Annotated in this window: 101 protein-coding genes (2 of these 101 running past the window's edge); 44 read left to right on the top strand and 57 right to left on the bottom strand. The window is 40.7% G+C overall.

What is annotated here, in order from left to right; genetic code table 11:
* The 3 genes in view from WKF66_RS17415 to WKF66_RS17405 are tightly spaced (at most 36 nt apart) and all read right to left on the bottom strand, a layout consistent with a single transcriptional unit that may run on beyond the window.
* Window positions 1-75 carry the beginning of a hypothetical protein gene (locus WKF66_RS17415; RefSeq protein ID WP_489675770.1) on the bottom strand. The gene continues 249 nt to the left of window position 1, outside the view, so the window shows 75 of its 324 coding nt (coding positions 1-75); its start codon is at window positions 73-75; its stop codon lies beyond the left edge, outside the window.
* A gap of 6 nt (window positions 76-81) precedes the next feature.
* Window positions 82-357, bottom strand: coding sequence for a hypothetical protein (locus WKF66_RS17410; RefSeq protein WP_489675769.1), 276 nt, complete (start codon window positions 355-357; stop codon window positions 82-84).
* Window positions 358-393: 36 nt separating this feature from the next.
* Window positions 394-1596, bottom strand: coding sequence for an MFS transporter (locus WKF66_RS17405; protein ID WP_489675768.1), 1203 nt, complete (start codon window positions 1594-1596; stop codon window positions 394-396).
* 85 nt (window positions 1597-1681) lie between these two features.
* On the opposite strand from WKF66_RS17405, the gene WKF66_RS17400 reads away from it, so the two are divergent.
* On the top strand, window positions 1682-3103 hold the full coding sequence (locus tag WKF66_RS17400) for an SDR family oxidoreductase (RefSeq protein ID WP_489675767.1): 1422 nt from the start codon (window positions 1682-1684) through the stop codon (window positions 3101-3103).
* 52 nt (window positions 3104-3155) lie between these two features.
* Here the strand turns inward: WKF66_RS17400 and WKF66_RS17395 are convergent, their stop codons facing one another.
* The 5 genes from WKF66_RS17395 to WKF66_RS17375 are packed head-to-tail and all read right to left on the bottom strand — an operon-like array spanning window position 3156 to window position 10365.
* Window positions 3156-3776, bottom strand: coding sequence for a DUF4142 domain-containing protein (locus WKF66_RS17395; RefSeq protein WP_489675766.1), 621 nt, complete (start codon window positions 3774-3776; stop codon window positions 3156-3158).
* A 52-nt stretch (window positions 3777-3828) separates the two neighbouring features.
* On the bottom strand, window positions 3829-4956 hold the full coding sequence (locus WKF66_RS17390; RefSeq protein WP_489675765.1) for a Gfo/Idh/MocA family protein: 1128 nt from the start codon (window positions 4954-4956) through the stop codon (window positions 3829-3831).
* A gap of 9 nt (window positions 4957-4965) precedes the next feature.
* Window positions 4966-5835: a sugar phosphate isomerase/epimerase family protein gene (locus WKF66_RS17385; RefSeq protein ID WP_489675764.1), complete on the bottom strand. Its 870-nt coding sequence runs from the start codon at window positions 5833-5835 to the stop codon at window positions 4966-4968.
* 24 nt (window positions 5836-5859) lie between these two features.
* A complete protein-coding gene (locus WKF66_RS17380; protein WP_489675763.1) occupies window positions 5860-7380 on the bottom strand; it encodes an MFS transporter in 1521 nt (506 codons plus the stop codon).
* Between the two features lie 42 nt (window positions 7381-7422).
* Window positions 7423-10365: a PVC-type heme-binding CxxCH protein gene (locus WKF66_RS17375; RefSeq protein WP_489675762.1), complete on the bottom strand. Its 2943-nt coding sequence runs from the start codon at window positions 10363-10365 to the stop codon at window positions 7423-7425.
* Between the two features lie 145 nt (window positions 10366-10510).
* Here WKF66_RS17375 and WKF66_RS17370 point away from each other — a divergent pair, with 145 nt between their 5' ends.
* The 4 genes from WKF66_RS17370 (at window position 10511) to WKF66_RS17355 (ending at window position 15369) form a co-directional block, all read left to right on the top strand.
* Entirely contained in the window at window positions 10511-11380 is an 870-nt protein-coding gene (locus WKF66_RS17370; protein ID WP_489675761.1) for an AraC family transcriptional regulator, read from the top strand.
* Window positions 11381-11456: 76 nt separating this feature from the next.
* Window positions 11457-12239, top strand: a complete 783-nt coding sequence (locus WKF66_RS17365) for a 2Fe-2S iron-sulfur cluster-binding protein (protein ID WP_489675760.1) — start codon at window positions 11457-11459, stop codon at window positions 12237-12239.
* Window positions 12240-12250: 11 nt separating this feature from the next.
* Window positions 12251-13249, top strand: a complete 999-nt coding sequence (locus WKF66_RS17360) for an FAD binding domain-containing protein (protein WP_489675759.1) — start codon at window positions 12251-12253, stop codon at window positions 13247-13249.
* Window positions 13246-15369, top strand: coding sequence for a xanthine dehydrogenase family protein molybdopterin-binding subunit (locus tag WKF66_RS17355; protein WP_489675758.1), 2124 nt, complete (start codon window positions 13246-13248; stop codon window positions 15367-15369). Before WKF66_RS17360 ends, WKF66_RS17355 begins: the two co-directional genes overlap by 4 nt.
* 245 nt (window positions 15370-15614) lie before the next feature.
* Here WKF66_RS17355 and WKF66_RS17350 read toward each other — a convergent pair whose 3' ends face one another.
* Window positions 15615-16601, bottom strand: a complete 987-nt coding sequence (locus tag WKF66_RS17350; RefSeq protein ID WP_489675757.1) for a family 43 glycosylhydrolase — start codon at window positions 16599-16601, stop codon at window positions 15615-15617.
* A 244-nt stretch (window positions 16602-16845) separates the two neighbouring features.
* Between WKF66_RS17350 and WKF66_RS17345 the strand changes: the two genes are divergently transcribed.
* A complete protein-coding gene (locus tag WKF66_RS17345) occupies window positions 16846-17700 on the top strand; it encodes a formylglycine-generating enzyme family protein (RefSeq protein WP_489675756.1) in 855 nt (284 codons plus the stop codon).
* Between the two features lie 503 nt (window positions 17701-18203).
* On the opposite strand, the gene WKF66_RS17340 is transcribed toward WKF66_RS17345, so the two are convergent.
* The gene (locus WKF66_RS17340) at window positions 18204-18512 is read right to left on the bottom strand and encodes a hypothetical protein (RefSeq protein ID WP_489675755.1); all 309 of its coding nucleotides are present in this window, start codon (window positions 18510-18512) and stop codon (window positions 18204-18206) included.
* A 404-nt stretch (window positions 18513-18916) separates the two neighbouring features.
* Here WKF66_RS17340 and WKF66_RS17335 point away from each other — a divergent pair, with 404 nt between their 5' ends.
* Both WKF66_RS17335 and WKF66_RS17330 read left to right on the top strand, forming a co-directional pair.
* Window positions 18917-19132: a hypothetical protein gene (locus WKF66_RS17335; RefSeq protein WP_489675754.1), complete on the top strand. Its 216-nt coding sequence runs from the start codon at window positions 18917-18919 to the stop codon at window positions 19130-19132.
* 561 nt (window positions 19133-19693) lie between these two features.
* A complete protein-coding gene (locus tag WKF66_RS17330; protein ID WP_489675753.1) occupies window positions 19694-20197 on the top strand; it encodes a hypothetical protein in 504 nt (167 codons plus the stop codon).
* A 240-nt stretch (window positions 20198-20437) separates the two neighbouring features.
* Here WKF66_RS17330 and WKF66_RS17325 read toward each other — a convergent pair whose 3' ends face one another.
* Window positions 20438-21136, bottom strand: a complete 699-nt coding sequence (locus WKF66_RS17325; RefSeq protein ID WP_489675752.1) for an SDR family oxidoreductase — start codon at window positions 21134-21136, stop codon at window positions 20438-20440.
* A 72-nt stretch (window positions 21137-21208) separates the two neighbouring features.
* Between WKF66_RS17325 and WKF66_RS17320 the strand changes: the two genes are divergently transcribed.
* A complete protein-coding gene (locus tag WKF66_RS17320) occupies window positions 21209-22039 on the top strand; it encodes an ion transporter (RefSeq protein WP_489675751.1) in 831 nt (276 codons plus the stop codon).
* Between the two features lie 69 nt (window positions 22040-22108).
* Here WKF66_RS17320 and WKF66_RS17315 read toward each other — a convergent pair whose 3' ends face one another.
* Window positions 22109-23110, bottom strand: coding sequence for a 2-hydroxyacid dehydrogenase (locus WKF66_RS17315; RefSeq protein ID WP_489675750.1), 1002 nt, complete (start codon window positions 23108-23110; stop codon window positions 22109-22111).
* A 51-nt stretch (window positions 23111-23161) separates the two neighbouring features.
* On the opposite strand from WKF66_RS17315, the gene WKF66_RS17310 reads away from it, so the two are divergent.
* The 3 genes from WKF66_RS17310 to WKF66_RS17300 are packed head-to-tail and all read left to right on the top strand — an operon-like array spanning window position 23162 to window position 25630.
* Complete coding sequence (locus WKF66_RS17310) at window positions 23162-23950, top strand: GNAT family N-acetyltransferase (RefSeq protein ID WP_489675749.1); 789 nt, start codon at window positions 23162-23164, stop codon at window positions 23948-23950.
* Entirely contained in the window at window positions 23931-24707 is a 777-nt protein-coding gene (locus tag WKF66_RS17305) for a carbon-nitrogen hydrolase family protein (protein ID WP_489675748.1), read from the top strand. The genes WKF66_RS17310 and WKF66_RS17305 overlap by 20 nt, the downstream gene beginning before the upstream one ends.
* Entirely contained in the window at window positions 24707-25630 is a 924-nt protein-coding gene (locus tag WKF66_RS17300; protein ID WP_489675747.1) for a DUF6263 family protein, read from the top strand. The genes WKF66_RS17305 and WKF66_RS17300 overlap by 1 nt, the downstream gene beginning before the upstream one ends.
* Before the next feature lie 228 nt (window positions 25631-25858).
* Here WKF66_RS17300 and WKF66_RS17295 read toward each other — a convergent pair whose 3' ends face one another.
* From WKF66_RS17295 to WKF66_RS17275, 5 genes are all read right to left on the bottom strand, one after another.
* A complete protein-coding gene (locus WKF66_RS17295; protein ID WP_489675746.1) occupies window positions 25859-26305 on the bottom strand; it encodes an SRPBCC domain-containing protein in 447 nt (148 codons plus the stop codon).
* Window positions 26306-26351: 46 nt separating this feature from the next.
* The gene (locus tag WKF66_RS17290) at window positions 26352-26504 is read right to left on the bottom strand and encodes a hypothetical protein (protein ID WP_489675745.1); all 153 of its coding nucleotides are present in this window, start codon (window positions 26502-26504) and stop codon (window positions 26352-26354) included.
* Window positions 26505-26924: 420 nt separating this feature from the next.
* Window positions 26925-27377 (bottom strand): SRPBCC family protein, encoded by a 453-nt coding sequence (locus WKF66_RS17285; RefSeq protein ID WP_489675744.1) that lies wholly within the window; start codon window positions 27375-27377, stop codon window positions 26925-26927.
* A gap of 71 nt (window positions 27378-27448) precedes the next feature.
* Window positions 27449-27943, bottom strand: coding sequence for a hypothetical protein (locus tag WKF66_RS17280; RefSeq protein ID WP_489675743.1), 495 nt, complete (start codon window positions 27941-27943; stop codon window positions 27449-27451).
* A gap of 2 nt (window positions 27944-27945) precedes the next feature.
* Window positions 27946-28164 (bottom strand): hypothetical protein, encoded by a 219-nt coding sequence (locus tag WKF66_RS17275; RefSeq protein WP_489675742.1) that lies wholly within the window; start codon window positions 28162-28164, stop codon window positions 27946-27948.
* Between the two features lie 169 nt (window positions 28165-28333).
* On the opposite strand from WKF66_RS17275, the gene WKF66_RS17270 reads away from it, so the two are divergent.
* Window positions 28334-29344 (top strand): GNAT family N-acetyltransferase, encoded by a 1011-nt coding sequence (locus WKF66_RS17270; RefSeq protein WP_489675741.1) that lies wholly within the window; start codon window positions 28334-28336, stop codon window positions 29342-29344.
* Here the strand turns inward: WKF66_RS17270 and WKF66_RS17265 are convergent.
* Together WKF66_RS17265 and WKF66_RS17260 are read right to left on the bottom strand one after the other, a co-directional pair.
* Window positions 29292-31178 (bottom strand): M56 family metallopeptidase, encoded by a 1887-nt coding sequence (locus WKF66_RS17265; RefSeq protein WP_489675740.1) that lies wholly within the window; start codon window positions 31176-31178, stop codon window positions 29292-29294. The two genes, WKF66_RS17270 and WKF66_RS17265, sit on opposite strands and share 53 nt — an antisense overlap.
* Complete coding sequence (locus tag WKF66_RS17260; RefSeq protein WP_489675739.1) at window positions 31175-31546, bottom strand: BlaI/MecI/CopY family transcriptional regulator; 372 nt, start codon at window positions 31544-31546, stop codon at window positions 31175-31177. Before WKF66_RS17260 ends, WKF66_RS17265 begins: the two co-directional genes overlap by 4 nt.
* 250 nt (window positions 31547-31796) lie before the next feature.
* Between WKF66_RS17260 and WKF66_RS17255 the strand changes: the two genes are divergently transcribed.
* The 4 genes from WKF66_RS17255 (at window position 31797) to WKF66_RS17240 (ending at window position 37727) form a co-directional block, all read left to right on the top strand.
* Window positions 31797-32372 carry a hypothetical protein gene (locus tag WKF66_RS17255; protein ID WP_489675738.1) on the top strand — a complete coding sequence of 192 codons (576 nt, stop codon included), beginning with the start codon at window positions 31797-31799 and terminating at the stop codon, window positions 32370-32372.
* Between the two features lie 212 nt (window positions 32373-32584).
* Window positions 32585-32941, top strand: coding sequence for a hypothetical protein (locus WKF66_RS17250; RefSeq protein ID WP_489675737.1), 357 nt, complete (start codon window positions 32585-32587; stop codon window positions 32939-32941).
* Between the two features lie 709 nt (window positions 32942-33650).
* On the top strand, window positions 33651-35765 hold the full coding sequence (locus WKF66_RS17245; RefSeq protein ID WP_489675736.1) for an InlB B-repeat-containing protein: 2115 nt from the start codon (window positions 33651-33653) through the stop codon (window positions 35763-35765).
* Between the two features lie 39 nt (window positions 35766-35804).
* Window positions 35805-37727 (top strand): OmpA family protein, encoded by a 1923-nt coding sequence (locus WKF66_RS17240; RefSeq protein ID WP_489675735.1) that lies wholly within the window; start codon window positions 35805-35807, stop codon window positions 37725-37727.
* Window positions 37728-37797: 70 nt separating this feature from the next.
* Here the strand turns inward: WKF66_RS17240 and WKF66_RS17235 are convergent, their stop codons facing one another.
* Window positions 37798-38820: an LLM class flavin-dependent oxidoreductase gene (locus WKF66_RS17235; RefSeq protein WP_489675734.1), complete on the bottom strand. Its 1023-nt coding sequence runs from the start codon at window positions 38818-38820 to the stop codon at window positions 37798-37800.
* Window positions 38821-38929: 109 nt separating this feature from the next.
* Complete coding sequence (locus tag WKF66_RS17230) at window positions 38930-40246, bottom strand: cation:proton antiporter (protein ID WP_489675733.1); 1317 nt, start codon at window positions 40244-40246, stop codon at window positions 38930-38932.
* Window positions 40247-40345: 99 nt separating this feature from the next.
* Here WKF66_RS17230 and WKF66_RS17225 point away from each other — a divergent pair, with 99 nt between their 5' ends.
* Window positions 40346-41146, top strand: coding sequence for an alpha/beta fold hydrolase (locus WKF66_RS17225; RefSeq protein ID WP_489675732.1), 801 nt, complete (start codon window positions 40346-40348; stop codon window positions 41144-41146).
* On the top strand, window positions 41146-42192 hold the full coding sequence (locus WKF66_RS17220; protein ID WP_489675731.1) for a PAS domain-containing protein: 1047 nt from the start codon (window positions 41146-41148) through the stop codon (window positions 42190-42192). Before WKF66_RS17225 ends, WKF66_RS17220 begins: the two co-directional genes overlap by 1 nt.
* A 10-nt stretch (window positions 42193-42202) precedes the next feature.
* On the opposite strand, the gene WKF66_RS17215 is transcribed toward WKF66_RS17220, so the two are convergent.
* From WKF66_RS17215 to WKF66_RS17205, 3 genes are read right to left on the bottom strand one after another with little or no spacing between them, the layout of a single operon-like run.
* Complete coding sequence (locus tag WKF66_RS17215; RefSeq protein WP_489675730.1) at window positions 42203-43102, bottom strand: glycerophosphodiester phosphodiesterase family protein; 900 nt, start codon at window positions 43100-43102, stop codon at window positions 42203-42205.
* 57 nt (window positions 43103-43159) lie between these two features.
* Window positions 43160-44689, bottom strand: a complete 1530-nt coding sequence (locus WKF66_RS17210; protein ID WP_489675729.1) for a RagB/SusD family nutrient uptake outer membrane protein — start codon at window positions 44687-44689, stop codon at window positions 43160-43162.
* Between the two features lie 8 nt (window positions 44690-44697).
* Window positions 44698-47955, bottom strand: coding sequence for a SusC/RagA family TonB-linked outer membrane protein (locus WKF66_RS17205; protein ID WP_489675728.1), 3258 nt, complete (start codon window positions 47953-47955; stop codon window positions 44698-44700).
* Between the two features lie 422 nt (window positions 47956-48377).
* Between WKF66_RS17205 and WKF66_RS17200 the strand changes: the two genes are divergently transcribed.
* Both WKF66_RS17200 and WKF66_RS17195 read left to right on the top strand, forming a co-directional pair.
* Complete coding sequence (locus WKF66_RS17200) at window positions 48378-50720, top strand: TlpA family protein disulfide reductase (RefSeq protein WP_489675727.1); 2343 nt, start codon at window positions 48378-48380, stop codon at window positions 50718-50720.
* Window positions 50721-50781: 61 nt separating this feature from the next.
* Window positions 50782-51342: a hypothetical protein gene (locus tag WKF66_RS17195; RefSeq protein ID WP_489675726.1), complete on the top strand. Its 561-nt coding sequence runs from the start codon at window positions 50782-50784 to the stop codon at window positions 51340-51342.
* A gap of 234 nt (window positions 51343-51576) precedes the next feature.
* Here WKF66_RS17195 and WKF66_RS17190 read toward each other — a convergent pair whose 3' ends face one another.
* The 9 genes from WKF66_RS17190 to WKF66_RS17150 form a co-directional block, all read right to left on the bottom strand.
* Window positions 51577-51954, bottom strand: a complete 378-nt coding sequence (locus tag WKF66_RS17190) for a response regulator (RefSeq protein ID WP_489675725.1) — start codon at window positions 51952-51954, stop codon at window positions 51577-51579.
* The gene (locus WKF66_RS17185; RefSeq protein ID WP_489675724.1) at window positions 51947-53497 is read right to left on the bottom strand and encodes a sensor histidine kinase; all 1551 of its coding nucleotides are present in this window, start codon (window positions 53495-53497) and stop codon (window positions 51947-51949) included. Before WKF66_RS17185 ends, WKF66_RS17190 begins: the two co-directional genes overlap by 8 nt.
* A complete protein-coding gene (locus WKF66_RS17180) occupies window positions 53478-53774 on the bottom strand; it encodes a hypothetical protein (protein WP_489675723.1) in 297 nt (98 codons plus the stop codon). Before WKF66_RS17180 ends, WKF66_RS17185 begins: the two co-directional genes overlap by 20 nt.
* A gap of 83 nt (window positions 53775-53857) precedes the next feature.
* The gene (locus WKF66_RS17175) at window positions 53858-54214 is read right to left on the bottom strand and encodes a helix-turn-helix domain-containing protein (RefSeq protein ID WP_489675722.1); all 357 of its coding nucleotides are present in this window, start codon (window positions 54212-54214) and stop codon (window positions 53858-53860) included.
* Between the two features lie 37 nt (window positions 54215-54251).
* Complete coding sequence (locus WKF66_RS17170) at window positions 54252-54662, bottom strand: response regulator (protein ID WP_489675721.1); 411 nt, start codon at window positions 54660-54662, stop codon at window positions 54252-54254.
* Window positions 54663-54744: 82 nt separating this feature from the next.
* The gene (locus tag WKF66_RS17165) at window positions 54745-55407 is read right to left on the bottom strand and encodes a response regulator (RefSeq protein WP_489675720.1); all 663 of its coding nucleotides are present in this window, start codon (window positions 55405-55407) and stop codon (window positions 54745-54747) included.
* Window position 55408: 1 nt separating this feature from the next.
* The gene (locus tag WKF66_RS17160) at window positions 55409-55714 is read right to left on the bottom strand and encodes a hypothetical protein (RefSeq protein WP_489675719.1); all 306 of its coding nucleotides are present in this window, start codon (window positions 55712-55714) and stop codon (window positions 55409-55411) included.
* The gene (locus tag WKF66_RS17155) at window positions 55689-58628 is read right to left on the bottom strand and encodes a CheR family methyltransferase (protein ID WP_489675718.1); all 2940 of its coding nucleotides are present in this window, start codon (window positions 58626-58628) and stop codon (window positions 55689-55691) included. The genes WKF66_RS17160 and WKF66_RS17155 overlap by 26 nt, the downstream gene beginning before the upstream one ends.
* 192 nt (window positions 58629-58820) lie before the next feature.
* Window positions 58821-59783, bottom strand: coding sequence for a manganese catalase family protein (locus WKF66_RS17150; RefSeq protein ID WP_489675717.1), 963 nt, complete (start codon window positions 59781-59783; stop codon window positions 58821-58823).
* Window positions 59784-59932: 149 nt separating this feature from the next.
* Between WKF66_RS17150 and WKF66_RS17145 the strand changes: the two genes are divergently transcribed.
* Window positions 59933-60712 carry a hypothetical protein gene (locus tag WKF66_RS17145; protein ID WP_489675716.1) on the top strand — a complete coding sequence of 260 codons (780 nt, stop codon included), beginning with the start codon at window positions 59933-59935 and terminating at the stop codon, window positions 60710-60712.
* A gap of 29 nt (window positions 60713-60741) precedes the next feature.
* Here WKF66_RS17145 and WKF66_RS17140 read toward each other — a convergent pair whose 3' ends face one another.
* Window positions 60742-63207, bottom strand: a complete 2466-nt coding sequence (locus WKF66_RS17140; protein ID WP_489675715.1) for an ATP-binding protein — start codon at window positions 63205-63207, stop codon at window positions 60742-60744.
* 140 nt (window positions 63208-63347) lie between these two features.
* Here WKF66_RS17140 and WKF66_RS17135 point away from each other — a divergent pair, with 140 nt between their 5' ends.
* The 4 genes from WKF66_RS17135 to WKF66_RS17120 all read left to right on the top strand — a co-directional run bounded on the left by WKF66_RS17135 (window position 63348) and on the right by WKF66_RS17120 (window position 68196).
* Window positions 63348-64442: a sensor histidine kinase gene (locus WKF66_RS17135; protein WP_489675714.1), complete on the top strand. Its 1095-nt coding sequence runs from the start codon at window positions 63348-63350 to the stop codon at window positions 64440-64442.
* A 220-nt stretch (window positions 64443-64662) separates the two neighbouring features.
* Complete coding sequence (locus tag WKF66_RS17130; protein ID WP_489675713.1) at window positions 64663-66186, top strand: ATP-binding protein; 1524 nt, start codon at window positions 64663-64665, stop codon at window positions 66184-66186.
* A gap of 192 nt (window positions 66187-66378) precedes the next feature.
* Complete coding sequence (locus WKF66_RS17125; protein WP_489675712.1) at window positions 66379-67350, top strand: aldo/keto reductase; 972 nt, start codon at window positions 66379-66381, stop codon at window positions 67348-67350.
* On the top strand, window positions 67351-68196 hold the full coding sequence (locus tag WKF66_RS17120) for a helix-turn-helix domain-containing protein (protein ID WP_489675711.1): 846 nt from the start codon (window positions 67351-67353) through the stop codon (window positions 68194-68196).
* Here the strand turns inward: WKF66_RS17120 and WKF66_RS17115 are convergent.
* Both WKF66_RS17115 and WKF66_RS17110 read right to left on the bottom strand, forming a co-directional pair.
* Window positions 68180-70120: a PAS domain-containing sensor histidine kinase gene (locus WKF66_RS17115; protein ID WP_489675710.1), complete on the bottom strand. Its 1941-nt coding sequence runs from the start codon at window positions 70118-70120 to the stop codon at window positions 68180-68182. The genes WKF66_RS17120 and WKF66_RS17115 overlap by 17 nt on opposite strands.
* Window positions 70121-70220: 100 nt before the next feature.
* Window positions 70221-70625 carry a response regulator gene (locus tag WKF66_RS17110; protein WP_489675709.1) on the bottom strand — a complete coding sequence of 135 codons (405 nt, stop codon included), beginning with the start codon at window positions 70623-70625 and terminating at the stop codon, window positions 70221-70223.
* A gap of 200 nt (window positions 70626-70825) precedes the next feature.
* Here WKF66_RS17110 and WKF66_RS17105 point away from each other — a divergent pair, with 200 nt between their 5' ends.
* Both WKF66_RS17105 and WKF66_RS17100 read left to right on the top strand, forming a co-directional pair.
* A complete protein-coding gene (locus WKF66_RS17105) occupies window positions 70826-73429 on the top strand; it encodes a sensor histidine kinase (RefSeq protein WP_489675708.1) in 2604 nt (867 codons plus the stop codon).
* A 13-nt stretch (window positions 73430-73442) separates the two neighbouring features.
* Complete coding sequence (locus tag WKF66_RS17100; protein WP_489675707.1) at window positions 73443-73826, top strand: response regulator; 384 nt, start codon at window positions 73443-73445, stop codon at window positions 73824-73826.
* 93 nt (window positions 73827-73919) lie between these two features.
* Here WKF66_RS17100 and WKF66_RS17095 read toward each other — a convergent pair whose 3' ends face one another.
* From WKF66_RS17095 to WKF66_RS17085, 3 genes are read right to left on the bottom strand one after another with little or no spacing between them, the layout of a single operon-like run.
* Window positions 73920-74603 carry a DUF2711 family protein gene (locus WKF66_RS17095; RefSeq protein ID WP_489675706.1) on the bottom strand — a complete coding sequence of 228 codons (684 nt, stop codon included), beginning with the start codon at window positions 74601-74603 and terminating at the stop codon, window positions 73920-73922.
* A 23-nt stretch (window positions 74604-74626) separates the two neighbouring features.
* Entirely contained in the window at window positions 74627-75265 is a 639-nt protein-coding gene (locus WKF66_RS17090; protein ID WP_489675705.1) for an energy transducer TonB, read from the bottom strand.
* On the bottom strand, window positions 75228-76568 hold the full coding sequence (locus WKF66_RS17085; protein ID WP_489675704.1) for a M56 family metallopeptidase: 1341 nt from the start codon (window positions 76566-76568) through the stop codon (window positions 75228-75230). Before WKF66_RS17085 ends, WKF66_RS17090 begins: the two co-directional genes overlap by 38 nt.
* 173 nt (window positions 76569-76741) lie before the next feature.
* Between WKF66_RS17085 and WKF66_RS17080 the strand changes: the two genes are divergently transcribed.
* Window positions 76742-77065 carry an MGMT family protein gene (locus tag WKF66_RS17080; protein ID WP_489675703.1) on the top strand — a complete coding sequence of 108 codons (324 nt, stop codon included), beginning with the start codon at window positions 76742-76744 and terminating at the stop codon, window positions 77063-77065.
* Window positions 77066-77207: 142 nt separating this feature from the next.
* Entirely contained in the window at window positions 77208-77885 is a 678-nt protein-coding gene (locus tag WKF66_RS17075) for a DUF421 domain-containing protein (protein ID WP_489675702.1), read from the top strand.
* A 44-nt stretch (window positions 77886-77929) separates the two neighbouring features.
* On the opposite strand, the gene WKF66_RS17070 is transcribed toward WKF66_RS17075, so the two are convergent.
* Window positions 77930-79099, bottom strand: a complete 1170-nt coding sequence (locus WKF66_RS17070) for a PAS domain-containing sensor histidine kinase (RefSeq protein ID WP_489675701.1) — start codon at window positions 79097-79099, stop codon at window positions 77930-77932.
* A gap of 262 nt (window positions 79100-79361) precedes the next feature.
* Here WKF66_RS17070 and WKF66_RS17065 point away from each other — a divergent pair, with 262 nt between their 5' ends.
* Both WKF66_RS17065 and arsB read left to right on the top strand, forming a co-directional pair.
* Window positions 79362-79781 (top strand): arsenate reductase ArsC, encoded by a 420-nt coding sequence (locus WKF66_RS17065; protein WP_489675700.1) that lies wholly within the window; start codon window positions 79362-79364, stop codon window positions 79779-79781.
* A 5-nt stretch (window positions 79782-79786) separates the two neighbouring features.
* Window positions 79787-80863 (top strand): ACR3 family arsenite efflux transporter, encoded by a 1077-nt coding sequence (gene arsB, locus WKF66_RS17060; protein ID WP_489675699.1) that lies wholly within the window; start codon window positions 79787-79789, stop codon window positions 80861-80863.
* Between the two features lie 799 nt (window positions 80864-81662).
* Here the strand turns inward: arsB and WKF66_RS17055 are convergent.
* Entirely contained in the window at window positions 81663-86144 is a 4482-nt protein-coding gene (locus WKF66_RS17055) for a beta-L-arabinofuranosidase domain-containing protein (protein WP_489675698.1), read from the bottom strand.
* A 117-nt stretch (window positions 86145-86261) separates the two neighbouring features.
* Between WKF66_RS17055 and WKF66_RS17050 the strand changes: the two genes are divergently transcribed.
* Window positions 86262-87233, top strand: a complete 972-nt coding sequence (locus WKF66_RS17050) for a GntR family transcriptional regulator (protein ID WP_489675697.1) — start codon at window positions 86262-86264, stop codon at window positions 87231-87233.
* Between the two features lie 206 nt (window positions 87234-87439).
* Here the strand turns inward: WKF66_RS17050 and WKF66_RS17045 are convergent, their stop codons facing one another.
* The 6 genes from WKF66_RS17045 to WKF66_RS17020 form a co-directional block, all read right to left on the bottom strand.
* Window positions 87440-88717 carry a hypothetical protein gene (locus WKF66_RS17045; protein ID WP_489675696.1) on the bottom strand — a complete coding sequence of 426 codons (1278 nt, stop codon included), beginning with the start codon at window positions 88715-88717 and terminating at the stop codon, window positions 87440-87442.
* A gap of 40 nt (window positions 88718-88757) precedes the next feature.
* Complete coding sequence (locus WKF66_RS17040; RefSeq protein WP_489675695.1) at window positions 88758-89228, bottom strand: DUF4625 domain-containing protein; 471 nt, start codon at window positions 89226-89228, stop codon at window positions 88758-88760.
* A gap of 36 nt (window positions 89229-89264) precedes the next feature.
* The gene (locus WKF66_RS17035) at window positions 89265-91685 is read right to left on the bottom strand and encodes a TonB-dependent receptor (RefSeq protein WP_489675694.1); all 2421 of its coding nucleotides are present in this window, start codon (window positions 91683-91685) and stop codon (window positions 89265-89267) included.
* Window positions 91686-91858: 173 nt separating this feature from the next.
* Window positions 91859-92215: a hypothetical protein gene (locus WKF66_RS17030; protein WP_489675693.1), complete on the bottom strand. Its 357-nt coding sequence runs from the start codon at window positions 92213-92215 to the stop codon at window positions 91859-91861.
* An 83-nt stretch (window positions 92216-92298) separates the two neighbouring features.
* Window positions 92299-92739 carry a hypothetical protein gene (locus tag WKF66_RS17025; RefSeq protein ID WP_489675692.1) on the bottom strand — a complete coding sequence of 147 codons (441 nt, stop codon included), beginning with the start codon at window positions 92737-92739 and terminating at the stop codon, window positions 92299-92301.
* A gap of 24 nt (window positions 92740-92763) precedes the next feature.
* Complete coding sequence (locus WKF66_RS17020) at window positions 92764-93231, bottom strand: hypothetical protein (RefSeq protein ID WP_489675691.1); 468 nt, start codon at window positions 93229-93231, stop codon at window positions 92764-92766.
* Between the two features lie 41 nt (window positions 93232-93272).
* Here WKF66_RS17020 and WKF66_RS17015 point away from each other — a divergent pair, with 41 nt between their 5' ends.
* From WKF66_RS17015 to WKF66_RS17005, 3 genes are all read left to right on the top strand, one after another.
* A complete protein-coding gene (locus WKF66_RS17015) occupies window positions 93273-93833 on the top strand; it encodes a hypothetical protein (protein WP_489675690.1) in 561 nt (186 codons plus the stop codon).
* A gap of 165 nt (window positions 93834-93998) precedes the next feature.
* On the top strand, window positions 93999-94148 hold the full coding sequence (locus WKF66_RS17010; protein ID WP_489675689.1) for a hypothetical protein: 150 nt from the start codon (window positions 93999-94001) through the stop codon (window positions 94146-94148).
* A gap of 101 nt (window positions 94149-94249) precedes the next feature.
* Window positions 94250-94705, top strand: coding sequence for a DoxX family protein (locus tag WKF66_RS17005; protein ID WP_489675688.1), 456 nt, complete (start codon window positions 94250-94252; stop codon window positions 94703-94705).
* Here WKF66_RS17005 and WKF66_RS17000 read toward each other — a convergent pair.
* Window positions 94702-95826 (bottom strand): PAS domain-containing sensor histidine kinase, encoded by a 1125-nt coding sequence (locus tag WKF66_RS17000; RefSeq protein WP_489675687.1) that lies wholly within the window; start codon window positions 95824-95826, stop codon window positions 94702-94704. The genes WKF66_RS17005 and WKF66_RS17000 overlap by 4 nt on opposite strands.
* 298 nt (window positions 95827-96124) lie before the next feature.
* Here WKF66_RS17000 and WKF66_RS16995 point away from each other — a divergent pair, with 298 nt between their 5' ends.
* From WKF66_RS16995 to WKF66_RS16985, 3 genes are all read left to right on the top strand, one after another.
* Window positions 96125-96358, top strand: a complete 234-nt coding sequence (locus WKF66_RS16995; RefSeq protein ID WP_489675686.1) for a hypothetical protein — start codon at window positions 96125-96127, stop codon at window positions 96356-96358.
* Window positions 96359-96696: 338 nt separating this feature from the next.
* Window positions 96697-97512: an SDR family oxidoreductase gene (locus tag WKF66_RS16990; RefSeq protein ID WP_489675685.1), complete on the top strand. Its 816-nt coding sequence runs from the start codon at window positions 96697-96699 to the stop codon at window positions 97510-97512.
* A 1-nt stretch (window position 97513) separates the two neighbouring features.
* Entirely contained in the window at window positions 97514-98425 is a 912-nt protein-coding gene (locus WKF66_RS16985) for a helix-turn-helix domain-containing protein (protein ID WP_489675684.1), read from the top strand.
* A gap of 38 nt (window positions 98426-98463) precedes the next feature.
* On the opposite strand, the gene WKF66_RS16980 is transcribed toward WKF66_RS16985, so the two are convergent.
* Window positions 98464-99516 carry an NADP-dependent oxidoreductase gene (locus tag WKF66_RS16980; RefSeq protein ID WP_489675683.1) on the bottom strand — a complete coding sequence of 351 codons (1053 nt, stop codon included), beginning with the start codon at window positions 99514-99516 and terminating at the stop codon, window positions 98464-98466.
* A gap of 127 nt (window positions 99517-99643) precedes the next feature.
* Between WKF66_RS16980 and WKF66_RS16975 the strand changes: the two genes are divergently transcribed.
* Window positions 99644-100012 (top strand): winged helix-turn-helix transcriptional regulator, encoded by a 369-nt coding sequence (locus tag WKF66_RS16975; RefSeq protein WP_489675682.1) that lies wholly within the window; start codon window positions 99644-99646, stop codon window positions 100010-100012.
* Between the two features lie 145 nt (window positions 100013-100157).
* On the opposite strand, the gene WKF66_RS16970 is transcribed toward WKF66_RS16975, so the two are convergent.
* From WKF66_RS16970 to WKF66_RS16955, 4 genes are all read right to left on the bottom strand, one after another.
* On the bottom strand, window positions 100158-101066 hold the full coding sequence (locus WKF66_RS16970; protein ID WP_489675681.1) for a helix-turn-helix domain-containing protein: 909 nt from the start codon (window positions 101064-101066) through the stop codon (window positions 100158-100160).
* A complete protein-coding gene (locus tag WKF66_RS16965) occupies window positions 101063-102034 on the bottom strand; it encodes an NADP-dependent oxidoreductase (protein WP_489675680.1) in 972 nt (323 codons plus the stop codon). Before WKF66_RS16965 ends, WKF66_RS16970 begins: the two co-directional genes overlap by 4 nt.
* An 83-nt stretch (window positions 102035-102117) precedes the next feature.
* The gene (locus WKF66_RS16960; protein ID WP_489675679.1) at window positions 102118-104484 is read right to left on the bottom strand and encodes an ABC transporter permease; all 2367 of its coding nucleotides are present in this window, start codon (window positions 104482-104484) and stop codon (window positions 102118-102120) included.
* Window positions 104485-104676: 192 nt separating this feature from the next.
* Window positions 104677-105306 (bottom strand): DUF4419 domain-containing protein, encoded by a 630-nt coding sequence (locus tag WKF66_RS16955; RefSeq protein WP_489675678.1) that lies wholly within the window; start codon window positions 105304-105306, stop codon window positions 104677-104679.
* A gap of 71 nt (window positions 105307-105377) precedes the next feature.
* Here WKF66_RS16955 and WKF66_RS16950 point away from each other — a divergent pair, with 71 nt between their 5' ends.
* Entirely contained in the window at window positions 105378-106691 is a 1314-nt protein-coding gene (locus tag WKF66_RS16950) for a sensor histidine kinase (RefSeq protein ID WP_489675677.1), read from the top strand.
* A 7-nt stretch (window positions 106692-106698) separates the two neighbouring features.
* Here the strand turns inward: WKF66_RS16950 and WKF66_RS16945 are convergent, their stop codons facing one another.
* Genes WKF66_RS16945 through WKF66_RS16930 form a run of 4 tightly spaced genes read right to left on the bottom strand, consistent with a single transcriptional unit; the run spans window position 106699 to window position 113326 of the window.
* Window positions 106699-109533: an outer membrane beta-barrel protein gene (locus WKF66_RS16945; protein WP_489675676.1), complete on the bottom strand. Its 2835-nt coding sequence runs from the start codon at window positions 109531-109533 to the stop codon at window positions 106699-106701.
* A 7-nt stretch (window positions 109534-109540) separates the two neighbouring features.
* Window positions 109541-110773: a DUF4934 domain-containing protein gene (locus tag WKF66_RS16940; protein ID WP_489675675.1), complete on the bottom strand. Its 1233-nt coding sequence runs from the start codon at window positions 110771-110773 to the stop codon at window positions 109541-109543.
* A 25-nt stretch (window positions 110774-110798) separates the two neighbouring features.
* The gene (locus WKF66_RS16935; RefSeq protein WP_489675674.1) at window positions 110799-111557 is read right to left on the bottom strand and encodes a LytR/AlgR family response regulator transcription factor; all 759 of its coding nucleotides are present in this window, start codon (window positions 111555-111557) and stop codon (window positions 110799-110801) included.
* A complete protein-coding gene (locus WKF66_RS16930; RefSeq protein ID WP_489675673.1) occupies window positions 111554-113326 on the bottom strand; it encodes a sensor histidine kinase in 1773 nt (590 codons plus the stop codon). Before WKF66_RS16930 ends, WKF66_RS16935 begins: the two co-directional genes overlap by 4 nt.
* Window positions 113327-113689: 363 nt before the next feature.
* Between WKF66_RS16930 and WKF66_RS16925 the strand changes: the two genes are divergently transcribed.
* From WKF66_RS16925 to WKF66_RS16915, 3 genes are all read left to right on the top strand, one after another.
* Window positions 113690-114232: a hypothetical protein gene (locus tag WKF66_RS16925; protein ID WP_489675672.1), complete on the top strand. Its 543-nt coding sequence runs from the start codon at window positions 113690-113692 to the stop codon at window positions 114230-114232.
* 91 nt (window positions 114233-114323) lie between these two features.
* Window positions 114324-114581, top strand: a complete 258-nt coding sequence (locus WKF66_RS16920) for a hypothetical protein (RefSeq protein WP_489675670.1) — start codon at window positions 114324-114326, stop codon at window positions 114579-114581.
* A 95-nt stretch (window positions 114582-114676) separates the two neighbouring features.
* Window positions 114677-115343, top strand: the start of a protein-coding gene (locus tag WKF66_RS16915; RefSeq protein ID WP_489675669.1) for a prolyl oligopeptidase family serine peptidase. 1466 nt of this gene lie beyond the right edge of the window; only the first 667 of its 2133 coding nucleotides appear in the window; it begins with the start codon at window positions 114677-114679; the stop codon falls past the right edge of the window.

Genomic DNA, 115343 nt, shown 5'->3' with positions numbered 1-115343 from the left:
CTTAAAGAGCATAAAAGGATAGAGAGCCATCGCCTGTGCCGGTAGCTTTGGCACCGTAATCGCCCAGTACCTCATTAGAATTTAAGACATCGTTTCGTCATCGTCAATATCTAACCCGTTGAGCACCTCCAAATCTGACTCATCCAAATCCGTGTCTGGATCGTCGCTCAGATCAAGACCCAGGTCCTCTTCCGTATTGCCGGTGTCAGTAACTGAATTGTAGCCGCCAACAACTTCTTCGTTAATAGGAATCTCAGGTGATGTTTGATCAGCTTGGGCCGAAAGAATCAGTTCGTTGTCCAAATCTTGTTGAACGTCTTCATTGACTGGCGAGGTATTTTCGTTCTCAGTATTCATATGCTTAGTTTTAGTCAAAAACAACCGGAGGTGCGTTTAGTTTGTCTTGGCAGGTATTCTTGCAATGATCCACATCACTAACAATGATAGCGCGATAAGGATGAGGTAGCTATATGATAAGTTCGTCTCATCTTTCGCCGGAACAAACGTGATGATGGTGTAACTTAAAAATGAGACAATCACATAATTGATTCCTCCGGTCAGACCGCCGGCAATCCCGGCATTAGTCGGGAAGCGACTTAAACAATAGGTAAAAAAACTATTGAAGGTATAACCTGAAGTGGCATGAACCAGAAAAGCAAAGCAGATCATTGAGTACAAATTGGAAACAAATTGTGTACTGACTAGCATCAGAACTCCAAACAGCGCTTGCAACCCTAGGTTCAGGAAAAGCTTTTTGTTAAACGGCCGGTTGATGGTTGCTTTTCCGAATAGTCCACCTACCATAACGGCGCCGCCGAGGATCAATGAACTATATCCAGCAACCACCGGCGTTAGGCCGAGCTGATGTTCTATAATAAAGGGGCCGGTCATGTTATAAATCATCACCATGCTATAGGATAATCCAAGCATAACAATGCCCAGGGTAAAACTGCTTGTTCTAATCATTCCTGCATAAATCCCAGAGATGGTTTTTAGGTTGAAGGCCATCCTTTGTCTGATCGTTTCTCCGCTGAATACAAGTTCCAGCACTAAGATCAGCAGGGCGAAACCGGTCAGGAAGTAAAAGTTAGACTGCCAGCCAAAATAAGTTTGAAGATATCCACCAGCAAAAGGCGCTATAATTGGCGCTGTAGCCCATATTATGGAAAACATGCTTAAATAATGCTTCAATTGTGCGCCACTATAAATATCAACGAAGTAGGCGCGTTTGGAAACAACTATAGCACCTACAGTTATCCCATGGATAACCCTCATGGCATAAATCAAACAAATATTTCCAGTATTTGCAATCACAATGCTTGCAAGCGCAAACACAATCAAACTAATAATATTGATTCTGTACCGACCAAAGGCATCGAGTAAACTACCAACAAAAAGCTGTGCAACTCCGTAACTGATCAGGAAAAGTGTCAAAGTAAGCTGTACTTGCATGTCGCTTACCCCTAAATCGGCAGCCATAGTGGGTAGCGAGGGGATGTAAACATCCGTTGCAAATCCGGAGAGCGGAATCAGCGCAAAGGCCAGTAATGTAGAAACCCGTTGATTTTCAGGCTTAAGGCGTTTTGTAAGAATCAAACTAGTATGTATTGAATGGGTAAAGTTAGTGTAATGCCAGTCAATCAAAACGGCTGCTCATGTGTTTATGATTATAAAGTTACAAATGAAGATACTACTAACCGGCGCTACCGGCTACATCGCACAGAGATTGCTGCCAGTATTATTGGAAGATGGCCATCACGTAGTGTGCTGCGTTCGCGATAAAATCCGCTTCAATTTGGAAAAGTACAAAGACTTAAACGTTGAAGTGATCGAAACAGATTTTCTTAAAGAAGAAACGCTAAAAGCAATTCCAGAAGACATCGATGTCGCTTACTACCTGCTTCATTCGATGTCTGGTGGCAAGAAAGACTTTGCAATGCTTGAGAAAAAGACGGCGGCTAATTTCAAGAAGAGGATGGAAGCTACGCGAGTTAAGCAGGTTATTTTCCTCAGCGGGATCGTTAATAGTAAAGAGTTGTCGAAGCATCTAAGCTCGCGACAAGCAGTGGACGAAGAACTAAAGTCAGCGGCCTATCCATTAACAACATTAAAGGCAGGTATTATTGTTGGGTCTGGAAGCGCAAGTTTTGAGATTATTCGTGACTTAGTTGAAAAGCTGCCGGTGATGATTGCGCCAAAATGGTTACATACAAAATGTCAACCGATTGCGATAAGAGATGTGCTGGCATATTTACATGGCGTGTTGCTGGAAGATTTTTCCTTTAATCAGAGTTATGATATTGCCGGACCAGAAGTACTCAGTTACAAAGAAATGTTAATGCGGTTTGCCAAGGCCCGCAAACTAAGGCGAAAGATTTTTATCGTTCCAGTGATGACCCCTAAGTTATCATCCTACTGGCTTTATTTTGTAACCTCTACTTCCTATTCTCTTGCCTGTAACCTGGTTGAAAGCATGAAAATAGACGTCGTTGCAGAACCCAATGATTTAAGTGAGCGGCTTGGCGTAGTGCCTGTTTCTTATGAGGAAGCACTTAAGCTTGCTTTCGGTAAGATTGAGCAGAATCAGGTAGTTTCCAGCTGGCGTGATGCTGTGAATTCACAGCCCTATGAAAATGGACTTTCAAAGCTAGTAGAAGTGCCTGAGGCCGGGTGTTTCAAAGACAGAAGAACCGCAAAGGTCAAGAATGTAGAAACCGCCTTAGAACATATTTGGTCTATCGGCGGCGAAAAGGGTTGGTATTACGCCAACTGGCTTTGGAGCATCAGGGGGTTTATGGACAAGGTGTTTGGCGGTGTTGGCTTGCAGCGAGGCAGAACCAGTATAAATCAGCTGTTCCCGGGAAGTGTGATCGACTTCTGGAGAGTAATCCTTGCCGACAAAACAGAAAAGCGTCTGCTCCTTTATGCAGAAATGAAATTACCCGGAGAGGCTTGGCTGGAGTTTAGGATCGATGAGAAAAATGTCTTTCATCAAACTGCTACTTTCAGACCTGTGGGAATATCAGGCAGACTTTATTGGTATGCTGTGCTTCCTTTCCATGCCTTTATCTTCAAAGGCATGATGAAGAAAATCGTTTCGTAACAAAGGGTCGCATAGCTTAAGCTATACAACCCTTTTTCGGTTCTTAAATGGACTATTTGCTTAATGCTGACACTTGAGTCAAATGGGCCTTAAGTGTAGGCAAGTACTTAGATGCATACGCTTTTATTTCAGGATCTGAAGATCTTGTAGCCCTGTCGAACAGATCAACAGCTTTAGTATGGTCTTCGATCATCATTTTTACGTAAGCCAGGTCAAAGTCTTTCCCCGTTAATTTGTTTAGTGAGGTAGCGGCTGTTGCAGCATCAGGGCTTGGAATTAAGGTTACGTTTCTGCTAGCAGCAAGTGTTTTCAGTTCAGAATTAGCTTTAGTATGGTCACTAACCATCATTGTTCCATAGGCTTTTACTCCTGGGATCATTCCTTTTTGCACAGCGATCTTACTCAGCTCAACTTCTTTCATGCCAGACGCACCTGCATCCAAAATAAACTGAATTGCATTTACAGTGTCGGGTGCAGTAATTTGTGAGTTTCCGGAAGTGAGCGCTGTAGGACCAGCAGGGGTGTTCAAATTGGTGTTCGTGGTATCTGTACCTGCAGCATTTGCATTCGCGGTTGAGTCAACGTCAGACCCTGTAGTACTTTTGGTACTTGAACATGATGCAAACGCTGAGATCGCCAGGGTGATCAAAAAAAGGTTAAATAAATTTTTCATAGGTTTTGAGTTATAGAGTTTTAAATCAAACCATTAATCTAACCAAAGGTTTTTATGACTTTAAATTCCCGCTCAAAGTAAATGCTGGGAGGTCGATCTTTCTACCACCATCCATTGCAGATTCATGAGCAAGAATACCCACGCAAGTAATATTCGCAGATTGTCTGGCATCAGGGAAAGGTGCTCGTTTGTTAACTAACGCATTCAAAAATTCGTTTACCAGGTGAGGATGTGAACCACCGTGTCCTGACCCTTGAATAAAGGAAAGGTGTTGATTGCTGTCGGCATCATAAACTCCACCTGTCGTGAAGGCCTGAATCTCTTCTGGCAAAAGATGCGCATAATCGGGGATCTTCACTTTCTCTGGCACTTCGCCGGTATGTATTACGGAGTCTTCATGCTCCACCAGTGTCCATTCGAACGTTTTCTTTGAACCATATACATCGAAACTTTCCCGGTATTGCCTTGCTGTATTGAAAAGAGATCTTGTTACCTCTGCGGCGAGATCTGAATCTTTAAACTTAATATGACAACTTTCAACGGCAAAAGGAGATCCATATTTCTCGATCAGTGATTCATCGATGCGGCCAGATCCGAAGCAAGATACATATTCAGCATCCGCTTTGGCGAGGGCTAGAACCGGTCCAACACAATGGGTAGCATAGTGCATTGGTGGCAAGCCTTCCCAATACCCAGGCCATCCAGCCATTTCCTGCTGGTGCGAAGCACGTAGGAACTGCAGTTTACCAAGTTCTCCACTTTCGTATAGTTCTTTTACAAAAAGAAACTCGCGACTATAGATCACGGTCTCCATCATCATGTAGGTTAGACCAGTTTCTTTAACCGCCTCCACGATCTGGCGGCATTCTTCCACTGTAGTTGCCATTGGAACCGTGCAGGCCACATGCTTCCCTGCCCTCAATGCTTTTATAGATTGTTCTGCATGACTTTGAATTGGCGTGTTAATATGTATTGCATCTACGTCAGGGTCTCTAAGCAGGTCTTCGTAGTCTGTATACCTTTTTTCTATACCAAAGGCGTCACCGATGGAATTCAGTTTTTCGGCGTCACGCTGACAAATAGCATACATATTCGCATTTGGGTGTCGCTGATAGATCGGAATAAACTCCGCACCAAAACCCAAGCCTACTATCGCAATATTGATCTTTTGTTTCTCCATAATATGATATTAATTTAATGAGCTAAATGTGGATTTTAAAAACGCGATACCCTCACTGGCAAAAGCATCCTGACTTTCCGCCAGGGGATGCCAGATACATACTGCTGCGGCCAGCTCCTGATTCTTTGGTGTAAAACTCTCAATAGAGATTACTCCTTTGTAACTGATGGCGTCCAGCCCTTCCTTATAAGCCGCCCAATTCGTTTGTCCGGTGCCTGGTGTACCGCGATAGTTTTCTGACACCTGAATATGTATTAAAAGATCGCCGGCAAGTTTTATTGCAGCAACGATATCCGGCTCCTCAATGTTCATGTGAAAACCGTCCAGAATAATCTTTGCTGCCGGATGATTGATATCCTTTATCAGGCGCAGCACATCCGCGGCTGTATTTATTAAATCAGATTCAAAGCGGTTTAATGGCTCCAAAGCTATCTCTAAGCCACGTCTAGCAGCCATGTCGCATACAATCCTCAAATTATTTACGGCGAGTTGCCATTCTTTTTCCCGTTCTTCAGGTGAGACCATTCTGGCTTTACCTACCGCAGAATACATTGGTCCTGCAAAGAACTTCGTATCCCACAGTTCGCAGAAATCAAGGCAGGCTTCAATATAATCAAAGCAAGTTTGATGAACTGCTGGATCCTCATTTGTGAGATCCCGGGTAGGACCAAACGCCCCGCAAACTATTGCTTTGAGATTGTATTGTGCCAGCCCTGCTTTTACGGCTGCTCCGTCAATTAATGCCGGATCTTCAACGGCAATTTCAACATATTCATAACCCATGCCAGCAACCTTCGAAAAGAGCTCATCTATGGAAGAAGTTTGGAAAGGAGAGGTCCACAACCAGGTGCTGACTCCGAATTTCACTGGTGACGACATATATAATTATTAAACGTATTGATCTTAAGACTCCACCAATGGTTGATTATTTTGCAACTCGACGACTTTGTATCCGCCCTTAGATCTGAAATAGAAGATGAGTAGCACGTAACTTACTAGCATAATCAATGGGAAGATCACGATGTAACTTAAAGCTTCTTTTTTAGCGGTGTCACGAATAGTGGTAACTGTCCCCTGTTCAGCAGGTGTGGCAGACGCAAGCTTTGCCTGGTCCAAAGCTTTATACTCACCGAACAAACTAGTTTTTTGTTCAGTTACGTAAGTGCTGTGAATAGCTGTATTGTTAGATTGGTCGTATCCTGCAATCTTTTGATCAATTGATTTATCCTGTATAAAGCCTAAAATTCCTGCACCAATTACTCCTGCGGCAATCATACCTAAGCCACCCGTTATATTAAGTGTTAATGCGCCGCCCTTTGGAAACTGCTCCGAAACCAGACCCAGCATTGTTGGCCAGAAAAATGATTTAGCCAAACCATAGATCGTTGCAGCTACAAGAATCATTATTCCTGTAGACGCAGAAAGCATGTACAGACCAATAACTGCTACACCTGAACACAGTGCGAGCAAGCCAAGAGAGGATATTTTATGAGTTAGTGGTCCTGCAAAGAACCTTAGGACAAACATTATCGCAGACGTATACACCAGAACCCAACCTGCCTGTAAGCCAATCTTAGTCATTTCTGGAGCCATCAAATCAGTGATCCAACTATCTGTACCCAATTCTGTAGTCGCCAGAGGGATCATCACCAATAGTAAAATGATAAAAAGCGGTCGGCCAAAGCTTCTGGTATAATAGCCAAAGCCGGCGGTAATGAGTAAGGTAATAATTATACTGACGGTAGTTGACCAGCCAAAAACAGTTCCTAGCTGAAAAATGATTAGCGCAACAATAATCAATGCTCCGCCAGCTCCAACTTCCTGTAACATTTCTTTATAAGATACCCCTGCCTGAACACGTTCGTTAGGAGGAAACTTAAGCGAAATTGTCATGAATGCGTAGATCAAGGTAGGGATCAGTATTAAGGCGATTTTATATTCCCAAGGTGTGTCAACACCTAGTGTCAATGCCATAATTCCACCCAAAACTAATCCGCCTGCCCAACCCGCATGCAGCATACTTAACCATTTAATTTTTTGTTTAGGGAACATCGTCGCAACTACCGGATTGGCAACGGCTTCTACCGTACCGTTACCTATGGCAACTATGAATGAACCTATATAAAGCATCCAATAACCTGTTGCGAAAATAGTAAGAACTGCAGACGCAATGTGGCATACAATTGCAAATATCATTGCGGTTTTGTATCCGATCTTGTCGATCACCAAACTAAACAACACAATACTTATCGCGAATGGCCATAAGCCAACTCCCGCTATTTCACCAAGTTGTGTTTGAGTGAGGTTAAAATCGACTCCCCATTGTGGCAGGATAAGTGCCCTAAGAATAAAGCCAAATGCTGTTGTTACCAGAGAGATGAAACACGTATAAAAGAGTTTCATGTCCACTTTTGATTGTGACATACTTAATTAGATTAGGTTTATATTGGTTTATAATTTAAGACGTTAAGGTACTACTTTCATCACACCATTCATAATTCTCCAGTGGCCAGGGAAGGAACAGATATAAGGATAGTTGCCCGCGGCTTCAGGAACCTTAAATCTCAGCGTTTCTGAACCCTCGGGGTTTACAAGTGCAGTGTGAAACAATACCTCGGGCATTCTTGGAACATATTGCAGCGCCGCTCCTTTAGGGTCCTGCGCAAGTTTATCTGATGCAGCACCTACTTTATCCATACTGCCTTTTTGAAGAATAAGAAGATTGTGTTGCATAAAGTCGATATTTTTAAATACTACCTCAACTGTAGTTCCAGCCTTTACCGTAAATGTTTTCAGATCAAACTTCATTGCGTTAACGATCGGACTGATCTTTATCACCTTATCTACTTTGGCTACCGCAGTCTTTACAGCAGGCGCGGAGTTTGTTTTCTTGTCTACCTCTGAATCTGCGACTGAAACTGGCATATGTCTTTTAAGTGCAATTGTAAATGCGGTACCCAGCCATTTATCTTCGTTGTTCTGAGACAGTTTTTCAGCAGCTTGTAATGCAGAAACCAAATTCAAAGAAACAGGTAATTCAGAAACTCTAAGCACAGCAGCAAGACGCGTATTCAGATTTGAATCGTTTAATGAACCTGCCTTAACAATTGCTGCTAATGTTGCTGAATTATTAGGTAGTACCTGAAGAGCCGCTTTTCTAACACCTGAAGAAGGGTGGCTTAACGCTTCGACTGCCACTGTGAATGCTTCAGTATTTGGGCCTTCAAACATCCCTAAACCTTTAAGGGTCCATAAGGCATGAATAGCTGGAGCGTTAATTCCGAGTTCATCTACTTTTTTATTCTGAATCAGCTTGTATAAGGCAGGTGCAATTTGTTTGTCTCCTACCTCTACGATTAAGCGTTGAGCAGTGGTCCGCCAGAACATATTGTCACTTTCCAACCCAGAAATCAAGGCTTTCGGATCTTTCTTGTCCAGCGATTTGATCTTTGAAGCGGTTGCAGTTCTGGAAACAATTTTATAAACCCTGCCATGCGTTCTGTCTCTTAATGGATTAATGTAAGCGTTACCCTTTCCGTTTTCGAAGCCCTCTGGAGTGGGATTGTGCTGAATAATGAAGTTGTACCAGTCCAATACCCAAACTGCGCCATCCGGACCAACTTCCGATTGCACAGGTCCGAACCATTCATCTGCACTGGCCATAAAGTTCCAGCCATCTTTCTCTTTGAATCCCGAACCCTTCGGCTCTAATATTGCTTCATGGATTACTCGTCCTGTAGGCTCATTAACAAATGCAATGCGATTCCAATATTTTTTAGGGAAGTTCCTAGCTGTATACAAGTTGTGACCTGCAGCAGCAGTAAAGCCATTATGCACATCTACCTGGCGTAGATTTTTAGTCACCACATGCATCGCGTAGTGGCCATCTATCTTTTCAACTGACTGGCCGACTGGCTTTCCAATCTTCGTTAGGTACGAAGCAGGTATGCCTAAAAATGCACTATGGGTATTATTGGCTGTAGATATAAAGACATCATTATTCTCTGAGAAGCCAACTCCCCAGGTATTGTTGCTTGTTCCGCCTAAAAACTCAAGGTCTTTACCTGTAGGTGAGAAGCTGTAGACACCCTGACCAAATTTAAGTTGTTGATCGCCAACTCTTCCATTGTACCCAGAATAACCTACTGTTCCCCAGATCTTATTGTCAAGGCCATATTTTAGGCTTGATGGCCCGGCATGGGTATCATATGTGCCCCATCCAGTGATGAGTTTCTCTCTGATATCCGCTTTATCATCGCCGTCTGTATCTTTTAGAAAAATGAAGTCAGGAGCCTGTGAGATAACAACGCCACCATTTGCAAACGTTATGCTGGTAGGAATATTGAATTTGTCTGCAAATACAGTAAACTTATCTGCTTTCCCATCACCATTAGTATCCTCACAGATTTTAATGCGATCCTGACCTTCTCCTTTAACGTCTCGTACCGTATTTGGGTAATCGATGGTCTCAACAATCCATAGCCGCCCTCTCTCGTCCCAGGCCATAGCTATAGGCTTAGTAATATCAGGCTCTGATGCGAATAGCTCCACTTTAAAATCAACAGGAATCTGAGTAAGTAACTGTGATTCGCTCGCATTTAAAGGCGCTTGTAACTGAAATCCTCCAGGTCTCTTTTCATAATTAGGGAGCTTTGCATCGGAATACTCTGGCAATGGCTTGGCCAACTTACTCCAGTCTTTCTTAGCTGCATCGTTTACAGACCATAATATGCCGTTCTTGAGCATTTTTAAAAATTCCGGACTCTTCCACGTCCGTTCATCATGCCCGTATGCGGTATAGAAGACCTTGCCTTTACCGTAATTCTTAACCCAGGTATACGGCTCATGATGGGTTCCTTCCACCCGTTCGGTTAGTACATGTATATCTTTCGCTATTTTATCATGAACATAGGTCTCATCCCAGGTACTAAAGTTGTTTATCCCTTTCATGATGGGATGTTTAGCATCAACAATAGTGGAAGAGAAAGTGCCTGTCTTGTGCTCCTTGAATTGGCCGCCAACCATATTTATATACTCAGGTGAGTTTTGAAAACAGAAGGAAGCACAATGGACAGGTATAAAACCTTTACCACTTTTCACATAGTTCAATAAAGCCTTTTCTTGAGCAGGGTTGATGGTGTCATGATTTGCATAAATCATTAAGCCATCGTATTTGGCCAGATTTGCTTCATTTAAATCATTCGGATCAGTGGTGTAAGAGATGTTAATCCCATCCTTAAAGAAGGCCTGAGAAACAATTTCAGCGAATTTTTCCGAATAGTGGTGCTTGCTGTCGTGACCAAGAAGTAAGATCTCCAGTCGACTGTTATTATCTTCGGCGATAAAAGTGCCTTTAAAACTTAATACAGAAATAAGTATAATGGCCGCTAAGGCTAAATATTTTTTCATGAAGGGTATTATTTGGTTATTACTTTACAGAACATCTAATCTCTATAATTTACAAGAGATAACCTTTCACTTTTTTATCCAATACTAACTGTATTATATCTTTAAGAATGGTACTTTTACTTTATACCATGCAATTATATAGTTTATGAAGGTAGCCATTCATAAGTCTGCGATTCCAGAAACCCAGATGTTCGTTATCAAGGAATTAGAAGACAAGCATTTTGATCCTACCTGGCACGCCCATTCAGAATACCAGTTGTTCGTGGTGCTTGAGGGTACAGGAACGCGCTTTATAGGCGACAGTATTAAATCATTCAGCGCGGGGGAATTAGTATTTACTGGTGCCGACCTTCCGCATTTATGGCGGAGCGACGACTTTTACTTTAAGAAAGACAACAGGCAATCCGTTAAAGGCATCGTAATCTATCTTCAGGAGAATTTTTTAGGGGATCACCTGATGGACAAAGAAGAATTGCTTCAACTTAAGAAGCTTTTTAAGCGATCAGCGCGTGGCCTGGAATTCTATGGTGACCGTAAACAGCGAATCATTTCCATGATGCAGGAGCTTTTGGACATGAGCGGACTAGAGAGCCTTATCCAATTGTTAAGAATTTTGTTGGTCGTTTCACAGACCAAGGAGTATAATTATATCTCTCACACGGAGTATGCTGGCCCATTCAATGAGAATGAGACAGACCGGTTGAACAAAGTATATGAGTATGCTTTGAAAAACTTCCGTAAAAAGATTTCCTTACCTGAGCTTTCGGCAATACTTTTTATGACGCCCACTTCCTTCAGCAGATACTTCAGTATTAGAAACAACAAAACCTTTTCTAAGTTCATTACTGAGCTTCGGGTAAAACATGCCTGTAAGCTGCTAATAGAAACAGATCTCCCTATTTCTACGATATCTTATGATTGCGGATTTAACACGCTCTCCAACTTTAACAAACAGTTCAGAGATGTAATGCTCAAAAAACCGTCTGATTATAAAAATGAATATATGAAGATGTAAGACATAAATGTTACCTCTTAAATTAAACTGAATATGCTAAATTGGTGTTACCTATAAATTCCAAATTACATAACCCATGAAGCAAGACGTCGAAAACACAGGTCTTACCGAAGACGAGCAGAAGCTATTCGAAGACCTGATGCCTGAAGAGTTAGAAGAAATACTGGATACGGGTTTCAACAGGCGCCACTTCGTAAAGCTAATGTCCATAGCGGGGTCAGGTGCGCTGGCAGCACATTTACTTGGAGCAGAACAACTGCTGGCCCGACCATTGACGGATGCAGGTCCCTTGCCGGCTAAGGCGTTGGAGAATGGAATGCAAGTCTCTTTCAATGTAAATGGTGCTAAAAAGTCATTGATGGTAGATTCAAGAATGACTTTACTAGATACACTTCGTGAAAGATTACAATTGACAGGCTCTAAAAAAGGATGTGACCACGGCCAGTGCGGCGCATGTACTGTCATAATCGACGGCAGAAGAGTGCTTTCCTGCCTTACGCTTGCTGCAACCTGCGAAGGTCAGGCGGTTACGACAATTGAAGGCATCGCTAATGGAAATTCGTTACACCCTATTCAAACATCCTTCATTAAACATGATGGATTTCAATGTGGTTATTGTACCTCCGGACAAATTTGTTCGGCAGTCGCACTGCTTGCTGAGGCAAAGAATGGTGATGCGAGTTACGTTACTTCAAATATCAGGGAAGCTGCCGGAGCTGTCAAGCTAACTAACGAAGAAATAAGTGAAAGGATGTCTGGTAATATCTGTCGCTGCGGAGCATATCCCAATATTGTGGATGCGATTCAGGAAGTATATTCAGGTAAGCCCATTCAACAGAATTGGGATTTTGCAGGTTAAGCAACGAAAAAATGAGACCATTTAAATACATTGCAGGGACTTCGATACCTGCATCAGCCACGCTGGTGGCAGCTAAACAAACAACCATGTTTCTAGCGGGAGGCACTAATTTGCTCGACCTGATGAAAGAAGATGTGGAGCGGCCTGAGGAACTTGTCGACATTACCCGTCTGCAATTGTCAAAAATTACAGGTCTCAATGATGGGCCTAATAAGGGTGGTATCTCGTTGGGAAGTCTGGGCAAGAACAGTGAAGCCGCGAACCATAAAGTGATTCGTCAGCGCTATCCGCTTTTATCCCAGGCAATACTCGCCGGAGCCTCTGCTCAAATTCGAAATATGGCGACCAACGGGGGCAATTTAATGCAGCGGACCAGATGCCCATACTTCTATGACGTCGCTATGCCTTGCAATAAAAGATCGCCTGGAACTGGTTGCGGTGCTTACGAAGGGATTAATAGAATGCACGCCATTTTCGGTTGGAATAAAAATTGCGTAGCCGTGTATCCTTCTGATATGGCTGTCGCGTTATCGGCGTTAGATGCCGTAGTGAAAGTACAGACGCCCGAAGGTAAAGTCCGAACTATACCATTTACTGATTTCCACCGATTACCGGGCGAACATCCAGAAAAGGATACCAACCTGGAACATGGGGAATTGATTACCTCGATAGAACTTCCAGATAACGGCTTTGCCACTCATTCTTACTATTTGAAAGTCCGCGACCGGGCCTCCTACGCATTTGCGTTAGTATCCGTTGCTGTAGGACTGGAGGTCAATGAAAATAAAATCACAAAGGCTAGAATTGCGCTGGGAGGCGTTGCGCATAAGCCATGGAGAGCTTTCGCTTCCGAGAAGTTCCTGATCGGAAAAGAGCCTACAGAAGCAAATTTTGACCTGGCTGCTTTAGAAGAAATGGCCCAGGCAATGCCGTTGGAACACAATAAGTTTAAAGTTGAACTTGGTAAACGGGGGATTGCCCGTGCACTTTATATGGCTATGAATCAATGATACTAAAGAAAATCACAGGAACACCGGTTAACAGGATCGATGGCTTGCTAAAAGTTACGGGAAAAGCAACTTATGCTACAGATTATCCAGTGGAAAATCTCGCATATGGTTATCTCGTTAAAAGTACCATCGCGGCAGGAAAGGTTCTTAGTTTTGATCTTGCAGCCGCAGAGAAGCAAGCTGGAGTATTGTCGATCATTACGCATTTGAACGCCCCAAAGTTGAACGAAAAAGGGGGGATAAGAGGCGGTGCACTCTTACAGAGTCCTTCAATAGAATTCAATGGACAACATATCGCATTAGTGATCGCTGAGAGTTATGAGCAGGCGAGAGCTGCTGCCCGTCTGGTAAAAGTTACTTATCAGGAAGAGCCAGGCGCAATAGATTTCGAGAAGCTCAAAAAACAAGCTGTACCCTCCAAAGAACGGGACAAAGAAGATTTAAAGCGTGGAGATGTAAATACAGCCTTCACAAATGCAGCTTTCCTTGTAGATGAGATATATGAAACACCAATTGAGCATCACCAACCGCTGGAGCCACATTCCACCGTGGCTGTTTGGGATGCTGAACGGGTAACGCTCTATAATGGGTCACAAATCATTAATGGTGCGCAGAACGCGGCTGCTTCTACCTTAAATTTAAAGCCTGAGAACGTAAGGATCGTATCTCCACATATCGGGGGTGGTTTCGGTTCCAAAGGCGGACAGTGGGCCAACTTGGTCCTTGCCGCAGTAGCTGCTAAAGAGGTCGGTCGGCCGGTGCATCTCGCCTTAACCAGACAACAAATGTTTAATTCTGTAGGCCTGCGTCAACGGAATGAACAACACATTCGCCTGGCTGCAGATAAGGATGGAAAGCTAACTGGGTTAGCTCATGAAACCGTGACTCACGGTGCAATTCACAATGAGTTTATCGAGCCGTGTGGAGATTGTTCCAAAGTAATGTATGCGGTACCAAATTCCTTGATTACTTATCGGATTGTACCCATGAATGTCATTATACCAACTTATACAAGAGGTCCAGGAAAGTCTACAGGAAGTTTCGCATTAGAGTCCGCAATTGATGAATTGGCTCACAAACTGAAAATGGATCCCATCGCATTCAGGTTAAAAAATGAACCTGAGACAGATTCTTCAAATGGAAAGCCATGGTCTTCCCGCAGGTTAGTCGATTGTTTGAAGGAAGGCGCAAAAGCGTTTGGATGGGAGAAGCGGAACGCTCTTCCAGGTCAGACAATTGATGGTAATTATTTAATAGGATACGGCGTTGCTTGTGGTACTTATCCCGCCCGGCAGCAGGGCAGCTCCGCTATAGTCAAGTTGAGAAAAAATGGAAGGAAGGTCGAAGCAGTAGTTGAACTTGCAGCTGCAGATCTGGGTACAGGTACACATACGATTGTTGCCCAGACCGCCGCGGATGGCCTTGGCCTACCAATTACGCAGGTTCAGGTTTTAATAGGAGACTCTAATTTACCGCCAGCTGCAGGATCGGTAGGTTCTGTTGGAGCAGCGAGTTATTCCAATGTGGTAAGTGAAGGATGCGTGCAAATTACCAATGAGCTTATTACCAAATCGGGTAAACAGTTTTTTGTACGACCCACAGCTGCGGAGATTATGGTTTCTGAAGATACGGAAAGCTATCAGGTTCGCGTGGATTCTAAGCCCCCTGAAAATGCAGGACAATATTCTTCACATAGCTTCAATGCTAACTTTGCAGAAGTCTGGGTCAACCGTTCGACTGGTATGGTTAAAGTGAAGCGCTTTTTAGCGGTTACTGCGGCTGGTAAAATTCTCAACCCTAAAACTGCCAGGTCACAGATCATTGGCGGAAATGTTTGGGGTATCGGGATGGCGCTTACTGAAGAATCAATTATCGACCCCAGGTATGGTAATTTTATCACCAGGTCTTTTGCCGATTATCATGTTCCCTCTAACCTGGATATTGGAAAAATGGATACAATTTTTATCAACGAAGAAGATACGGTCCCAAATAAACTAGGCGTAAAGGGAATTGGAGAGGTGGGCATTGTTGGTGTTGCAGGGGCTGTTGCCAATGCGATCTTTAATGCTACAGGCAAGAGAATTCGAAATCTTCCAATTACACCGGACAAATTACTTTAAGCTACAATAAAGCAAATAGCTAGGATAATCTTTTTTGAGCCACAATATTTATAAATATGTAGGGATGATAGCCTCATTGAGTAATTAAGATGGTCTATTTTGTTATTATTGCAAAATATGGGATCCTTTATTTCATATTTTCATTTCGTTGACAACACTGCAGCGGTAAATGTGCATAAAATGACTTACAGCTAAAGAGAACGAGGAAAACTTAATTGACTTTAGAATGCTAAATGATTGCACTTCTATTGTTTTTTTATAATATATGGTCCTTTTTTTGTCCACCCAATCTTGAGGTTTGAAAGGTACCATGATTTGCCCTTATCATTATTTCCTTGGTAGAAAAGGTACGTCTGACCATTTTCATCTTCGAAAATACATGGGTGTCCGGATTCACTGGAATTCCAACTTCCGATTTTTCCGTTGCTTAGAAATGGCTTCTGATTACTTCGCTTCCAGTTTATCCCGTCTATGCTTTCTGCTACGCCTATTTGTTGAGGTTCATTATTGTAACTACCCGCATAAAACATATATAGCTTATTGTTGCGCTTAATTATACTCGCTCCCTCAATGCATTTTCCTTCCCAGGAAAGCTTAGGGTAAATTATCGACCGATCAACTACCTGCTTCCATGCAGTTTTGCCAAAGCCAGAGCTTGCTGTTGCTACCGCAACACCCTGTTTTTGTATGAGGCCTTCTGGATCTCTTGTTGCGAAATAAAGAAAATAGCTGTCCATGTAAGGATATACTTCTGCATCAATTGCTCGGCCATTGGTCCAAGCTCCCCTAGGTGAAAAGACAGGGTTAGAAGGATCTCGATCAAAGTTTATTCCATCTGTAGAATAAGCATAGCAGATTGCATCTTTAGGGCCATTGCCATAGGTCTGGTAAAAAAGATGCACTTTACCGTCCTTTACAATAGCACCTGGCGCACAAAGCCCCTTCTGCTCATATGATGCCTTGGGGGTTATTTCCGCTACTTTTTTCCAGGTATAAAGATCTTTACTTTGCGCGATTCCAATGTTCCATCCCTGCATGCCATCTCTTTCATTCTGAAAAGTTTGTTTAGAATAGTACATCAAATAGCGCCCACGGAATTTCACAACTATTGGATCTTTTGCAATATGGATGTTACTTTCGGAGGTGTCTGTAAAGTACATTTTAGGCTTAGTCTGCGCATTTAGGCTAATGAAGGAAATGGCAAGCAAAATATTAAATATAGCGTGTTTCATTAATCGTGATAGTAATTGTCTAAGAATGAGCTAAAGGTTATTTAGAAGGTATGTTTTAGTAATTAGTTTCTATTACAAAAATATCGATTTATGTCCAGGAAAGTACTTGAATTCTTAGCAAGAAACTACGACTATCAAGCATGGTGTATATTTAGATTTACAATATTTAAATTTCGATTTACAATCAAAATTCTCAAGAAGAAAAATATCAAAGTAGATTAGTAATAATCAATTTTTATAGAATATGGAAAAGGAGTTTAGCTATGGACCAAAAGTTCCGGAAAGGCTGTTAAAAGATATATTAGTAAAATACATTTCAATTACTTCTGTACTTTTAGGGGCTCTAGGTATCTTCTGGTCGCAAAACAACCCTAAAACATCAAAATATGCAGCAGTAGTCCAATATCTTTCTTTCATGACTATCAGTCAAGATGAACATATTTACGAGCTCAATATGGTAACTGTGCAAGGCGGCAGGTTTGCCATGGGTGGCAATAACAACAATGATGAAAAGCCTATACATAATGTTACCCTAAGCAGTTTTAAAATAGCCAAATATGAAATTACACAGGGCCAATGGCAAAAGATTATGGGGACTCATCAATTTAGTCATAAGGATTGTTTGAATTGCCCTGTTGAAAGTGTAGGCTGGGATGAGGTACAAACATTTATAAAAAGGTTGAATACGCTATCATGTAAAAACTATCGCCTGCCCACTGAAGCAGAATGGGAATACGCTGCAAGAGGGGGTACGCATAGCAAGAAATTGGAATATGCAGGTAGTGATGATATCAATGAGGTAGCCTGGACTTATGACAATAGCGCATCAAATACGCATATTGTTGGACAAAAAAAACCTAACGAACTTGGGTTGTATGATATGTCGGGCAATGTTTGGGAATGGTGCAACGATTGGTATGATGAAAACTATTATATAAAAAGTCCTACAAATGATCCAAAAGGCCCTAAAAGAGGTCCTCATCATATTATTCGAGGCGGTAGCTGGAGTCGTAAGCCTGCTATTAGCCGCGTTGCATATCGAAACCGCGAGAGGATAGGCAATCGTTATATTGGGTTCAGGCTCGCTTCTTCCCTATAGTATTATTGAAAATCTTTTTGGTAAAAGAAAAAAGTTGGAGTATTGATAAGGTGCTAAACTGATACCTTCGTTTTTTAAGACTGTAACAATAGTTTTTTCTCTAGTTGGTTTATTGCAGCTTTCATAGCGAACTCACCCTCAACTTAATGAAAAGTCGCTTTGAAATCGTATATTGATTACCAATTTAATTGTTGTGTATAGGAGAAACAGAAAAAAAGACATAAGATACTGGCAGGATTACTTGTCGGGAAAAGGAATTGCGCGTGAAAGCCTACTTGACAAGCAAAAATGGCCACTGTATTTACTGATATTGATTGTAACCTTAATTATGTATCTAATCTTCTAACGAATAAGGTAAAACATTCCAATTACAGTTTCTTACTTATAACTGCGGAGGTTATCTGAATTATTAAGTTCGTTATTTGAGACAGCTATCAAGCCTTAAGTGAATGTTATGTATTAGGAATTCATCAGAGTTGAATGGTAATATTAACTATCTAATTTCAGTTTACCAACTTTAAGTTTATTAAAGGAATATCAAGAATTTCCTGATAACCCAAATGGTCTGAGAGTTTTTCTTGTGCTTTTGAGCCTTTTGCGATTCTAATAGAGACAACCCCATCTTTAACCTTTGAGCCATTTACTCGATCACCTAGGGCATAACATTTTTTAGTAACGCCTACTACACCACCTACAACAACTTCAGTGCAGTATGGGTTAATAAATTCGTAGGTATAATCATCGTAGTCTTTTTTACAACTAACTATTATAAACAGAATTACTATAAGACTTAGAACCTTTAACATTGTCATAACTAACTTTTACAATAATTGAGATTGAAAGGGAATCTAATATAGCATAGCTTTTTAATGAAGTCAAGTTATCTTTATGTTAAGACTTATCCTAAGATTGCAATAGTTTTGAATTAAACATACTAAAGGATTAGCTCTGTTGTTAGTCACCTTCGTTTTCTGAGATTCATTTTTCTTTTTGCCATATTGAAGCTTTAAGAGGCAGCTAAAAGAAAAAAGGTTATTATGAGTGGGCATACCTTCTCAAATTAGAGGTGCTGCCGTCGGCGGTTAGAGTGGAACTGATGTTATTGCGGCTAGTTATCATTGAAGGAAGGCTAAAAATATAATATCCTAGAGAGTTATCTTGCAAGATCTTTAGGCAGAAACAAAGTGGGTTTTTAATGGTATATTATCACCTCAGAATGTATAGCCAAATAAATAACGGCGAACGTAAGTATTTTGGAATGACTGTTAATGAACGCTTATATGTTAGCGGATTATCTAATAAATATCATGAGGCAGTCAACAACAAAGATATTCGCGCTGCTATAACAATACTTAAAGAAGTCGAATTGGGTCTTGAAAACATCAAGGCCATTTTGAAGTTTGATGGCTTAATTAGTGATGATTTTGAATAAATAAACTTCTGGTGCAAGCGTCTGCTTGTGGTTCGAGTAATAGAGTCAAAATCATTCTGCGTCTCCAAAGTAAAAGCTAATTCAAGTTTAATCCACTTAATCTAGTATATATTAGTTCCTTTTTTGAGATAATAATAAGTCACTTGGCACTGGTAAGTTGGATGAACTTTCATTTTGGTATAGCTACTAGGTAGGGACCATACAAATTAAAATTTGCAACAGCTTGTTGCAAATTTAATGTAGTTTCAACAAGCTGTTTTTAATTTTTGGTTTTTAAGACAACAACTGTATAACCCATAAATGAATTTCTGTCGAAGGCTAATCTATAAACTAACGCATCATATTCATCACTACTGCACGTTGGTCGACCAATCTGTTTTCTATTAAAGTAATGTAACCGGGATCTCAAATTATAGCTGCCTTTAATAGATATTCGCTTATAGTTGAGATAGTTCGAATATTTAAAGTCTTATGATTGATTTTGGTTAAAAGAAATATATGTTAGTGGATAGCGCATATCATTGGTTTTAGGCTATTTTAGTTCAAAAAATCTACTAATAAGTGCCGACAGGAATTATTATCATACTTGCAATTATTTTAGTAATTATTATTGGGCTAATCTATTTAATTTTTCGGTGGCTTAATAAAATCGAACAAACAGAAATAGGACTTTGGCTTTTTACATTAATATTCTTTGGTCTGACTTACTTAATATATACAGTCTTAAATCCGACCGATAGGTTTTATAAAGACGAGTTCGAAAACTATACCGGACTACAATTTCCTGAATCAGGGAAAATATTAATGAAAAACGCTACTTATCCAGATCAACATGGGGATTATTCTGCTCATGCAGTCTTTAAAGTTGACAAAAAAGACTTTTTAAAAATAACCGAACAAATTCGAAAAAGTATTAAATTTCAAATTGCCACAGACAAATTCTCAAGACCTACAACAAATTATAAAACACAATACCTTTTAAATTCAAGAGACTTAGGGTTAGCTTTTGAATTGAAGTTTGACACAAAAACGAATACAATTGAAATGCAAAGAAATAGCTGGTAAAAAAACGACCATTTTTTGATAATGGAATATAGAAATGCCCTGCCGGCGGCGTGTTGTCATTAAGCCAACTTTAAAAAAGTTGACTGAACAACAACAGATAATACTAAATTTGAAATCTCGTCAACAGACCAGTCCGATTTCTGGGAGGGCGACACTTTGGCTCTTATGACCAGGCAAGCCAGGCGGTGGATCGTGCTTCAGCCATATCCCTTTATTAACGACACGACCTCTTACGAATCATTACGGGTTCGTTGCCCAAACATTTATTTCAGGTATAAAGCCAACGTTGCTCATGCCAAGTGTAGAAACAATAACTTCAGCAATTTCAAAACCCTTAAGTTTATTTTCTACGTCTGCCGATTTATAACCTAGCTTATCTGCGAAAGGAGTGACCACTTCACTAGGGTTGATCTGAGTAACTTTCACATTGTATTTTCGAAGTTCTGCCTGCCAGCACATAGTTAAGCCTGTCATTGCAGCTTTACTGGATACATAAGCAGAACCATTCGCAAAGCCTTTTACTGCACCCATAGAGGATACATTGAAAATGTTGCCAGTCTTCTGTTCGATGAAATGCTTGGCTGCAAGTTTTCCGCAGATGAAAGCGCTCCTGGTATTGGTTTCCCAAATTCTAGTGAAGTCTTCAGCGGAAGTTTCTACCAATGACCCCATAAATCCCAGGCCTGCATTGTTGATCAACACATTTAGTCCGCCCATCTTCTCTAATGCAAATGCAAATAGGTTCTCCAGATCTGCTTCATTAGAGACGTCTGCTTTGATGCCAAAAACACCCAGTTCTTTTGAAACATTCTCTACTGTGACTGCATCCCTTCCACAGATCACTACTTGTGCGCCTTTTGAGCGAAGTAGCTTCGCAGTCTCATAACCAATACCTGACGTCCCGCCTGTAAGTATAACTTTTGCCGTATTTAAATCCATAGTTTGATAGCAACAATTTCTAAGCCGATTAGTTAGTGACACAAAAGCAGCATTCTGTTTGTTGTCACTTCAATGGCAAACAACAAAGCAGATACCTGGCAGTTCAAGCTACATGAGGTTATTTATGAATCAAACACCCCAGGGGGGAAAGCGTTTGACATCGCTCTTCTGTTCGCAATCTTTACGAGCATTACTGTCGTTATGCTGGATAGCGTTGCGGGCATTCATGCAAAATATGGAATATTGATGCAGCGCATGGAATGGGGCTTTACTATACTGTTCACCATTGAGTATTTCCTGCGATTAATCTGCATTAATAAGCCCCTTAAATATGTGTTTAGTGGATTGGGAATCATAGATCTTATTGCACTTATACCCTCATACCTAAGCATTATTTTCATTGGAGCGCATTCGCTTCTTGTTTTCAGAGCTTTGAGATTATTAAGGATTTTCAGAATCTTTAAGTTAGGACATTTTTTAACAGAAATTAACTTTCTTACTGCCGCACTGAAAGGTAGCATTAGAAAGATTAGCATTTTCCTGCTCACGGTTTTAATGCTTACAGTGATCCTGGGTTCGATCATGTATCTGGTAGAGCAACGGGAGAACGGTTTCTCCAATATTCCTGAAAGCATCTATTGGGCGATTGTTACCATCACCACTGTGGGTTATGGAGACATTTCACCGGTTACCCCTATGGGTAAGTTTGTGGCCTCTGTCGTAATGCTCATTGGTTATGCCATCATTGCTGTGCCTACAGGAATTCTGACACATGACCTGGCAATGCTTGCACGGACCAAAAAGGAACTACATGAATCCTGTCCTAATTGTAGCAGGGAAGGCCATGATGAAGATGCAGAGTATTGTAAATTCTGCGGTGCTTCATTACATCGAAATGCTTAGTTGGTATCGGAATAGATAACTTACCTTAGTTAAGCAAGTCATTTGGTAAAGCTAGCTAATGGTTAATGTTTAAACCAGGATTACAGATGGGTCTTTAGGCTCCAATCCGTTCGTTATCTCATTAATACTATTTAAAGTAATCGATGCAATCTGCGCCAATGCATCTTCGGTGAAGAATGCCTGATGACCGGTTAGCAGAACGTTTGGAAAACTCATTAGCCTTTGAATATCATCATCCTTTATTATGCTGCCAGATAAATCTTTGAAAAACAATTTTTCTTCCTGTTCATAAACATCTACACCTAAATAGGCAATTTGCCCAGTTTTTAAGGCTTCAATGACATCATGAGTATTGAGTAAACCTCCGCGGCTTGTATTGATAATCGTAACATTATGTTGCATCAATCCCAATGATTGAGCACTGATCAAATGGTGGTTTTCATGGCTAAGCGGACAATGCAAAGATATGATCTCAGAGGCGCGTAGTAACTCATCAAATTCGTTGTATTTAACACCCAACCCTATTAACTCTTCATCTTGAAAAGGGTCGTAAGCCAACACTTTACATCCAAACCCTAACATGATCTTACAAAATGCCTTGCCTATCTTCCCGGTTCCGATTACTCCTACAGTTTTACCATGGAGATTGAAACCCATCAGGCCATTCAGAGAAAAGTTTTGCTCTCTAACCCGGTTATAGGCTTTATGAGTTTTTCTATTTAAGGTTAATAGCATTGCAACCGCATGTTCCGCTACTGCCTCAGGAGAATACGCGGGCACACGACAAACCCGTATTCCAAACTGTTTAGCAGCATCCAGGTCCACATTGTTAAAACCAGCACAACGTAAGGCGATGATCTTTACTCCTTTTTCCGCAAGCGTTTCGATTACCTCAGCGGTTAATTTGTCATTCACGAATATACAAACCACTTCTGTGCCCTGATCTACAGCGTTTACAATGTGTGGACCAAGATGCGTTTCCCAGAACTCCAATTGAAACTTAAAGTCCCCGTTGTGTTTCTCGAAAAACATTTTATCATATGGCTTGGCAGAAAAGAATGCGATCTTCATTTCTAAAGATACATTTAATTATATTCGCCTCACCTACTGAAAACAATGAATATGGACAACGAAAATAAAAGTGAAGACTTAAAGATTGAGTTAAGAACACTCACGAAAGATGATTATTTGCGCCTTAAATCGTCTATGATCGAAGCTTATTCTGAATGGGAAGGAGCTTCAGTTTGGGGAGAGCAGCACATCAACACATTAATTGAAATATTTCCTGAAGGTCAGATCTGCCTTGTCGTAAATGACGCAATCGCGGGTTGTGCGTTATCACTAATAGTAAATTACGAACTTTTCGGAGACAACCATACCTACGCGCAAATAACGGGCAACTATACTTTTTCTACCCATGACGAGGAGGGAGATGTACTGTATGGAATTGACTTCTTTGTGCATCCTGACTTCAGAGGAATGAGAATCGGAAGAAGACTTTACGATGCCAGAAAAGAAATCTGTGAACGTCTTAATTTAAGAGCCATTATCGCAGGCGGTAGAATCCCTGAGTATAAAAATTACGCAAGTCAGCTTACTCCAAGGGAGTACCTACTCAAAGTAAAAGGCAAAGAGATTCATGATTCGACGCTGTCGTTTCAGTTGGCAAACGACTTCCATGTTAGAAAAATACTGAAAGGTTATCTTCCAGGTGACACCCAGTCCCTTGAGTATGCATCTCTTTTAGAGTGGAATAATATTTATTACAACGAAGAAGCGAAACACATTAATTCTAAAAAGTCGATCATCAGACTGGGCTTGGTACAATGGCAAATGAGACCGTTTCCAAATCTGGAATCCATTGTAGAGCAGATTGAATTCTTCGTATGTAGTGAGCGACTATCAAAGTGATTTTGTCATGTTCCCTGAGTTTTTCAACGCACCATTGATGTCGGCCTATAATCACCTTGGCAGTGCTGATGCGATGCGTGAGATTGCCAACTTTACCATTCCTCTACGGGACAAGTTCATGGAGTTTGCTGTTAGTTACAATATCAATATCATTACAGGAAGTATGCCTTATCTGGATCATGGCGTGTTGTATAACGTTGGCTTTCTTTGCAGAAGAGATGGCTCTTACGAAATGTACAGAAAGATCCACATCACACCAGCGGAAAAAAGCGGATGGGGAATGGTAGGAGGTGATTCCATTGTAACTTATGATACCGATTGCGGAAGAATTGGTATCCTGATCTGTTATGATGTGGAATTCCCAGAACTACCAAGACTTCTTGCTGAGCAAGGCATGCAAATTCTGTTTGTTCCTTTTATGACAGATACGCAAAATGGTTACACCCGGGTGAGGAGTTGTGCACAGGCGCGTGCAATCGAAAATGAATGCTACGTAGCAATTGCCGGAAGTGTTGGGAACTTGCCAAAGGTTCACAATATGGATATTCAGTATGCGCAGTCGGCAGTATTTACGCCTTCAGATTTTTCATTCCCAAGTAACGGAATCAAGGCAGAGGCAACGCCAAATGCGGAAATGACTTTGATTGCAGATGTAGACGTAGACTTATTGAAGGAGCTTCATAATTTTGGTGCGGTTAGGAACTTAAAAGATCGTAGATTAGATATATACAAGATCTTAAATAAGAGCAAAAAATAATGAAAACGTACTTCTCAATCGCCCTCTTAGCCCTTACAGCGTTCGGCTGTAAGTCTCAGTCGGAAAAAATCACCATCAAACTGGAAAAGGGGCAGATCTATACCCAGACGATGTCTCTTAAATCTTCCAGTGAGCAAACAATCAGTGGAACTAAAACAAACTTAACTACGTTGTCAGAATCTAGCAGTAGGTTGGAAGTTATGGATGTGAAAGACACCGTATACACGCTTAAGGCCACCTTCGAAACGCTTTCAACCAAAATGGTTAAAGATGGTGATACAACAGATAACAGTAAGGCGGTTGCCGGGAATCCGACCGCTGAGATCCTTCCAAAAATGATCGGGAAATCTTACACCATGCTCATGTCCAATAGGGGCAGGATTTTGGAGACCAAAGGATTGGACGTTATGTTTGATGATCTTTTTAAGAATATGCCAGCTGCTGCAGATGCCATTAGGGTAATGATGCGCAAGTCTTTAGCGAGTGCTTATGGCGATTCTGCAATTAGAAAGAGTGCCGAAATGAGCAGTGCTATATATGCTGCAAAGGCGGTGAAAGAAGGAGATTCATGGCCGGTAGAAAACAGTGGTGGGAACAACATCATGACTCCGAAGATAAAAGGTATGTATACGCTGGATAAAGTAAGCAGTTCAGAATACCTGATTAGTAACAAGTCAACAATTGAAGTAAAAAATAATCCTACTCCAATTGAGATGAATAATATGTCGATGAAATATGCTGTTTCTGGAACAATGACCTCTAATAATAAGGTAGATAGGAAAACAGGGATGATCATGGAGATGAAAGCGGTCCAGAATATTTCGGGCACGATTATTTTAAAAGCACCTTCGTTACCGGACGAAATGGTGATGCCTATTCTGGCGAAGAATGAAATTACTATGACTACGACTTTCAAAAAATAGCAATGAGGCAATGGTGTAAATTGCCTCATTGCTTCTTTTTATACCGATCAAAGCTCACTTTGAGGTAGTGTATGAGCTGAATGTCAGACCATTTTCTTAGGTCTTCCACTTTTAGGAGCATAGTTGTCCCTATACGGATCTGAAACAACCTAAAGAACGGGAATAATTTTGAAAGGAAAGTTCTGCCGCGGGGAGATTAACACTTTCTAACAGCAGCGCCGTGATAAACTACATCGACTGTGTTTCTGCCATCTCCTTAACTTTCTGCTGTGCCTTGGGCCACAAATCTTTCATATAATCCGCAAACTCAGGTGTGGCATCCATTTCAACAATCCACAGGGTATTGTCATCAAGTTCTTCCAAAGTATAATTTTCATGTGATCCTGCCCATGATTTTACCTGTTCGCTTTCTGTATCTTCTATCCCTTCTTTGACTTCTCCGATGTGTTTAATAGAGAGGTATGAATAGGGGATGTTTTGTTCGATCGTTGATACCATTCCAGAGTTCTTGCCATCAAGAAATAGTGCTTTACTTCCCACCTGCCAGTCGGTTACAACTTTTGAACCGTCACAAAATACAGATGTCCACTGTGGGTACGTTTCATCGCCAATTAGAATGTTCCAAACTACCTCTTTCGGAGCATTAATGGTCATTTTGAATTCTAGCTTTTCCATTCGTTTATATTTCTGGTTAGAGGGTTCCGTTATTGATATTGGGGAATTATACTATGTATTTTAACACAATTACGGCGAGGAGAATAGCGAAATAGAGCGGCCATCTTTTCTTATAAAACAGCGTATCCCATAATATCTGTTTTTCATCTAGAAAGTTCATCCAGTACTTCGTGTCTTTGATCTTCCTTTGGTTTCTCATATTTAATGGAAAGGAGACATGTCTTAACCCTTTTAGTATAAATTAATCCTTTCTTAATAAATATACAAATAATTTTAAGACGAGGACTATCCCTTAAATCGACTAAATCGTTTGTGAAGCTACCTGAAATTGTCTCTTTGTAACGTAATACACCGTCCGTGTTTCTTCAACATATGCTCATTCGCAGGAAAGATTAGCGTATATTGGTTTCTTACAGGGCCGGCCTACTAGTTTATTACTAGTTTATCTGGCTATGTCCTGGCTAGGTGAATGCTATGTGTAAGCTACGTCTACACTACCGCTCCCCCCGAAGGCTACACATGGGTTTCACATACTCGGGAGGTAGGTAAAATGTGGGCTAACAAAGCCCATATTAACGAAGAACTACTCTTGTACAACTAAAGTTTTGATTGTACTTGCTTAGGAAAGCGTTTCCAGATATTGCTTCAAAGATTCTAAGCCATCCTCCCATCCTTCCTTATGCGGTTGAACTCCTTCAAGTTCCTTTTCGCGCTGCTGCTTGATGTTTAATTCAGTCTCTCCATCTTGTTCAGAGAACTCGACTGTTAAGGTGTAATTTGCATTCTCTACTGCAACATCATTTAGTATCCAATTCCATGTGTAAACGAGTTTTTTCTCTGGAACAACCGTCTGATATACACCCTGTATCATCAGTTTCCCTGCTGGGTTGTCAAGGTCTTCAAAGACGTATTCAACTTTACCACCTTCCTGGATGTCGTTCTCCAGGTGGGCAAGAGTCTTACCCATTGGTTTCCACCATTCTTTTAACGCCGACTCTTCCGTCCAGGCTTTGTATAAGGCACTCGCGCTTACGCTGAAATGCTTTGAGATTTCAATTGATTGATCAGACATATTTCTTTTATTTGCGATTACAACACTATCCTCTAAATAAAAGTTCTTGTTAAAGTAAACTTGATGTCATCTCAATTGGTCAATTGAATATCGAAATGATACTTTACGGAACTACTCTGTTTTGCGATCCTGACAGCAAAGATGTAACGTCCTAAGGCCTGATAGCCGCCGTTCTTTATTGTTGCTGAATAAGTGATGGAATTTTCTTTACAATTTTTGATTACGGACTGACTAACCATTGAAGCAACTACTCCGGCGACATTCTTTTGTCCGACAATCACAGTGTATTTGGAAAAATCTGTTTTAATGATTTCAGGGATTTCAAAACACGATGAGCCCCTTGCATCCTTCACTGTCAGTATCGCTTTTGATTCCTCTTCTGAGTTGATAACGATGATGGCAGGATCTTCGTTAGTTGGTCCTAAGCCAATACCTGTACAGGTTTGATCTATTTGATAATAAAATGGATTAAGATCATTACACTCTTTACTTTCTTTCTTCTTGCAGCTTAAAGTAGTAAGGACTGCAAGAATCAGAAAAGATGTGTACAAGTATTGCTTATTCATAACTAGGGTATTTTATTATTTATAATGTCGGTAATTGTCTCTGAATCAACTTTCAAATATTCCAGAATTTGTCTGGCTCTAACTTTATTGTTAAGCATTGCGATATCGAAATCATAGGCTAAGGCGCTTTGAGACAGTCTTTCGCTGATCGTCATTGATTCAAAGTCAGCTGTGGCTTCAAGCTGTTTTAGCAAGCTTTTATGTGTGTGTTTTAGTAGCATATCTTATGATAGTTCTTTGCGTTACGAGTGCAAGGTATTTACTCTCAACAAGTTACTTAAAATAAGTCTTTGAAGGAAATTATATGCCTCTAATTCTCAATTTCCAATGGCGATTATTGACAATTAATATTAAACCACTATATTTGCATAACCAGTTATGTAATTAGTTATGGATATATTTCAAAGGACAGGAAAGATGGCGCTTGGAAGCCGGCTTCGTTTATTCACAGCGAGGATCACAGATGATGCCACCAGGATTTACCAGGTATATCAGATCAGTTTTACCCCAAAATGGTTCCCCGTGTTTTTTGTGCTTGAGGAAAGTGACGACAAAACGATCACTGAAATTGCTTTAGGAATTGGTCACTCTCAACCTTCCGTTAGCAAAATAGTCAAAGAAATGATTGGAGCAGGACTGGTAGTTGAAAATCAAAGCTCACCGGATAAGCGGCGTAATGTGGTTGCCCTTTCGGAGAAGGGACGGTCCATTGCTGAGCTTCTTAATCAACAATGTGCCGACGTGGATGCTGCGATAGAGGGTGTTATTGCAGAAGCACGTCACAACCTTTGGGATGCGTTAGCGGAATGGGAAGAGTTGCTAGATCATAAAAGCATGCTGAATCGAGTGCAGGAACAGCGCAAGCTAAGAGAAAGTAGAGATGTCGAAATTGTAAACTATCAGGATAGCCATCAAACTGCGTTCAAAGAACTTAATGAACAATGGATTTCTAAGTACTTTGTAATAGAAGAGGCAGACACAAAGGCATTGGATAATCCGAAGTCTTATATTTTAGATAAGGGAGGCAGAATACTTGTGGCTTTGTATAAGGGTGAGCCGGTAGGGGTTTGTTCGCTGATAAAAATGGATGATCCCTTATATCAGTATGAAATGGCGAAAATGGCAGTTTCGCCAGACGTTCAAGGTAAAAGCATTGGCTGGCTACTTGGCCAGTCGGCTGTAAACGCGGCCAGGGAATTGGGCGCTTCCAAACTATACTTAGAAAGCAATACGCTCTTAAAACCAGCAATTAACCTGTACCGTAAATTAGGGTTTAAAGAGATACATGGGCGTCCAACACCTTATGCACGATGTAACATCCAGATGGAACTAGAATTGAGTGATTCTATTAGTGTATTCGATAGCGTTCCTGCGCTTGCTCCAAAACCGGGTAGCTTTTGATTGTTTCGCTCCTTCCTGTTATCGTATAATTATATTCACCTCTCGTAAGCAAGGTTTCCGGGTCATCATCAACGAAGTAACCCATAAACATTATGCCCTTAAGAAACTTGAAATCTTTAAAATTTTCTTTATTATAAGTTGATAGATCTGAATTCTGGATTCCATAGATAAACGATAGGCAAACCACATATTTACCCTTAACTCCCGGGCCGAAAGGTGGTGCGGATTCGATAGCAGACTTAATTTCTTTTTCGAACGGTGTACCGACGGTCTTTATGATTTGAGGACTATTAAGTTTACCATCATCATCCAGTTCAAATGCCAGGTAAGTTCTTCCAGACATGATGTCTTTCGGTGTTTTGGATGGATACTTTATGGTATTTGCAAAATGTTTACGAACTCTGTCAATTGGTTCCTCAATAAACCGGGTGGTTTTCGTATACCCCCTGATGATTACTTCATCCAATTGTTGATACCCTTTATACTTACTTTGATTAAAGCGGTTTGACGACTTAGATTTTAGACCTGCTTTATCTAGGTCTAAAATGTATTTAATAGGTAGAATATATTTCCCCATTATTCCCTCCCCAAATGGCTCTACGTTTTCGAGCACCCGCCAAACTTCGGATCTACTCATATCGCTCATCGCCTGTACAACCGAAGGGTTATGCATTACCCCTGCATCGTCTAGTTCGAAAGTCAAGTAGGTCGTTCCTACCTTTCCCGCTTCCTGGTCAGCAGCTGGATATTTAATTGATCTTGAAAAAAACCGGTTAACTACAGGCAAAGAAACACTATCTAACCTTTTGTAAAGCAATAGTGTATCATTAATTGTTAACTGGCGCTTGTTGGCTTTAGGCAGCTTGGCGACGTTTTTAATCAGTAATCTATCGCTTTTAAGTGCGCTAACCAGGACTGGCAAACTACGCTCAATACTAGAAGCAACTGCTGAGATCGTCTTTGATTTTTCTATTGATGCAGAGGAAAAAATGATCATGATCGCAAAAAGCGGAGCCGCAAGACCGTACTTTAGAATAGCTACTTTTCGTGACTTGTTTTTATTTAACATGATCAATCTTCTTTTTAATAGAGAGTCGTTGTAAAAGCTATTGGTCAATTTTTGAGCGTTAATGCCGAAGGCATTTGAGACCAGGAGTAGTCCATACTCGGCTTTGTCGTTCATCTTTGTTGCTGCGGCTTCGTCAGCGATAAATTCATGTATGTCTCTAATTTCCTTTTTGTAGCGAAAAGAAATAGGATTAAACCAGTTGAAGGCAGCAAGCAACTCGAAAAATATGATGTCTATAGAGTGCCATTGCTTTACATGAACCATCTCATGATCCAGTATTATTTCCCTCCCTTTTAAGTCTACATCAACGACAACTTTATTAAAAAAAGAAAAGGCCTGGAACTTAGTAGGACTTTTAAGTACCCGATTCACTAAGTATAGTTTCCTAAGGAAATTCAGCAGAAACAGCACTGTAACGCCAACGTAGATCGTCCATAAAAATTGGGCAGCTGTAACGTCTATAGTATGCGAACTGACATTCGATGAGCTTATATCTGACTGCTCTGGTATTATTGGGGCACTAAAAACTACGTCAGTCAGGGCGGTATTTACCTTCCGGGTTGCCTCATAGATTTGCTCAGATACAAACAAATCATTTATCCATTGCGCTTTCATTATAGGTATAACCAGTGCCAGTAGAGTAGAGCCTACCAGGTACATTCGGTTCATTTTAAAGAAAGTCTCGTTTCTGAGCATCAAAAGATACAATCCGTAGAATAGGAGGAGGTAAACATTTACCTGAATTAAGTAGCTGAGTGCGTTCATTTTTGTTTCTTTTTAAGTTCTTCGATAAGTTGTAATATCTGGTCAGCTTCTTTTAAGTCTACCTTTTCCTTTTTCAGGAAAAAAGAGAACATCTGCTCTACAGAATTGCCGAAATAGCTGTTAAGCAATTTTCCGGTCGCAAATTCTTTATAACTTTCCAGGCTTACTATAGGAAAGTATCTATGAGTTGACCCAAAAGCCTCATGGTCCACAAAGCCTTTGCTTTCCAAAATTCTGATGATTGTGGATACCGTTGTCGTTGCTGGTTTAGGTTTCGGTAGTTGAGCAATAACATCTTTGACAAAGGCCTGCTTTAGGTCCCATAACACCTGCATAATCTGTTCCTCTGCCTTCGTAAGTTCTTTCATATTCGTGTTCATAAGTCTAATGTACGACTAATAATTTAGTTACCAAACTAAAATATTAGTTTTCTTGTATGCATACTAGGTTTCCTCATGTTGTCTAACGAACCTTATAGGCTTAAGATAGAGAAAAGAGATACGAATAATAGGCTTCACACTAATCTCATGACAGTCAAAATTTCGCCCGAAAAAGAGAAAAACATTTGTATGTGGGCAATGTTAAAAAGAAATATTCATCACCAAAATAGAAAAAGCTATGAAAAAAATTATCCTCACATGTGCACTTGCACTAAGTCTATTAACATCCCAGGCACAAATCCAAAAAGGAAATGTAATGATGGGAGCCAACATTTCAGATATATCATTCGGCCTTGACAAGCCTAACAAGTTCGACCTTACCATCAATCCGAAAGCAGCTTGGTTTGTTCAGGACGGTTTGGCGTTAGGTGGGGACGTTAACCTGGGTCTCTCTACGCTCAAAGATGCGGGTACAAGTGTGAGCTATGGTGTAGGTGCTTTAGGTAGATATTACGGAGCCACCGGTGCAAATGAAGTCGTTAATAATTCACGCTTCTTTGGTGAAGTGACAGTAGGTATTTCAGGCGTTAATCCCTCCAAAGGAGAGTCTACAAATGGATTAGGATTTAGTTTCGGTCCCGGATTTACGTACTTTGTTACGCCAAGTATTGGGCTAGAAGCATTATTGAAATACCAGGGAACAGCTGGTTTTGGAAGTAGCGCTTACGCGCATAGTTTGAATTTGGGAATTGGCTTCCAAATTTACCTTCCAGGTAGAAGTACAGCGGCAAAAGTAAGCCGCGACGTTAAATAAAGCGATTAAGCAATTCATGAATCTCAGGCTGTGTCAAAAAACGACCAGCCTTTTTTATGCCATAAAGCTCTAAGAGTTTTGTCACAATCTTCTCACAATAGCTTTTTTTTGTGCTTTTCCTAAACCATGGGAATAACTTTTGCGTAGAATGGTTTAATAACTTATTACTAACATACCGGCCTTCGGCACATTGGTACAAAGAAAGAAATAGAATGTCAGAAATACATATGGGGAAACTGCTTGAACAAGCAGTAAGAAGAAAAGAACTAAATATTACTGAATTGTCACGTGCAGTTGGAGTACAAAGAAGAACAATGTATAATTGGTTCACAATGCCAGAATTAAGCCCCTCTATATTGCAGAGGATTTCGAAGGTAATTGTTTACGACTTTGGGCAACCACAGGAGAAGCCAGTAATCATTGAGCCGAGCATAGTAGATATTGCCACAGATCTAATGACCGTCAATAATGAGGAATATTGGAAGGATAAATATATTGATCTATTAGAACGGTATTCATCAATGCTAAACGCCAGCCTTTCGAAAAATAATGTAGAAGTTTATAGCTAAGACTATATAGATTTTATATTACCAACGAGAGGGAACGTTTTTACCATCGCCCTCCTTGAAGAACGGGATCTCGAACTGGGAGCATCGCAATTCCGAGGTCCTGAACTGAATTCAGCAGGACAAGGCACATAATCACCAGTCGTCTTCAATAAGGAGAACGACTCAGATCGTACCTAGTCTTTTTAAGCTATAAACTCCTGAGACTAGAGTTATACCAAGGCCAGCAGGTCAGCCACCCGATCCTGTTTTCGTACAAGAATGATAAGCAACCGGGTATCCGCATTTTTTTGAGGGCTAGAAGGCATATAAAAAATTGCGTACCTCAAGTCTATCGGTTTATAAGTATTCGTATTGAGAATATTAGTTAATCGATCGAAATAGAGATTTGTTCATTTCTAGCCCCACTCAAAACCAAATTAGTTGAAATCTTACACTTATCCTTTAAACAGTGCGGTTGTAGAGTACACTGCTGTTTGCTCTTTGCACAAGATATTCGGCTGGTTATTTCTTTCCTTTTGTGCGTCCTACAGCTTCCTATGTAACTTTTTCGATAAAATTGAGCTTCTATTCAAAATAATTAAAACAAATTCATTTTAGCATGGCACCCGCTTTGCACTTGAGTGTATAGAGGCTCAATAACCAGATCACAACTCCTTAAAATGACTTGTCATTTACCAGGCCTTAAACAAACATACTTATCTACACTTTAATGAAAAAAACAACTACTTCTTCTGAGGTCAGTACCTTTTTGCGCCAACCTCCGCGCTTCCTTAAAAAAATCAATGCTTTTCTACTCTTTACGCTTCTATTTGCAGCTGTTTTCGCCAGTTGTAAAAAAGACGGATTTGAAGATGAAGTTGTAGGCCTTTGTCCGGAAGTTACCGCGACGGATCCAATGTCAAACGCCGTTGATGTGAATATTGCTCAAGCAATTACAATCACGTTTAATACAGAAATGGATTCAACAACCATTGACAACAACACCGTTTTGATTAAACAGGGAACAGCCGTTGTTGCGGGTATAGTAGCGCCGACAGCAAGTGCTAAAATCTTTACTTTTACACCTACCACGGCACTCTCCCCATTTGCTGCCTACAGTGGAACAGTGACAACGGGCGCCAAAGATAAATTCAGAACTGCAATGATAGCTGATTATCAATGGAGCTTTACTACCATTCCAACGCTTACGCTAACTGCTACTCCTGCTTCAGGAGGAACGCTCGTCGGAGCAGGCGCTTTCGCTCAAGGTTCAACGGTTACTGTAATGGCAACGCCTAATACTGGTTTTACTTTTACCAGCTGGACAGACGGTACGAACGTAGTTTCTTCCAGCCCTAGTTATCAGTTTAAAATGGCTGGAAATAAAGCCCTTGTTGCTAATTTCACTGCTATTCCAGTAGGAAACTCCGCGCTTAACCTTTCTTCAACTCCAGCTGCAGGTGGTACAACCTCTGGATCTGGTGCTTACTTGACTGGTTCAAGCGTTACTGCAACTGCCACCGCCAATACGGGTTACACTTTTCTTAATTGGACAGATGGAGCTACCGCTGTTTCTACAAGCTCAAGTTATCAATTTGTACTCTCAGCCAATCGGACATTAGTGGCCAACTTTAGAGCTATACCTGCGGCACAATTTGCAGTGGCATTGTCTTCTACTCCTACAAATGGTGGCACAACCAACGGTGAAGGCGCGTATGCTTCCGGAACGTCGGTAACAATAACAGCTGCTCCAAATACCGGATACACTTTTGTAAACTGGACAGACAAATCCAGTAATGCAGTAGCGTCTACGAGCCCTGCCTATACTTTTGTATTAACGGGAAACAGGACTTTTGTAGCCAACTTTGTGCTAAATGTGTACAACTTAACGGTAATTGCTCAAAACGGCACGGTAACTAAAACGCCGGAGCAAGCTACTTACAATCATGGAACTACAGTTTCTCTATTGGCTACTCCAGCTGCAGGGTACGTATTTAGTTCTTGGTCTGGAGACGCTTCGGGATCAATAAACCCGCTACAAGTTACCATGAATGCTAGTAAAACGATTACCGCGAACTTTACGCTGATACCTACACCTCCAACCTCTACTTCTATTTTAGGAAGTGCGGCTTTGTTTGGTGCTTTTGGTGGTAATGCCGGCATCACTAATATGGGAATCAATACAGTAATTAATGATGGCAACATTGGGACTACAGCAGCGTCCACATTAATTACAGGATTTCACGATGGTCAAACCGCTGCCATCTATACTGAAACGCCTTTGAATATAGGCTTGGTAAACGGCAGGATTTATACAGCACCACCAGCACCAGGTTCTGCAACCTCAATGGCTATTGCTGCGCTGGGCTTAGCGGATGCTACTATTGCTTACAATAGTATTTCGCCAGCTGCAAAACCAGGTGGTTCAGATCCTAATGCAGGAGAATTAGGTGGGTTGACATTAGCACCAGGCATATATAAATCAGCAGGTGCAACCTTTAAAATTACGACAGGCAACCTTACCCTTGATGCAAAAGGTGATCCGAATGCCCAATGGATATTTCAAACTGCTGCTGGTTTAACGGTTGGTATCGCTGGTCCCGCTGGCGCAAGAAGCGTAAATTTGATTGGCGGTGGACAGGCTAAAAACGTCTACTGGTACGTAGGAAGTTCAGCTATTATTAATGCGGCCGGTGGCGGAGTTATGACAGGAACGATCATCTCAACAGCAGGTGTAAGTTTCTCTACAGCAGGCAACACAGTTCAAACGGTATTAAACGGTAGAGCATTGTCGTTGGTAGCATCAGTAACAATGGTGAATACAACCATAAACGTTCCCAAATAGGCTTTATAATCCAATTATTTAAGAAGAAATTATATAAACATGAATAAACTTATAAAATCAGGCATCAGTTGTGCTGTCATAATACTCCTGATACAAAACGGATTATCTGCGCAAGTATCTGCACCCAAATGGTGGTTCGGGGTATCTGCTGCCGCAAACGCAAACTTCTACGATGGTACTACACAAAGGCTCAATAATTCATTAATTGTACCTGCCGCCTTTCACAAAGGTAAAGGAGTTCGGCCATTTGGATCACTATTGGTAGAATATCGTCCAACTGCAGTTTGGGGAGCTGCGTTGAACGTCGGATACGATGGTCGCGGTGGTAAATTCGACGACGTCATTGCGCCATGCAACTGCCCGGCCACACTTAAAACAAATACAAGTTATCTTACGATAGAGCCTACCCTAAGGGTTAACCCTTGGGGAGGTAACTTCTATCTGTTTGCTGGCCCAAGATTGGGTATCAATCTTCAAAAGGATTTTAACTACACTCAACTGAAACAAGATAATACGGATGCTGAGTTTTCTGAGATGCGCAAAAACGTTATTTCTGGTCAGATTGGCGCGGGTTACGACATCCCTTTGTCTTCAGCTGAAAAGCAAACTAAGTTTGTCCTATCTCCCTTCGTTTCCTTTCAGCCTTACTTTGGTCAGGATGTAAGAGAGATAGAAAGCTGGTCTAACACTACAGTCAGAGCGGGTTTAGCACTTAAATTTGGCAGAGGCAGAAAAACAGTAACGGAAGTCACCACAGCTCCTGTATCTGCACCCGATGTCAATTTCTATGTTACTGCGCCAAAGCCAGTCGTGCTAAAAAGATTGGTAAGCGAAACTTTACCTCTTTTAAGTGCGGTGTTCTTTGATGAAAATTCATCCGAAATCCCTGGCCGCTACGTAAAGTTATCAAACGCAGAAGCAGCGGGCTTTAAGGAAGTTCAACTTCAACAAGAAACTACAGCTAATAACGCGGGACGTGCTGACAGGCAATTGAACGTATACTATAATATCTTAAATATTCTCGGTGATAGGATGCGTACCAACCCTGAGATAAACATCACCTTATCGGGAGCTTCGTTAAAGGGTCCATCAGAAGGAAAGGTTTTTGCAGAAAACATCAAGCAATACCTGATTAGCGCTTTTGCAATCAGCCCGAACCGTATTGCAACGAATGGACGCACTAAGCCTGTTAACCCATCTGAGCAGCCAGGCGGTACAAAGGAGCTAAACTTGTTAAGGGAAGGCGATCGGAGAGTTGATATTCAAAGTAATTCAACTGCATTGATGATGGAAGTTGGAGGTGGCATGATGAAGCCTATCCAAATTAATACCACACAAGGCAATTCGACTGATAACCAAGTGACCTTTACAGTCGATAATGCAAACGCATTGAAATCGTATACTGTGGATTTAATTGATCAACAAGGTGTTTCCACTAAATACGGGCCCTTTACGAAAGACAAGGCAAGCGTAATGAGCCAAACCATTCTAGGCAATAATAAATCTGGCAACTACAAGGTTAAAATGACTGGAACCAGGAAAGATGGTACAATCATCAGCAAAGAAAGTACTTTACGTATTGACAGTCAGGTCGTAGAAATTGAAAAAGGACTTAGATATAGCATCTTGTTTAATTTCAATAAAGCAACTACAGTTGCTACATACGAGCAGTTCATTGAGAATGTGGTTGCGCCTCTGATTGAAAGTGGTTCTACGGTAATAATCCACGGCCATACAGATGTCATTGGCGAAGCGGATTATAACTTTAAGTTATCTCAACAACGTGCACAAGAAGCTCAGCAACTAATTGAGAAAGCATTACTGAAAGCCGGCAAAACAAATGTCAGGTTTGAGACAACCGGTGTTGGAGAAGCTACCGACCGCTCACCTTTTGGCAATGATAAGCCTGAAGAGCGTTTTTATAATAGAACGGTAATCATAGATATCAACCCTGGTAAATAGTACAATAACATCTACTTATGAATGCCATACCCGAATTAGGGTATGGCATTTTTTAGTTTAGATACATCGGCTATATCTCTGATTTTAATAGTGGAATCACTTTCGACCCAATCAATTCTATCGATTTTAATAACTGCACATGACTTAATCCTGCATTATCCATTTGAAAAGTAAACCGGTCAACTCCCCCTAACGCCACACTGTGTCTCATGAGCTTTTCAGCTACCTGCTCGGGTCCCCCAACCACAAGTACACCTCGTGGAGCGATAAGATTGTCGAACTGTGCCTTAGTTACTGGAGGCCAACCACGTTCGCGACCCAATTTTGTCCATAGTTCCGTATATCCCGGGTAGTAGTCTGCAACTGCCTGCTCATTAGTGGCGGCAACATAACCGGGTGAGTGTAAACCAACAATTAACTGTTCAGGACTGAAACCTGATTTGTACCCGGCCTCACGGTAAAGGTCGACCAAGGGGCGGAAGCGTTCCGTTTCACCGCCAATAATTACGACCATCAACGGCAGTCCCAATGATCCAGCCCGTGCAAAAGATTCCGGCGTACCGCCTACACCTAGCCAAACAGGTAGTTTATTTTGCAAGGATCTGGGATAGACTCCCTGATTATTTAAAGCAGGTCTGAATTTACCCGACCAGGTTACAAACTCCTGATCTCGAATCTGCAGAAGCAAGTTTAGCTTTTCTTTAAAAAGCGCGTCATAATCTTTCAGGTCATAACCAAACAATGGGTAAGCATCGATAGCAGAACCACGGCCTACTACCAGCTCTGCTCTTCCTTTTGAAATTAGGTCTAAAGTTGCGAAATTCTGATAAACTCGCACCGGATCTGAGGTACTTAATACGGTTACTGCGCTCGTAAGGCGTATCCGTTTAGTTCGAGCCGCAGCTGCGGATAAGATTACTGCTGGTGCAGAGTCTAGAAATTCCTTCTTGTGATGCTCGCCAATGCCAAATACATCCAGACCCGCTTCATCAGCCAAGGTTATCCTGTCTAGTAACTGCTCCATTGCGTCAACACTGCTCAGGGCATTACGGCCATACATTGCGGAGGCAAAACTATCGATTCCTATTTCCATTATAGTTGTTTTAAACTTTTGATCATGTGCATTATCTCTTTACGAGATAACTTAAATCAAAAATACGTGTCGATGAAGGAAGTAATCATGACCTATGATAAGAAATCTCTTATTCTGGGATAGGCTCCCGGGGCAGCTTAACTTTGAGGTGGTTCATCACCCGGGTAGCTGATAAACCATGCATGACAATTGATAAGAGCATAGTGAACGCTACAATTGCCCAAAGCTGATCTTGATTACTAAAAGAAGCGTGGCCCAATGCAAAAGCGAGATAGTATACAGAGCCCATGCCCCGGATACCAAAGAAGCTAATGGCTAACTTCTCTTGCCAGTGAATCTCTTTTCCAAACAACGACAGGTAAGCGGTTACAGGTCTGATAAATAACAAAAATCCAAGAGAAAATGTAGCCATTTCAAATGTCAACGGCTTCAATATACCCGAAACAAGGGTTCCTCCAAAAAAGATGAGCATAACGCCCAAAAGGACGCGCTCGATCTGGTCTGTAAAGGAGTGAAGCTCCTTGTGGTAGTCATGAGTTTTTTCTGAATGGCGAAGGGTAAGCCCGGATATAAATACAGCTATAAAACCATAGCCATGCAATAGTTCTGTCAGACCATAAGTGCAAAGCATTAGAGAAATTGCTAAAAAGCCATCCGTAGGCTTAAGTAATTTATGTTTTTCTGATACCCTAAAAATCAGGTAAGCGGCTAATTTACCACATAGCCAGCCCAGAACCAGTCCTGCCGCGATTTTGTAAATCAGGTGAAAACCAAGCCAGCCAATAAGTGAAGAAGTTTGCAAGCCCGTTGTTGCTACAACAATTGCGAGCCAGGTAAATGGAAATGCGAAACCATCGTTCAAACCCGCTTCTGAGGTGAGGGCAAATTTAGCCTCCGACTTATATCCTTCATTTGGAGGACCAACCTGAACGTCGGAAGCAAGGACAGGATCTGTAGGGACGAGGACCGCTGCAAGCAGTAAGGCAGCTGGCAACGCTAAATTAAGCATATAGGTGCCTAGAAATACACAAGCCACAATGCAGAGCATCATTGCTATAAATATCAGCCTCAAAGGAGAAGACCAATGTTTGAAGGAGAAGCTGCGGTCTATCTTAATACCAGTTCCCATTAAGGAGATTATCACAATTAGTTCCGTTAAATGGATGGTTACCTCATTATTTAAAGTGGGTAAAGGCGTTGGGAGTTTATCTCCTATGAACCAATATATAGCACTTCCAATCGCCACATAAATTAAGGAGTAAGAAATACCTGTCCGCTTCGACAGCGCTGGCATAAAAGCCATACCGAGGCTGGCCAGGCCGGAAATAAACAGTACTGGAATATAATAATCCATGAGCGTCTTTAATAATTGCACAACAATCCCTATCTTGATATGTTTATTAATTACAATTATCAGAAAGATCATGTAAATACAACCTTAAAATAAACCTTACCTTGCGTTGTTAATTACCTGCGAATAAAAAGAGGGTCGCAAGCTAGCCGGAATTTCGGAGTAAAACAGATTATGACAGATTCTACAGAGATTATATTAAGGAATAATGTTCGGATAAGTGGCAAGGGTGATCGGGTTATGATGTTTGGTCACGGGTTTGGATGTGATCAGAATACTTGGAGAGCAATTGTTCCTGCTTTTACAGAACAATTTAAGATCATTCTATTTGATTACGTTGGTGCGGGTATGTCAGATCTGAGTGCCTACGATGAACAAAGATACAGTACTTTAAATGGCTATGCCCAGGATGTTATCGACATCTGTACTGCTTTAGATCTTAAGGATGTCACTTTTATTGGCCACTCTGTTAGTAGTATGATCGGTCTTTTAGCCGTTAAATTGCAACAACATAGATTTAAAAAGATCATTTTTATTGGTCCCTCGCCATGTTATATGAATAAACCAGGTTACGATGGCGGTATAGAACCAGATGATTTGGAAGCATTGTTAGAGGTGATGGATAACAATTATTTAGGATGGTCCATGACCATGGCACCCTTAATAATGGGAAAAGAGAACCCTACGGAACTTGCAGATTCCTTACAGGCAAGCTTTTGTGCTACCGACCCCTCAATCGCCAGAAAGTTTGCCAGGGTTACTTTCTTGTCCGATAATAGAGCCGACCTTGCGGGTCTTGCAATACCTAGTTTGACGATTCAATGTAACGATGATTTTCTGACCTCCACAACTATTGCGGAATACATTCGTGAACGTACTCCGCTGAACCAGCTCGCTATATTGCAGTCATCCGGACATTGTCCGCATTTAAGCGACCCAGAAGGTGTAATAAGCGCAATTAAACAATTCATTTGATGGAGCGGCTTCTCGAAAATCAGGAACTCAACGAGTTCCTGAAGCGAGGGAATCTGTATGACGAGCTGCCTTGTGGCTTTGTCTCCTTCTCTCCGGAGGGAAGCATATACGACGTAAATAGAACTTTGGCCGACTGGCTTGGCCGGACTCCAGAGGAATTAGTAAGTGTCAGCTTCAAGTCAATGCTAAGTAAAGCGAGCTTGCTCTACTACAATCTATTTTTAGATCCTCTGTTGAGAGTCAAGAATTCCACAGAGGAGATTAGTTTACAGTTTGTTGGTTTAGATGGAAGCTTCGATGTGCTCTTTAGTGCGAAAAGCTACAGGGACAGCGGAGGAACAACCATTTTGATTAATGCCATTGTTTTAAAGATTGACAACCGTAAAAAGTATGAAGCAGAATTACTTTTAGAGAGACGAAACGCTGAAGCTCAACAAAGTAAATTGCAGTTTCTAATCGACTTGGTTCCCATTCAGATTTGGACCACTAATAGTGAAGGAAGAGTGCTGAGTATAAACCGACAAGTCGGTGATTATTTTGGTGATCTTTCACTTGATAACAGGAGTGATTTTAGTGGGATGTTTAGTGAGGACCGCGAAGCTGCATATGCAGATTGGTTGAAAAGTATCGCAGTCGGCAAACGGTATGAGCGGGAAGCCCGGTTCGTTGGTACATCGGGGAAGCCAGAGTGGTTCCTAATCCAATGTGAGCCCTTTTACAGCCCAGATAATAAGATAGAAATTTGGTTTTGCTGCAGTATAAACATCAATAAAAAGAAGTTACTTCAGCTTGCAAATCAACAAGAATTAAAGACAAATCTATCCAGAGCCTACCAAACATTAGATCACAACGAAGCAAGGTTTTCATCACTTGCAATGAGCCAGTCCCATATGGTTCGGAAGCCGCTTGCTAATATTCTCGGTTTAATTGAAATCATCAATGAGAAACCAGAGGAGGAAGAATTGCTAAGCATACTGAGTATGCTTTATGAATCGGTACAAGAGCTTGACCTCATGGTAAAAAAGGTTTCGAAGGATATGTTATAAGCAGATAAGCCTAATTATGAAGCTTTCTTTCTTTTAAATAAGAAATCAATGCTTTAGGTCTATCACTTTGAATGATGACTGGCTTATGGTCAATCAGCCATCCCCAGCTTTCCGCTTTTTGATTTTGCTCTACTGCGCGGTCATCGTCGTGGCCTCCATTTAGCGATGGCCATAAGCTATTCAACCAGATCCTTTGTGATGTAGCGATTTGCGGAAGTAGGTTAATATTACTCAATGTATCCGTATTAAAGATCGGTTGAATCATGCTGTTTTTAAAAGGCTGATAAGTTTTGATCAAGTCCATCGCGCCTGGTTTTGTCATGTCTACAACTACCATGATGTAAGCATTGGCTGGGATCTTCTCTATTTGAATGAGGCTCTGGTAAGCAATATTGTCCCCAATATTCACAATTGATTGATTGGTTGTTCCAGTTTCGTTTAACACATTGAAAACCTCCTTCAAATGATCATTGCCTTTGTCCACATTGATAAGGATTTTGCTTTTTGCAACGAGCATCATGTCATGGAACTTCGGTATCTGATTTAAGGTTACCCGTGCAAGCCCATTTCTTAAACGAAACTTACTGATCTCCTCGTAGGTATAGTCACTTACTTTACCTTTGCCATTCGTTGTCCTATCGATAGTCTGGTCATGCATCACGATCAGCACACTATCTTTCGTCATTTTAACATCCAGTTCCATCATATCGAAGCCTTGTTCGATGCAGCTTAGTAGTGCATGAATGGAATTCTCTGGCGCAATCCTCCAGTCTCCGCGATGTGCAGCTACTAAAATCTCTTTATTTTTTGAACTGAAAACATTGGCAAGTTTTGTTGCTGGTTGTTGTGAAAATGCGTTGTTGATGGCAGCTATCGCTATCAGCAAGAGTAGAACTATTTTCTTTCTCATTAATTAATGTAAAAAGGCGACTGATTACTCAATCGCCTGGGTTTGCAAGTATAGGGGTTAATAGCCTGGATTTTGATACATTTTTAGTGGATCTAACTTCACTTCATCAAATGGGATTGGGAAGTAACGATCTTTTGCTGTCACATTAGCAAGTTTGGCGATACCGTATGAATCCTGTGGTTTTGCCTTCAAATAAGTCACTAATTCTGCTGCAGTAAAATATCTGATCAAATCAAACCATCTTTGGTGTTCAAAGGCAAATTCTACTCTTCGCTCATGTAAGATTGCTAGTTTCAAAGTTGGAAACTTCGTTGCATATGCCGGTGTTGCCATGGAAATCGCATAAGTTGGCATCCCAGCTCTGGTTCTTACCATGTCTAAATATGGAATAGCTGCTCCGGTGTTCCCTTGCAACATGTTCACTTCAGCAAGCATTAGAATTACATCTGCATAACGCATCAGAACCCAATCATTCCCACCGTACCCATTGTTAGTCGCCAGTGGATTTGTGTCTCTGAATTTCGTAATGAACCAGTCTTTCACCGTCGCATGATTGGCATATTTTATGGAGTAATCTTTTCGTAGATCTGTGCTCTCATATTCGTTAACAAGATCTAATTTAACATTGCCACCAATACCAGTTGTGACTCTAAGTGAGTTAACAGTTTCGCCTGTTGGCTGATTATTTGCCGCAATGCTTGAACTATAGTTGATATCCCCTTGTCTGCTGGAGATTTGAAATATTAGTTCTTTACAAGTTGTTTTTTTAGCAACGTCGAACACATCAACATATGGAATTTCAGAAAGATTCCCGAAGGTTTTCATGTTGTATGCAGCTAAAAGGTAAGTGTTAGCGTTAGCAAGGTTCTCTGCTTTATTGTCTGGAAGTGTCGAAGCCATTGTCAGATACACCTTTCCCAAATAGGCGTTTAGGGCTGCTTTTGAAGTTCGTCCGATTCCTGCAGCAGTTTGAAGATTGGGCAGGGTACTGGCCAGGCCGTCTTTTAAGTCCGAAACAATCTGATTATATACCTCAGCCTCTGGTACACGAAACGTAACTGCGTTAACTTCTTCCGTGGTGCGGAGTTGTTCGGTAACAATAGGAACAGGACCCCATTTTCTTACCAGTTCAAAATACATAATGGCCCTTATGAACTTTGCTTCAGCGATATAGTTCAATTTGGTAGCAGGGTTGCTGTAGGAAACCTTATCGACGTTCGCTAATATAACATTGGTTCTTGCAATTGAATTGTAGAGTGCAAGCCAATGAGATTTAAGATAGGAGTTACTAGGAAGTAACGAAAAATCGTTAAATTGGAAAGGCTCTCCAGCATTGCTTTGATTGTCGTTTCTCCCCGCATCATCAGAGCGTTCATCGGTAAACAAGCCACTGTTTTCACCTACCGTATTGTTGCTTCTCAATGATTGATAGGCACCGTTTACCGCTAACAAAACATCATTTTCGGTAGTAAAGAAATCGTTTGCTGTGACTGCATTTGGATTGCTCTGTGCCAGGAAATCTTTTTTGCATGCGCCCAGGGACAAAATTGTTGAAAGGGCAAGTATTTGATAAATATTTGTTTTCATCTTCTGATCTAAAAAGTAAGTTTAATACCTAAGTTATAGGTGCGTGCCAGTGGATAATTTCCGTAATCCACACCAGGTGTCAGGTTAGCACCATTGTTATAATCAACCTCTGGATTATAACCTTTATAGTCTGTTATGGTAAAAGCATTGTCTACACTTGCATATGCCCGAACATTGGTAACTTTAAGGCTGTTCGCCAGTGCTTTAGGGAATGTATAGCCCATTGTAATGTTTGTACATCTTATATACGAACCATCCTGAATGTAGAATGATGATAATCTTGTACTGTTGCTTTGCGTACCAGCACGAGAAGGACGGTAATTCAAACCACTACCTGGGTTAGCCTCATTTCTATAACGGTTGGCTACATCCGCATACTGATTACCAGAACCTTCGAAGTTATACAGGTAATAATCCTGACCATCGAGTACCTTATTCCCATAGGAGCCATTAAAAGATGCTCTTAGATCCAGAGTCTTATACGAAGTATTCAAGCCGAAACCATAAGTAAATTTAGCATGTGGAGTTCCGATGACTTGTTTGTCAGCATCGTTCACAACGCCATTACCGTCTATATCTTCAAAGTATAGGTCGCCAACTTTAGCAGGGTTGGTAGACGCTGCTGATGGCGCTACTTTACCTAATAATTCTGGTGTGATTCTACCCAGCGCTTTAAATCCGTAGAACATACCGATAGGTTGGCCCTCTTGAGTTACGTGTGTAATGTAAGATCGTTCTGCTCCAGCAGTAAAAATTGTGCTGTTACCGCCCAGGTCCAGAACCTTATTCCGGTTTACCGAAATATTTCCGTTTAAACCAAATGTGAAACCGTTCTTCTGAATTACCCTGCCATCTATCTGTAAATCAAAACCAGTATTTCGGACCTTACTATCTCTTAAATTGGTAAGAATGTTTGAGGTACCAGAGAGCGCCGAAATTGGTTGATTGAATAATAGATTGAAGGAATTACTTAAATAGTAATTGGCCATGATGGATACCCGGTTATTAAATAGGCCGATATCAGTTCCAAAGTTAAATTGAGAGGTTGATTCCCAGCCCAGGCGAGCGTCCTGAATAGAACTTGGCCAGAAAGCTGTAGCTACTGCATTGCCAAAAACAACGCCACCTGGTGCGCTCATTTCCTGCTCTGTTCTATAATCTGGAATGTTATTGTTACCACTTAAGCCCCAACTTCCTCTAATTTTGACAGAAGAGCCTTCTCCTAAAAAGTTGTTATAAAAATCTTCTTCCGAAAGATTCCAGCTTGCAGCCACCGAAGCAAAATCACCATAGCGGTTTAAAGCGCCAAAGCGTGAAGAACCATCCCTGCGCAATGAACCCGTTAAATAATACTTCCCGTTGTAATTGTAACTAAAACGCCCGAAATAAGATAATAAGGTAGTTGTTACTTTACCTGTTTTCGAATTGTTCGAATTGTCAAGTGAAAAAAAGCCTGCCTCAACGCCCCCGTTTGTGATCTCATCAATCTTATCATTTTGAAAACCACGTGCATTTACTCTAACTATGTCAGTGAATGTCTCCTGAAAAGAGTAACCAGCCAAGCCAACTATTTTATGCTTGCCAAAAGTCTTATCATAGTTCAAAGTGAACTCGCCCAACTGGTCTCTTCGATTGAGGGTTTGTGCGATGGCGGTTGCAGCAGTAACCGCCGCAGTTGAGTATGGAGCATTATTACCATTACTTAAACTTGTAGGCAGATAGTATTCATACTTTTCGTTGTAAGTCAACATACCAACGTTTGTTTTGAAGTCTAAGCCATCTAAAATGTTAAAAGAGGCATTTACGTTATAAGAGCTTCTATCACTTCTTCTGGTAATTTTTAGTTGTTCAACTGTAGCTAAAGGATTTTCTGGGTTTTGAACACCGAACTGGGAAGATAATGCACCCATTCCGAACTGTATTGGTACCCCGTTCGCATCTCTAGCAGGTAGATATGGCAGATAAATCAATGCCGACATCATAGGGCTCAAATTATATCGTCCTTCCTGCACTTCTCTATTGTCATTCTTTGTGTAGGCAAGGTTAGCACCAACATGCAGACGTTTGCTCACATTTGCATCCACATTTCCTCTGAAGTTGGTTACTTTCTGATTGGTGTTTGTTACGATACCGTCGTTATCCTGATACCCTCCACTTAAGAAGTATTTGATATCCGGCGATCCTCCAGAAAACGAAAGGTTATGACGTTGAAATGCGCCGTTGCGATACAACTCATCCTGCCAATCCGTATTAGTTGCCGAAGGTATGGCTTGCTGAGTACCAAAATTATAGAGATCAGTTGGGATACTAACACTGCTTCCATTGCCAACATTGGTGATACGCGTGGCATTGTTATCGCCAAACATGCTGTCGTTCCATGTTTTTCCGGCGTTTACCCACAAATCTTTGTAGGCATTGTTACGTCCGTCAATTAGAAGCTGTATAAATTCATTGGCATCCAAAAGATCTACTTTTTTGGACAACTGTGAAATACCTCCTTGAACATCGTATTCAAAGCGACCTTTTCCATCTTTACCACGCTTGGTTGTGATCATGACTACACCGCCGGATGCTCTGGAGCCATAAATGGCTGCTGATGCAGCATCTTTCAAAATGTCTATTGTTTCAATGTCTTCCGGATTGATAGAGATGTTGTTTCCAGAAGGATAACCATCAATCACATATAATGGGTCAGAACTGGCATTGATTGAACCAACACCCCGTACTCTGATTTTTGTACCTGCATAGGGTGCTCCACTCGTTTGAGAAACCTGAACACCTGCTACTTTACCAACCAGCGCCTGGCCCACCGTAGGTGCTGTTAAGTTCATTTCACTGGCTTTAACGCTGCTTATGGCACCTGTTACATCCGACTTTCGGATCTTTTGGTAACCAATCGCTACGACCTCTTCAAGGCTGTTGCTGCTTTCTCTTAATCTAACATTAATTGCTTTGCTACCTGAGACTGTAATCTCCTGATTGTCGAAACCTACATAGGAAAAAACTAAGGTCGCAGCGTCTGGCACATCGATAGAAAACTTTCCTTCTCTATCCGTCGATGTGGTTTTTTTCGTTTGCTTATCATATACACTTACCCCTGGAAGCGGGATCCCCTTTTCGTCAGTTACGGTCCCAGAGACCAGTACGAAACGATTGCTTAATTTTAATACCGGTATCGGTTTTCCATTGCTTATTGCCATGACTGGCAAATTAGAAACTGCGAGTAGTCCTAATGGCAAAAGCAATTTCCAACAAGTATTTTTCATACCTCTTGTTGATAAAATTGATATCATTTTTTTATTCTTAGTGATTGTTTGAGAAAGAGAAGTTTATTGAGTTTTTACTGATTAAAGCGTTGTAGAAGTCAAGTTCACATAGGCTAGCTTTTTGTGTTTCGGTAATTCGGTTCAGGGTCTTGGATATGCGCAAAACTAGCAGTGTACTTTTAACACTATGTATGCGCTGTGTTAAGTCTAAAACAAGAAATGGCCCCCGTCCATTAAACTAATATTAAGGCCGGGTAGGTCAAGAAAAGATATAGGTCTATTCAACGAAGGACGCCCTGATGCTTAAAGGGATGTTGGTGGGGAAACCAGCGTGGCTTTAGATGGGTCACTTAGTATCCGTAGAATAGGTAATCGCGAAAGATCATTTATTTTCGTATTTTCACTATACCAAATTTAAAACCATGAAACGCCTCTCCGTAATTCTCTTACTTATTTCTGCAACATTATTAAATGCGCAGACTTTACACCTCAAAAAGAAGCAACAGTTCAAGTATGAGACGCTGGATTTTAGTAAGTATGAGCCAAATGTACCCTCCAGCAATTTGAATTATAACGTTATAAACTTCGAGGTACTGAAGGCTTCAAAAGGCCAGTATTTGTTAAAAGTCACAGAACCTACCATACTTTCCGTATCCAATGGGAAACTTTCAGATTCCAAGTTGCCGATGCAGGAGCAAAACAAGACATTTGAAGCCGTTGCCGCTAAGGTACTGTCCACTTCACCTTTATTTCTGACCATTGATAAACAGTATAATGTTTTAGGTATAGCCGGCATGGATCAATTACGGGCCAAGATAGCAACGGCGCTCGAAGAACAAAAAATTCCTGATGGAGATCAGCCGAACAAATTCCTTTTGGAGCATTCTTATAGTGATGCCAAGTTTATTAGGAAGTTGAAGCGTATTTTTCCAAAAGGGGATGCCCTCAACCTCGATTCTGCTTATGTTGGTAAAGGGAAGACTAAAACCGGTAGCTCAAAGAATGACGGGGATATCGTTTGGGTTGACCATGAAACTCTGGATAGCAATATGACGAGCACTAACATGGGCAAGGAGAAAAAGACAGGCCTTTTGATGAATTACAGACAAGATTATGTATCGCAAACCTTACTATTGGACACGAAGAAATTATCTTTTAGCGCCAACAGTGACGCTATAAACCTGGTGAGTTCTAATATTAATAACCTGGGTTTTGATAATTTACTATTTGAAGAGTTTGACAAAATCTTTCATTATAAAGAATATTACACACCAGAACAGATTGCTGTACGACATCTCGCTGGACTTAGCGATAAGCTCCAGAATCAGAAGGGAAAACTAGGTGTAGCAGATGAAGTTAAAAGGCAAGTAGACTCCCTTGATCGGCTTTTTAGTGATGACAATTTAAACTATTGGGCTGCAAGGCTTAATCTTGCAGGTCTAATAGGTGATAGATCTTATGGAGATCTTTACGAAAAGGTTCCATACGATGCGCTCACAAGAGATTACCACGTCATGATGAAGGCGAGACGCGAGTACCAAGCTGGGAATTCAAATAACTTGAACTATGCAATTGAACTGCTATTCAGGAAGTTCTCAAGGATGAGCGAGCAAGGATATCCGCTAAATATGCACATTATTGAAGGCCTGTTGCATAATGATCTGGCGAAAGATGTCTTGCAAACAAACAATATAGAGACCCTGCGTAAAAAGCTTAAGCTAATTGAAGACACTGAACTTTTGAAGAACCCAAAGGTTGACAAAATGTTTCTTGCGCTTAAGACATACACGAGAGCGAGACTTGCTAGTACTCCAGACGAAATTATTCCGCTTACTAAAATATCGTTCGACGGTCTATCAAATAGAAAAGGCAGATATCGCATTTTAATATACGATGAACTGGTAAGGGCTAAAGTGGCAGATTCTGTTCGAAACGCATACCTGGACTATTCCATCGAACAATTTAAAAACACACTCGCCGCACTTGCCAAAGGGGAAGACAGAGTGCTCACGCGAAAATATTTAGCCGATGCGTATTATCGGAAAAGCCTATTAGATAGCAAAGGAAGCATTTCTTACCTGAGCTTAGCCGGAGATTACATGCCTGATCAGCAAGATAAGCTAGATGCCAATTATACCCTGGAGCCAGAGTACGTGTTTTTGCCTGCAAAGGATTACAATCAAATGCTGATGAGTAGTAGCGGTAGTAGCTTGCTTACTCCTGAACAGAAACTTTACAAAATGATAGACTTGCTTATTATTGAGCCGGAACGCTATGAGCAAATTAAAGTCGATTATGTTAAGGCCTATCCCAAAGGTGATTTTAAGATGTTTCTCAGTAAAGCATTAAAAAGTAAACTTCCAAGCACTCCTGCATTTCTGCTCAAGGAGACTTCTGGCCGGTCCGTTAGTAGCAAAGTTTTCGAACAGCCCTTCACTTTTATAGACTTCTGGGGCACCTGGTGTCTGGCATGTGTAGATGAGATTCATTTGGTTGAGGCATTGCATGCTAACAACCCTGCACCTGAGAAATTAAAGGTCACTACCATTGCCTGTTACGATAAAAAGTACCTGGTTGATGATTTCATGACGAAAAAGAAATATGGATATCAAGTGCTGATGTCGGATGGCCAGGTAGAGCACGACTTCAAGGTCTCGCATTACCCGACAAAGGTGTTGTTACTTCCTAATGGCGTTTATCTTGGCATCCCTTCTAGAAGCGAATATTCAACGCTGATTACTAAATACTTAGACTGGGAATTATAGGTCATTCTTTGTCAAATATGTAATAATAATTATATCTTGATTAGGTCAATCGTATATTATAATGAATAAGAAAACGCTCTTCGAAATTACGCTAAAAATTGTTGGACTCTTTGCATTATGGACCTTCCTTCAATCCCTGGGAGGTATATTATCTACATTTAGCATAATTGCCATGTTTATAAGCAATGGAGGGTTTGAAAATATTTTTATGGGCTTTGTTGCCATCAATATGCTTTTTGATAGTATAGTACCTGGTGTTGTTGCTTTTTGTTGCTTGTTTAAGACCGGAAGAATTGTCTCAATCTTAAAGCTTGATGCAGGAGGGGAAGACAAGGTTGCTTTAAACCCAAGGTTGGTTTATAACGTAATCGTTCTGGTTGCTGCACTTGCCATTTTTATGCATGGATGCGCTAACTGCATAACTTACAGTTACAACAGAGAAACGAACACTTCGATAAATATGGTAAATGGCGAGGCAAATAATGTCACTTCTTTAAACCAAAAGGAAACCAGAAATGTGAACTATTTTGCATTTGCAGAAATAATCATGGGACTAATGATCTTGTTAAAATCAACAGAACTTACCAATTGGCTGCTTCAGAGGTACGAAGATAATTTCTAGAGGCTGCTGAAGATTGATACACCGTTGTCATCGACACCAACATTTCAATAAGAAACAACCATCACTGCAACCTCTCCCTCTATATTGAAGATCATCTAACTTCTGCTGCCGCAGGTGCCTCCATTTTGCCAATTAGAGTTAATTCCATCTCCTTAAAGTAAAAGCCAGCCCTCTTCCTAACGCGGGATCCTTGTCGAAAGTAACCTTATGCGTCAACGCAGGGCATCGAATTAGTTATCTCGAGAATTCTGGGCTTAACTGCTGGTCGATTTTGGAGATCAGTTCGTCAAAATCGAATGGCTTTGCTAGATAGTCTGACGCTCCCGCTTGATTAGCGATGGTTTGACCTTCCCTGCTTGCAGAAATAACAATTACTGGCAGGTCCTTCGTTTCTGGATTTTTACGTAGGCTTTTTAAGACGTAGTCACCAGATAGCACCGGCATCCAAAGGTCTAAAATGATCAGATCGGGTGACCGCGTTTCTATTAGGTGATTTAAGTTTAAGCTATTCTGTTCGGTAATAATTTCATATCCAGTGTCTTCTAAAATCATTTCAAGCATATCCAAAATATCCTCATCGTCGTCACAGATTAATATTTTCTTGTTAATCATTATCGCTTTCTTTATGGATTGGTAATGTAAAATTAAATGTGGAACCTTTGCCTTTTTCGCTCTCCACCCATAAGGTTCCTCCGTGATTTTGTATGATCTGGTCACAGATATAGAGCCCAATACCCATACCTGGAAAACGATGCTGGATCTCCCCAGCCCGGAAGAAACGCTCGAACAGTCGCTTCTGATCTTCAGGTGCTATACCCATCCCGTAATCAGTCACGGAGACTTTAACATAATCACTAACTATAGAAACGTAAATCAATATATCCCTGGATTCCGGCGCATACTTTATTGCATTTGAGATCAAATTGTTCAACACTTGTATCACATGTGACTCGTCAGCCGATATCCTAACACCGCTTTTTCCTTTTATAATCAAGTCATGATGATCAGATGCGCTTTGTATTCCCTCAACGGTCTCTTCAACCGTTTTATCGAAATCAAATTCTTCTTTATGAAGCTCAAGATTTCCAGTCTGAATCTTAGAGACATCTAAAAGCTCTGCAATCAAATTATTCAATTTGTTCACCTGCAACGAGGTCTTACTTAGGATTGATCTGAATTTGTCACTTGCATCCGCAGATACACTTCTCTCTAGCGCTTGTATGTATCCTTTAATAGTGGTCAGGGGGGTCTTTAACTCATGGCTAGCTATCGAAAGGAAATCATCCTTTCTTCTGTCAACTTCGCTGCGGTCCGTGATGTCTTCTATTGCTAAGAGAATCTGGTCTTTGAATTGACCTTCATGCTCAACCCTGTAAGCATTAAGCAACATCAGTTTTTTTCCGATGTGTGGGAAATCATGTTCAACTTCGAAATCTTCAACAGGATTATTTGTAGGAAGGATTTCAGTAAGCAGCGTCTTTAATTTTGGGATATCCCACTGATGGTTCCCCAATTCGTAAAGCAGCTTTCCTGCCGTTTCGGCGATACTAACCTTAAAGGTTTTCAGAAAGTGCGAGTTTGCACTGACTACGTAAAAGTTAGGGTCCAATACCAGAAGACTTTCCCTGACAGTAGAAATAATACTGGAAAGAAACTGTTCGCTTTCCTGAAGACTTTTGGTCCGATCTAGCATTTGTTTTTCCATCTCTCTCTGGTTCATTGTGAGTTCCTCCTCTAGCTTCTTCCTGGGAGTTACGTCATTTTGAACGCCAATGAAATGAGTTATGACACCGTTTTGATTGTAGATAGGAGACATGTAGAGCTCATTCCAAAAAAGTTCGCCATTCTTCCTATAATTCCGAATTTCCACCTTGCATTCAGTCCCGTTTTCAATCGCATTTCTAAGCGCAGATCTGGCTTCCTGCCCTCGATCGTCCTGCTGCATGAACCTGCAGTTGTGCCCAATAATTTCTTTGCGGGCGTAGCCGCTCATAAATTCGAAGGCGGTATTGCAATAGACAATGGGATTGTCTGGTTGCGTATGGTCCGTAAGCGTAATACCAGAAATGGAGGCGTCAAGAGCCTTAGTTAGGAGCTCGAAATCCTGTTCCCGGGTTTCACTCGAATAGATAAACTTACCCTGAGTAAAGTTCATTAAATTCTAATTTTACTGAAGAATTTACTTTGCTTCCTGACCTTGCACAATTGGCAAGTAGGTCATTAAGGTTTTGGGATTCAATACTAAAACCAATTTTCTCTATCAGGGGGCTTTCTTCGCCTTCTATGGTAGCCCATTTATAGGTCAGGTAAGCTCCAAGTTTAGGATATATGGTAATGCTCTTATTGTAATCGCTTATTACGTTGTAGGTTGCGTCTTCATTTTGAGTCACTGAATATTTTGTGCCCTCTACGTATAGTATCGAATGTTTCATTCTTTTCTAACATTGCTCGTCAGGCAAAGGTTTAAGATTTATATAAATTGAGTATTAGCTGTCAATTTTCTGCAAATACTTCACTAAATTTCACAATGTGGTTGTAACGAGTTGTTAAGTAGACTATTATGTTTCTCAAGCAACTGTATATATTTAGCCATTAAAGGATCGTTCTTGTTCACCAATTGATTCAATTGTGGAACATCAGAATGTTTATGTTCTTTGGTTGTTTCAGCTTTCCCGAATAAACCCAGGAAATCCATTGAGCAATTGACATTCAAAGCTTTTTGAATCACTATAATTGTTTCGGAACTGAGCTGTGACTGATTTAGCCAATTATAAACCATGCGTCTATTTACGTCAATTTTTATTGCGAATTCCGCAATACTGTAACCTTTTTCTCTGATAAACTGTTCCAAAAGTTGTCCATGATGCTCCATCTCTATTATCTTATTATTTGGTTAAATCCGTACTTAGTTAAAGCTCTACACAACTGCTGCTTACAAGCCTGTCGCTATGCAGGGAAATCTTACTTATTAATTCAAAAAGGTCAAAAGGTTTGTAAATGAATTCATCACACCCAAAACTTCCAGCACGCCAACTTGGGTTCTGCCCGGCTGTAAAAATGATAATCGGTAAATGTTTCGTTTCTGGTTGTCCTTTCAGATACGCACACAAGTGGCCTCCGTCAACACCATTTAGCATCAGGTCAACTAAAAGGACATCAGGACTGAAACTTCTGACCAACCCAACGATGTCATCCACCTTAGAAACGCACTTTGTATGGTACCCTGCATCACTAAAAGCCATTTGCAGAACATCAAGAAGATCTATATCATCATCTAAAACCAATAATTTTTTCATAGCAGCGTCTCGTTTCCCTTTCATTAAAAGTTTTGGCAATGTACTGCTAAGGATTATCACCACTTGAGTATAAATACGTTCTTTTTAAATGATTATTACGTGAATATTATTTAATTATCCCATGAAGCATCGCAAAGCGGATCAATACCACAGTATTCTTGGACGATGTTTTATTTAATAGGTGTTGACGCTGATTTTCAATCGTTCTTACGCTTGTAAATTGCTTTGCAGCAATCTCCTGGTTTGTATATCCATCGGCAATCAGGGTAAGAAGCGCGACCTCCCGGTTGGAAAAGTCAATTTCAATTGGGTTGTTTGTTGTAACCGGTGCAGGGACCGTAAGCATACGGTTTAAAAATCTGCCTGAAAGTTCAGCACAAATATAAAGACCGAATTCATAAGTATGCCTGATTGCAAATATGAGCTCACTAGAGCTTACGTTTTTTAACAAATAACCGCTTGCACCTGCCTTAATAGCTTTAAATACATACTGATCGTTATCTAACGCAGAAAGGACAATTACCTTGACTTCAGGGTGATGTTTTGTTACCCACTCTGTTAAGGGTATGCCAGCCATTACTGGCATATTCATATCAGCTAGAATGATATCGACGGCTATTCCAGAGGTCATCAGGTCTACGGCCAGTTGTCCGTTATCTGCCTCACCAGAGATGATAAAGTCCGCTTCTCTTTCTAGAATTGCTTTAATGCCACCTCGAACTAAAAGATGATCTTCTGCAAGAAGAATATTAATCTGGCCATCTCCCATATCAGGTTGTGCTAGGAGTAATAGTTATATTATAAAAGCCAAGTCGGTTCTTAATGCTTAGTAAGCCCGAGCCACCGAGACTATTTTGCTGTTCCGAATCTTGGTCTAATACATAAAATCCCACAGGAGCGAGGTCGTAGACACCACTGAACTTTAGTTGTTGCTGTTCGAGTTTCTCGTTTGCTACCCGTAGATCATCGTTTTGTATCTCCAATTCTGTTTGATGCAACTTCAATTCCTCCAGGAGGCGTTCCATCTCGATCTCTTTTGATGTTTTTATATCAGATGACGACTTGGGGGGTTTCATGGATAGACAAAATTATGAAAGTGTCAGTATTCGCTGTCTCAAACACTGGCGTCACGCTTATTAAATAGACTCCGGAATGATTTCCATTTAACTCAAATTCCCTAAAAATTGTTTCGGACCTTTGTAAACACTGATCAATAAAAACCGCAAATTCATCTTTTAAACTCAAATCAAGCAGATCGTCCACTCTTTTGACTGCCAAAACCTCCAAGCTGGAATTACAAAAATCGGCAAATGGTTGATTGGCGACTAAGATCCGACCCTCAACATTAAGATGTGCAATGGCCTCAGTAGACGTTGTAATGCTGTTAATTAGATACCCACGAACCACAGCCAAACCCGATTCCAATCGCTTATAATCTGTAATAGGAGTAAGCGTTAGTACGGCACCAAAAATATAGTTATCAAGTGTCCGGTAAGGCATAACACGCAAGCGATACCAGTCTCCGTTTTTCATTTTTAAGTCTGTAACTTCCACAACCAGGTTATCAATTACGTTCTTAATCATACTTTCCTCCAAAGGTGTTTCAAAGTTGGAAACAATATGGTTTATAGGTCTACCCACATCGCTGGCTATTAGATTGAATATCGGTCGTAAAGAAGGAGTGAATCTTAAGATCTTCAAATCATTGTCTAAGAACAATGTTCTAACTTCTGTGGAATCCAGAAGATTCTTCATGTCATTGTTCAGTAGCGTCAGTTCTTCTGCCTTAGATTGATATTGGATGTTAATCGTCATCAATTCTTCGTTCAGTGACTGCATTTCTTCTCTTGTTGTTAAGGCCTCCTCGTTAGTGCTTTGCAGTTCTTCATTTATACTCTGCAATTCCTCATTGCCAAGCTTTAATTTTTCGAGAGAAAAATCCATACGTTCTACAGTATTAGACAGTTTTTGCTTGGTGAACAAGAGTTCGTCCTTGAGCAATTTTGTTCCTCTGGATTCTTTAATCAAATTCGGGGAGGCTTTAGCACTAGTCACCATTCCTTGCTGCTGAAAAGCAATCAAAACCAGTGGATGATTTTCCGATTCAGAAATCGTCAGACATTGCACATCAATGGGAAACAGATTCGAACCTTCTTCGAAGAGCACGATTGTACTGCATATTTTCCCCGGGGATTGGAGTGCTTGTTCAATCCCGGTACCAATTCCATATTGAAATTGTTCTTTTGCAAGTTTGTACACATTATTTACTACAGTTTCTCCACCAGGAAGCTCCAGGTATCTGCTTGTTTTTCCATTGTTATACAAAATGTCGCCCTTGTCATTCACCAATATAGAAGCTGGTGTAAAGTTATCAATCAATACTTTATTAAAAGTGTCTCCTATTGTTCTCTTATTAATTTCTGTTGGTAGCTGTTCCAGAGCTTTTACCGGCTGCTCTCTGCTGAAATTGAAAGGGAATTCGGTGAGGTTGTTTAGTATCATCTTGCCGCTTTTCCGGCGGAACAGCTTCCATTTTGGATCAACTACTGAGAACATTTCCATAAAGCCGCCAATACTTTCCGCAGGGCCCATTAACATTAAACCATCCGCATTCAGAGCATAATAGAACAAGGGAATTATTTTTTTCTGTAGCTCAGCAGTGAAGTAGATCAACAGATTTCTGCAACATAGCAAGTCTAATTTTATAAATGGCGGATCTTTAATGAGGTTTTGTGGCGCAAAGACAATGATATCTCTTAATTCTTTTTTCACCTGGTAACGGCCATCCTCATAATGAAAGAAACGCTTAATTCGCGCCGGCGATACGTCAGCAGTTATATTGGAATGGTACATTCCGGTTCGGGCATGTTCTAATGCACGTTGATCCAAATCAGTAGCATAAATCTGAATCTTTCTGTTTCCTGACTCGCTTGCGTCTGCGACACATTCCATAAGCAGCATGGCGATTGAGTATGCTTCTTCACCAGTGGAACATGCGGCTACCCAAACCCTAATTGGCTCATTGTTATGCTTATTAGACAACAACTCATTGATGCTAATTTTAAGTGATTCAAAAGCAGCACTATCCCGGAAAAACTTGGTGACCCCAATTAAAAGTTCGTCCATTAATATAATAATTTCTTCAGGATGGTCCTTAAGATAATTGGCATATTCTGGATAGTCGTAAAATTGATGAAATGCAACCCGTCGGTCAATCCTACGGACTATGGTGCTTTTTTTATACAACGCGAAGTCATTTCCCGTTTGAGACCTCAAGAGCATAAGTATCTGTTGAATTGCAGTATTTCGTTTTGGACTCATCCGGTTTTCGTCCGTTGCCGCTCCATGGTCAAATACCGGGTGATTCATGAACTGTATGATCTTTAAGGGCATTGTTTCTGGCGAAATGACGAAATCTACCATGTTTGTGCCGATAGCCGCCAAAGGCATGCTTGCATATTGCGCGGTTTCAGGATCTTGAGCGATAGTTAGGCCAAGGTTCTCTTTGATCATTCGTACTCCTGTTTCTCCATCAGCACCCATACCGGAGAGCACAATAGCGATGGCCATGTTCCATTGATCATCCGCCAGACTTTGAAAGAAAAAGTCTATGGGTTGCCGTACAACTTTAATCTCAGTTTTAAGTAGCAATAGTTTCCGGTTATGGATACCCATATCACAATTTGGTGCAATAATATATACATGATTGGGTTCAACGACCATACCATCCGTAGCCTCAGCGACTTTCATTGGGGTGTAATGCTGGACTACATCACTTAGTCTGCTTTCGAGGTGCGGAGCCAAATGCAGGACGATGACAAAAGCCATTCCGCTATCGGCTGGCATACTTCTAAAAAACAATTCAATGGCCGAGAACGAACCGGCAGATCCGCCAAGGGCAACGATCGGAAAGGAAGATTTTCCTGGGGATTTCGCTTTTAAATCTGGTAAAATCCCTTTATGAGATTCTCTTATCAAGGGCTTTTCCATAAATAGTAACAGTATTCAAGTATGGATAAAAATAAAAAACTTTGCTAATTAATACTCACGAAGCCCATAAACTTTTGTTTATGAACAAGAGGTTGATCTGGTAAGGTATTAAAAGACCAAGGCACCTTGTAGGTGCCTTGGTCTAATTGTAAAAGTCGTATGAATTAAGCTGTCGCTAAACGAATTCCTGTACTAGGAGTCTTTTTTAGTACGTGGGTTTTGGCCTGCTTTCTTTTCCATGTCTTTCACTGTTTTATCTTTGAATTCAGTAAGCGCATCCGCCAACTTCTGCATTTCCGGATCCAATCCTGGAGCAAATTCCTCCGGACGTTCTGGTGCTGGCGTATATGGATAAGATTCTTTAGGCTCTTTCAATGTAGTTAAAATTGTTCCATCATTAGCAGGAGCAGTGCCTTGGAAGATTTTGTCCATTTCTGAACCATCTAGCCTAAAAGTATATTGTTCACGGTTGATACCTAGATCAATCAATTTCTTAACTTCTGGAAATTGAGAAGAATCAAACTTAGGAATTGGTAACGCTTTACCCCAGTCAATACCCAAGGTTTCAAGAGCTTTTGCAAATGCCATTTCATGTGCCTCATCGCGTGCAATAAGGAAAGCGACAGTAGCACGAAGCGTTTTATTCGAAGACATTTGATAAATTCTGCATTTTTGTAATCTTCCAGTGGATTCCAGAACAAGGTTGTCCATTAGATCGAGCACCAAATTACCGTGATTATGCACATATGATCCGCTCCATGGATTTCCTGCTGCATCTACGGGTAAAGCACCTTGGGCACCATGAATAAAGTGATGTGGATTCTTTTGATCTTTAGCCATATTCATAACAGGATCTCCACCTTTTCCTGGTACGTCAAATTTGTTTCCGTGATATTCAGGTGCACCGTCAAGCAAGCGGGATATTGTTTTTGTGATCAGCTCAACGTGGCTAATTTCTTCAATCCCGATGCCTTGAATCAGGTCGAGGTAGGGTATTCCATCTCCTCTAAAGTTGAAACTCTGAAATAGATACTGCATCATCGTGCGCATTTCACCAAACTGGCCACCAAGACCTTCCTGAAGTGCGTTTGCTGCCGATGGATTTGGCTGATCATCTACGATCGGGTTAATTAGACTTTGAATGTGATAAAACATAATTTCTTGTTTTAAAAGGTTAAACTTTAGCGCTTTATAACGCTCTTTGTTGCACAACCCGTTTTGGCAAGCAATGTTTAAATTATGATGATAAGTAATATTGATCTGGCTATAAATAATTTCTATATTTAAATACCAAATATTAAATCATGAAACTAACATCTAATCTCTCGCTGGTACTACTAATGTGCTTACCGTTGGCCTTCGCTTGTAAAAAATCAGGTGAACCCTCAGAAAAACCTGTTGTCGCTAAGAAAGTACTCAGTCGAATTATTCACGTGGACAACGACAACAAAACTTCCTTCTCTGTTTTCAACTATGACGAAAAGGTACGTTTGAAGAGTGTAACCAATGGTAGTACTACCGATGTGTATCGTTATGATGGAGAAGACTTATCTTATGTTGAATATTGGTTAGGTACAAACAAGACCGAAAATACAGTGAGTTATGTAGATAAAAAGCCTGTTAAAACTGTTAGAAAAATGTATAACACCGGCACGCTTGTAAAGGAAATGACGATGGGTTATATTTACGGTACTGGCAATTATCCTACTGAGATACATGTGACCGAGGCCGGAATTGTGCAAGTCAAGGAAAAGTATCAGTACTCGGCGAATAGTAACGTAACACGGATTGAAAGCCAGTCAAACGTGCTGATAATTACAGAATTTACTTACGATAATAACAAAAATAGGTTTACTAATTCCATGCTAGGTTATACGATTTATGGTGAACCATACGATCGTTTATCACCTAACAATGTGCTAAAAGAAAAGATTATTTATCCGGATGGTAGTTACCTTGAAATCAATAATACGTATACCTATGATGCTGACGGTTTTCCGGTTACACGGGTTTCTAAAGCACTGCATTCCATAGCTGGTAACGTGGGAACCGAAAAGTACACTTATGAATATCAGATGTTGTAAGCGTCCAAATAATAGGCTTCGAACCTTCATTAATCCAGTGGTACACTAAAATAAAAAGTGCTGCCTTCACCTGGCTCACTTTCCACCCAAATCTTACCATTATGACGTTGAATGATCTCGGCACATAGGTATAGTCCGATCCCAAATCCAGCGATATTCGCAGCATTCCTTTCTACCCGGAAGTAGCGGTCAAACAGTTTATGTTGATCTTCAACCTCGATCCCCATCCCTTCATCTTTTACACTAATTTGAGCATTTCCATCATTTGTTACACAAGCAATATTAATCGTGCTACCCACAGGCGAATACTTCACGGCATTGCTAATAAAGTTGTTAATGACCTGCCCAATCTTATCCTTATCGGCAACCACAACGGTTTCCAAAACAGGGGCAAAGATCACCTTGTGACTGGTGACTGTCGCTATCGAATCTTCTTCAACTTCTTTTACTAAATCCGCCATATTGAAGCTTTGCTTGTCGATCTGAATTTTTCCGGATTCTAAGCGAGAAACGTTCAAAAAGCCATTTACCATCGTGATCATCTTTTTAACCTGATTCGCTGATTTTTTAAGTGTATTCAGTAGGAACCCATCTTCGGCTTTTTGAGCTTTATTTTGAAGAATATATAAATAAGCATTCAAAGAAGTAAGCGGCGTTTTAAGCTCGTGGCTTGCCATGCTTATAAAGTCGTTCTTTCGCTGCTCGTCCTGCTTTTGTTCCGTGATATCGAGTACTGAACCAATAAATCTTAAAGGCTTATTGTCTGTTTTGAAGTAAACTTGTCCTTTAGCCCTTACCCAGCGCAATTTTTCATCCTCGACGCCTACTGTTCGGTATTCTATGTCATAAGCGCCATTGTTTACTGACTTATCAAAGACATCATCAAGGACTGATTTTACATGTTGTGTGTCGTCCGGGTGGAGATTAGCTAAAAAGTCATCTTCAAAACTTACTTCATTTTCATGATTGATACCGAATAGCTGCCTACAACGAAGATCCCACTCCATATAGCCGGTCTCCATGTTCATATCAAACGTTCCAAGTTCTGCTGCTTCCTTGGAAAGCCTCACTTGTTCATAAGCCCTTGCCAATTCATCTTTGGAAGTAATATACTCCGTTACATCAACCACAAATAGCATCACTCCAATGATGATCCCATCTTCAATAAGCGCGGTGTATGTAATGTCATAATAGCCAAGTTGCGGAGTCCCATCTAATAATATCTTGATGGGTGCTGCGCTTATTTTATTTCCTTTTCCACTTCGATAAGTGTAATAAAGTTTCTTTATAATGTGCTGTCCTTCTAATTCAGGAACTACTTTTGACCAGGGCTTGCCTTTTACTGACGGATCTTTACCAAGCATTTGCAGCATCGACGCGTTAATCTCCTCGAACACCATGTTGGCACCACGAGTAACTAATATTGCAGTTGGTGAAGAATGAATGATATTGCGGAAGCGTTCGTGGCTTTCTAAGAGCGCTAAGTTTATTCTTTCGAGTTGCTGTTGTACGAGGTTAAGCTCTTGATTTCTGGTTGTCAGCTCCTGGTTGGTATCCGCAAATTCCAGGTTCCGTAAATTAAGCTCACTATTTAGCGCTTCAATTTTTTTGTTTGCAACGGCCTCTTCGGTGACTTCAAATACAAGCACCAAAATCCCGTCCACCTGATTATCTGCATTAACCCTGGCCTGGTAAACGAAGTTAAAGTACCGATCTTCGACCAAACCTTCTTGAATATAAGCTAAAGGCACCAGCAGGGAATTAGCTTCATAAGTTTCTCCTGTGTTGTAGACTCCGTTTAGTGTATCTTCTATAGGGGTCCCTTTAATTTCCGGCAATGCCTCAGCCACGGGTAGGCCAGACAGCTGTCTACCAGGAAATAGTTTTTGATATTCCGGATTAACCAGGGTGTAAATGTGTGTAGGACCTTCTAGAACGCAAATACCGGCTGGCACCTGCATGAAAAACCGGTTTAGACGATCCCGTTCAATCTGTAGTTGCCGCTTTGCGAACGACAGATTTTCAACCAGGTTACCTTGCAATTCGTTGGACGAACGCAGCTCCTGGTTTGTAGTTTCCAGCTGTTCGTTCAAGCCCTCTAATTGCTGACGTTGCTTTACCTGAGCGGTGTTTTCCAGCAGCCAAATTGCTACTTTTGATACCTGCCCTTCTTTATCCTTAACCGGGCTGAAGACAAAAGTAACCACTGCCCATTCTTGTTTCCCATTCATTGTTAGACTAAAATCTACTTCATCGGAATAATAGGGATGGCCACTTTCAATTACTCCACTAAGCGCCTCTTCGTACTGCAGCCTTGCCTCTGGAAATGTATCCCAGTATCCTTTACCATAAACTGCATCATATGGCTTCCCTGCAAGTTCCAAAAACTTACTATTAACCGTTTCCGCACGCAGCGTATCTGAATCAAGAATGCAAATGCCAATTGGTGCATGGAGCATCATATTGTAAAGGTCGTTTTCGTTAGTTAGCAGCATAATTTTAATCGCATTGATGTGTCAATATTAATAATCGTGCCATCAATTAAAAGCACCTCTATTCCAATGCGCTCTAAGTTAGGTCTTGGATGGCGGCTCTATATTGCCTAAATTACCAGAATTTGGCCCAAACAATCTTCATGCAAAGCAAAAACGATAAGATCTCAGAGTTAACCGAGCTTAATGAGGAGCTCGAGAATTATTTTTTGAATACCATTATTCCACAGCTGTTTGTAGATGCACAACTTCGCCTGAGAAAATTTACTCCCCCGGCAATGAAACAGTTCAAGCTGAAGGAAGAATACATAGGAAAGCCGCTTGCAGATATCGTAGAGACGTTCCGCTACCCCACAATCATAGAAAATATCCACGCGGTAATCGAATGTGGTGAGATTCTGGAAAAGGAGATCCAAACCACCGACAGGGATTGGTTCCAGATGAATATCATTCCATACAAGATCAAAAGCACAAATTCAACCAATGGGGTGATCATTACCTTTGTAAACATTACGCCCCGAATAAGAGATTTGAAGGAGCAGGAAAGAATGATCGCTGAACATGAATTGCTTCTTGACACGATAGCCCACGACATTAAAACCCCGATTAGCACGCTTAGCCTTACCATTGAGCTGATAAAGAAGCTGAGCCCTGAACAGATTGAGAAACTCCCTACATTGCTTTTAAAGCTTGAAAGTGGTCTTTCAGGCATGATGAAGGTTGTAGATGGTCTGATGGATAGCCGTCTTCAGCCTCATGGAGCCGAGGCAGCAGAAGAGCTGTTGGACCTTCAGAATGTTATTGAGGACGTTAGGTTAACTTTATCTCAACAGATCCAGGAACGAAATGTAATCATCAAACTGGATCTGCAGGATACAGAGATCACGTTTATCAGGCGTAAATTACGCAGCGCACTGTATAATCTGATTGCCAACGCAATTAAATATACGCCCGCGGATCGGAGGCCAGAGATCACCATTAGCTCCAAAACAGAAGATGATCAACTTGCCCTCTCAGTGAGCGACAATGGTATTGGAATCAGCGAAGCGGACAAAAAACTGATCTTTGAAAAATTCGAACGCATCCATTCCAATATAGAAGGCACCGGGGTGGGACTTTACCTCGTGAATACAATTGTAACTACCGCAGGAGGAAATATCTCTGTTGAGAGCGAACCCGGAAAAGGAACGACATTCAAAATAAAGTTACAAAAGACTCCAATTCCAATTCTTAATTGAACGGACTAAGCGCTATTGCCTTACGTTCAAGCCCGCTGGAAAATGACTTCAGGAAATCCAGCATTGGATGATCAGTTTTGTTATAGATTAATAATGACTACATTCTAAAAGTATTTCCCCAATAGAGAATTTGTTAAACTTTTACTTATTAGATTGCACTATCCTTAAAATCAGATCCTGTTCCAATACCCGGTTATTATATCGTTCCTAATCTACATTTATGTCTTCAGCCGCTTATACGGGCATTATTTCCCCCTCCTTACAAGCCAATGGTAATGCAGTGATGTGCGGCCCCATCTGTGGACCAACTCGTGCAGTTGTGTCGGCCCCAACGGCAATTGGCAGCCAGGTCGCTGACTTCTTCAGTAAAATATTTGATACGGATGATTTCCCGGCCAGGTGGCATTGCGGTAATTGGACGGACTTTCATGGCTGGTTGTATATTCTTTCTGATCTGGCGATCTGGGGCGCTTACTTTGCCATTCCTATATTGCTTTTTCGTGTGCTTAGAAAGCGAAAGGACGTCCCTGTCAACAGGGTCATACTGCTCTTTCTGGCTTTTGTCTTTCTATGCGGCTTGACGCATCTCATTGATGCTGTACTGTTTTGGTGGCCGGCCTACCGGTTAAGTGCTCTCCTGCGTCTTGCTACTGCAGTTGTTTCCGTTTTTGCGGCCTATGCGTTGAACCGCATTTTTCCAATGCTTTTAGGTTTACGCTCCATCAGGGAGCTGAAGATTGAAATTGAACGACGTAAAAAGACAGAAGAGCGTTTATTAGCCAGTGAGTTTCTGCTTTCTGAAGCAGGTAGGATTGCAGGTGTTGGGGGCTGGGAACGTGACCTTATTACTGGCAATCGCATCTGGTCGAAGACAGTTTATGATATTCTGGAAATTCCTTATGACCAGGACCTTAACAAAGATTTCCCAGCAACTTTTCTTCCGCAATATCGAAAACTTTTAGATCAGGCGATACAAGATGCTCTGCTAAAAGGCAGTAAATGGGACATAGAGATGCTTGCTCAAACCATGGGGAACAGAACCCTTTGGGTAAGGCATATTGGAGAGCCGGTATTTAACAGTAAGGGAGAGGTTGTAAAGCTTAGGGGCACCCTTATGGATATTGACCAGTATAAGAAAACTGAAATAGAACTTAGCCAGGCCCTGGAGGTTACTCTGGAGCAAAAGCAGCAAATAAAGAACTTTGCGTACGTGCTTTCACACCACATCAGAAATCACACAAGTAACCTTGAGGGATTATCGAACCTGATTGATGTGGAGTTGATCGGCGAAGAAAACCGGCAACTCATGACAATAAGCCGACAGGAAACAAGTGCGCTCATGAAAACACTGGATGACCTGGCTCAGGTGATCGAAACCCAGGACCAAAAGACGTCTGATGAGCAACTAAGCTTAGAAGAAACAGCCAATGACGCGATTCAAGCCCAATTTTCTCAAGTTAGCCAGGTAGATGTATTAAAACACTTTGAAGTAGCTACTGTTCGCTTTCCAGGTCTTTACATAAAAAATATCTTTAAGCATTTGCTTTCTAATGCTTTGAGGTATAAAGATCCGACAAGAAACCTTCGTATAGAACTTCGCTCCTATCAAAATACCGACGGTGAAAATGTTATAGAGTGCACAGACAATGGTCTGGGTATGGATCTTGAAAGGTACGGACATAAACTATTCAGCCTTTACACCACCTTCCATGGTTCTATTAGTTCAAGAGGTGCTGGTCTGTAGATCATTAAAACTCAAATCGAATCTCAGGGTGGTAAAATTACGGCCAGTAGTAAGATAGGAGAGGGCAGTACCTTCCAAATCACATTCCCGGTTCAAAAAACTAAGATGTAATCAAAAATTCTGAGCCATACAGACAAATTAGTTGAGCCTTGGAAGAAACTCCAGAATGTTTTATGTGTTGATCTTTACAACATGAAAAACATTACAAAAATTCAATTAGGTCAAAATGGTCCGCTTGTGTCAAAACTTGGTTTAGGCTGTATGCGTATGTCTTCGATCTGGGGTAGTTCTACACCTGATGAAAACGAAAGTATCGCTACGATCCATGAAGCTTTAGACAGGGGTATAAATTTTATAAACACCGGTGACTTTTACGGTGCCGGTCATAACGAAATGCTGATAGGAAAAGCGATTCAAGGAAGGCGCGACGAAGCGTTTATCAGCGTTAAGTTCGGTGCTATCTTTCATAACGGTCACCCGCTCGGAATGGATTTTCGCCCCATCGCTATTAAAAACTTTATTAATTACTCGCTGACCCGTTTAGGGATTGAAACCATTGATTTGTATCAGCCCTGTCGTATGGATAACAGCGTACCTGTGGAAGATATTATTGGAACAGTTGCCGATTTGGTTCAAGAAGGTAAAGTACGTTACATTGGCGTATCGGAAATTACGGCGGAACAACTTCGTCAAGCTAATAATGTTTATCCAATTAGCGCGTTAGAGATCGGTTATTCGCTGGCTGACCGTCAGATTGAAACCGAACTGCTCCCGGCAGCAAAGGAACTGGGCATTACTGTAGTGGCTTTTGCCAATACTGCTGAAGGCTTATTAACTGGTGACTTGAAGGCGCCGCTTCCTGCAAACGATTATAGACAAAGCTTTTCCCGTTTTCAGGGTGAAAACTTGATACATAACCTGGAAAAAGCTGAAGTTTTAAAAAAGATGGCGACCACTAAGGGATTCAATTCGACGCAGATTGCAATTGCTTGGGTAAAGGAGCAAGGGAATGATATCATGACTTTAGTTAGCATGAGTAAACGGTCGCGCTTACCGGAGAATATTGAAGCGATGGATATTACATTTACACCCGAAGAAATGAACATCTTAAACACTACTTTTGCAGTTGGTGCTATACATGGTGGCACTTATTTGCAGCGATAAATGACCAGTCCCGAAGAAATTTTACCAGGCGTGATCTTCTATTCTTACCTTTCTGCCGAGCGGAAGGAAAAAGTATGTTTCTGGAACCACCATACGTTGATACTGCAGGTTTCAGGACAGCTCACCTTAGAAACCTCAGCTCAACAGATCTCGATGAACGGTGGAGAGATGCTGCTGATTGGCAAAAATCAGTTGGGTACGCTGACTAAGACACCGCTTCCGGGGGCGAATTATGAAACCATCGTGATATCCCTGCAAGAGGATCTATTGCGGAAAATTGTCCTAGAGGAAAAGCTTGAGGCAAATGAGAAGTATCACGGTTCGCCGAACGTTTTGGTTCCTTCTAATGAATTTTTAAAAGGATATTTTCAATCCATCGTACCTTATGCCCGAAGATCGGGAGCAGACATGACTGACGAAATGGGTATCTTGAAAGTAAAAGAGGGTGTTAAACTACTGCTACTTGCCCTGCCGGGCCTTCGCAACCTTTTATTTGACTTTTCGGATCCTCATAAGATTGACCTGGAGAAGTTTATGCTTAGTAGCTTCCAGTTCAATGTTCCTGTCATCCAATTTGCGCAGCTGACTGGTCGCAGTCTGGCAGGCTTTAAACGTGATTTCCAGAAAACATTTGGCTTACCGCCACGGCAGTGGCTTCAACACAAACGCCTTATTGAGGCAAAGCACTTGATCGAAACAAGAAAACTTAAACCCTCAGCGATCTATCTGGACTTAGGTTTTGAAAGTCTCTCACACTTTTCACACTCATTTAAAAGGAAATTCGGTAAGGCGCCCACTGAGCTGACCTATATTTTAATGCTTGCCTTCCTTACAAAGGGAGCGTGAAATGGAAGGTACTTCCTTTGCCGAGAGTACTCTTAGCCCAGATGTCTCCGTGATGCCCTTTTATGATTTCATAACATAAGTACAAACCAATACCAAATCCAGAGACCCCATTATTACTGTCTTCAACTCTGTAATACCGTTCAAAAAGCTTTGGAAGGTTCTCTTCGCTAATTCCATGGCCCTCATCTTGTACGCTTACAGTTGCCCAGTCACTACTCCTAACACAATCAACTTTTATATTGCTTCCCAAAGGTGAATATTTCACTGCGTTATTGATAAGATTAGTCAAAACCTGGCCTATCTTATCATGGTCAGCTAGCACAAACATTTCCTCCACAGGCGCGAAGATCACATTGTGACTGGTAACGGACGCTAATGTTTCATCATTCACTTCGGCTATTAAGGTGGCCATATCAAATATAGTTCTGTCAATACGTATTTTCGCCGAATCCAACCGGGAAACATTTAGAAATCCATTGATCAAGGTTGTCATTTTGCTTACTTGTTTACCGGTCTTTTCCAGTAACGATCTGGATAGCGCATTTTCCTCTTTTTGAGCTTTATTCCCTAAAATCTGCACATATCCATTAATCGAAGTCAAAGGGGTCTTAAGTTCATGACTGACCATACTGATGAAGTCACTTTTACGCTGGTCGTTCAACCGCTGTTCGGTGACATCTTGAATCGTACCTAAAATTCTCAAAGGCTTCCCGAGATTATTCTTTTGAACAATTCCGCTGGTTCTAAGCCACTTGGATGTTTTTGTTAAATAGGTATTTATCTTATATTCAATGATAAAGTGGCCCTTGTGCTCAATTGCAGCAGCCATGGCGTCACTTACACTTTCAGTATCCACCGGGTCGATGATAGACAACAATTCATTAAAAGTAAGTGGTACATCATCAGGGATACCTTGTATATCCCTTCCACGATCTGACAGCGTCAATTCCCCATTATCCAGATTAGTGATCCAGATTCCCAGGCCTGATGATTGCATGGCCAACTGTAATAAGTGTTCACTTTCCTCCAGTTTAGTCTTTGAGATAAGCAAATCCTCTTGACTTTTAGCAAGTTTTGCATTTATCGCAGATAAATTTTCATTAAGCTTTGTTAGTATTGCTTGATGGTCTTTTTGCTGTGTAATATCCACAGTAGAGCTGATGTAGCCAGCGAAAGCACCATCTGCTGTAAATCTGGGTGTTCCCCTTGCCATAAACCAACAGTAAACACCTGATTGGGTGGGCAATCTAAACTCCCACATCCAAGGCTCGCGTCTTCTAAACGCTGATTGGAAGATGGCCATTACACCTTGCTTATCGTCCGGATGCATAAGATCAACCCAGCCGAATTCCAATAATTCGGATGAAGATCTACCTGTTGCAACTTCCCAGGCTTTATTAAAATAAATTGCAGCACCAGTTTCATCAGCTACAGCAATCATTACATCGGTTCCCTCTGCCATCAAACGAAATCTACCTTCGCTTTCATCAACAGCATTCTGTTGACGTATTTTCTTAGTGATATTCGTCGTCGTGTTTGTAATATAAGCAACCTGACCATTTTCATCCAGGATCGGCTCATTTACATTTGTCCAATAATGCGTCTCCTTTTCATTAGTGTTAGCAATGCTGATCTCATACTTGAAAACTGGCAATTCATCTTTCTCACGGGTATTGATCACTCGAACAAATGAGCTAAACACACTGTCCTTTTCGTTTGGATCTGAATGAGCGCCGGGATAGGTTTGAAAGAGGCCATTACCTAAAACTTCTTCTCGCTCTTTGTGAGTCAAAGAAAGGTAAAGGTCGCTTGCAGCCAACACAGTAAAAGTGGGTGCATCAGCTTTGATAATCAGTGACCTTGATGCCCCTTTGAAAAATGCTTGAAACTCTGCGCTCTTATAAAACTGATCACTAGTGGACATATGGTATGATGACTGAAATAAGTTTAAACAACATCAAAAACGAAAAGTTGTTCAACCGTATTTCCTTTTAAATCAACAGGTCCCTTGCTGTATTCCTTTATTATATACTGGCAATTGATCTGTCCGCGCTTAAATAAGCGGGCTGCATTACTGCGCGTATAGACGTTAACAAATGATCTATGTCTCCATCTTTCGAAAAGCATGCTTTTGCTCCTGCTGCCAGTGCCTTTTGAGTTACGGCAAGAGTCGAATGCATAGAGAGAACTATAACTTGCAGACCGGGATTGCGGCTTAGTGCCCGCTGTGTTAATTCAAATCCATCCATGCCAGGCATACTTAGATCAGTAAGCATGACGTCTACATCCAAACCTTCATTTAACAATTCAAGCGCATAATGGCCGCTTTCCGCAGCACCTACGATCACTAGGTCGCTTTGCTCACCGAGAAGCTGACAAAGCCCATTACGAACTATCGTGTGATCGTCTACTACCAGGATTTTTAACATAAAGCAATTTACATACTTACAAATCATTTACGCATTTTAATTTACAACCAGGAGTTGTATTTTATAACGACTGTCAGACGACTTGACTCTATTTTATTATATATATGTGGTTTTATGTATCTTCAATTTATTAGACCTTTTCCTAAGTATGCAAAGCAAAAACCGACAATTTACTGCACGAGTGTGCATGATACTAGAATATGGAATCAACCAATAGCGAACAGTTGCTGAGAGACCTTATCGACCACTCTACGGATATCATCCAAGTGTTTTCCGCAGTACGTGATGAACACGGCAACATTATAGACTTTATCTGGATACTAAACAATAAGGCCGCCAAAAAATCATTTGGGGACGTCATTGGAAAAAGCTTGTTGACTTTAAATCCTGGCGTGCTTGAAGAAGGTATTTTTGATACGTTCAAGAAAGTTGTTGAAAGTGGTGAGTCGAACCAGAGAGTAATGCATTATGCGCATGAACAGTTTGTAGGCTGGTTCCATCAAACCTCGGTAAAGCAGGGCGACGGGGTAGCTACTTTTACTAAAGATATCACCCAAGAGATAAGGGCTGAGGACGAAATAAGAAGTCACAGGGAAAGTTTGCAGGCAATCCTGGACGGCTCTCTGCATTACATTCAGGCCTTTAAAGCGGTAAGGGATAAAGCCGGTAGAATTATCGACTTTATCTGGATATTTACCAATCATCTGTGGATCCAGCATTATGGAGATGTGATCGGTAAAAAGGTTCTGACAGAGAATCCGGGTGTTATAGAATCCGGTTTATATGATCAATTTGTGCAAGTAACAGAGACAGGTATTCCTGTATTTCAAGAAAAATTTTATTCCCACGAACAGTTTCAAGACCAGTGGTTCCATCAGACTCTGGTAAAATCTGGTGATGGTTTTATTATGAATACAGAAGATATTACAGAACGCAAAAGTGCGGAGAATGAGATCCATAGACTCAAAGACGAAATACTGCAACGCTCGGAAGATAAATACCGTACGCTTTTTAATACTATCGACGAAGGCCTTTCCGTGATCGAGCTGATCTATGACGACCACGGTAAACCAATAAGCATGAATTGGATGGAGACAAATCAGGCTTTCGAAAGAATAACAGGCCTCAAAACCGTTGATGGAAAGGTAAGCAGCGACTTCTCGGCTTCTGAGAATCATTGGTTGGAAACGTACGACCATGTACTTAAAACCGGTGAACCAGTACGTAAGGAGCATTACGACAATATGAGCAAAAGGTGGTACCGGACGCATACGTCCAGAGTGGGAGGTGGGGAGAATCATGTGTTAGCAAACGTTCTGGAAGACATCACGGAACGCAAGCAGCGGGAGCAGCGGTTGGAAAAGGAGGTTGATGAGCGTACCACAGAAGTAAAGGAAAGTCGGGACCAGCTACAATCCATACTCGATACCACATTGCTTCAAATATCTGTTTTAGAGGCCGCAAGGAGTACGGAAGGTGAAATTTATAATTTCAAAATTAAATCCGTAAACAAGGAGCTGGAAAGAATAACCGGCCGTAGCGATTTAGCTGGCAAGCTTTACGCGACTGAGTTTCCAGGTATTAAAAAAGTTGGCATCTTCAACATGATAGTAGAAACCATTGAAACAGGGCAGCCACAACAGATGGAATATTACTATGCTCATGATGGCTTCACCAACTGGTTCTCCTGCATGTTCGTCAAATTTAATGATGGGGTGATCACTACTAACATAGACATTACTTCGCGGAAACGTGCTGAAGACGAACGGTTTAAGAACTATGTATTGCTCCAACAATCCGAAGACATTGCCTTATTAGGAAGCTGGGATTTTAGTTTGCTAGAGCAGAGCTTTACCTGGTCAGACGGCATGTATCGGTTACTTGATCTTGAAAAAGGCCTGAACGTCCGGCCGGAAATCTATCTGGAGTACGCGACTCAGAACGGACGTGCGGCCGCTGGAAAACTAGTTGAATCTATCATAAACGGTCATTCAGATTTCGAAGAAACATTGGAGATCAGCGTATCTGGAGAAATTAAATTGTTGCACATAAAGGCAGCGGTCGTCCGTAATGACGTTGGTGATGCGGAAAGGGTATTAGGGGTGAACGTGGATATTTCGGCAGTATATGCGGCCGAAGAAAAGATACGTAAAATGGAAGCGGAACAACAGTTGGAAATATTCCGGGTATCACTCAGCACATTGGAGGAGGAGCGCCACCGTATTTCTGAAAGCTTGCATAATGGTATTGGCCAGATATTATATGGAATTATGCTCCATATGAGCGGCTTAAGTCAAGAAGTCTCGTTAGCCGATTTTAAGGAAAATAAGACTTACATTAGTAAACTGCTTACCGATGTCATTAAAGAAACAAGGCGTATCTCGCATGAACTCATGCCAACCACCCTGGAACAGTTTGGTCTTAAAAGTGCAATCCTTGATATTTGCACACAGCTGTCAGACGCTACCCAATTTAAATGCACCATCAGTGGTTTATTCCAGGATATGGAGAAATACATGGAACTAGCTATTTACCGAACGACGCAGGAGCTCATGACTAATGTAGTCAAGCACGCAAACGCAACCGAATGCATGGTAAATGTAGATATAGGAGAACAGGAGATTCGTATCCAGGTTAGCGATAATGGACAGGGGATGGCGGCAACGAGAACACGTATGCCCGGTATCGGGCTGGCTTCGATACGTAGTAAAGTTAAATTACTCAATGGAAATGTACGCGTTGATTCCATACCGGAGAAAGGAACGAATATTGAAGTAGTCATTCCACAAGCTTTAAAGAACTAAAACAATTAAGTATATGATCAGATTAATGTTGGTAGAGGATAATGATATTGTTAGAGTTGCCCTATCGAGATTTTTTAAGAGAGAAGAAGATATTACAGTTGTAGCAGAGGCAAGTGATGCAGCAACTGCAATTAAACAGTTACAAGCCGATCCAACAATTGATATTGTGGTAGCAGACTGGAATATGCCTAATATGAGTGGATTGGAACTGGCCAATCACGTTACCGCACAATACCCGAAAATAAAAACGATTATTCTCACTATGCACGGCAAACAAAACTATAAAGATAAGGCGAAAGCTGCCGGGGTTCATGGCTTCCTTTTAAAGGACGGAGAGTTTGATGATCTGCTAGCAGCTGTCAGAGATGTTGCAGAGGGCAAGCTGGTTTATAATTGAAGCAGATGATGAAAGCGATGATGTGTTTCGATCAAGAGAGGGACTTACCATCTCTTGTTCTCTGGACTTTTCCAGTCAATCCTATTAATTAATTTACGATTCGTAAGACCAACCATATCTGGTTGTCGCATTACAATAGAATCCTTCGAGATCTACCTTTTCAATGATGTACTTTAATGTTTCCTTATCAGATGAAAGGTAACTAAAACGCGCGTCAAAATCTGTTGCTACTAATACCTTGTAATCTGGTGTTAATATACGTGCGTTTGAGCTGGGCGGCATATTTTCGCTTTCTATCAGTTCCGATAACGGATAGGAAGTTTTGACATCAATGATATCAGAATATATTAGGATATCATTGTAGCCAAAGAATTTAAGCACCTCGAGTGTTGGATTAATCAAGACGTCAGGATAATTATCAGTCTGAGCTGCGTACAACTTAGCACTGTCAAGATATCTTATAAGCTTTAACCAAGCGTCCCTTTCTGCATCGAATCTTGCACCATGAAGATAAGAAAGCAATCTATCTAACTCTCTTATGTCTTTGAGATTCGCCTGCTTTACAACTTCTGACCAACTTATGGCCACCGTTCCAAGAAAGATATCATTTTTTGTAGGCCGCTTCCAGGTGTCAAACCGAATATTATGTCCTTCCTTAACGCTTAGGAATGGGTGCAGAATTACAAAAGTCTCTTCATAATCAGCGTATACTTCGCGAATGGATGGGGAATTATGTTCCTCGACTTCGTTTGCTTGTACAGGGGTTTCTAATATCATTGCGTCTTCTACGTCGCCATGCCCTAAGGTTTTTTAGCTTTTTCTTTAGTCGTAATCATAATCACGCCGTATTGACCTTCAGTCCCATACAATTTTTTGGTTTCCTCATCTGCAAGTATTTTCATGCTAGCGATCTCGCCTTTAACCATGGAAGTTAATGGCGCGGAAACCTGTTCTTTGCTCGGTTTCTGCTTAACTCCATCGATAAATATTAGTGGAGAAGGCGTAATTGATCCATTTAAGTCGCTAGAAGTAGGGTTGCTAAGTGAGAAACTAATCGGAATGTTATACTTCACTCTAACTTTTTGTCCGTCTTGTATTCCTGGAATCCATTTTGGGCTGGCTTTAAGTACTCTTACGGCTTCTTCGTCGGTACCATTTCCTAAACTTCTTTCAATTTTAATATCTGAAAGTTCACCATCAGTTTCAACCACAAAAGATAGAAAAACTTTCCCTGTTACCTTTTTGTCTTTGGCCTCCTGCGGATATTGAATTGTATTGATCACATATTGATAAAACTTATCCATCCCCCCAGGAAAAGTAGGTTGGCTTTGCAATGATACAAAGTCGTATACTTTTCCGTTGCCATCATCTTTGACATTAACTTCGCTTAAGTGTACAGTTTCACCCGATATTCCTTTGGCAGGAAAACCTGACCGCAATCGTGTTCAACATCATGTATCCAGCCCTATTCGCAGTTGAAGCACTACTTTTACTATCTGGTAAGCCTTCAATTTTGAAGGAAACTGGCAAAAGATATTTACCATCACTGATAGATTCGAAGTCACCGTAGGCTAATAATGTTCTTAAGACTTCGGTATCGCAACCATATCCTAATTTTGAAGCCACGCCGGCATCCGCTACTTCGCCTTTAGTTACCGTAAATCTAACTACGCTTGTTCCCTGGACGTTCGCGTTCCTGGCAGAAGGTGGGTAGCGGCGATCTTTTAACGAAATTGTAGAACATTTCCCATTCTTGGGCTTTAGTCTGATTGTTCGCTTCCGACTTGCTGTCTGCGAATTTTGTTTTCTTTTCGTCAGAGATTGTTGGTAGGACGATTGCCGCATGTATGGCACCTCAACTATTTCTACTTGTTTCTCTAACTCAATTCCCTCAGTGAATTGCTTAATTTGCTCGTTGTTACGGATGCTTGCCGACGACGCTGCAAGTGCAATGGAAAACAGTGGTACGAAAAGCCCATACTTCAAAATGGCTACTCTTCCTGATCTTTGTTTGTACAACATAAATATTCTTTTTTTAAGTATGGTTTGATTAAAAAATCCATTAGTTAAATCATTAGGCGCAACACCTAAGGCGTTACTCACCAGCAAGATAGCATACTGATCTTTGTCTCCCTGAAACCGTGCAGCATCATCATCTGCCAGATATTCATGAATCCTCTTTATAGTCGACTTATAACAATATAAAATGGGATTAAACCAGATCAACACGCCCAGGACTTCGAAAAATAGTACATCGGCAGAATGTAGCTGTCTAGTATGAGTTTCCTCATGCCGAATGATTGTTTTTGATCCCTGTAGCTGCTCATCTACAAACTGCTTCCTTAGGAATGAAAATGCTTCACCAGTGAGGCTTCTTCTCATCAACAGTCGCACTTTATACAGTTGATAGATAAATTTGCATGTCAATACCATTACCCCGGTGAAATAAATAACCATCAATAGCATCGCCAAGTTAAATTGTTCAGGGGATTGAGGTTCAATCGTCACCGCTGTTACAAACTCGTTAAGCTGCGCCACACCTGTGTAGACGGGCTGTGCGATGGGCTGACTTGCAAACCAGTCGAATCTGAGAAAAGGCAGTACTAACGAAAGATTCCCGGAGGCGATCAGGTACAACCGGTTAAGGGTAAAATAAGTTTCTTTATCTAGCAACAAACGGTAGAAGCCGTAAAAAACTACTAGATAAATGTTGATTTGAATGATATAATGCGCCCAACTCATTTCGATATGTTTTGATTCGGTATATAACTAAATCCTTAGTATAAAGCTATAACTAATAAATTAGTTTTCTTAATAAATTTTTTCATATTTATTTAATCCATCTAGCTTTTACCATAACTTGATCACCTACGTCGTCCTGCATGTTTTCAGATCAGAATTGTAACTTAGTGATCATGCAAGACTTTTACATACAAGTTTATGAAATAGTGAGATTGATTCCCTATGGTAGAGTTACTAGTTATGGCGCAATCGCAAAAGCCCTTGGTGTTGGTAAGTCATCAAGACTAGTAGGAACAGCGATGAATCATTCCCATGAAATGATACCGATTGTTCCCGCTCATAGAGTTGTCAATAGAAATGGACTACTTACAGGCAAGCATCACTTTGCAGATGAATTATCGATGCAGGAGTTATTAGAGGCAGAAGGACATACTATTGTTGACAACCAGATCAAAAATTTCAATACTGTCTTTTGGGATCCCTTAATAGAATTGTAACTACTTATCAGTTTGCCTTATGTCAGGCCAGTGTTGTAATACTTTGTCGATATAAGAAGGTTACAAACTATTTACTCCTCTAAAAGCTTTACTTAGAAATTTGCATTCTAATGCAGGTTAATCAACGACTTAATTTGAATTTATGGATTTCAATAATATGTTTTTAGGAGACCTGGACTGGGTGTTTGCCGTAGAAATTTTCTTTAGGTCGGTCGTTATGTTTGTAACCGTGATTGTGTTCCTAAGATTAACTGGAAAAAAGGGAGTAAGACAACTTTCATTGTTTGAAGTAGCCATTATTATCTCTTTGGGATCAGCGGCGGGTGATCCGATGTTCAATAAAGATATCGCTATAGTCCCGGCCTTGATCGTCATGCTTGCGATTATCTTATTCTATCTGGCAATTACCTGGCTTGCAGTTAAAAGTGAACGATTTGAGAGCTTGTTAGAGGGTGATCCAGTATACATCATCGAGGATGGAATGTTTAATCTAAACGATGGGAGAAAACACACGATAGCAAAGGATGAGTTTTTTGCGGAGATGAGACATGAAAATATTGAGCATGTTGGTCAGGTTAGACAAGCCATATTAGAAACGAACGGACAAATGAGCTTTGTTTTTTATAGTGAAGACGATATGAAGCCCGGCTTGCCCATCTGGCCAAAAGAATACGAAAAGAAGATTAAGGATATTCAGTCAGCCGGCAACTATGCGTGCGGTTTCTGCGGGAATATTGAAAAGATTGATAGTGGAACGCATACCTGTAACCGTTGCAACAAAGATGAATGGGTACTCGCGATGGATTCTATCCGAGTTTAATGGTTGGCTTCTTTAAGTAAGCTGGTCGCTTACGACTTTAACAGCTAAGACTCGAGACCCAATGAGATTTTAACATAGAATGTAGTACCCAAACGCTCTTTAGTTTCAAACCAGATAGTCCCCCCGTGCTCTTCTACCATACTCTTTATAATCCACATTCCAAGTCCTACCGACTCTTCACCTTTAAGGCCGTCACGTCCAGCTTCCGTGTATTTTTTGAAAAGCAGGGGTTGAAGGTGTATAGGAATTCCAATGCCATTATCTTGAACGGTGAACAAAAACGCATCTTCTAATTTTTCCACATGAAGTTTGATCTGACCATTTTCGTCAGTGAATTTTATGGCGTTCGAAACCAGATTGTTTACAATTTGCAGGAATTTTAAACTATCTAACTCAGCAAATACCTTTTTATGAGAATAGGTAAATGTGATGACTCTTTTAATATCATCTTGTGCTTTAATATACATTTCCAGTGCCTGATTGATTTCCCAGACTACATCTAAACGTTCTTTTCTAATCTGCACTTCGTGAGATTCAAAGGTCTCTTTGCTCAAAAGCACCTTGATAAGTTCTATGTTTCTATTTGCAATTTCCTCTATCATAGAGGCAAGCTTATGAATTTCAGGGTTATCCGGTAACTTTCTATTAATTACAGAAGCCAGCATTTTCATAGTGCCTATTGGTCCCCGCAAATCATGAGAAACGATCTCAAGGCTTGCATTTTTCCATGCATTTATTTTCTCCATGCTTAGCAAACTCGCTCTTCTAACTGTATCATCCTCGCCAATACCAGTTATATAGACGATAATATCATTTTCAATAATTGGATAAAATTTAACCCTGATCCATCGCTGCTGCTGATCAGCGCGGATGATTCTAAAGGTTAAAACACTTAGGTTCTTGTTTTGAAGCAAACTGTTAATCTTTTCTTGAATATACTCCCGGTCTTCAATATGGACAAAATCAAACAATAGCTGGGGGTTTTCAAATAGCGCTGCGCTATCCATTTGAGTTATCTCGGCAAATGCTTCATTAACATGATCAAAGCATCTTTTTTCGATATTATAAATAAAGACAATCTCCTCCGAGAGCTCAATCATTTTCCCAAAGATTGATGATGTGTTGCTATCCATTAAATAAAATGAAAATGTTTTAAACAATTCTATAAGGGTTAAATTTAACGTTAATTCCTGGATATATTTATTAATTGACATAAAGTGACAATTAACACGTTTAAGCCAAGCTGCTATCTGGCCCATCCTATTACCCACTTCCTTTAACCCAAAGGTGCTCTAATGAATTTCGATACTTGCAGGGTCTGATAATAAATCGTAATATTGCAATATATGCCGCATTATGTTAAAATCGTAGTTGCTGTAATTACACGGGCTCAACCGGCCGACGGCTGCTAAAGCATAATCTTGGCAGGATACCGTACTATTGGAGAGTAAAAAACTTAAACTGTAATTTAAAGAAATGAAGAACATATTAGTCTTGTGTACAGGGAACAGCTGCAGAAGTCAGCTTGCTGAAGGTTACCTGCGTCATTATGCAGAAGGTAAAGCAAATATCTACAGTGCAGGAATTGAAACCCATGGCGTTAATCCTAAAGCGGTGCAGGTTATGGCCGAAGACGACATTGACATTTCCTCTCATACCTCTAACCATGTGGATGAATACTTATCTGTTATCTTCGATGCAGTGATCACCGTATGTGACAATGCAAACGAGGCCTGTCCGTATTTTCCTGGCAAGGTTGAGCGCTTTCATCAAAATTTTTCTGATCCTGCAAAAGCGACAGGAACGGCCGAAGAAATCATGGACGAATTTAGAAGGGTCAGGGACCTGATCAAAGTATACTCTGCCCATTTTATCAGTCAACAAATAGCCAGATAGTTGCAATGAGCGCAAATAATTGTGCCCCTGTGGCAGAAAGAAAAAAACTTGGCTTCCTAGACCGATTCTTAACCCTATGGATAGTCATTGCCATGGCGCTGGGAGTAAGTATTGGGTATTTCTTTCCTTCCTCTTCCGGTTTTATCAATTCCTTTTCTAGCGGTACTACCAATATTCCTTTAGCTATCGGACTGATCCTGATGATGTACCCGCCGCTTGCAAAGGTGAGTTATGAAAAGATGGCTGAAGTATTTAAAGACATAAAAGTACTGAGCATTTCGCTAATACTCAATTGGGTAGTTGGACCACTACTGATGTTTTTCCTAGCTATCATTTTTTTAAAAGACTATCCTGAATATATGGTGGGACTGATCCTGATCGGTCTGGCAAGGTGTATTGCCATGGTGGTGGTATGGAATGAACTTGCTGAGGGTAACCGAGAATATGCAGCCGGCCTGATTGCATTGAACAGCATTTTCCAAATCTTATTGTACAGTGTGTTCGCCTATATATTTATTACGGTATTGCCTCCTTACTTTGGATTAAAAGGCCTCGAAGTCAATATTACGATTGGGGAGATCGCTAAAAGTGTTGCGATTTATTTAGGGCTGCCTTTTGCGCTTGGAATTATTTCAAGATACACGCTGATCAGTCTTAAGGGAAAAGAATGGTTTAACCATGTCTTTGTGCCTATGATTTCTCCAATCACACTTGTTGCTTTACTTTTCACTATTGTGATCATGTTCAGTTTGAAAGGACAATTAATTGTAGATATACCTTTGGATGTGGTAAGAATTGCCATTCCACTGGTCATTTATTTTTCTATCATGTTTGTCATGAGCTTCTTTGCAGGACGTTATTTTGGCGCAGATTATTCCAAGAGCGCTTCTATCGCTTTTACTGCAACCGGGAACAATTTTGAGCTGGCCATTGCAGTTGCTATTGGGGTATTTGGAATTAATTCAGGACAGGCCTTTGCTGGAGTTATCGGCCCACTGGTTGAGGTTCCTGCCTTGATTGCCCTTGTGAACGTTGCTTTTTACTTCAGAAAGAAATATTATCCTTCAAAGGCCTGGGATTGAGCCTGCCACTCAGGCGCTGTGTAATCGGCATATTCCTAATGTCTGCGCCTGCACTCATTCTGGACTCAAAGCTATATCAGAGCACACTCATTGCGAAAAGGCATGCCTTTTCGCAATGAGTGTGCTCTGAGTTCCCTAGGAGTTCCCTATCTGTGCTGTTCACTGTGGTATTTAATCGGTAGTAAGATGCCAGAGGGTCATCACTCATTTCGAGCTTTAAACGAATACAATTCCAAGAATAATTAAATTAATAAAAAACACTTTATTTTAATAGTAAATAATTTGTTTTTTACATTAAATATTTGTACCTTGCATTTACAAGATACTAATGTCCGAAATGTGCTTTGTTAATTAGATTTTCAACGCCCTTCGCATTAAATAGAAGCTGATAACATCGTTGTTAAACACAGCATAACAAGTTTACAAATGAGCCTGTAACATAGAACAAAACAAACCAGATTGAGGCAAATCTGTAATTTATCAGCTTCTGCTGACATCAAAACGTTCCTCTCTTCTTCACTTACAATTTCATTTTCTTTTCAGAATCATCGATAGCGCTGGTTCAACACTTCCATTTGCACCGTGATTGATCAACATGGGAATTTTGGTTGTTCGCTGTGAAGCGTACAGAATCGTTCCTTGACGTATTAATAAACTTTGCCCTTTTTCATAATTACATTATTCCGGTGTTTTTAATTAATTCTGCAGGAATGTCCGAAAGGTCCTATACTGAAATAAGTTTACACTAAAAATTTTGTTACTACTCTGTGTATACACTTGAAAAAAATCAACAAATTAGCTATTGCCTGAACTTTAAAATAGTGTAAGAATTTGCTGGAAAGATATAACTCGGGTTTTGAAGGGCAAGTTTTACAACCTTACCTTCTGTCTTATATTGATCAGGTTTTTCAGGGCTGTTTTTTGCATTCAGATCTCCGGAAATACTATAAATCTGCACATTTTGTCCGGATGATTTAAACCCTTCCAGTAATATTGAAGTGGCAATATCTGGCCCAACGTTTACCACATGCAACACCAATGTCTTTGCATCTTCAGAACGAGTGGCTGTAACGTTAAGCTCGCCTGCTACCACAGATTCCACTCTTAGTGGCAAATGATTTTCTGCCTGCATCTTTTGGGCGTAAAATGGTGGCATACCCCATACCTGATTCGGACTGAAAAAAATCTGTCCCTGATCCCAATCATTGTCATTCTGCCGATAGGGTTGAAGCGCGTTCGCCGGACTAGAAGTCAGCACATATTCGCTGTGTTTACGGATGGTATTTAAGTTAGTAGCATGGCCCAATGCACGTTGAATTCCATGTTTACTGCCGTTTTCTTCAAACACTGCAATCTGCATTTTTGTATTTGAATCCCAACTTTTAAACTTATTTATCATTCCAGTTAACTGCTTATCCGTTTCGATGCCAGCCCTTGGGTCATCTCCACCAACATGAAGATCCCAATAATCAGCCTTGCCGTTGAGCGCTCTAAAAACATATTCCATGTTTGGCGATTCTGGTCTCCACCATGCGGCTTGAATGAATTTTAAGGAAGAGTCCTTTTTTATCATGGCCTCATGAAGCAGCTTAAAGCGTTCTACGTAATGCTGGTAATCTGCCTTCTTATCTCCATTAAATATGACTTCCTCATTTCCAATCTCAATGTATTTGATGCCATAGGGTTTGAGGTGTCCATTTTTCGCACGTTTCGCACCCCATTTGGTACTTTGATCTCCATTGAAATACTCCACCATATCCGCCATGTCATCCGGAGTTTCGTAAATATTCACTGCAAAGCACGGCGTGATACTCGTTGCCTCACAGAATTGCAAAAATTCTTCAATTCCAAAACCATTGGTGGTATAGTGGTTCCAGTGTCCACGATATGGCGGCCTTAAGTCTGGGTCTCCAATCATATTTTTGAATTTGTAATCCGGCGAATTCACCATGGTGCCCGCATAACGTAAAAAGGTCAGCCCCTGTGCGACCAGCATATTTCCAATGTCTGCACGTATTGGCATTCCTTTAAATTGATCTTCTCCATTTCCAGATAATACTACCTGATCTATCCAAAGCTTGCCTTTAGATTCCATATAGATTGCAAGTCTCGCATTTTTATCTAGACTATTGGATGTGAGCTTAAATGGATACTTCTTCCAGGAGGTTGGTATCTTACTCAAAACAGTGGAAGCATAGGTTTTACTACCATCAGCGCTTTCTAATGCAACAGTCACTGCACCTTTAAACTTCAAAGACTTTAAATATAATCTGCCTTGGAAATTTTGATTTTTCCTGACTGCAATTCCCCAACGATTTAGTCCTCTATTTGCGAGACCCACTTTCCCTTTGCCACTAACATAGTTGATTACCTGCGAAACCTTTCCATTATAAGCCGCTACGGCATCTATCACAAAATCTGATTTCACCGAAGAAGATCGAATCACATCCCAATAGTAGCTCACTACTTCACCCGGATCGTTTGAAAGCTGAAGTGCTTCTGAACCTTCACTGGTAGATAATGTGATGTTCTTAAATTCAACATGGGACTTCCATGTTCTCAATCCAATTCTTCCACCTGCCAAGGGTTGCTGGTCATCAGAATAAGATAGGATAAGCTTGCTATTTAATGAAACCAAGATTTTTGCCCCAGTAAAAGCTACCTTCAGTTTATTCCATTTCTTAGGATCTACATTCACCACTGCCTCTGCTAACGCTTTAAAGTTCTGTTGGTGTCTGCCTAATAAAAGTTTCTTGCCAGTGCTATTTAAACTAATTTCATAACCATCAAAGCTGTCATCCCCAATGCCTTCATTGTTTACACGAATCAATAAACCAGCACTTTCACCAGCCGCCGGAAACCGTAATTCTGCGGCTACAGTTCCATCAACAATCACCCTTCTATCATATATCAGTTTTGCACTGTGATCAGGTTCAACGGGTACATTGTGATTTCCATTCATCTGCACTATGCTAACTGTATTGCGACCAGGGATGATCGTTATAATCCCTTCTTTCGCAGTCCAATAGCCAGCATATTTCCGCCAATCGTTAGCGTTTACGTCAGTAGCAGGCTCTTCAAAGCTTTCACCAAACACGCGCTGGTCATAGAATCCACCGTATATCTCGTGATTCACATCTTCAACGTTGGATCCATACAATAACGGACTGATCTTATTTTCCACCTTATCTGCTTTCACTCTTATCTTCGAAACAGGTTTTAACGGTAGCCAAACTTTATGGCTCTTAACAGGACGATTACCCAAAGCATAATATGGAATGGCTGTAAATGTATCGTTTGTCGCGGTTTTGCCAGTAATAACGTTAATTCCATCTAGCAAACTATCGTTGTGTTGCAATTGCAGAACAGCATTCGTGTCGAGCTGAATACCGTCAAGATTCGTGTTGTCAGCAGATTCAAGGCTATAAACAATTGGTCCGGAAGCCAGCGTCACCATATTTGTCAATTGTGGGACTTGCTTATTCGCCTTTACATATCTGGGTTTCATCGGTAATTCCAGTACAATGCGATCACCCTTTTTCCAGACCCGGTTTATAGTAGCATAGCCGTCTTTAAAATTCACATTAAGGATTTTACCATTCAGACGAATCTTATAAGCTGATTTAAGGTCTGATGTGTATAAGTCATACGGATTTTCTTTACCTCTTGCCCATCCCGGAATCCGTACACTAACGCTGAAATTCTTTTGCTTTGAGGGGTCTACTCTAATTTCCATATGACCTCCCCAAGGGTAATTTGTTGTCTGAGTCAGGGAAACTTCTGTTTTGTCCAGCAGTTTAATTTTAGTGTCACTTCCAATAAACATATTCACAAATAGCTGATTGCCTGCTAGAGCGTAGATATAGTTTGGAAGCTCTGCAACCATTTTCAGAAACATGGGGGGACAACACGGACAAGAGTGCCAATCCCATCTGGAATGATCGTGTGAATTTAAAGGATTCTGATAAGTGTAGTTGTCACCTTTTAACGATATGCCGGTAAGTACGTTGTTGTACAGTACACGCTCGAACTCATCCATATACGTCCCATTGCCTGTCAACTCATTCATTCGCTGACTAAAAAATCCAGCACCCACCGCCGCGCAAGTTTCCAGATAGGCGTCTGTAGGTAAAAAATAATCAGGTCCAAACTTTTCATCATCTGCTATGGCTCCAACTCCTCCGGTAATGAACATCCGCTTTCCAACCATATTATTCCACAACTGGTCGGCAGTTTTGATATATTGATCAGAATGGTTTTCTAAGGCAACAGCGGCTATTCCAGTTGCCAATAGAGTGGCACGGACCGCGTGACCCTCAATAGTCTTTTGCTTAAACACGGATATCGAATCCTGAGCATAGTCGCCCCAACCCGGCCGGGTACCATTACCTGGGTTGATCTCCTTATATTTTTGGCTCTTAATCCAACTTTCTGACTTCGCAGATCCCCAGGTTTGCCAAAGAGGATAGCCAGCATTATTACCCCGGTTTTCAATCCAAAACCTACACAGATCATAATAGGCTTTTTCGTTCACTGGCACTTCGATCTGGCTTTTAACTTCCGGATGCTGTTTATACAACCAGTATAATTTCATCATAGCTTCTTCCGGTCCAGCGTGTGCGGGGATTATATTTCGCTTAGGGAACGGGCCCATCAGGTTTGCCATGTAGTTTGCATATTTGGTTGCTACAGTTAGCAATTTAGTCTTGCCAGTTGCATTGTAATAGTGCACTCCAGCCTCTATTAACATGCCGGCATTATAAACGTCATGCTGATAACGAAGCATTCCACCATTGTCACCCCATCTATGCGTTGGTTCCGTTAGCTGCGTATAGGTATTTAAATACCCTTCAGGATCTGCCTTTTGAGCAGCATAAATTTTAGCTATATAGTTGTCCAGACGAGCTTCTATTGCTGCATTCGGGTATTGACCAATTAAGTCTCCTATGCCTCTGATACTTTCATAGATCAACCCATCAAACCATGGAAGGCCAACATGACCGCCTTTCAAGTTGCCAGCAGCTACCTTATCAAAATTGTTGAATACGTTGTTTTGCACTTGTTCGGCAACAGGCAAATGTTTGCCCTCAAATTTGTTAAGCACATCGTTCGCTGTGGTTGTAGCCCAGGTCTCAAGTTTTGAAGACCAGAACGCATCATGAATATTGGCTTTGAAAGCTTTTGTAAGTTGCGTACGCTGTTTTGGAAAACTAGTTTGCGCTGATAAACTTAAGCTAAATAACAGATAACCAAGGCTTGAAAGTAGAGTTTGAAGTTTCATGTACTAATGATTTACGTTTCAAATATAAAATATTTAAACTACTGGTACGAACTGGTACGACTGTTTTATTTAATTATTTTTGGTACGAAGTCATATCTTTGCCTTAAGAACTACGCTTTGAAAGAGAATAAATCTAAATATCAACTGGTTATCAACCATGTCACCAATGGAATCAGTAGCGGAGAATATCGTGTTGGGGATAAGATACCGTCGATCAATGAGTTTAGGACGACCTACGGTTTATCGCGTGACACAGTTTTCGCGGGTATTAAAGAACTAACCTCGAAAGGTATTATTCGTTCCAACCACGGTATTGGGTATTTTATACAAACTACAGAAGTATCGAAGGGGCATCATGTATTTCTTCTGTTCAATGAGTTGAACGAGTTCAAAGAAGATTTATTTAATTCATTCATTGCGCATGCAGGCGATAGCGTGAGTATCGATCTCTATTTTCATAACTACAATCGCAAAGTATTTGAAAGCCTGCTTAACGATGCAAATAATAAGTATACGGACTACGTCGTAATGTCCGGGAAATTTCAAGGCATTGCTCCCTTATTGGAAAGTATTTCTGGAAGAGTATTGTTGCTGGATCATTTTCATCCCGACCTCAAGGGGAAATACTCCTCTGTTTCACAAAACTTTGCGGAAGATACTTATCAGGCGTTAAATTCAGCTGTTGATCTGATCAGAAAGTATAATCGCATTATCATGATTCAGCGTGAAGAGAAAGAGCCTATTGAGCGTTATGATGGCTTGGTTTGCTTTTGCGAAGAACGAGGCCTAGCACATGAATATATTTCATCCAGTCGGAAGATCAATAAAGGAGACCTTTTTATAGTTGTGAAAGACCGTGATTTGGTAGAGATTTTAAAGCAGGCAGCTTCTCAGCATCTTACACCTGGTATTGACTTCGGCATCATATCATACAATGACACTCCCTTAAAAGAGCTACTTGCCGGAGGAATTACCACACTTTCCACAGACTTCAAATTAATGGGAAAGACCATGTCAGAGCTTTTAAAAAGCAAGGCAGTTACTACCGTGGATAATCCATGGTTGCTAACTCGACGCAAATCTTTGTAGTATCAGGAGGTCTGGTGATAATTTCTACTTGACTGAATCCCGAGCTCTTATCACAATCACAAATAGCTTGCGAAATTATGATCGCCACTAATATGTTTATTGATTTTACCCGGTAAAAAGAAAGGTGGTTGGTGACATCATAAAATGGGGGGCTTACAACACCCCCCATTAATAAATCCTATTTCGAAAAAGCGCTTAGTTATAATTTAGTCACCATGACTGGCACTGCTTTCAAAGCCCATCAGCGTCAGCCTAACCGGTCTTGCAGAAACTTTATGTTTTGTTACTTTGCTTAAATCTGTAAGGCTAATCTGGTGTATTTCACCCGATGACGGAACAGCCAGATAAGCATAACGGTCCGTGGCTTCCAGCACAGGTTTATAGGTATCCGCAGTATTTATTGCACTAATTACACTACCTTCTTTTTTAAGGCTACCAGTTGATAGGTCATAGATGCGCAGTTTGCCATCCAATGTTAAGACCAATAGGTTTTTACCGGCATAATCAACCTTGCACTGGAAGGCGTCACTTCCCGAATAGATTGGCGTAATTTTATTGGCAGTTACGTCAATCATATATGCTCCTTTAGTAGCCACGTAACCAATAAACTTCTTAGCGGATGCTGCATAATAGATGCTTCCCAAACGGAAAGCACCAAAGCCATCCGGATTAGGGATCAAACGCTGTTCACCTGTTGCGCTAACAACCAAAGCACCACCACTTGTAGCAGCTAACGAACTAAATGCTCCAAACACAGCAACGTTGCCGTCAGTCGCATTTCCATGAATATTACCTACTTCCAGATTTGAAGCATGCAGTAGGCTGCCGGTTTTGTTTATGACCTGCACACGGTTTGGGGAAGCACCCGCTACTTTTGCAACAGTAACGGCATAAGCTCCACCAGAAAATTGCGCCATTGCACCATGGTGCGCCAGTAAGCCAGCGTTGATCACGCTGAATTTTGCGTTGGCAGTGTTAAAATCTGCATCATTTGCTACGCTAAGGGTTCCATCACCATCGTTAAAAACAAGCGATTCGGTACCCTTGCTTTTAAAGTGTGTTGGTTTCAAGCCGGTTGCAGTAATGGCCGCCCATTGTGCCGGACGGTCTACATCAACATGGTCCCCGTGCGATAGTAAGCCACTATCAAACACTTCCACTAAATTCTGAGCGGTATAGAGTACTGTTGCATACCGGCCAGATGCTGTACCGTAGAGATTAGCAAGTGGATATTTGCCACTGAAAGCATTGACTTTTCCCGTAAACGGATCCAGTAGATTCAGCTGTGGGCTAAGCTCATCACTGACCAGTACACGGACGTATTTGTATTCTTTTGCCGCCTCATCTGGCATTTCAGGGTTAATAATGTCATTGTCTTTTTTACATGCCGAGAATGCGGCTGCCATCAGAAGCAGTACGCCTAATTTCTTTAGGTTGTTTTTAGTGTTCATAACGTGAATGAATTTTGATAAATTATGGTTCATAAGGAACCGTGTTAAATTGATTGATAATTGTTATTGAATTTTATATGATTTTAATGCTTAAGCCTTTAATTGTTTGCCAGCCTTCTTTATCAGTCAGACGGATCATAAAATGATAGTCGCCAGGATCAATATCTGCAGGGATGTCGATTCGCTGATTGGTTTCAAAACTGGCCATACCTGAGGGAATCGGATAGCTTTGTATGAGTAAAAATGGTTTTACAGGGGTCTTGACCGAAGCCATGTCACACGCTGCAACTTCGGTGCTGTGGGTATGATGGTCAAAGTTGTGGTGGATATCAACGCTTACCGATCCAAGGGTGGTATTGTCGCTTAACACTGCTTTGAAAGTGAAGCTTTCGCCACGTTTAACTGTGCTGCATTGTTTAGGAAAGGCAGCAGCAGTACTGATGTCAATGACCGGATATTCCGTATCGATCGCTGCCTCTTCCTTTTTACAGGCACTGGTAAACAGGAGCGCGCTTAAGCTTAAACATAGTAATTGCTTTTTCATAGTGTCATTAATTGATAAATTCATAAGGGTGGATATTTATTGGTGATGCTTTTGGATTTGCTTTAAAAAGGGCAATTTGAGAGATAGGATAATGTTTCTGCCGGCCTCGGGCAGTTCAATCAGCCTGTAGAAGCTGGTGTGATTAAGGTATTTAGTGTTCAATACGTTTTGCCCTTGCAAGCTGATGAATAGCGGATGCCCGTATAGCTTAACCTCAGATCCCACCTGCAAATTGATCACCTTGTAGCCGGGAGTTTTCTTTTCAGGCGGAACAATATTGTTTTGTGCTGCTGTAATGCGGTAGTCAATTGACAGGTAATTAGCTTTAAAAAGACCTTTAGAAGCAGGCGACCAGGTCAGGTTAAACAGCGCAGAAGCCGGGGGAGAAAAGGGAAGCGTGTATCCTTTTTTATCGCCGGACAATTGTTTTGCATACAAGTATTCGCCTAATACTTCAGTGCTCAAGGATTTTGTTAAATTATATTTCAGCTGCAACTCTCCACCATATCGCATCACCTTGCTCTGGGCATACTGAAAGACCTGGTTACCGGCACCATAGAAATAGTCATGCGCTGCGGTTGGGTTCAGGTAGATGTAATTTGGAAAGTAATTATAAAAGGGGCTAAGCTGGAGCGACCAGCGCTCATCAGTCCAGGCCACACTCAGGTCTGCCTGATAGGATTGCTCCGGCGATAGGTTAGCATTTCCACGTTCATAACTAAAATAATGATAATTAACGCCGTTCGCCGCGAGCTCTTTAGCTATGGGCATTCTGAAGCTTTTTCCCAGGTTTACCTTTCCGCTAAAGCCGCCTTCTGGATTGTAATTTAAACCGGCCGACCAAACGAAGCTGTTAAAAGTACGGCTAAGGTCTTCTGCTCTGGTCAGCTTTTCTGTTACTGTTGCGCTACCGGTCGTGGTGGTACTGTTAAACCAATCCTGATATTTTGACATATGAATGCGACCATAGTCGTAGCGAATAGCGCCGTGCAATAATACCTGGTCATTCAGCCTGAACTTGTCGTAAGCGAACGCACCTGCAGAAATCTGCTTAAAAGCAGGTACCAAGAAGCTCCAGCCGTAAATACCATTGTGCTGTTGCTCCAGGTTAGCGCCTATTTTCAGTTCATGTTTTCCCAGAATAAGATTGTCCCGGAGATTGGCGCTATATACCTTTTTATCGAATTCCCTTTCTAAATCGCTGGGAATCTTTAAGTCAATTGGATAGACTGCAGGCATATAACCATGGTTTACGTAATGGCTAAATTCCTGTCTGAAGTTATGCTGATAACCCAGTTCCATTTCTAAACGGTGAAGTCCGAGTTGATACTCGGTATGATTAATCAGTTTCAGATGGTTTACCTTTTGGCTGGGCATCAGTATATCCCGACTCGAGCGGTCATGCAACGCTTCATCCACCCGTCGTGGCTCAAGGCCATGCGCGTTAGCGAAAAATCCACTGCGACTAGAAACATCACTGAGGTAAAAGACCGACTTGAAATGATCGTTTACATAACCTGTATTCAGGTGTAAACCGGTTTCATTCCCCGCGGTATTGCGCAACTGATGATCATGCAGATTTACGGCATAATCGTATACAAATACCTTATCTGTAGGTACACGGTAATCGCCATACTTCTGGTAAGTTGCCCTACCATCAAAAAACCAGTGCTGCTTTCGCTGATAGAGATTGACTGAGGTTCCATATAGACTATTGTTTGTTTTTCTAAGAAGATTCACTGAACCGCCGACAGTGTATGGCGCAGGTATTGCAACTGGTTTGATGTCGATCGCTCCGCCTATCGCGTCAGAACCGTAAACGAATGAAGCTGCCCCTTTTATCAGCTGTACCTCGCCGGCAGCAAACTGGTCAATTTCTAAACCATGGTCGGCGCCCCATTGTTGTCCTTCGTGTTTTACGCCCTTATCAACAACAACGACCCGATTAAAACCCAAACCACGAATTAGTGGTTTCGACTGTCCGGAGCCGATACCGATGGTCTTAATTCCTGGCAGGCGCTCTAAAGTTTTCATCAGGCTCCCGCCCAGGTTCTTTTGTATAAATGCAGCCGTAACTACTTCTACATTCAAGGATTCTTCCTGTTTGTGCAATTCGATGTGGGTGTCCCGTACAATTACCTCTTGCAATTGATGGGGAACCAGGTGCATCATAACAGGGATGTCCGTGGAAGAAGTTTTGATTTGAACGTCAATTAATACTTCTTTAAAGCCGGATAAACTCGCCTTGATCTGATACGGCCCTTGCGACAAATTACTAAACAAAAAATTACCTGTTGCATCTGTAATTACTTGTTGGTTTGTAGAAATCAGTATAACCATAACTCCTGGTAAAGGCTGCAGATTGTGGTCGTTGACTTTTCCTGTTAGTCGGAAATTCTGTGCATGAACTGTCACTGCAGCGAGCAGTAGCAGCAAAATTATTAGCGTATTCTTCAAGTAAAATGAAGCTTAGAATATCATGAAGCAAACCAGTCCGGATGGGCATCTATGAAAGACGTAACCGTACGGGTGCGAACTCCGTAGATCAATGAAAATTAAGGGAAATTGAGTGAATGCTATAGCATCATGAAAGCGCTATAGGGGGCAACGTCAATCAGAAAACTGAAAGGTTACTTACAGGAAAACGCAGGCGGACCCTTATTGGTGAAACCTTGAAGGGTAAATTTGTAGTTGCCTACGAAACTGTGGGGTTGAAAAGTAATGGGGTCTGACACAGGAAGAACAAGTGCTGCCGCATAAGCAATGAATAATTCTTTGCTGTGATTATGGGTTAGATAGTCACAAAGCGGACATGGGCTTGCCTCAGAAACCGTTTCGTCGCTGCTATTAGAGGATTGTTCGGATTGCACATTGAACTTGTGACTGTGCAATACCTGGATAACGGAAATAGAAAGAAAAAGCGTTACCAGCAGGAGGGAACCTAGCTGAGAGAGTTTTACATATATCTTCTTATTCCACGTTTTCAATTCGCATCAAAGTTGCATTAAAAGACTTGAATTTGCAAGGTTTAAATTAAAAACATATTTCACGGGGAGATTAATTAGCAATTTTAAATCTCGCCTGAGCTTATGCTGTCGACTAAAAGCCGCTTATTTAGAAAGCATTCATACACATGTCCAATAGATCTGAAAGTTACATTTACCTGTATCCTATCCCCGCTAATTTTGAATTCCCATATTTCAACATAAGGCTTGGGGTTGGAATTATCAGACTTTCTAAGTATGGTTTCTATCCCGGGCTTAACGGGCTCTAGTTTATACTTATACCCTCCAATATGTAATGTTGAATCGATCCTGACATATTTTGATGGCATGATTCGAAGAGGTGTATTTAAAATTCCAGAGGGAAATTCTACATGTGTTAAGGCACTCAAAAGACTATTCTGCACAACACGTAAAGAATCTTCGTGCGAAAGCTGTAATGGTTTAACTACCACAACGGTACTTGGCGCCGTTTTCTCCTGACCGGTGCAAGATCCTGCCAGACCCATACCTACCAAGATGATGAAATAAAATTACCCTTGCTCTACCCAAAACTCTTGTACTAATCCTTTTTCCGATAGTTTGACTATCAAGTAATTAGGGTCGATCGTAGACCAGCCTACAGGATACCGCAGGATCATAACTGGTTCAGCATATAATCGATAAAAATTATTGAGGGCATTCGTTTTCTTAGTTGTAATTTCCGGCTTCGAAGCATCACCATCTGCATAAGTTATCGAGTCTGGTATCACTCTGTTTTTTGGTAACCTACTTTCAATACCTTCATACAGTGGTTTGCCTAACAACTTTAAAACTGCTGTTTTTGACATCCCAGGTTTTAGGTGTGTTTTTACTACATCGTCTACCATCCTTGCTCTGGGATTGGATCTATCACCTTCATCTGGATTATCAATCCAAACCTGGCGATCAAATAAAGGTGAACTGCTGCAGCCGGTTAAGAAACAGATAAAAATAATTACAATAGATTTATATAAGTGCATAATATCAAGAGCTTACTGATGTGCCTTAATAAGGCCGCGAATTGAAGATAGCAATAATAGGCTTCAACTTCGAAATCATTATATTTATTTCTGATTATTGGATCTATTCGATTATGGAAAGACGTCATATTAAAACTTTCATTTTGTTTATAGTGATTACTATTGGTAGCGTCGTGCATGTATTTTATTCGCAAAAGCTTTCAAAGTTTAATGGAGTTGATCAGCTACTTGTTGCTTCATCAATATTATTTTTAGTCAGGATTTGGTCTTCGTGGAATCACTATCTCAATACCTTAACGTTCATCCTTTTTGCGGGGGGTACGCTTTGGTGCCTGAACGTCCTACACAATGACTATGCTAACAGGCAACTTCATCTTTATGGCAAAAAAACGAATGCAGTAGTCCAATCAGTAATCTATAGAAAGGGTTATAAAAGCGCCCCTGGAATAATTATCAGATTTGCTTATACATCCGGCGGCAATGCTTACATCCATTCTATAGTAGACGATATCGAGGTAGAAAGACGTTTTTCCGTAGGTGATACGCTACCCATTATTTATTCATCCATAGACCCGGACTTGTTCAAAGAGGTAGGAAAGTGATGATTTGTCCGACTACTTGTATTACCCTTAACATAAAGATAATGTGATTTTCAGGACAGCTTCATTATCTTAGAATACGTTCCTCAGCACATTTAGATCAGTTGAAGATTTTATGAAAACTGTAAAGCTTTTAAGCCTTTTAATCATCCTATTTGCCTTAATTACTTGCAAAAAGGTTATGATGATTACACCTATGAATTTACAAAGCCGTACTGCACTCAAGTAGTTGTTGGTGGTGTAGTCGGGGTAAGTGAAAAATGTTATGTAACGGGTGATCAGATCAAAGGCAGAAAGGTAAAAGATGGGTATGTTTAGATATTCCGTCTATAAATCTGAAGCTTGTAAGTAAACAAAATTAGGACTTTCGCAGTTAATAGAATTCCTCATCTAATGGATGAATTACATGATCAGCCAAAATGAAACCGCTAATTGTTCTCATCACCACTTTCTTGATGTCACTACTCTACTTTATGGTAACCGGTGATGCTTATAAAATCCAGTTATCAGGAAGAATCGCAATGGCAGCAATGCTGCTGTTTACTTCTGTGGGGCATTTTAAGTTTTTAAAAGGAATGACTCTAATGATTCCTGATTTCATTCCCCGACGGAAGGAAATCGTATATGCAACAGGCGTCTTAGAAATCGCGTTTGCAATTTGTTTGCTAATAGAGGATATTCAAGAAACGGTGGCGTGGATTCTTATCATATTTTTCATATTACTTATACCTGCCAACATCAATGCTGCGATAAGACGGTTGAACTATGAAACCGGCATGTATGATGGCGAGGGAATTTATTATCTGTGGTTTAGAATTCCTTTACAAGTGTTGTTCATTGCCTGGGTTTATTATAGTTCCATTCTTACCTATTAATTCATGGTATTCTCCTCAGGATTAGAACTAAGTTCCAAATCAAAGTAAAACGTTGATCCTTTTCCTTTTTCACTAGTTACCTTAACTGTTGAATTGTGATAACGCAATATCTCAGAAACTAGGTAAAGACCGATTCCAAATCCTCCTACCTGAGATGATTTATCATTATTGACCCTATAAAAACGTTCAAACAAACGCTCCTGATCTAAAGCGTTAATACCTATGCCATGATCGGTAATTGAAACACGTACTTTATGCTGTTCGTTTTTGCACTGTATAATTACGGTGCCATTTTCCTCAGAATATTTAATTGCATTACTGATCAGATTAGTCAACACCTGCCCAATTTTGTCGCGGTCAGCAAATACCAAAGCCTCCTTGCAATTTATATTCAGCTCGAAATCTTTGCTTGATGTAAATTTGAAGTCATCTACAACTTCGTTAATAAGAGATTGTAAATCAAAAGTCTCCGGATGTAATATGACCTTTCCTTCCTGGTATTTAGCTTGGTTCAGAAAATCACTTAACATATTAGCCATCTTCTTTGCCTGCAATTCCGCACGGGTTAAGGCATTTATTTCAAAATCGTTGTGTTCTTTTTCTGCCCGGCGCATTAAAATCTGAATATAAGAGGTCAGTGAAGTTAATGGAGTTTTAAGCTCGTGGCTTACCATAGCGACAAAGGCAATCTTTCTTTCTTCTTCTTTTTTTATTTCAGTAATGTCTTTTGTGAAGCAACGGGTATGTACAAATTTTCCATCTTTCCTTAACACGTTGGAACTTATGAGCACATGCCGCAAACTACCGTCTTTAGCTTTTAAGCTAGCGGGATAATTCATTAAAGTTTCATTATTTGTCAGACGAATTAAGATATCATTTATTATATCTAAGTCTGCATGAAAATCACTTATCGGCTGGCCTACATACTCGGAATAAGAAAAACCTAAGGCATCTAATTCGGCTTTATTTGCCCACAAAATGATACCTTTCTCATCAACCCAGTGAAGTGGGATTGACGCATTTTCAACAAAGTCCGTAAGTTCTTCGACCCTGGCTTCGAGTACATCGTTTTTGAGCTTAAACTTCTCCAGTTCAGCTTTCAGAATTTCAAGATCATCCATAGTTTTAAACCATGCTAAGCATATTTCTGGTTAAAGATAAGGTTTTTAAAACCGGGTGTTTTGTAACTTGTATAAATTGTGAGTGTGTCGCTAGATTTAATTTGTGCATCTTATTTGATGACTTGCATAAATTGACCACATCGATGAAACATTGACGGTTGTAAAGCAGCAGATCTCCATTATCACAACGCATAATCTGCATGGAAACCTTAAAAATTTTATCAATAATTATTTAGAATTCTTTAATTTTGAATGCAGTGGGTTATGGTATATTTATAATTGTATTAAAGCAATCCGTATGAAAGATATCAAGATAGGAGTATTAACTTTTAAGCCAAGGGCTCTAAGGAAAATTGCTATGTGCCTTTTTTTTAATGGCGTACTGATTGGATTAATGGTTGCTTATAAAAAATATACGGGCAACCCCTTAAATTTTTTTATAATTTATCCCCTCCTTTTTTTGCCTTTTTTATTAAATAGAAAGGAAATTTGCAAAAATGTTTTTGAAGACTTAGAGCAGGAAAATCCTTAGCCACTCGCTTTCCTGCCTTTTTTCACGCTTCCATTCCTGTTAGGGCCTACAACATTTATAAGCCCTTTCAATCTTAATTAATTTTAAGGCAGATATCCAGCTATTGACCTCTCATTATTCCTATTGGTGTCTCCGGTTTATACTGGCGCAGAGATCATCAATTGCTCATCCTTGATTATGCAATTGATCTAACCTGGGAGCATGAGGGGTGACGATGGGAGATACGTTATGCCCAACTAAAAGGAAAGAACAGCAAAAAGGATACAAATCTCCTGAATTCGTCTTACCTACCCTCTATTGATTGACACGACCTTTACATCGAACTTAAAATCAAGGAAATGAGAAAGACAATTTTAATAACAGGAGCAAGTAGTGGTTTAGGAAAAGAAACAGCCAAACTCTTTCAGCGACAAGGCTGGAACATCATTGCTACCATGCGGAATCCGGGAAATGAGACTGAACTTACTTCCTTAGACAATGTATTAGTGACCAGGCTTGACGTGTTGGATATTGATTCTATTGCTAGTAGTGTAAGTGAGGGTATTGAAAAGTTCGGCAGAATTGATGTGTTACTTAATAATGCAGGTTATGGCGCCTATGGTCCGCTGGAGGCTTTTCCAAGAGAGAAAATGATACGCCAGTTTGATACAAATGTGATTGGTCTGTTGGATGTTACTAAAGCATTGCTACCGCATTTCCGCATAAATAAAAGTGGTATGATCATTAACATTTCATCCATTGGCGGAAAAATGGCTTTTCCTTTGGGAGTTTTGTACCATGGAACTAAATTTGCAGTGGAAGGGATATCTGAATCGTTGAAATATGAGCTAGAACAATTTGGAGTCAAAGTTAAGATTGTTGAACCAGGTGCTATCGTGACAGACTTCACAGGGCGTTCTCTTGATTTTAGTAACGATGAAACGTTCACGGATTACCAACCTTTAATTGGAAAGCTGATGTCGTCCATGCAGTCACTATTTCAAAATGCTTCACCTGCAAGTGTAATTGCTGAGGTCATTTATGGAGCAGCTACTGATGAGAAGGATCAACTTAGATACACCGCTGGAGAAGATGCAAAGATGATGGTTGCAAACCGTAAGCAATATGATGACGAATCCTTCATGAAAGGGGTAAAGGCCCAATTTGGAATCTAATATGAACAAAGTCATTCATTTACAATCTATCTCCGAAATATTCAAGCTATTTGGATTGGCTGATCAAATCCATCACCCATTAATTGGTGTGGTCGATTTCAGCAAGGTGAACCAGCAGATCGACTGTGATATAAAAATGTCTGCAGACTATTATTCAATCATGTTTAAGAATTACCCGGATAACAAAATCAAATATGGTCGCAAGATCATCGATTTTCAAGATGGTAGTTTAATCTGCATGGCTCCTAACCAAGTGATAGAAATTGATAATGAGGAGCAAGCGACTGAAAACATAATGGGTTGGGGACTATTTTTTCATCCAGATCTTATCCGGGCAACGTCGTTGAATGACAAAATGAAGGAATACAGTTTCTTCTCTTATGAGACATCAGAAGCGCTTCATTTGTCAGAAAAGGAAAAGCTGGTTCTATTGGAATGCATTTCTAAAATTGATACTGAACTGAAGGAAAATATAGATGTACATAGCCAAACTATTATTGTCTCAACCATTGAATTGCTGTTAAGTTATTGCACACGTTTCTACGGTCGGCAGTTTATAACCAGGAAAAGTTCTCATCATTCAGTGGTTGTTCAGATTGAAAAAATTCTAACTGATTATTTGAATGATGAGACGATTAAGGAAAAGCGATTGCCTACTGTAAAATCCCTATCCGACCAAGTGCACTTATCACCGGGATATTTAAGCGATTTACTAAAAAAAGAAACCGGTAAAAATGCACAGGAACATATTCATTTCTATTTGATGGAAGAGGCTAAAAGCATGCTGATCAGCACAAGTAAATCTGTAAGTGAAATTGCATACGCATTAGGCTTTAGTTATCCTCAATACTTCAATAAAGTATTTAAACAGAAAACAGGTAAAACTCCAATGGAATTTAGAAATGTGAATTGAGCTGAAGGCGAATTTGGGCAAGTTAAGACAAACTTGCCTTAAGCAACAGTGAGGACGATTTTTCCCTGAATGTTTCCTTTTGCTGCACGCTCATGTGATTTGCTAGCATCTTCAAGTGGAAAGCTGCTGTCGATGGCTACGCGAATCGTTCCGTTACTGAGCAAAAGTGCTAACTCAGCAAGTTGTGCACCGCTTGAGCGTACCTGCGTTGCAGAAACAGTCACACCAAGTTTTTCAGCTTCCTCTGCACCAGAAAAGCCCAATGGGAAAATTGGAAACAAGGCTCCTCCATTTTTAATGGTTTTTAAAAAGCGATGACTTGTTAACCCGCCAACTCCGTCAATGACGAGATCAACATTGCGAACAACATCTTCAGCAGCAGTTTTTGTATAATCTATAAATTCATCTACGCCAAGTTCACGCAAGAATTCCTCATGCTTTCCTGAGGCTACTGCAATAACATAAGCGCCCTTCCATTTAGCAAGTTGTACAGCAAAGTGCCCAACGCCCCCGCCTGCGCCATTCACAAGCACTCTTTTGCCTTTGAGTGGAACCGGGAAATGCGGATTAGGTTGAAGGGGATTAGGTTCGTTATGTCCCAATTCAATCAGGAATTGCCATGCCGTAAGGAGAGACATTGGTGCCCCGGCCGCGTGAACATGATCGATGCCTGCTGGCTTAAGTGCTAATTCGGAAACAGGGACAGTAACATATTCTGCGTAGGCTTTGCTATCTGCCATCATTCCTGTGGGAAAGCGTACCATCGAATAAACCTCATCGCCTATATTAAAAGCAGTGACATCGTCCGCAACCGCATCTACGACCCCCGAAATATCTGTTCCCAGAATGATAGGAAAATCCACTTTCGGCTGCCATTCCGGAGGAAGTGCCTTATATCCGTCCCTTAGGTACCAGTCGGGAGGATTTAGTCCGATCGCATGAACACGTACACGCACTTCAGCATGGTTCACTTTAGGTATTGGCGCATCCTCATAAAGTAACACCTCTGGACCACCAAATTCATGCTGGCGAATTGCTTTCATAGTTCTGGTGCTTTCATTGGTATTTAACATATCTTTCTCTTGTTCCATGATTGTATTTTAATTAATATGGTGCAAGTTGCACTGTTTCCTTACATTTGTCAAGTATGTACTTATTAGTATGTTACTTACTTAAAAGTATGTATTATTGGATGTCAGTACGTTATAAATATTAATAATGAAAAACAATGTAGAAATTCCTGAGTGTATCCAAAGGTGCGGAGTGGAATATGCCTTTAAGCGAATAGGTGGGAAATACAAGGGCCGTATTTTATGGCACTTGGGATTAAAGACGGTATTGCGCTACGGCGAATTGAGTCGGACGCTGCCAGACATTACTACTAAGATGCTCACCCAAACACTGCGCGAGCTCGAGGAAGATAACTTAATTACCCGTAAGGTCTATCATCAAGTGCCACCCAAAGTGGAGTACTCATTGAGTGATACCGGTTTGGAACTAATCCCATTCATAGACCATTTACACAGATGGGGTCAAAAGCAATTAGAAAATGAGGTAAGTGACATAAACAACCTTCGGCAATATTAAAGCTGATGTTTACGCTCTTATGTTGCCAAATTACCATCGCAAGAATTTCTGTGATATATACTAAATTCTCCTTGGCCGGACTGATTAAGAAAGCTCTTTGAACGTAATGTTCAAGACCTGGGGTAGATAACTCTTATTCGGAGTTTCAATTGAAGGATTGCCTGAATTCCAAAGGTGACAGTTTGGTTTTTGTCTTGAATAATTTGCTGAAGGACTGCAGATGTTCAAAACCCAGTTGATAGGCAATTTCACTTACTGACAAATTAGTTGTTGATAATTGTTCTTTGGCTTTTGCAATCAGTCTTTCATGAATGTACTGCTGCGTGCTTTGTCCCGTGAGCATCTTAAGCAGGCTGCTAAGATATTTTGGTGATATGTTTAAAGCTTCAGCAATGAACCTAACCGAAGGTAGCCCCTTGTTAATTAAGTCCGTGCCGTTGAAATAATCACTAACCAATATATTTAAACGGTCAAGTATTTGATGATTTGATTTTTCGCGCGTAATGAATTGGCGGTTATAATACCTGTCAGCGTAATTAAGCAGGCTTTCAAGTTGTGAGATAATAATCTGCTTGCTAAACTTATCAATGTTTGCGCGGTATTCCTGCTGAATATTTTGAATAATCTGGTTGATGGTTGCTTCTTCTTTTTCAGACAGGAACAGAGATTCATTTACGGAGTAATCCCAGAAATCGTACTGCTTTATCGTTCTAGCTAACGGTGTGTTCCATAAAAAATCAGGATGGATGATGAGCACCCATCCTGACTGTTTTATTTCTTCATTTTCTTTAGCTGGCACAATGCCGAAAACCTGATTTGGGGCTATGAACGACATCAGGCCTTCATCAAAATCAAATTGTTGTTGTCCGTATTTCATTTTGGCACCCGAAACCTTTTTCATTGCGATGACATAGAAATTGAGTAGCAAAGCTATTGGTTCATCCTTATTTGATTGCTCAACGCTTGCAATATCAATTATGCTGATCATTGGATGTTCAGGTTTGGGAAGTTTCCTGAACTGATGAAATTCGCTTATTGTTTCAATATGCTTCATGCCTTTTTAGTTAATTTTTGTATTTCCAACACTAATTTACCACGGACGTGGCCTGTTACACTTTCCTCTTGCGCCAGGGCAACTTGTTCCAAAGGATAAACCTTGCTGATAGTAACTTTCACTTTGCCTTCATCTATAAGCTTTGCAATTTCAGGTAAATTCTGGTGTTTCTGACCGGCAACCATTTCGCCTTTTGCATTTTTTAGGGCAAGAGCCGCGTTTACTGCATCATCAAACGGAAAATCCACATTGACGCTAACAAATATACCTCCCTCTTTTAAAACGCTTATGCCTTTTAATCGCTCAATATTATCACGAAGAGGGGACGCGTCAAACACAAGATCAATATCTTTTACGATTTCTTCGAAGTTTTGCGTTTTGTAATTAATGACTTTGTCAGCGCCGATTTGCTTCAAAAACTCAAGATTACTGTCCGAAGTCGTTCCTATAACATACGCACCTTTCGCTTTCGCTAACTGCAGGGCAAAACTTCCAACACCACCTGAAGCACCATGGATAAGAATGTGCTGTCCAGCTTGAAGCTTCCCGAGTTCAAAAAGGCCTTCCCATGCAACCAGCGCCGCCAGCGGCACTCCTGCAGCCTCAGTGAAACTAATACTTTTTGGTTTCAAGGCAAACTTTTCTGCTTTCGCGGCACAATATTCAGCATAACTTCCGTCTCCCGGGAAGTTTGGACAGCCATACACATGGTCACCTATTTTGAGGTTTGTTACCTCGCTGCCTACTTCTTCTATAATGCCTGCCGCGTCACACCCTAAGATCAGTGGTAACTTCAGGAAGGATTTGAAATTGTCATTTGTGCCTGCGCGAATGACGCAGTCAACTAGATTTACTCCGCTTGCCAGTACTTTTAACAAGATTTCATCCGGTGCAGGTACCGGGCGTTCTACTTCTACTAATTTCAGAACTTCCGTTCCGCCAAATTCATCAATTCTTACCGCTTTCATAGTTCGTTTTTCTTAATATAAATGTCGGATTTTATGAAAGGGCGGATTTAGTCGTAATACAGTTTTAGTTAGCCTAAATTCAATTACTCACTTCTTAAAGCATCGACCGGATTAGCAGTTGCTACTTTTACCGATTGGATACTTACTGTCAACAAGGCGATAACTATAGAAAGTACAGCCGCCAATAGGAAGGGTAATGCGGAAATATCCACCCGATAATCAAATGAAGACAGCCATTTATTAATGATAACATAGCCAAGCGGAAAGGCGATGAGGTTAGATATGAACACTAGCTTCATAAAATCTTTATTAAGTAGCGCCAGTACGCTGTAGGTGCTTGCTCCAAGAACCTTACGGATGCTGATCTCTTTTTTACGCTGTTCGGCCATATATAAGGCCAGACCTAATAAACCGAGACAAGAAATAAATATCGCAAAGCCGCCAAACCAGTTAGACAAGGTGCCCAATAGCTGCTCTTCGACAAATTTCTCCTCAAAGGATTGGTCCAAAAACGTACGTTCAACAGGATAGTCGGGGTTTATGCTTTTTACAATCTCGTCAATCTTAGACAAGCTGGAACCTATACTTTGGGCTTCGCTTACCCTAACTAAGATAACCTGAGCACTAAACTTTGTCATCGGATGAAAAAGCATCGGCGCTACTTTTTGATATGCAGAGGCAGAAACAAAATCTTCCATTATACCGATGATCTTCACAGGACTATCCCAGAAATAGATGGTTGTTCCGATTGGATCTTTCAGTCCCATCGCTTTTACCGCAGCTTGATTGACAACAATACTATTGGAGTCGTCATATTTCTCAGAAAACTCGCGCCCTGCAACCATTTTTGTACCCATGGTTGCTACAAAATCATATCCAGCCGACCGGTAGTTGAACAAAATACTTTCATTCGGGTTTTGGCCAGTCCAACGCACAGCTAAAGTATTTCTGCTGTTTAGATTAACATCCGCATTAAAGAACGTTACATGAGCCGCGGCCCCAGATTTTATTAGCTGTACTTTAAGAAGTTCCAGCTTGTTCTCGTCATTCAGGTTTCCTTGTACCTCAATTTGTATCAGGTTGTTCTTATTATAGCCGACTGGTTTGTTTTTGATGTAGTTCAGCTGCTGATAGATTACCGTAGTGGAGATAGTCAAGCAGGCGGCAAATATAAATTGGAAGACAACCAGAACTCGCCGCACCGCAAATGAGGACCCTGACTTCAAGGTGATGCCCTTCAGCACCTTAACGGACTCAAACGAAGAAAGATAAAATGCTGGATAGCTACCAGCTAGTAGACCTGTGACCAGCATCAGACTAAGCAAACTGAGCCAAAACTTCCAGTTTTCATATTCTATCCTAAGGCTCATGCCCAGCAAATTGTTGAAATAGGGTAGGCTTACTTCGACCAAAACAAAAGCCAGTGCTGTACTCAATAAAGAGATGAGCATACTTTCGGATATAAATTGAATGACGAGTGACTTCCGACTTGAACCTATTGCCTTCCGCACGCCGACCTCTTTAGCTCTCTTCCCTGATTTAGCTGTAGTTAGATTCATGAAATTAATACAAGCGATCAGTAGGATACAACAGGCAAGGATGAGGAAAATCTTCAATTGGTCAATTCTACCGCCAACGGATTTTCCATTTTCAAATTCGCTATACAAATGCAGCTTGGCCAATGGGTGAAGAAATGCTTCGGAAGTAGTATATTTATCATTGCGCAGATATATATCTCGTATTGCTTTATTGGTCTGGTTAAGAAGACTTTCATTTTCTAATTGTACCAGGGTTAAATAGGAATTATCCCCCCAATTAGGGTTTTTAATCTCAGGCCTGATTTTTTCTGCGAATGCCCAAGGCAACAGGTAGTCAAAGGTGATACTGCTATTGTAAGGCAGATCGTCAACGATCGCTTCTACTTTTAAGCTTTCACGGTTATCGAATAACACAATCTTGTTGATGGGATCTTCATTTCCAAAAAGGTTTCTTGCTAATGTTTTGGTAAGAATGACTGTGTTCACTTCCCGGAGTACTTTGTCTGGGTTTCCCTTAATAAACTTATAATCAAGTATCTTAATAAAAGAAGGGTCTGCATAGATGGCCTTCCTCTTCAATTTCTTTGTGCCATAGCTGATGAGCTGCGTGCCATAATCCGCAGAATGGGAGGTATAAACAACGCCAGGGATTTTCGTTCTGATTTCCTCAGCCATTGCATTCGGTGTAACTCTAACGCTAAAGATTTCTCCGCTTGCCTTTATATTATTATAAACCACATAGGTCTTCTCGTAGTTAGTGAATTGCCTGTCATAGTTCCATTCATTTTTCACATAAAGTAACAAAATCATACAACTAGCCAGACCGATGGCCAAGCCGCCAACATTTATTAGCGTAAAGCCCTTGTTATTCCAAAGGTTCCGCAGGGCTATTCTAAGATTTAATTTAAACATCCGACTAAGATTTATTTGATATATGCCTGATATTCAAGCCAAGTGCCAAAGCCCCTAAGGTATATAATAACGCACCTGCAAGCCTGTTAAAGCTTTTAGGCTTATATGCTGCCCATTTTCGAACAGCAATGCTGTGCGCTAACGGACACTATAAAGGCTGAGAAACTGAATGCTAAGGTCACAAACAGAATATTAAGCTTCAATATAACACTCAATACTTAATTTATCAATCTTTGGTATCGTCAACAGTTCTGCAGGAATGGAGTCGACGCGAATGTAGATCCCATCAAACCGATCACTAGCACCTTCTTGGAATTTCGCAAGCATACTTTGGCTCAGCATATTGTCTTTCTTACGAACCATCCAGCCCATTCTTGGCTTTAAGGCAAATGTTTTTTCATCCTGATCCAGCCCAATAAATCCAGCGCAAAGTTCTAAGGGAGTATTAACAACGGCGCCCTTATTTACATCCGAATGAAGCAGATCTACTTTCAAAACCTCGGAAGGGAGCATGCCAGATCCGATCAATTCTTTCAATGTATTTCGTTTACCATCCTTATTGTAAGGGTAAAATTTAACGATCCAGCCGTCGATAGCTTTAGGGGAACCATATTGTTTCAGCGTATGATACTTAAACATATTCCTCCAGAAGTCTTTATCTACCTTTCCTCGGGAAGCCTTTATAAATTCTTGGAGCACCGGTTCCAGCTCATCGATCCACCAGGACAAATAACATTCCACCTCATCGTAAGGATATATCTGGTTACGCAATCTGTTCAGATTGATCATTCTAAGATAAATAATTATAGTTACTACAGACATACGAAAACAATGTTGAAATAATTATTCCATCAATAGAAATTCCATTATCTTTATGCAGTATAAATTTTGTCTTGAAAAGCCCACCTATCTTTAGAAACAGCTGGAATCATCTTATCGGTTCAGCTTTAGCTTTTACCCTTACCACACGAATTTTTCACTTTATTTGCCTGGTAGCTTTATTGGTTATTGCCTATAACATCCCATTAAATTTTGGAGTAGGATTGCCAGTGATTGCTATCGTAACTGCGGTTACTTTTCTGCTTTTTTCCGGCCTTTATTATCTTTCGAGGGTGAAGCGAAAGACACCGCTTGCAGTAAGTATCTTTTGCCTTTTAGTACATCTGTTATTTGAGGGTAACTATTTTTTGAATTCAGGAATTGATGGCCCCACTAGTCTATTCTGTGTTCTTGCTATACTCGTAATAGTTGCAATTGTACCCCTGTGTCAATATAAGTATTGGGTCGCTGGCAATATCGTTCTTGTATTAAGTTTACACTTATTTCAGTATCTGTATCCTGATCTCATTCCATATACCTATCAATTAAAAAGTGACCGCTATCTAGATACTTCGTCTGCCTATGTCAGCGTCGTTGCAGTTTCTATTTTTGTCTTTTATTTTATTCGCCGCAACTATGAGCTGGAAAAATCATCGGCAGAAGAGAAGGCCGGTGCTTTGCTAGTGCTAAATGAAGAGAGAAACAAGCTAATGTCTATTATTGCACATGATCTAAGAAGCCCTCTCGGAAATATTCAAGGTTACCTCGAGCTGCTGGTAGAGGTTGACGTCAGCGCAGAGGAAGGTAAAGTAATTACTAACAAGCTGCTTCAGGCTACAAGAGGTACGCTGGATATGCTAAACAATGTGTTAAACTGGACTCAGAGCCAGATGAATGGTATGAACTTCAAACTAGGTCCTGTAAATGTGTTTAAGTTGCTCTCCTCACAGCTCCTCATGCTAATGGATATTGCTGCAAATAAAGGAATCACACTGGAAGTAGCCATCGATCCCAATATCATTGTAACTGCTAATGGCGAAATGTTGGACTTAGTCGTTCGTAATTTGGTAGGTAATGCGATAAAGTTTACATCGCCGGGAGGTAATATTAGTGTCCATACAAGGATTGAAGGAGTAAATTGTCTGATCGTAGTTAAGGACAGTGGAACGGGCAAACCTGTGAACTTGTCCTCTGACGTGTTTCATCTTAGCGGCTCATCTAAAGCCGGTACTATGAACGAAAAAGGAGTGGGACTTGGCTTGGTTCTTTGTAAAGAATATACCGAAATACAACATGGTACTTTATGGTTCGAATGTGATGCAATAAGTGGAACTACCTTTTTGTTGCAACTGCCGCTAGTTATGGCTGATCAGTTAAGCGAGGTCTAAAACGATTTTACTTAGACTTCCCAAATTTACGCGGGTAATAAGCCAAGCTGACCATTCCGTATTGTCTTAGAACATCGCTTCGTCCACGCACAATTACATTACGATCTACATAATTAATTATGCTTGTATTCTGATGCAACAAGTCTAATGCTGCTACCTTCAGCTCCAGATTGTTTCCCTGCATAAACCGATACGTTGCGCTAACGTTCCATATTGTAAAATCTGTCTTAGCAGAGCTTGTAGATGTGAAATGATTGTAAGTGATATTGCTATAAAGTGATAATCGCTTCGTGACATTTCCACTTACGCTTAATGTTGTAGGTAAGGTGGAACTTCTGAATTCATTGTCATTGCTGTTACTTTGTTTTGAACGATAATAATTATAACCTTGTGTCAGGTTAAATGCGGCCCTGTCCTTATAAGTATAGTACAAATTCAGTCTGCTATTATTCGAGAAATTATTGGATGGCACAAATTCAGAATTGATGTAGCCGGGGTTCCTGGCGAAAGTTAGGTCAGTGCTTATACTTAGCTGAAGCTGATGATTGGTGAATTTAAAAGCTTTGTTCAGATTGCCATTAACATTCAAAGATTTGCGTCCGCTAGCATTTACAGGATAATAGGTGTTGCTTCCCGCTATATCTGTGAGAACGCTATCCGAAAAAGAGTTACGTGTAACACTCGCCAATGCCCTTAAATCAAAGTTGAAAGTGTTTTTAGATTTTAAGCTATTGTGCCGGAAATCAAAAGATAGCGTATTGCTGCTAGCAGGTTGTAAATTGGGATTACCCCTTACTATGTAATAAGGATTTGAAGTGTCTACCAAGGGAAATAGTTGTTGAACGCCGGGATAGTCAACAGCTGAAGAAAAGCTCAAATTATAGGAGTCTTCAAAGTCACCAAGTTGATTATTATGATAGGTTATACTTGCTTTCGGAATGAACGCTCTATAGTTTTTGACGAAACGCTGAAACTTTTGCGTCGAATTGTTTTGCTGGTAATAAATTTGCGCCTCGGCATTAAACCGCAAGCTTAAAGACTGAATGTACCTTCCCGACAAGGACCTTTGGAAGTCGCGACCGATCACCAACGCTGGACGCTCATTAATGATTGTGGTTCGCATGTTATTCGTTAAAAATGGATTGACTAAATAGCTTCCTAGTGCCGGATCTCTATCCTTTACCTCATTTATTTGATGCTGCACACTCACATCCAGATTGTTCTCCGCTTTTAAACGTAAGCCTCCTAATAAACTCCGGTGAGGAATCAATCCGGCCAGAATGTTCTCCAACGCGAAATCCAAATGTTGCTTGGTGTCGTTAAATTTGTTGTTGTAATTGCGATCAAATAATCTGTTTTCGACTGTATCTACCAAAGAGATAAACTGCGTAAAAGCTGCTCTCTTATCGTACAAATTGCTTGTGTTCAAGCTATAGTTCACATTATAGTCATTAAAGGGATGAATGATGCCAGAGATTGAGCCGTTATGCCGTAACCCAGCTTGGAGTTCTAAATTTTTGTCGCTCCGATCACCGGTTGTAAATGATTCATTTGTACTTTGAGTACCCTGAGCAAAGTTGGAACTTGAGCTTACAGAATTCTCACCATGCGCTTCACTAGCATTAGCTTTAATTAAGGCATAAAAGTCATATTGGTCTTTTCTCTTGTTATACCGCAGGTCTAATGCCTGTCTTGAATTATTCACTACTTCAGAGCTAGAACTCTGTAGAACTTGCGTGCTGTCAGCATTTAGACGAATAATGGACTGCATATCTTTTTTCACTGCTTTGTCTATATCCGTGGCAAATACGTTTCCCGTTAAGCGGTTATTGTTGTTAAAGTCTGGTACAGGAATGAAATCATGCTGAAGCACCAGCCCTCCAGATCTCGATTTATTAGTACCCTGAATACTGAAGTCAGGCTGATATTCTATGTTCGCACCTACACCTTTAAAAGTGCTATTGCGCATAAGTGTATTTGCATCACCTGCTGCTTTATTGATATCGTTACTGGCTCCTGTGATTCCAACTTGTGTTTTACTATTAAAGTAGTTGAGATTAGCATCGGCTTCATAATGGTCGTCTGTGCCATAACCAGCAGCAAGCTTCCCAAAGTGACCGAACTTCTTGTCTTTTTTAAGCTTGATGTTGATATCCGTTATTGAGTCCAGATTATTCTGGTTCCTTGTAGCCTGCTGATAGATCTGCACCTTATCAATTGCATTTTTAGCGATGTTTTGTGTGGCAATCCTCGGGTCGCCGCCAAAAAAAGGCTTTCCTTCCACCAATACCTGGCGGATTTGCTTCCCATTGAAGGTAATTGTACCGTCACCCCACATGGTGATACCGGGCAGTTTTCGTAAAAGATCTTCCGCTACAGCATTCTGATCAAGTGCAAAAGCATCGGCGTTAAACTCAATGGTGTCTCCTTTCATGGTGACGGGAGGAGGGATGCCGCTGATGACCACTTCGGCTAAATTGTTTTCAGTTCGCTTAAGATTTATATTCTTGAAATCCGTTTGTTTGCTTGCTGCTGGGATTATAAAAGCCTGACTATGGCTCTTATAGCCAACAAAAGTTACCTTTATTTTAAATGGCATGTCGACCGGCAGTCCCTTAAAGCGAAATTCACCGAAGTTGTTAGATAAGCGATAACCAACTAAACTGCTGTCTTTAATTTTATAGATAGCAACAGTTGCCGATTGTAGTACATAATTGTAAAGGGAATCACGTACAATCCCGCTTGCCGCACCAACGTTGGTAGAATCCTTTTTTTGAGCTCTTACTGTTAAACTCGAAAGCATTATTAAGGATGAAATTACCACATAAGAAATTGGTTTCATGATATTGCTATAGTCCTAGAGGCTGCAGCTGAACGATCACCGGATTGCTTTTACGATCTTGAGTGTTAAAATATTCCTCTATAAGAGGCGGATAATTTGCCTTTTTGAGTGCGGTAGCCTCTTTTGCCTGGAACATGTCTAAAGAGGAAACTGTCGAATAGATATATTTTCCATCACAACCAATTATACTTCCGTAATAAGACAACAGTGGAAGATAATGAGACATCATCCCAGGAGAAATCCTATTCAATGAGACTAGATCCTGCGTTTTGATATTATAGATGAAGTAGCGATCCTTTGCCATTAGACTTGTCATTACTGTTTCGAAATACAAGGAATTTCCTATGGAGTATAAGCCTCTTAAATTATAGATCTGCTCTTCATTCTTTTTGAGATAAGTTTGCATTTCTATTACCGTTGGTAAGTTCGCTACGGAGTCTACCGGAAGTGAATTGGCTTGAGGAAATACCAAAGTATAGGTATTCTCAATACCCGAGCTGCTTAACTCATAGATATTAGTATTATAATTTCCAGTGAACAACAGCTTGTTTTTTATACCAGAATAATAGAAATTGTAGGGCTTTTGCGTGTCCATGGTAGCCAAATTGGCTGGCGTTCCATATTGCAATACATTGAATGGCTGCAATTGCTTATCAACACTGATATTTCTTAAGTATTTGACAAAATAGTTGATGCTATCCTTCTTAATGGACCTTGTCAAATAAACAAATGGGCTATATGCGAGCGTGTTGGGATTCAAACTCGCTATGGTACTATATAGTTCATTCATTGAGCTTTGCTTTACCAATTTACCTTCAAAATTAAAGCGGAGTAGCGTTTTGAAGCTTCTGGTTATTATATGTCTTTGTTCATGATCCACAGTAAAGTCTACGCTCATTCCCTTCTCAAATTTACGCCCGTCAATTTTAGTTTTAAACTTTCCTTTCTTATCGAAAATCAGTATCGAACTTGTATTCTGATCAGATAGGATGAAGTAGTCACCTGTTACTTCCATTTTATAAATTTTACCGAAGATGCTCTCTTTCGTCGTCTCCAAAGGAATGAAGGTTACGCTTCTGAATATTGTCGAGTCTAAGCCTCCTCGTGCATATTCGGGGTTGATATAAAGCTTTTTAGTAGTTATATTTTTGCTAAAGGACACGCTTGATTGCGCGAAAATTGTTTCTTTCGCTATTGAGCAGAGTATCAACAACATTAAACATCTTCTGAAGAACGGCATAGGTCTACTTTGGTTTAGTTAAGTGTTAGAGTTTAATTGTATTTAATGCTTTTAGAACAAATTCTTTTTTGCCTCTGGAAACAGGGATGCGGGTGTCGTCATTTAACAAGAGATATCCGCTGTCTTCTTTAATAAGGCTTTTGATGTAGATCGTATTTACAAGATGAGATTGATGGCAGCGTATAAATCCATAATTAGCTAAAAGCTCTTCATATTCGAAGATTGGCTTGGAGACGATAATGCTTTTGCCATCTATCAGATAAAACAGCGTGTAGGCATTGGAAGATTCGCAGCGGATGATCTCCTGGGTATTGACAAATCTGATTTCCTTAGTTGAAGCAAGCGCTAGCTTGTGATCTTTTTTAGCTTCCTTGTCGTTGATTAATCCCATTAAATTTTCTAACTGGTAGTTTGCCTTTTTTTGAGATAATTTGTTTTCGACTTTGCGGATAGATAATTTGAGCTCCTCCGGATTGATAGGCTTAAGCAAATAATCTATTGCGGAGAATTTAACGGCCTGAATACCATACTGATCAAAAGCGGTCACAAAGATGACTTCAAACTGGAAGTGAGGAAGCGCTTTCAACAGGTCAAAGCCATCTTTGCCGGGCATTTGGATGTCCAAAAATAATAAGTCGGGTTTAAATGCTACAATTGCCGCAATTCCTTCGTCCACATTAGTTGCCTTACCTACCACTGATACCGGCAGATTATTTTGTTCCAACAGCAGAATAATATTCTCGATGTTGTTTCTTTCGTCGTCGACAATGACAGCTCTGATCATATAAACCAATTTTGGAAAAGGATATTAACTTGTGTTTGGTTGTTCTCCCTACTAATGGATAATTCCAGGAGTTGACCATTTAGGGTTTGATTGAGAAGTTTGATCCTTTCCCTGGTGAGCTGCAAACCAAAGCCATTGCTATTGCTCTTTTGATGATCATCGAAGCCTTTGCCATTGTCGGAGATTTGTACCGTCATGTCGTTCTCTATTCTCTCAAATAGCACCTCTAAGATTCCTTTCTCCTGCAGAGAAGAGATCCCATGTTTGACTGCATTTTCGACAAGCGGCTGAAGCAGCAAGCTTGGTATTTCAATAGCGCTGGCATCTACACCATCACCAACGATAATGTTGTATTCAAAACCAAATCGTAACCTTTCAAGACTTAAATAGTTGTTTAGAATTTCTACTTCCGTTACAATGCTAACGAATTCATTTTCGCTTGCTTTAAGAGATGCCCGCATGAGATTGCTAAATTCAATTAAGTATTTAGAAGCGTTGTTTGCATCGTTTTTAGTGATAAGACCTTGAATTGAACTAAGCGCGTTGAATACAAAATGCGGATTAAATTGTGAGCGAATTGATTTCAGTTCCGTTTGTACGATCTGTTTAAGAATACTTTGTTCTTTTAATTCAGTTGCTTGTTTACGGGAACGCCAGAGAAGAATTAAGAAGCCTATTGCGAGAATGACCAGTACACTGATACCTGCCTTTGTCCAGATGGTTTGATACCATGCTGCTTGTATTGTAAACGGATAGCTGAACACGTGCATTCGTTGTACGCTGTAACGGATGCGGAGTTCATACTTTCCGGGGCTCAAGTCTTTAAGCCAGATGAGATTAAAATCAAAGTCATTGGTGTTCCAACCTGTAGGTTTCCCTTCTTTAACTACCTCATATTCTATAACATCTTTCGATTTGATGATGTCATCCAGATAAAAAATTAAGTTGTTTTCATTGGATTCAAAGTTTGACTTGAGTTTTAACAGTTTTGAATTCTTACTCCAATCTGGCCGCTCACCATAATTAACTGGCTCACCCCACTGTTCTTTAAACAAGCTTAAAAAGTTCGGAAGCTCCGCAAAAGTGAATACGCCTACAACTTTAGGATGCCATTCGACCCAATAGGCAGATATTGACGTTTTAATGCTATCAGGCATACTAGTTTTCCTTATTTGGAAGGTTAACGCATTCCCATAAGCTGCCTTAAATTGGCCAAGATAGGCAATCAAGTCATCGTTTTTTGTAGAATCAGCAATTTTAGTAGCCCAGAAGAAATGTGTAAATAACTTTGGTTTAGTCCAGGGCAGCACGACCTTAGTTTTGTTTTCCATTACCCGATATTCGTATCTGCCGGCGTTCTCAGGATTAATGCCATTGACGGTGACAATTATTCCTGTGGAATCAAATATTGGTATGGCGTATTCGCCGCCATAACTTTTTAAAGCTCTGAAAGTCGTTTGGAGTGGCTTTATGTTTCCGAAAGCCTTGAGTTGGGGAATTTTTAATAACGCATGATCATAGTTAACGGCAAGCTTATTTGAATAAAACACAGAGAACACTAAATTATCCTGTTTAGAAAAGCTGCCCTCTTCACTATAGAAGCTATTCGTAAAATATTTACGCACAGAGTCCACATGGCTATTCTTTAATATAATTGGATGAATTTTATCAAGCTCCATTTCTAATTTCTGAGCTGAGCAAACAGTGTAATAACCAATCAATAAAAGTGTAAAGAGGCTAAAGCGCATCGGTGAGTTTTCTGAAATCAAAGAAAGGACTTTAAGCCCATCCTTGTATATGTAAATTTGAATTCAGCAGCTGTGAATTTGAATTAGGGGCAGGTGGTTAACAGACTATGATGTAAGCCTTGTTTTGTTCGAGGTTTCCAGGGCGTTTCCAGGGCGTTGCTAGGGCGTTGGTATATCCCTTAGCCCTAGAGACGGCCTAGCAACCCCTACTCAATACCCTGTCAATATCGATTTATACACTAAATAGTATAGCAAAATCAACAATCAGGTCTTCAAACTTCATCCTGGATATATCGCTCTAATTTCTAGAATCCTGTGACTCATGAATTGAATTTTGTATCTTCGATATCAATCAAATTAGACCGTAAAACGAGATTAAAAGGTATGAAGAAATTATTTTTATCAATTGCAATAGTAGGTCTATTGGGATTCAGTAGCGTTAACGCTCAAACTAAAGATGTAGCGATGTCAGGTTCGAAGATTGGAATTGGTGCAGAGTTCGCCTTTCCTACTGGTCAGTTCGGCGATTATTATGATTTTGGCTACGGAGCTTCTTTGCAGTTTCAAACTCCTATTGCTAGCAAATTGAATTTCATTGCGACAGCTGGTTACCTAACGTTTCAGAGCAAAGAAAATATTATAATAGGTACACAATCAGGTACACTACCAAATAATGGAGCTGTTCCTTTGAAAGTTGGAGCCAGATACTTTCTTTCTGAGAACTTTTATGTTGGAGGTGAATTAGGTGTTGCTATCGCAACTACTTCTGGATCGGGAAACGGTTTCATCTACACACCCCACATTGGAGTTGAATTTCCAGTAGCAGATAAAAGTACTATTGACTTCGGCGCAAGATATGAGGCATGGTCAAATAACGGTACTCGAAAATTTGTTGGATTAAGATTAGCTTATAACTTCGGATTATAACCAGAGGCTTGGAGCAATCTTACGTTAATTCCATAGGTGATTTCATAGACGATTGGAGCCAAACAAGTATTTTAAGTTAACTTAGTAATTTATGACCTTAACAAAAGCATTCCAGGAACTGATCGCAGCCAATCTAGACTGGCATAAACTTACAGCAATGTCTAAAGAAGATGGAAAGCTTTTTTCTGACGCTTTTATCCAGTCAGGCACCAATCCAAACGAGGTGAGAAAAGTACTGGGCGCTGCAGGCTACGTCATCACGGAGACTTGGTCTAAGGGTTCATCACCCAAAGTCCAGCAGGATATCCCGAAGACGGGTATTATTACTGATGACTCGCAGGGATCATAAAACAATTAAAGAAATTTTATGTGATTGAAATCATCGGGCTTCGGCTTTGCTTTCCCGTTCTTTTTTGTAAATTAACATATCAACAAATCGCCGGTATGGAAGCTACAATAAAGTATGGTCTCGTAATTCTTGCCACTATATTTGCCACCTTTGCGCAAGCTCAATCGCAGAAGAAAATGATTTACCCTGAAACAAAGAAAGGACCTGTCAAAGACACGTATTTCGGAACCATTGTTGAAGATCCTTATCGTTGGCTGGAAGACGACCAATCGGCAGCAACGAAAGATTGGGTGAAGGCTCAAAATGAGGCAACGCAATCCTACCTGGAACAAATCCCTTTCAAAACAGCCATCAAAGAACGCCTTACCCTATTGATGAATTACGAGAAATATTCTCAGCCTTTTCGCGAGGGAGGTTACATTTACTTTTATAAGAACAGCGGACTCCAAAATCAAAGTGTATTTTATCGTCAGAAAGGGGAGCAGGAGCCAGAAGTGTTTCTAGACCCAAATACTTTCTCGAAAGACGCCACTACCTCACTGGCTGGTATTAATTTTAGTAAAGACGGCAGCCTTGTGGCTTATCAGCTTTCCGTAGGCGGTTCTGATTGGACCAAGGCAGTTGTAATGAAGTCGGAAGATAAGACGGTGATCGGCGATACGCTCATTAACATTAAGTTCTCGGGAATTGCCTGGCAAGGGAATGATGGTTTTTACTACAGTAGCTATGACCAACCCAAGGAGGGGAGTCAGCTCAGTGGAC

Source organism: Pedobacter sp., assembly GCF_037719805.1.
GTDB lineage: Bacteria > Bacteroidota > Bacteroidia > Sphingobacteriales > Sphingobacteriaceae > Pedobacter.
The sequence above is the reverse complement of the archived record's forward strand: the minus strand, read 5'-3'. Positions and strand labels throughout refer to the sequence as shown.

Coding starts and splice junctions, on each gene's coding strand:
- WKF66_RS17180 (WP_489675723.1), bottom strand. CDS start 53,774: ATGAAACATTCGATACTATACGTAGAGGGCACAAAATATTCAGTGACT.
- WKF66_RS17350 (WP_489675757.1), bottom strand. CDS start 16,601: ATGAAACACGCTATATTTAATATTTTGCTTGCCATTTCCTTCATTAGC.
- WKF66_RS17365 (WP_489675760.1), top strand. CDS start 11,457: ATGAAGCAAGACGTCGAAAACACAGGTCTTACCGAAGACGAGCAGAAG.
- WKF66_RS16940 (WP_489675675.1), bottom strand. CDS start 110,773: ATGCCGTTCTTCAGAAGATGTTTAATGTTGTTGATACTCTGCTCAATA.
- WKF66_RS17265 (WP_489675740.1), bottom strand. CDS start 31,178: ATGAACGCACTCAGCTACTTAATTCAGGTAAATGTTTACCTCCTCCTA.
- WKF66_RS17375 (WP_489675762.1), bottom strand. CDS start 10,365: ATGAAAAAATATTTAGCCTTAGCGGCCATTATACTTATTTCTGTATTA.
- WKF66_RS17325 (WP_489675752.1), bottom strand. CDS start 21,136: ATGGATTTAAATACGGCAAAAGTTATACTTACAGGCGGGACGTCAGGT.
- WKF66_RS17040 (WP_489675695.1), bottom strand. CDS start 89,228: ATGAAAAAGCAATTACTATGTTTAAGCTTAAGCGCGCTCCTGTTTACC.
- WKF66_RS16920 (WP_489675670.1), top strand. CDS start 114,324: ATGACCTTAACAAAAGCATTCCAGGAACTGATCGCAGCCAATCTAGAC.
- WKF66_RS17260 (WP_489675739.1), bottom strand. CDS start 31,546: ATGAAAGAACTTACGAAGGCAGAGGAACAGATTATGCAGGTGTTATGG.
- WKF66_RS16955 (WP_489675678.1), bottom strand. CDS start 105,306: ATGTCTGTAGTAACTATAATTATTTATCTTAGAATGATCAATCTGAAC.
- WKF66_RS17120 (WP_489675711.1), top strand. CDS start 67,351: ATGACCAGTCCCGAAGAAATTTTACCAGGCGTGATCTTCTATTCTTAC.
- WKF66_RS17100 (WP_489675707.1), top strand. CDS start 73,443: ATGATCAGATTAATGTTGGTAGAGGATAATGATATTGTTAGAGTTGCC.
- WKF66_RS17185 (WP_489675724.1), bottom strand. CDS start 53,497: ATGAACTTTACTCAGGGTAAGTTTATCTATTCGAGTGAAACCCGGGAA.
- WKF66_RS17080 (WP_489675703.1), top strand. CDS start 76,742: ATGCAAGACTTTTACATACAAGTTTATGAAATAGTGAGATTGATTCCC.
- WKF66_RS17380 (WP_489675763.1), bottom strand. CDS start 7,380: ATGTCACAATCAAAAGTGGACATGAAACTCTTTTATACGTGTTTCATC.
- WKF66_RS16985 (WP_489675684.1), top strand. CDS start 97,514: ATGAACAAAGTCATTCATTTACAATCTATCTCCGAAATATTCAAGCTA.
- WKF66_RS17160 (WP_489675719.1), bottom strand. CDS start 55,714: ATGAAACCCCCCAAGTCGTCATCTGATATAAAAACATCAAAAGAGATC.
- WKF66_RS17115 (WP_489675710.1), bottom strand. CDS start 70,120: ATGTCCACTAGTGATCAGTTTTATAAGAGCGCAGAGTTTCAAGCATTT.
- WKF66_RS16965 (WP_489675680.1), bottom strand. CDS start 102,034: ATGAAAGCGGTAAGAATTGATGAATTTGGCGGAACGGAAGTTCTGAAA.
- WKF66_RS17270 (WP_489675741.1), top strand. CDS start 28,334: ATGGATATATTTCAAAGGACAGGAAAGATGGCGCTTGGAAGCCGGCTT.
- WKF66_RS17255 (WP_489675738.1), top strand. CDS start 31,797: ATGAAAAAAATTATCCTCACATGTGCACTTGCACTAAGTCTATTAACA.
- WKF66_RS17385 (WP_489675764.1), bottom strand. CDS start 5,835: ATGTCGTCACCAGTGAAATTCGGAGTCAGCACCTGGTTGTGGACCTCT.
- arsB (WP_489675699.1), top strand. CDS start 79,787: ATGAGCGCAAATAATTGTGCCCCTGTGGCAGAAAGAAAAAAACTTGGC.
- WKF66_RS17025 (WP_489675692.1), bottom strand. CDS start 92,739: ATGGGTCTGGCAGGATCTTGCACCGGTCAGGAGAAAACGGCGCCAAGT.
- WKF66_RS17200 (WP_489675727.1), top strand. CDS start 48,378: ATGAAACGCCTCTCCGTAATTCTCTTACTTATTTCTGCAACATTATTA.
- WKF66_RS17320 (WP_489675751.1), top strand. CDS start 21,209: ATGGCAAACAACAAAGCAGATACCTGGCAGTTCAAGCTACATGAGGTT.
- WKF66_RS17245 (WP_489675736.1), top strand. CDS start 33,651: ATGAAAAAAACAACTACTTCTTCTGAGGTCAGTACCTTTTTGCGCCAA.
- WKF66_RS17170 (WP_489675721.1), bottom strand. CDS start 54,662: ATGAAAGGGAAACGAGACGCTGCTATGAAAAAATTATTGGTTTTAGAT.
- WKF66_RS17285 (WP_489675744.1), bottom strand. CDS start 27,377: ATGTCTGATCAATCAATTGAAATCTCAAAGCATTTCAGCGTAAGCGCG.
- WKF66_RS17370 (WP_489675761.1), top strand. CDS start 10,511: ATGAAGGTAGCCATTCATAAGTCTGCGATTCCAGAAACCCAGATGTTC.
- WKF66_RS17310 (WP_489675749.1), top strand. CDS start 23,162: ATGGACAACGAAAATAAAAGTGAAGACTTAAAGATTGAGTTAAGAACA.
- WKF66_RS17070 (WP_489675701.1), bottom strand. CDS start 79,099: ATGTCAATTAATAAATATATCCAGGAATTAACGTTAAATTTAACCCTT.
- WKF66_RS17150 (WP_489675717.1), bottom strand. CDS start 59,783: ATGTTTTATCACATTCAAAGTCTAATTAACCCGATCGTAGATGATCAG.
- WKF66_RS17335 (WP_489675754.1), top strand. CDS start 18,917: ATGTATAGCCAAATAAATAACGGCGAACGTAAGTATTTTGGAATGACT.
- WKF66_RS16935 (WP_489675674.1), bottom strand. CDS start 111,557: ATGATCAGAGCTGTCATTGTCGACGACGAAAGAAACAACATCGAGAAT.
- WKF66_RS17410 (WP_489675769.1), bottom strand. CDS start 357: ATGAATACTGAGAACGAAAATACCTCGCCAGTCAATGAAGACGTTCAA.
- WKF66_RS16970 (WP_489675681.1), bottom strand. CDS start 101,066: ATGAAGCATATTGAAACAATAAGCGAATTTCATCAGTTCAGGAAACTT.
- WKF66_RS17205 (WP_489675728.1), bottom strand. CDS start 47,955: ATGAAAAATACTTGTTGGAAATTGCTTTTGCCATTAGGACTACTCGCA.
- WKF66_RS17230 (WP_489675733.1), bottom strand. CDS start 40,246: ATGATCTTTCTGATAATTGTAATTAATAAACATATCAAGATAGGGATT.
- WKF66_RS17155 (WP_489675718.1), bottom strand. CDS start 58,628: ATGGAAAAGCCCTTGATAAGAGAATCTCATAAAGGGATTTTACCAGAT.
- WKF66_RS17165 (WP_489675720.1), bottom strand. CDS start 55,407: ATGGGAGATGGCCAGATTAATATTCTTCTTGCAGAAGATCATCTTTTA.
- WKF66_RS17110 (WP_489675709.1), bottom strand. CDS start 70,625: ATGTTAAAAATCCTGGTAGTAGACGATCACACGATAGTTCGTAATGGG.
- WKF66_RS17210 (WP_489675729.1), bottom strand. CDS start 44,689: ATGAAAACAAATATTTATCAAATACTTGCCCTTTCAACAATTTTGTCC.
- WKF66_RS17345 (WP_489675756.1), top strand. CDS start 16,846: ATGGAAAAGGAGTTTAGCTATGGACCAAAAGTTCCGGAAAGGCTGTTA.
- WKF66_RS17250 (WP_489675737.1), top strand. CDS start 32,585: ATGTCAGAAATACATATGGGGAAACTGCTTGAACAAGCAGTAAGAAGA.
- WKF66_RS17045 (WP_489675696.1), bottom strand. CDS start 88,717: ATGAACCATAATTTATCAAAATTCATTCACGTTATGAACACTAAAAAC.
- WKF66_RS17145 (WP_489675716.1), top strand. CDS start 59,933: ATGAAACTAACATCTAATCTCTCGCTGGTACTACTAATGTGCTTACCG.
- WKF66_RS17360 (WP_489675759.1), top strand. CDS start 12,251: ATGAGACCATTTAAATACATTGCAGGGACTTCGATACCTGCATCAGCC.
- WKF66_RS17055 (WP_489675698.1), bottom strand. CDS start 86,144: ATGAAACTTCAAACTCTACTTTCAAGCCTTGGTTATCTGTTATTTAGC.
- WKF66_RS16975 (WP_489675682.1), top strand. CDS start 99,644: ATGAAAAACAATGTAGAAATTCCTGAGTGTATCCAAAGGTGCGGAGTG.
- WKF66_RS16925 (WP_489675672.1), top strand. CDS start 113,690: ATGAAGAAATTATTTTTATCAATTGCAATAGTAGGTCTATTGGGATTC.
- WKF66_RS17280 (WP_489675743.1), bottom strand. CDS start 27,943: ATGAATAAGCAATACTTGTACACATCTTTTCTGATTCTTGCAGTCCTT.
- WKF66_RS17000 (WP_489675687.1), bottom strand. CDS start 95,826: ATGGATGATCTTGAAATTCTGAAAGCTGAACTGGAGAAGTTTAAGCTC.
- WKF66_RS17095 (WP_489675706.1), bottom strand. CDS start 74,603: ATGATATTAGAAACCCCTGTACAAGCAAACGAAGTCGAGGAACATAAT.
- WKF66_RS17225 (WP_489675732.1), top strand. CDS start 40,346: ATGACAGATTCTACAGAGATTATATTAAGGAATAATGTTCGGATAAGT.
- WKF66_RS17175 (WP_489675722.1), bottom strand. CDS start 54,214: ATGGAGCATCATGGACAACTTTTGGAACAGTTTATCAGAGAAAAAGGT.
- WKF66_RS16980 (WP_489675683.1), bottom strand. CDS start 99,516: ATGGAACAAGAGAAAGATATGTTAAATACCAATGAAAGCACCAGAACT.
- WKF66_RS17395 (WP_489675766.1), bottom strand. CDS start 3,776: ATGAAAAATTTATTTAACCTTTTTTTGATCACCCTGGCGATCTCAGCG.
- WKF66_RS17355 (WP_489675758.1), top strand. CDS start 13,246: ATGATACTAAAGAAAATCACAGGAACACCGGTTAACAGGATCGATGGC.
- WKF66_RS16945 (WP_489675676.1), bottom strand. CDS start 109,533: ATGAAACCAATTTCTTATGTGGTAATTTCATCCTTAATAATGCTTTCG.
- WKF66_RS17130 (WP_489675713.1), top strand. CDS start 64,663: ATGTCTTCAGCCGCTTATACGGGCATTATTTCCCCCTCCTTACAAGCC.
- WKF66_RS17290 (WP_489675745.1), bottom strand. CDS start 26,504: ATGAGAAACCAAAGGAAGATCAAAGACACGAAGTACTGGATGAACTTT.
- WKF66_RS17135 (WP_489675714.1), top strand. CDS start 63,348: ATGCAAAGCAAAAACGATAAGATCTCAGAGTTAACCGAGCTTAATGAG.
- WKF66_RS16990 (WP_489675685.1), top strand. CDS start 96,697: ATGAGAAAGACAATTTTAATAACAGGAGCAAGTAGTGGTTTAGGAAAA.
- WKF66_RS17220 (WP_489675731.1), top strand. CDS start 41,146: ATGGAGCGGCTTCTCGAAAATCAGGAACTCAACGAGTTCCTGAAGCGA.
- WKF66_RS17065 (WP_489675700.1), top strand. CDS start 79,362: ATGAAGAACATATTAGTCTTGTGTACAGGGAACAGCTGCAGAAGTCAG.
- WKF66_RS17140 (WP_489675715.1), bottom strand. CDS start 63,207: ATGCTGCTAACTAACGAAAACGACCTTTACAATATGATGCTCCATGCA.
- WKF66_RS16960 (WP_489675679.1), bottom strand. CDS start 104,484: ATGTTTAAATTAAATCTTAGAATAGCCCTGCGGAACCTTTGGAATAAC.
- WKF66_RS17275 (WP_489675742.1), bottom strand. CDS start 28,164: ATGCTACTAAAACACACACATAAAAGCTTGCTAAAACAGCTTGAAGCC.
- WKF66_RS17215 (WP_489675730.1), bottom strand. CDS start 43,102: ATGAGAAAGAAAATAGTTCTACTCTTGCTGATAGCGATAGCTGCCATC.
- WKF66_RS17195 (WP_489675726.1), top strand. CDS start 50,782: ATGAATAAGAAAACGCTCTTCGAAATTACGCTAAAAATTGTTGGACTC.
- WKF66_RS17005 (WP_489675688.1), top strand. CDS start 94,250: ATGAAACCGCTAATTGTTCTCATCACCACTTTCTTGATGTCACTACTC.
- WKF66_RS17125 (WP_489675712.1), top strand. CDS start 66,379: ATGAAAAACATTACAAAAATTCAATTAGGTCAAAATGGTCCGCTTGTG.
- WKF66_RS17190 (WP_489675725.1), bottom strand. CDS start 51,954: ATGATTAACAAGAAAATATTAATCTGTGACGACGATGAGGATATTTTG.
- WKF66_RS17315 (WP_489675750.1), bottom strand. CDS start 23,110: ATGAAGATCGCATTCTTTTCTGCCAAGCCATATGATAAAATGTTTTTC.
- WKF66_RS17240 (WP_489675735.1), top strand. CDS start 35,805: ATGAATAAACTTATAAAATCAGGCATCAGTTGTGCTGTCATAATACTC.
- WKF66_RS17390 (WP_489675765.1), bottom strand. CDS start 4,956: ATGGAGAAACAAAAGATCAATATTGCGATAGTAGGCTTGGGTTTTGGT.
- WKF66_RS17340 (WP_489675755.1), bottom strand. CDS start 18,512: ATGACAATGTTAAAGGTTCTAAGTCTTATAGTAATTCTGTTTATAATA.
- WKF66_RS17105 (WP_489675708.1), top strand. CDS start 70,826: ATGGAATCAACCAATAGCGAACAGTTGCTGAGAGACCTTATCGACCAC.
- WKF66_RS17295 (WP_489675746.1), bottom strand. CDS start 26,305: ATGGAAAAGCTAGAATTCAAAATGACCATTAATGCTCCGAAAGAGGTA.
- WKF66_RS17235 (WP_489675734.1), bottom strand. CDS start 38,820: ATGGAAATAGGAATCGATAGTTTTGCCTCCGCAATGTATGGCCGTAAT.
- WKF66_RS17400 (WP_489675767.1), top strand. CDS start 1,682: ATGAAGATACTACTAACCGGCGCTACCGGCTACATCGCACAGAGATTG.
- WKF66_RS16995 (WP_489675686.1), top strand. CDS start 96,125: ATGAAAGATATCAAGATAGGAGTATTAACTTTTAAGCCAAGGGCTCTA.
- WKF66_RS17075 (WP_489675702.1), top strand. CDS start 77,208: ATGGATTTCAATAATATGTTTTTAGGAGACCTGGACTGGGTGTTTGCC.
- WKF66_RS17085 (WP_489675704.1), bottom strand. CDS start 76,568: ATGAGTTGGGCGCATTATATCATTCAAATCAACATTTATCTAGTAGTT.
- WKF66_RS17300 (WP_489675747.1), top strand. CDS start 24,707: ATGAAAACGTACTTCTCAATCGCCCTCTTAGCCCTTACAGCGTTCGGC.
- WKF66_RS17020 (WP_489675691.1), bottom strand. CDS start 93,231: ATGCACTTATATAAATCTATTGTAATTATTTTTATCTGTTTCTTAACC.